The organism is Janibacter sp. DB-40, from assembly GCF_029510815.1.
Lineage (GTDB): Bacteria > Actinomycetota > Actinomycetes > Actinomycetales > Dermatophilaceae > Janibacter.
The window spans coordinates 1074199-1189198 of record NZ_CP120360.1 but is presented as its reverse complement, the minus strand read 5'-3'; the positions used below and the strand labels follow the sequence as shown (position 1 = coordinate 1189198).

Below are 115000 nucleotides of genomic sequence, written 5' to 3'. Positions count from 1 at the left end.
CGGGTCGTCCGTCATGCCGGCCGGCTCAAAGCGCAGGTTGGTGAACTTCTCGACGTAGGTCTCCAGCGGCACGCCGTGCTGCAGCGCGATCGAGATCGCGATGGAGAAGGCGTCCATCAGACCGGCCAGGGTCGAGCCCTGCTTGCCGAACTTCAGGAAGATCTCGCCCAGCTCGCCGTCCTCGTACGTGCCGGCGGTCAGGTACCCCTCGGCCCCACCGACGGCGAAGCTCGTGGTCTGCGAGGTGCGACGCTTCGGCAGGCGACGACGCAGCGGGCGGTACTCGACGACCTTCGCCGACTCCGCCGCAGCGGCCTCGGCGTCGGCCTTGGCCCCCTTCGCCGTGGACCCACCGTCGGACAGCGGCTGACCGACCTTGCAGTTGTCGCGGTAGACCGCCAGCGCCTTCAGGCCGAGCTTCCAGCCCTCGGAGTAGACGTCGGCGATCTCCTCGACCGTGGCGCTCTCCGGCAGGTTGACCGTCTTGGAGATCGCACCGGAGAGGAAGGGCTGCACCGCAGCCATCATCCGCACGTGGCCCATCGGCGCGATGGCACGCTCACCCATGGCGGTGTCGAAGACCTCGTAGTGCTCCGGCTTCAGACCCGGGGCGTCGATGACGTGCCCCTTGTCGGCGATGTACTCGACGATCGCCTCGGACGTCTCCTCGGTGTAGCCGAGCAGCTTCAGCGCACGCGGGATCGTCAGGTTGACGATCTGCATGGAGCCGCCGCCGACGAGCTTCTTGAACTTCACCAGCGAGAAGTCCGGCTCGATGCCGGTGGTGTCGCAGTCCATCATGAAGCCGATGGTCCCGGTGGGAGCGAGCACCGACGCCTGGGCGTTGCGGTAGCCGTTCTTCTCGCCGACCTTGACGACCGCGTCCCAGGCCTTGGTGGCGGCCTGGTGGACCGAGCGGTCCATCGAGTGCAGCGTGCGGATCTCGTCGTTGGCCGCCTGGTGCTTACGCATGACGCGCTTGTGCGCGTCGGCGTTGCGGGCGTAGCCGTTGTACGGGCCGACGATGCCGGCCAGCTCCGCGGAGCGCTTGTAGGAGGCACCGGTGAGCAGCGAGGTGATCGAGGCCGCGAGGGCACGACCGCCGTCGGAGTCGTAGCCGTGACCGGTCGCCATGAGCAGCGCGCCGAGGTTGGCGTAGCCGATGCCCAGCTGGCGGTAGTCGCGCGTGGTGTCACCGATCGGGTCGGTCGGGAAGTCCGCGAAGCAGATCGAGATGTCCATCGCGGTGATGACCAGCTCGGCGACCTTCTGGAAGCGCTCGGCGTCGAAGGTGTCGTCGTCGCCGAGGAACTTCAGCAGGTTCAGCGAGGCGAGGTTGCAGGAGGAGTTGTCCAGGGACATGTACTCGCTGCAGGGGTTCGACGCGGTGATCCGACCCGACTCGGGATTGGTGTGCCAGTCGTTGATCGTGTCGTCGTACTGGATGCCCGGGTCGGCGCACTCCCACGCGGCCTGGGCGATCTTGCCCATGAGCTCGCGGGCGTCGACGCTCTCGATGACCGAGCCGTCGGTGCGCGACTTCAGACCGAACTCGGTCCCGTCCTCGACCGCACGCATGAACTCGTCGTTGACGCGCACCGAGTTGTTCGCGTTCTGGTACTGCACGGAGGTGATGTCCGAGCCGCCGAGGTCCATGTCGAAGCCGGCGTCACGCAGCGCACGGATCTTGTGCTCCTCGCGGGCCTTGGTCTCGACGAACTCCTCGATGTCCGGGTGGTCGACGTCCAGCACGACCATCTTCGCCGCGCGACGGGTCGCGCCACCGGACTTGATCGTGCCGGCGGAGGCGTCGGCACCACGCATGAAGGAGACCGGGCCGGAGGCGGTGCCGCCGGAGGAGAGCAGCTCCTTGGAGGAGCGGATGCGGGAGAGGTTCAGGCCGGCGCCGGAGCCGCCCTTGAAGATGAAGCCCTCCTCCTTGTACCAGTTGAGGATCGAGTCCATCGAGTCGTCGACGGAGAGGATGAAGCAGGCGCTGACCTGCTGCGGGCTCTGCGTGCCGACGTTGAACCACACCGGGGAGTTGAAGCTGAAGATCTGGTGGAGCAGGGCGTACGTCAGCTCGTGCTCGAAGATCTCGGCGTCGGTGTCGGTGGCGAAGTAGCCGTTGTCCTTGCCGGCCTTGACGTAGGTGAGCACGACGCGGTCGATGAGCTGCTTCAGACCGGTCTCGCGCTCCGGGGTGCCCAGGGCGCCGCGGAAGTACTTCGTCGTCACGATCGTCGAGGCGTTCAGCGACCAGAAGTCGGGGAACTCGACCCCGCGCTGCTCGAAGATCGTCGCGCCGGTCTTCCAGTTCTGCTGGACGACGTCACGCTTCTCCCACGTCACCTCGTCGTACGGGTGCACGCCCTCGGTGGTGTGGATGCGCTCGATCGTCAGCCCCTTGGTCGTGCGGGAGCCGCGACGTGCGCTGGACTTGCCGGCGGTCTCGGTCATGCTCTTCTCTCCTCGATCCGTGTGTACGGTTCTTACGGTTGCACCGGGCACCGACAGCCCATTCGCGTATCGGTACCCGGGGGTCTATGTGGTGGCGCCCTCGGTGGCGGTCGCGTGCTCGCGGCGCAGGGCGCTGATGGCCGCCTCGAAGTCCTCGAGCGACTCGAAGGACTGGTAGACGGACGCATAGCGCAGGTACGCGACCTCGTCCAGGTCCCGCAGGGGCGGCAGGATCGCCATGCCCACCTCGTGGGCGTCGATCTCGGCGCTGCCCTGCGAGCGGATGCTCTCCTCCACGCGCTGGGCGAGGAGGGCGAGCTGGTCCTCGGTGACCGGGCGGCCCTGACAGGCCTTGCGGACACCGGCGAGCACCTTGGCCCGGCTGAACGGCTCGGCAGCACCCGACCGCTTGGTCACCGACAGGCTCGCGCTCTCCAGCGTGGTGAAGCGCCGGGAGCACTCCGGGCACTGGCGGCGGCGGCGGATCGCGCTGCCGTCGTCGGTGGTCCGGCTGTCGATGACCCGGGAGTCGGTGTGCCGGCAGAAGGGACAGTGCATGGCCCGACTCCTCTCGGTTCGTAGGGGTGTGCCTGTGGATGAAACGGTGGACGGGATGGGGACGATTCCCCGAATCCTGTGGAGAACCGAACTCATCCTGTGTACTAGATGTGGACGAATGACATCTGTGTAACCACTAGATGTAGTGACCATTAGACCCCTGTCACACAACGGATGCAAGTCCCCGGCGTGGCGCCGTCGGTGAGCGGTCACCGACCTGCACACAGGGCCGGAATGCCGGGGATCAGCTCGCCGACACACTCGAGCGCGGCGCCTCGACCGACCCCCGTCGGCACCTCGAGCACCCCTGACACGCACGTCGGCCACCTCCGGGATGCGGAGGTGGCCGACTGCCGGCCCGGGCTGGGTCGATGGGCCCGGGAGGTTCTCAGGGGGTGGGGATGACCAGGGTCTGCCCCGCGTGCACGTGGCTCGTGGCCAGGTCGTTGGCCTGACGGATCTGGGCGATCGCATCGTCGGTGGGGACGCCGGTCATCTCAACCGCGGCGATCGAGGTCAGGGTCTGCCCCGACTCGACGGTGACCTCCTGCGGCGAGGCGGAAGGGCCACCGAAGGCCATCCCCGCGCCGGCGACCGAGGCGAGGGCCACCGTGGTGAGGGTCATCGTGAGGCGACCGCGGCGGGTCAGCCGCACCGCCCCCTTCGTCGGGGTGCCGACCGCGTCGCCCGTGGGGACGGAGTGCAGGTGGCGGGTGCGGGTCGGTCGGACTGCGGGCGCACCGACCGGCGCGCCGTGGGTGACGGTGAGTGCGGTCATCTGGTCCTCCTCGTGGCGTGTCCTATCGAACCGGTGTTCGATAGAACGTCTGTACGATGTCTAGCACGGATGTTCGAAGAAGATCAACAACACGCTCGAACACATGTTTGAAATACCTGTTCGATCGTCCTACTGTCTCCACTACCGAGAAGTTGACCAGCGACCACCGACAACGCTGGTGACACCGGACGGAAGGGTCGAGATGAGCAAGGGCAGCGGCAAGGACATAAGCACGGACTCCGGCGGCGACGACGGCACCGTGCGCCACCTCCCGGAGCGGGACTCCGGTGACGGCCTCACGGCCCGGCAGCGCAAGGTGCTCGAGGTCATCCGCACCGCCGTCGCGACCCGCGGCTACCCGCCGAGCCTGCGAGAGATCGGGCAGCTCGTCGGCCTGACCAGCCCCAGCTCGGTCGCCCACCAGCTCTCCTCCCTCGAGCGCAAGGGCTACCTGCGCCGCGACCCCAACCGCCCCCGCGCGATCGAGGTCATCTCCCCCGATGCGGACGCCGAGGCGGTCATCGCCGACACCGCCGACTTCGGCGGCATGCGCGGTGGCGCCACCGCGCAGGACGAGGACGTCGACCTCACCGGCTCCGGCGACGAGCGGCCCGAGGCCAGCTACGTGCCGGTCCTGGGTGAGATCGCCGCCGGCGTGCCGATCACCGCCGAGGAGCTCGTCGACGACGTCTTCCCGCTGCCCAAGCAGGTCGTCGGCGAGGGCTCCCTCTTCCTGCTCAAGGTCGTCGGCGACTCGATGGTCGACGCGGCCATCTGCGACGGCGACTGGGTCGTCGTGCGTCAGCAGCCCGATGCCGACAACGGCGACATCGTCGCGGCGATGCTCGACAACGAGGCGACGGTCAAGACCTTCAAGCGCAAGGACGGCCACGTCTGGCTGCTCCCCCACAACCCGGCCTTCGAGCCGATCGACGGCGACCACGCGACGGTGCTGGGCAAGGTGACGGCGGTCCTGCGCAGCCTCTGAGGCACAATCGCCCCATGCGCAGATGGGGATCCGCACTCGCCCTTCTCGTCGCGGGCATCGTGCTCGCGGCCCAAGGGGTGCGCAGTGGCGACGGGTCCGACCTCGTGCTGTTCGTCGTCGTCCTCGTCTTCGCGTGGTGGCTCTCCCCGCTCAACGGCCGCGGGGGGCCGGGTCACGCCAAGGTCGAGGCGAGGCGCAGCGAGTTCCCCGTCGTCATCTACTGGCGGCCCGGGTGCGTGTTCTGCCTGCGCCTGCGCGGCGCCTTGGGCAAGGACAAGGACAAGGCCACCTGGGTCAGCATCTGGGCGGACGACGACGCGGCCGCCTTCGTCCGCTCGGTCAACGGCGGCAACGAGACCGTCCCGACCGTGCGCATCGGCGACGAGGTGCACACCAACCCCGACCCCGAGGTCGTCAGGGCCGCGCTGCGCTGACCCGGCTCAGGCGCTCGCGGCCACCCGGTCCAACGACTGCGTCAGGGAGCGAAGGGAGTCGGCCAGCTCCCCGTCGACGCGGTGGTCGACGAGGTCGTCGCCCCGGCTCGGCCCCCGGGTGATCAGCGCGACCGGGATCCCACGCTTGGCCGCCCGGCGCACGAAGCGCAGGCCGGACATCACCTGCAGCGAGCTGCCGAGCACAAGCAGGCTCGGCGCCTGGTCGGTCAGGTCGAAGCAGTGCTGGACCTTCGGCTTGTCCACCGCTCCCCCGAAGAAGACGACGTCCGGCTTGAGCGTGTCCTGTCCGCACGAGGTGCAGATCGGTACCCGGAACCGCTCGACGTCCACGGCGTCGAGCCGCACGTCGCCGTCCGGTCGGATCTCGTCGCTGTCGACGTCGAAGTCGGGGTTCTCCGCGGCCATCCGCTCGTCGAGGACGGGACGGGCGACCCGCGCGTCGCAGGTGAGGCAGACGACGTCGACGAGGTTGCCGTGCAGCTCGACGACCTCGCGGGTGCCGGCGGCCTGGTGCAGGCCATCGACGTTCTGCGTGATCAGCGGGCCCACCGCTCCGAGCTCCTGCAGGCGGGTGACGGCATGGTGCGCGGCGTTGGGCCGGGCCGCGTGGAAGCGGCGCCAGCCGACGAAGCTGCGCGCCCAGTACCGTCGCCGCGCCTCGCTGCTGGCGACGAACTCCGAGAGGTGCATGGGCGTGACCTTCCGCTGGCCGTCCGGGCCGCGGTAGTCGGGGATGCCGGAGTCGGTGGACATGCCGGCTCCCGTGAGCACCAGCGCCGGTCCCGCCGACAGCACGCGGGCGATGTCCTCGATCACCCGCTCAGTATGCGACCTACCCGCACCTCTGATCCACCACCCACGGCTTAGCATGGCGGCATGATCGACGCCGCAGGGCTGCGCGTGATGCGCGCCATCGCCGAGGAGGGCAGCTTCACCGCCGCTGCCCTCGCCCTCGGCTACTCGCAACCGGCCGTCTCCCAGATGGTCAAGCGGCTCGAGCAGCGCACCGGCACCGTGCTCGTCGAGAAGGTCGGTCGCTCCGTGCGCCTGACCGAGGCCGGCAGCGTCCTGGCCCGTCACGCCGCACCCGTCCTCGCCGCGCTCGACGCGGCCGAGGAGGAGGTCGCCGCGATCGCCGGGCTGCGCTCCGGCCGGGTGCGCCTCATGGCCTTCCCCTCCTCGTCGGTCACGCTCGTCCCCCGCGCGCTCGCCGCCGTGCGCAAGCAGTACCCGGACCTGTCGGTGCAGTTCGCCGAGGCCGAACCACCCGAGTCGATCGCCGCGCTGCGCTCCGGTGAGGTCGACCTCGCGGTCGCCTTCTCCTACGACGGCAGCGACATCGCCCGTGGGGAGGACCTCGAGGGCTTCGCCGTCCACCCCCTGCTCGAGGAGGAGGTGCGCGTCGCCCTCCCCCGCGACCACCCCCTCGCCGGGCAGGAGGTCATCGCGATGACCGACCTGACCGACGAGGACTGGATCGCCGGGTGCGCCCGCTGCCGTGGGCACCTGCTCCAGATCGCCAACAACGCGGGGTTCGCGCCCAAGGTCGCCTTCGAGACCGAGGACTACGTCGCGGTCCAGGGGTTCGTCGCCGCCGGTCTCGGTGTCGCGCTCATCCCCGACCTGATCCGTGCGGCGACCTCCAACCCGGACGTCGTCATCCGTCCGCTCGACCCGACGAGCCACCGCCGGATCCACGCGGTCACGACCGAGGACCTGCTCAAGGTGCCGGCCGTCGCCGCCACGCTGGAGGCGCTCGTCGCGTCCGCCGCGACGGCCACGCCCGCCTCCGTCTGAGTCGGCGGACCCTGCCGGGCGACCTCACCCGGGCCGCTCGGTGACGACCGTGGGCCCGTCGAGGACCGCGATGTCACCGTGCAGGTCGGTGCGCAGGGTCCGGGAAGCGTGGCCCGTGGCCCAGTCGAGGGCCGAGGGCGTGGGGTGGCCGTAGTCGTTGTCGGCGCCGACGCTGATGATCGCCACCGGAGCGGCAACCTCGTCCATGAAGCCCTCGTCGAGGTTGCTCGACCCGTGGTGCGGCATCTTCAGTACCTCGAGCCCCTCCGCGGCCGCGGCCATCGCCGGGTCCCGGCGCAGCGCCAGCAGCAGGGCGTGCCCGGCCTCACGCTCGATGTCCCCGAGGAGCAGGGCGTCCACCTCCCCGCTGCGCACGTGGAGCACGATGCTCGCGTTGTTGGCCTCAGAACCCCCGGAGACCGGACGGGCCGGCCACCACGCCGTCGCGGTGACCCCACCGAGCTCGAAGCGGTCGCCTGCCACGACCGTGCGCACCGGCACGTCGTGCTCCGCGGCGACCTCCCGGACCTGCCGGGCCGCCCACTCGGGATCGGCCTCGGGAGTGACGAGCAGCGTCCCGACCGCCCGCCCGTCCACCGCGTCCTCGAGACCGGCCACGTGGTCCTCGTGGAAGTGCGTGAGCACCACCGCATCGAGCGAGCGCACCCCGAGCCGGTCCAGGCAGCCGTCGACGTCCCCGTCCTCCGGGCCGACGTCGACGAGCACCGCCCGACGGGGGCCCGAGGCGAGGACCAGCCCGTCCCCCTGCCCGACGTCGCAGGCCACGAGTCGCCACCCCGCCGGCGGCCACCCGAGGCTGCGGGAGGGGACCAACCCGGTCGTGAGGACGACGAGGACCCCGAGCGCCACGAGCGGACTGGCCCGGGCCCGGTGCAGCACCCACGGCCCGCTGAGGATGCCCACCGCGGTCACGGCCGCGAGCAGCAGGGCCCCCGGCGCACCGTCCGGCCACGGCAGGGCCCCGCCGGGCACGTCCGCGGCCACCCGGGCGGTCCACGCGATGACCAGGGCGAAGGGGGTCCCCAGCCACCCCACGAGCGTCGCCACCGTGGTGCTCACGACCGCGACGAGGGCAGCGGTGACGCCCAGGACGGTGGCCGGGGCGACGAAGGGCGCGGCGACGAGGTTGGCCACGACGGCGATGAGGCTGACATTGCCCTGGAGCAGGACGATGACCGGGCCGCACACCAGCTGAGCGGCCAGCGGGATCGCGACCGCCGGTCCGATGAGGTGCAGCTGCCGGGGCAGGTGCGCGTTGATCGCCGCCGACCAGGGCCGCACGAAGAGCAGCAGCCCGAGCGTCGCCTGCGTGGACAGCACGAAACCGTAGGAGCGGGCGAGCCACGGGTCGATCGCGAGCAGCACGAGCACCGCCGTGCAGAGCACCGGTGTGCCGGCCCCGCGACGGGAGGTGCTCATCCCGATCAGGCCGATCGCCCCCATCGTCGCCGCCCGGATGACGCTGGGCTCCGGGCGCGCGAGGACGACGAAGAACGCCAGGCCGGCCCCGGCCGCCCAGGGTCGCCAACGCCGCGGGACGCCACCCAGCCGGCAGGCTCCGACGAGCGCCGCGAGGACGACCGCGACATTGGAGCCGCTGACCGCTGACAGGTGGCTCATGCCGGTGACGAGCATGTCGTCGGTCAGCTCCTGCGGTGTCATCGAGGTGTCGCCGATGACCAGGGCGGGCAGCAGGGCGCGGGCATCGGTCGGCAGCGGCTCGACCGCCGCGCGCATCCCGCCGCGCAGGTGCTCGGCGCCCGCCCGGACGGCGGAGCGCTCCCCCACCGGCTCGGGCGGGCCGCGGGGCTCAGCAGCGCGACCTCAGGGGCCGCGGCTTCGGCCGGCGAGAGCTTGCCGGTCAGCTCGATCCGGTCGTGCCAGCCGACCTCGGCCCACGCCGCATCGCCCCGGACGAAGACCGGCGCGTGGACCCGGGTCCTGGCCCCGCGCGAGTCGACGCTCTCGAGACGGACCCGGAGGAAGGCCTGCTGTGGGGGTCGCCCCTTCGTCACCCGAGGGACGACCGGCGCGCACCCTCGGCTCGGTGAGGACCACGCCCTCGGCCCGGACCATCGCACCACGCTCGGCGAGCTCGCCCACCGGGCCGAGCTGTCGGCGCCACTCGTGCGCGGCCGAGGTGCCCAGGACCAGCACGGTCGCGACGAGGGTCAGCGCGAGCACGCCGGGACCGTCCCGACGCCACGACGCCCGGGCGTGCCGACCGCGGTAGCGCACGCCCGCGGCCACGAGCGCGGCCAGCACGGCGAGGGCGACGGCGGCCCCGGTGGCGCGCTGGGCACCCGACCAGGACAGTGCCCACGCCCCGATCGCCCACGCGGTGAGGCACGGCAGGAGCAGCCGCAGGTCGAGGACCGGCTGCGGCGACGTCACACGGTGACCTTGGGGGCGAGCTGCTCGTAGGTCTTGTCGCCGATGCCGCTGACCTCGCCGAGCTCCTCGACGGCGACGAACTGCCCGTGCTCCAGGCGCCAGTCCATGATCCGCTGCGCCAGGACCGGACCGACACCCGGCAGCGTCTCGAGCGTGGCCAGGTCGGCGGTGTTGAGGTTGACCGGGGCGTCCGGCGAGGCCGGCCCTGCGGGGCTGCCCGGCACGGTCGGAGGCGCGGCCGCGACGGGAGTCTCCCCCGGCTTCGGCACGACGACCTGCTCACCGTCGACGAGCTCGCGGGCGAGGTTGACCCCGGTCAGGTCGGCCTTGGAGGTCTCGCCGCCCGCGTCCTCCAACGCGTCCGCGACGCGCGAGCCCCCGGCAGCGAGACGATCCCCGGGCTCTCGACCTCACCGACGACGTGGACGGTGACGTCGGGTGCCGCAGATGGTGCGGCGGCGGCCGAGCCGGCTGCCCCGTCCGGCTCGGCGCCCGGCGTCGGGGCCGATCCGCCTGCTCCGGCGCCACTGCCCTCGCCGTCAGCCTCCTGTCCGGCGAAGGCGCTGCGGTCCCCTCGTCGGACACGGCCGCGACAGGTTGGGGAGCAGCGTCCTGGCGCGCCATGAGGTAGCGGCCACCGAGCACCGCAACCGCGACCGCCACGACGAGGGCGATGCCGATGACGGCCTGGCGACTGACCGAGTAGCGACCGGTCGCCACGGTCGAGGGCAGCTCGAGCACCGCGGGGTCACGGTCGTGGTCGAGGATCTCGGCGACCCGGGCGGAGGGCTCGCTGGCACGTGGGCTCATGCCCGTGACGCTAGGGAGGCACGGGGTGTGCGGGGTCGGTGTCGCGTTGCGCTGTGGATCGGCCGGTCAGCCGTGGGTGGTTGTGGAGCGGTGGTGGTTTCGAGGCTCAAGCCGCAGGCGGCTTTCGCACCTCAACCACCGAGAAGTCAGTCGCGGGGGCGCGGGCTCACGGCGACACCGACGGTGCCGAGGCCGACGTGCGCGGCGACGACGGCGCTGAGGGTCGCCAGGTCGACGTCACCGTCGACGTGCTGCGCCAGGTTCGCAGCCAGCAGCTCGGCCCTCTCCCCCGCGTCGATGTGGTGCACGGCGACGTCGGCGCCGTCGGCCCAGTCGGGCAGTGCGTCGCAGTCGGCCTCCGTCAGCGCCTGCAGTCGGGCGATCGCCTTGCCGGCCGTGCGCACCCGCTCCAGCGGCTGGACCTCGCCGTCGACGACGTGCAGGAGCGGCTTCATCGCCAGGGCCGAGCCCAGCAGCGCCGCCGCGCCGCCGATGCGGCCACCCCGACGCAGCCGCTCGAGGCTGTGCACGACCAGCCGGATCGACGAGGCCGCGCAACGGCGCTCCAGGCGCTCGAGGACGTCGTCGACGTCGTACCCGGCCCGGGCGTCCCGCGCGGCACCGATCGCGGCGAACCCCAGGGCCATCCCGATCAGCTGCGAGTCGACGACGTGCACCGGCACCGGGGACTCGGGTGCGGCGGAGCGAGCGGAGTCCGCCGTGCCCGACAGGTGACCGCTCAGGTGCACCGAGATGATCGCGTCGGCTCCCCCCTTCGCCGCCTGCTGGTACGCCTGCAGGAAGGCCGCCGGGGTCGGCCGGGAGGTGTTGAGGTCCGCCTTGGCGCGCAGCGCCTCCACGACCCACCCGGTGTCCGCGCCCTCTCCCTCGGCGCGGTCGACACCGTCGACGACCACGTGCAGGGGCACGACGGTGATCCCGTGCCGGCTGCGGAGGTCCTCGGTCAGCGACGCGGTGGAGTCGGTGACGACGGCGATGTTCACGAGGTGAGGATATCGAGGAGCGACCCGATCAGCGGTCCGGGCTAGCCTGCGGGCATGTCCTCCCGTGACCGTCTGCCCTTCCTGGACCGATCCGACCCCGACGCCTGGAAGGCGCTGAACTCCCTCGCGATGACGGTCTCGGCCACCGCGGAGGCCGCCGGGCTGGACCGCCAGACGCTCGAGCTGATGAACGTGCGCATCTCCCAGCTCAACGGCTGCTCGTTCTGCCTGGACCTGCACACCCGGAAGGCCCAGGAGGCGGGCGCGACGAGCCAGCGCATCGCGCAGCTGCCCGCGTGGCGAGAGTCCACCCTCTTCGACGTCGTCGAGTGCGCCGTGCTCGAGATCGCCGAGGTGACCACCTCCCTCCCCGACGTCGAGGTGCGACGGGCGCGGCTGCGCTCCGCGCACGACACCCTCGGCGACGAGGCCTTCACCGCCGTGGAGTGGGCCGCCGTGACCATGAACGCCTACAACCGCGTCTCCATCCTCTCCGAACACCCCGTCAGGCGGCGAGGAGAGCCATGAGCAACACCGAGATCGACCCGGTCGAGTACGAGGGCGAGCACGTCACGTGCGCCGATGCCGTCGAGATCATCACCGCCCGTGAGGTCCCCCTCGGTGGCCCGCGGGCGATGAAGGTGCGGCGCACCCTGCCCCAGCGCAGGCGCAGCCTCATCGGCCCGTGGTGCTTCGTCGACCACTTCGGGCCCGACGACGTCGCCAGCAGCGGCGGGATGTCGGTGCCGCGGCACCCGCACACCGGCCTGGCCACGGTGACGCTGCTCTTCGAGGGGCGCATCGAGCACATCGACTCCACGGACTTCGCCAACGTCGTGCGCCCCGCCGAGGTCAACCTGATGATCGCGGGCACCGGGGTCTCGCACTCGGAGTTCTCCTCCGCCGACACCACGACGCTCCACGGGGTGCAGCTCTGGTACGCGCTGCCGGACGCGGTACGTCACTCGGCGCCCGGGTCACAGCACCACGTCGCCGAGCGGGCCGAGGTCCCCGGCGGCGCGGTCATGACCTATCTCGGCACCTGCGCCGGGATCACCTCACCCGTGCGCACGCGGGTGGAGGCCCTCGCAGCCCAGATCGACGTCCGGGCCGGTGAGAGCGTCGATCTCGAGGTGGACACCGACTTCGAGCACGGCGTCCTCGTCGACTCCGGCGAGCTGACCCTCGTCGTCGATGGACACCGGCAGCCCGTCGCCCCGACCGAGCTCGCCCACCTGCCCGAGGGCGGCCCCGGCACGATCCGTCTGGAGGCCGGGGACGAGCCGGTCCGCGCGATCCTCGTGGGCGGGCGGCCCTTCGGCGAGCAGATCGTCATGTGGTGGAACTTCGTCGGCCGTAGCCACGACGAGATCGTCGCCCACCGCGAGGCCTGGCAGACCGAGATCGGCGCCGAGCAGTTCCCCGCCGCCGTCTCGGCCGCCGAGTCCGGGACCTACGGCGACGGCGTCCGGTACCCGCAGTTCGGCACCTTCCCGCCGAACCAGCCCGCCCCCCTTCCTGCTCCGGCGCTGCCGAACGCACGGCTCAGGCCGCGCGCGCAGTAGGAGCCGGTACGGAGGAGGGTCAGACCGGGACGACGTTGACCAGCTTGGGCGCGCGGACGATGACCTTGCGCACGCCCGCCTCGGTCGCCGCCCGCACCTTGTCGCGGTCGAGGGCGAGCGCCTCGAGGTCGGCCTCGCTGATATCTGCGGGCACCTCGACCCGGTCCCGGACCTTGCCCTTGATCTGGATGACGCAGGTGACGCTCGACTCGACCATCTTCGACTCGTCAGCGACCGGGAAGGGCGCGTGGGCCAGCGACTCCTCGTGCCCGAGGCGCGACCACAGCTCCTCCGCGAGGTGCGGCGCCACGGGGGCGACCATGAGCACGAGCGGCTCGATGCCCGCGCGGGGCACGGAGTCCAGCTTGGTCAGCGCGTTGTTCAGCTCGATCAGGCGCGCGATGGCGGTGTTGAAGCCCAGACCGTCGTAGTCCTCGCGCACGGCGGAGATCACCTGGTGGAGCAGGCGCTCGGTGTCGGCGTCGAGCGCGTCGTCGGTGACGTGCACCTCGCCGGTCTCCTCGTCGACGACGTTGCGCCACAGGCGCTGCAGGAAGCGCTGGCTGCCGACGACCGCGCGGGTCTCCCACGGCTTGGACTGCTCCAGCGGGCCGAGCGACATCTCGTACACGCGGAAGGTGTCGGCGCCGAACTGCTCGTACATCTCGTCCGGGCTGACGGCGTTCTTCAGCGACTTGCCGATCTTGCCGTACTCCTGGGTGACCGGCTGGCCCTGCCAGGAGTAGGTCGTCTCGCCGTCCACACCCGCGTGCTCCTCGACCTCGGAGGCCGGCACGGGCTGGCCACGGCCGTCGCGGTAGGCGTGGGCCTGGATGTAGCCCTGCGAGAAGTACTTGCGGAAGGGCTCCTCGCTCGTGACGTGGCCGAGGTCGTAGAGGACCTTGTGCCAGAAGCGGGCGTAGAGCAGGTGCAGCACGGCGTGCTCGACACCGCCGATGTACAGGTCGACGCCCCCCGGGTCGCGGGTGCCGGCGGGCGCGCCGGCCACCGGCTCGGGACGCGGCCCGACCCAGTAGGCCTCGTTGCCCGGGTCGACGAAGGCCTCGTCGTTGGCCGGGTCGAGGTAGCGCAGGTAGTACCAGCACGAGCCGGCCCAGTTGGGCATCGTGTTGGTCTCGCGGCGGTACTTCTTCGGCCCGTCGCCGAGGTCGAGCTCGACCTCGACCCACTCGGTCGCGCGGCCCAGCGGCGGCTCGGGCTCGCTGCTCGCGTCGTCCGGCTCGAAGGTGCGCGGGCTGTAGTGCTCGACCTCGGGCAGCTCGACCGGCAGCATCGACTCGGGCAGGCTGTGCGCGACGCCGTCCTCGTCGAAGACGATCGGGAAGGGCTCGCCCCAGTAGCGCTGCCGGGAGAAGAGCCAGTCGCGCAGCTTGTAGTTGACCGCGCCCGCGCCCAGGCCGGTCTCCTCGAGCCAGGCGGTGATCTTCGCCTTGCCCTCGGCGACGGTCAACCCGTCCAGGGAGATGCCTTCGGCGGTGGAGTTGATGATCGTGCCGTCACCGGTCCATGCGCCCTCGTGGCCCTCCGGGGCCTGCACGGTGTGCACGATCGGCAGCCCGAAGGCGGTCGCGTACTCGAAGTCGCGCTGGTCGCCGGAGGGCACCGCCATGATGGCGCCGGTGCCGTAGCCCATGAGGACGTAGTCGGCGACGAAGACCGGGACCTTATCCCCCGTGACCGGGTTGGTCGCCCAGCCGCCGGTGAAGACTCCGGTCTTGTCCTTGGTGTCGATCTGGCGCTCGACCTCGGTCTTGCGCCCGGCCGCGTCGCGGTAGGCGCTCACGGCGGCGAAGGGGGTGTCCGCCCCCCCGGTCCAGCGCTCGTCGGTCCCCTCGGGCCAGCCGCCCTCGGGCACGAGTGCGTCGACGAGCGGGTGCTCCGGGGCGAGCACCATGAAGGTCGCGCCGAAGAGCGTGTCCGGGCGCGTGGTGAAGACCTCGATGCCGTGCTCGGTCCCGTCCGCGCCGGTCGCGGGGAAGGTGACGGCGGCGCCCTCGCTGCGGCCGATCCAGTTGCGCTGCATGGCCTTGACCTTCTCCGGCCAGTCGACCCGGTCGAGGTCGTCGGCGAGGCGGTCGGCGTAGGAGGTGATGCGCATGACCCACTGGCGCAGGTTGGCCTTGAAGACCGGGTAGTTGCCGCGCTCGGAGCGCCCGTCGGCGGTGACCTCCTCGTTGGCCAGCACGGTCCCCAGGCCGGGGGCCCAGTTCACCGGGGCATGGCTGGTGTAGGCGAGGCGGTACTCATCGAGGACGTCCGCCCGCTCCTTGGTGGACAGCTGCGCCCACGGGCGGGTCACCCCCTTCGGCAGGGGGCGCTCACCGGAGGCGAAGGACTCGATCAGCTCGGCGATGGGCCGGGCGCGGCCGGTGCCGCCGTCCGGGCGCACCGCGTCCGGGTCGTACCAAGCGTTGTGGATCTGCAGGAAGATCCACTGCGTCCACCGGTAGTAGTCGGGGTCGATCGTGGCGAAGGCGCGCCGGTCGTCGTGCCCCAGGCCCAGGCGGCGCAGCTGCCGCTTCATCACCACCATGTTGTCCTCGGTGGTCTTGCGCGGGTGCTGGCCGGTCTGCACGGCGAACTGCTCCGCGGGCAGGCCGAAGGCGTCGTAGCCCAGGCAGTGCAGCACGTTCTTGCCGAGCATCCGCTGGAAGCGCGAGTAGACGTCGGTGGCGATGTAGCCCAGCGGGTGGCCGACGTGCAGGCCGGCTCCCGAGGGGTAGGGGAACATGTCGAGGACGAGCATGTGCCCGTCGTAGGAGGCCACGCGCTCGGGCTCGGCCCACGGGCCGGCGGGGTTGGGCGCGCGGAAGGTCCCCTGCTCCTGCCACCGGTCCTGCCAGTCGACCTCGATCCGACCGGCCATCTCGGCGGTGTAGCGGTACGGCGTCTCGCTCATCAGTGCTGTGTCTCCCGGGGTTGAGGGTCACCGGTCAGAGTACTTGCCCGCCCTCACGCCCCCGCGGCCACGTTCGTCGACAACGCCGCGTCAGCGACCGCGGACGCGTTGCTGCACCCTCCTAGATCGTCGCCATCAGCTCTGCCGGGTCGTACTCGGTCTTGCGCGGCTGGAAGTACCGCGGCTCCGCCTCGAGCAGTCGCGGCAGCACCGCAGTCATCGCATCCAGCTCTCGCCGACTGAAGGAACCGGGACGGTAATTCCGGGGCTCGACCCTCTCCAGCAGCCCGAACTTCTCCAGGGACGGGGCGTCGTCCTCGATCTCGCGCCGGTAGATCTCGAGCATGTACTCACGTTTCGTGTTCTCGTCGATCCGCTCGTTCTTCACCAGGCCACTCATCGCGGCATGGATGAGCTTCCTCCGCCCGCGGAAGTTGTGCGGCGTTCCGGCCGCGTTGACGCTCCACTTGCGCAGGTACTCCTCAGGACTGAGCGAGTCGTAGTGCAGGACGTGCAACCAGTCCGCCCGGAAGTCCTCCGTCGTCCCCTCCTCACCGAGAAGGCTCACGTCGTGAATGTGCACCCCATGGGCTCTCGACGGGCGCAGTCCCACCTTCCCCGAGACGTGACCGTGGAAGTAGACACTGTTCATGGCCTCGTCGATGACGCCAAAGAGTGTCAGCAGCGCCAGCTCCTCCTTCGACAACAGTCGCTTGAAGTACCCGCGGTAACCGGCGTCGGAGGAGCTGACGGACTCCTTGGGCACCAGACGGACCGTCGCGACATCGGGGCCGAGGGCGAGGAGGCGTTCCTTGTCGATGTCGAGGATCTCATCACCATCAAGGTGGAAGAGCCACTCGGCGCTGTCGATGTCGGCGAGCAACCAGTTGATCCGGTTGGCGTTGATCGTCTGTCGGGTGTTGAGGTTCTCCGGCTGGGCGACACGACGATTCACCGCATCGGCATCGACGACTGTGACGTGCGGGTGACCCTCGAGATAGGTCAGGACGTCGTGGTCCCCACCCTCCGAGAAGATGAAGAGATGGTCCGCACCGGCGGCGAGGTTCTCCTCGACGAAGCGGGTGACGTTGGCGATGGAGTCCTTGATGGTGCTGACGGTGCAGATCACGCGCTTCTCCCCTGTCGATCGGTGCTGCTGACCCGGACAGAGTAACCAGCATCGCGCCCACCAGCGTGTGTGGATCACCCCGACCCACCGGCAGGATCGCGGCGATGGCGGCTGACGGGGTCGCAGTCGTCGTCCCCCTCGAGGGGTCGGTCCGAGTGCCTCCTAGGGTGGCGCCATGGACAGCCCGACGACGTACGCGCCCCCTGCCGACGAGGCCGCACGGATCAGGGCGCGGGTGGACTCCCTCCACCTGCCCGGGATCATCGACGTGCACACGCACTTCATGCCGCAGCGCGTGCTCGACAAGGTGTGGGCGTACTTTGACTCGGCCGGACCGCTCATCGGTCGGCCGTGGCCGATCGCCTACCGCACCAGCGAGGAGGAGCGCCTGGCGACGCTGCGCTCCTTCGGCGTGCGCGCCTTCCCGTCGCTGAACTACCCGCACAAGCCGGGCATGGCCGCATGGCTGAACGCGTGGTCCGGCGACTTCGCCGACGACCACCCGGACGTGCTGCGCTCGGCGACCTTCTACCCCGAGCCGGGCGCCGCCGACGAGGTGCGCAGCGCGATCGCGAGCGGGACCCAGCTGTTCAAGGTGCACGTGCAGGTCGGCGACTACGACATGGCCGACCCGCTGCTCGAGGACGTGTGGACCGTGCTGGAGGAGGCGGGCACGCCGGTCATCACGCACGCGGGCAACGGTCCGGCGCCGGGGACCTTCACCGGGCCGCAGGCGGTGCGCCGGCTGCTGGCCCGCCACCCCGAGCTCACGCTCGTCATCGCGCACATGGGCATGCCCGACTACGGCGAGTTCCTCGACATCTGCGCCGAGCACCCGCGCGTCCACCTGGACACGACGATGGCGTTCACGGCCTTCACCGAGGAGGCCACCCCCTTCCCCACCGACCGTCTGGACGACCTGCGCGCACTGGGTGACCGGGTGCTCTTCGGCAGCGACTTCCCCAACATCCCCTACCCGTACCTCGAGGCGGTCGACGCCGTCATCGGGCTCGGCCTCGGGGACGAGTGGGCGCGGGCGGTGCTGCACGACAACGCCGCCCGGCTGCTGCGGCTCTGACCGGACGACGGGGGCGGACCGCTCAGCTGCGCAGGTGGGAGAGCACGATCCCGATCGGGATGCTCATGAGCAGCACGAGCAGCATCGCGCGGTACGCCCACGTCACCCGGGCGGCGCGCGCCGGTCCCTGCAGGTCCCCCCGCAGCGCGAGCGCCAGCGCCACGACGAGCAGCACCGACCCCAGGTCGACGAGCAGCGGGGTCGCGACGAGGGTGCCGCCGATGACGAGGAGGCTGCCGAGGTTCCACCCGGCCAGCTGGGCCCACCCCGGGCGGTCGGGTGGAGGACCGGCCGGATGCCTCCGCCCCATGGCGTACTGGGCCGCGCCGACCACGAGCACGAGGTAGGCCGCGGCCCAGCTCCCCTTCGTCCAGTCGAAGGGACCGGTGACCGCGGCGACGAGTCCCCCGAGGACCACGGCGACCCAGCCCACGGCGACCATCACCGGGCCGGGTGCCGCCACGACACCCGAGCGGTTCGTGGCCACCCTCAGGTGTTGCTGCCGGTGCCGACACTCAGCAGCACCGCGGAGTCCTCCAGCGCGAGCAGGTCGTGGCGCTGCGGCGGGATGATGAGCAGGTCGCCGGGACCGCCCTCCCACGACTCCTCACCGGTCTCCAGGCGCACCCTGCCGGAGAGGACCTGCAGGGTCGCCTCCTGCGGGCTGTCGTGCGGGGCGAGCGCCTCGCCCCCGACGAGGGCGACGAGCGTCTGGCGCAGGACGTAGTCGTGACGACCGTGGACGGTGATGGCACTGCGGCCGGCGCTGCCGGCGTGGGCCTTCGCCAGGTGCTCCTGCGCCAGCTCGGTCAGTGACTGCGACTTCATGACATCTCCTTGGGTGGGGGCGTTGGGGCCAGCGTAGTGACCTCATCACATTTTTCACTATTGTGGCTGGGTAAATTGACGGTCGGAGTAGGTTGCCGTCATGGCTGACACATCGCGTCCGATCTCCTTCCTCCGTGTCCCGGGCGTCGAGGACGTCCCCGAGGGCGTCCAGCGACTGTGGGAGAAGTCCCGTGAGGCCTTCGGCTTCATCCCCAACGTCTTCCGAGCACAGGCCCTCAACGGCGCGCAGTTCGAGGCGTGGTGGAAGTACTTCAACCTCCTGGTCAACAAGGAGGGCCACCTGACCAACGCCGAGCGTGAGCTCCTCGCCGTCGTCGTCAGCGGGATCAACCGGTGCACCTACTGCGTCGTCTCCCACGGGGCCGCCCTGCGCGAGTACTCCGGTGACCCGGTGACGGCCGACCTCGTCGCGGTCAACTGGCGCCAGGCCGAGCTGGACGAGCGCCAGCAGGCGATGGCCGAGTACGCCGAGCTGCTCACGCGCGCCCCGGGGTCGGTCGACGAGGGCGACCTGGAGCCGATGCGCGCGGCCGGCATGGACGAGCACGAGATCCTCGAGGCGGTCCAGGTCATCGGCATGTTCAACATGACCAACCGCGTCTCCAGCGCGCTGGGGATGGTGCCCAACCACGAGTACCACTCGCAGGCCCGCTGAGCCTCACTCCCCGGCCGGCTCCCCCTCGTCGCTGCCCGGATAGGTCACCCGCGTCCCCTCGACGACGGCGAAGGGGGTCAGCTCGTGTTCCTTCGGCCTGCCCCCGGAGATGATCTCCAGGACGGTGTAACCGCGCACGAGCAGGGCGTCGGCGACGAGCCGGCGGTGGCAGCGCCACGGCACGGCCTCGGCGCACATGATCGCGCACGAGTCGTCCTCCGCCAGCGCCATCAGCTCCTCGAGGCCGGAGCCGAACTCGTCGGTGAGCATGTGGTCGGCGTAGTTGCGGAAGGAGGTGTTGCGCCAGGCGGTGTTGGGCGAGTCCGCGTGCTTGGGCCGCAGTCCCCCGAGCGCCTTGACGTAGGAGTAGCCGAGCCCGGCGTCCGCCAGGGACGCCTCGAGCGCATCACCCCAGTACTGGGGGTTGTGCCGGGACTTGGGCACCGTGCGGATGTCCACGACCCGCGTGACACCTTGGTCGGTGAGCAGCTCGATGAACTCCTCGATCGGTCGCGTGGAGTGACCGATCGTGTGGATCGTGTTCATGCGCCCACGGTACGACGAAGGCCCGGACCGATCGGTCCGGGCCTTCGTGCCACTGTGGAGCTGAGGGGATTCGAACCCCTGACCCCCTCCATGCCATGGAGGTGCGCTACCAACTGCGCTACAGCCCCGAGTGTGGGATCCCCCGTGAAGGGGACTGCGAGAGTTTAACCTGACGCACCCACCGTTATCCAAATCGGCGTTTCAGAGCCCCTCCGCGGAGGCATTCCACTGCGCGATGCGCCAGCCGCTGCGGCCGGTGGCGGGGGTGCTGCCCTCCTCGACGACGGCCCAGTGGCAGTTGCCGAAGCCCCCGAGCGCACGCCAGGCGAGCGACTGGTCGATGCCGACGAGCTCGGCGACGAGGGAGCGGCCCGTGACGCCGTGCGTGGCGATGACGACGCACTCCCCGGGGTCCATCGTCGCGATGAGCTCGTCGAGGGCCGCACGGGTGCGCGCGGCGACGTCGGCGAGGGACTCGCCGTGGCCTCCGCGCCGGAAGTCCTCACCGGTGAGCAGCTTGTCGGCGTCCTCCGGGTACTGCGAGTACACCTGGTCGGCCGTCAGCCCCTGCCAGCCACCGGCGTGGATCTCCCGCCAGCGCTCGTCGAGGCTGACGTCGAGCCCGCCGCTGGCGGAGGCGACCTCCTGCGCGGTGACGTGGGCGCGGGAGAGGTCGGAGGAGACCACCCGCGAGGGGCGAAGGGAGGAGATCGCCGCGGCAGCGGCGCGCGCCTGCTCGTGGCCCAGCTCGGACAGCTCGTGGTCGAGCTGGCCCTGCCAGATCCCCCGGGCGTTGGCGACGGTCTGGCCGTGCCGGAGCACGACGAGGCGGCGGGGCTCCCCCTTCGCCCGGCCGGTGGTGGCCTCGGCGGCGAGGGAGCGGGTCACCTCGCTCACGCTCCGCCCTGCTCCTGCTCCGAGCCGACGACACCGAGGTCGAGGTGCGGGCAGTCGCGCCACAGGCGCTCGAGGTCGTAGAAGTCGCGCTCCTCGTCGTGCTGCGCGTGCACGACGACGTCGCCGAAGTCGAGCAGGACCCAGCGGCCGGGGCCGTTGCCCTCGCGGCGCAGCGGCTTGGCCTGCGCCTTCTCCCGCATCTCGTCCTCGACGGCGTCGACGATCGCCTGGACCTGGCGCTCGTTGTCCGCGGAGACGATGAGGAAGATGTCGGTGAGGGGCATCTGGCCGGACACGTCGAGTCCGGTGATGCTCGTCGCGAGCTTGTCATGGGCGGCATGCGCCGCGATCTTGGCGAGGTCGATGGCCTCTTGGGTGGCTACCACGGTCTGTCGGTCACTCCCGGTCGTCGGTGTAGAGCTCGTACTTGCTGATGTACTGCACGACGCCGTCCGGCACGAGGTACCAGACCGGCTCGCCGTCGGCGACCCGCGCACGGCAGTCGGAGGAGGAGATCGCCATGGCCGGCACCTCCTGCAGGGTCACCCGGTGCCGGGGCAGTCCGGACTCGCTGAGGTGGTAGCCGGGGCGGGTGACGCCGATGAAGTGCGCCAGCTCCCACAGCTCGTCGATGTCCTTCCAGGACAGGATCTGCGCGAGAGCGTCGGCACCGGTGATGAAGAACAGCTCGTCGTCGGGCCGCTGCTCGCGCAGGTCACGCAGGGTGTCGATCGTGTAGGTCGGCCCCTCACGGTCGATGTCGACCCGACTGACGGTGAAGCGCGGGTTGGACGCCGTGGCGACCACCGTCATCAGGTAGCGGTGCTCGGCCGGCGATACCTCCGCGTGCGCCTTCTGCCACGGCTTGCCGGTGGGCACGAAGACGACCTCGTCGAGCTCGTACAGCGACTGGACCTCGCTGGCCGCCACGAGGTGGCCGTGGTGGATGGGGTCGAAGGTCCCACCCATCACGCCCAGCCGCCTGGGGCGCTTGCTCAGCGGTGGGCCTCGTCGTCGCCGTGGCCGTAGACGCCCTTGCCCTCGTAGGCGTGCGGGGCCCCGTGCGCCACGGTGTTCTCCCGGCGCGGCAGCTTCGTCGAGGCCTGGCGGACGGCGAAGAGGGCTCCCAGCATCATCGCGAAGACGGCCAGGGCGATCAGGCCGTAGACGAACGGCGGGACCGGGAGCTCGACGTGGGTCTCGGCCCCGGCGAGGAGGGGCAGGGCGATACTCAGCATGGCGGCCATCCTACCGGCCCGCGCGCGAGGGCCGGCGCCCCCGTCGTCACCGACCTTGTCCACCGACCTTGTCCACCGTTCCCGTCCACAGCCATGTGGACGACCACGAGGAAGCGCGATGTTCCTGTGGACACGGCTGTGTGTGGTGGCCGTTCACAGATCGTGGCCGACAACTGTTGCCACCGAGCGCCGAATCGGCGTAGAACAGTCCTCACACCGCGGTCGTGATCGCCACTTCCAGAGGGGGGTGCACGGCCAACGGACCACAGGGATAACGACGTCGGCATGCCTGCACGGGCCGCACCGTGCTGGCCCTGGCGACCGCTGCGTCGGCACCTCCTGGTCCACGTGTCACCGCGACGTCGCGGCCTCGTGCCACGACGCCGTGCTGCTGTCGCCGCAGGATCGTGGCTCGCACCCAAGCGGACGAGGGCTCTCCCGGAGGGAGGGCCCTCGTCCTGCGTCAGGCGCGGACCTGCCCGTCCCCCTCGACGATCCACTTCGTCGTCGTCAGCTCCGGCAGTGCCATCGGGCCGCGGGCGTGCAGCTTCTGCGTCGAGATGCCGATCTCCGCGCCGAAGCCGAACTCCCCACCGTCGGTGAAGCGCGTCGAGGCGTTGACGAGCACGGCGGCCGCGTCGACCTCGGCGGTCCACCGGCGGGCGGCCGCCCGGTCCTCGGTGACGATGGCCTCGGTGTGCCCCGAGCCGTGCCGGCGCACGTGCTCCATCGCCGCGTCCACGTCGTCGACGACCGCGACCGACATCTCCAGCGCCAGGTACTCGCAGTCGTGGTCCTCGTCGGTGGCCGGGAGGACCTCGACCCCCTCGGGCGCCAGCTCGACGGTGCGCTCGTCGCCGTGGAGCGTCACGCCGGCGGCCGCCAGGTCGGCGAGCGCGCGGGGCAGGAACTCCCCGGCGATGCTCGAGTGCACGAGGAGGGACTCTGCGGCGTTGCACACGCTGGGCCGGTGGGTCTTGGCGTTGAGGGTGATGGCCAGTGCCTTGTCCCGGTCGGCGCCGGCGTCGACGTAGACGTGGCAGTTGCCGACGCCCGTCTCGATCACGGGCACGGTCGACTCGGTGACGACGGCCCGGATCAGGCCCGCTCCCCCGCGCGGGATGAGCAGGTCGACCAGGCCACGGGCGGTCATCAGCGCCTTGACCGCGTCGTGGTCGCCCTCGAGCAGCTGGACGGCGTCCTGCGGCAGCCCGTGCGCGGCCAGGGCGGAGCGAAGGGCGGCGACCAGCGCGCGGTTGGTGCTCGCCGCGGCGGAGCCGCCCCGCAGGATCATCGCGTTGCCGGACTTCAGCCCGAGCCCGGCCGCGTCGACCGTGACATTGGGCCTCGCCTCGTAGATCATGCCGACGACGCCCATCGGCACGCGGACCTGGCGGATCTGCAGGCCGTTGGCCAGGGTCGAGCCGCGCACGACCTCCCCCACCGGGTCGGGCAGGGCCGCGACGTCGCGCAGGGCCTGCGCGACGGAGGCGACACGGTCGGCGTCCAGCGTCAGGCGGTCGAGGAGACCGGTGGCCATCCCCCCTTCGCGTCCCCGCGCCAGGTCCTCGCCGTTGGCGGCGACGACCTCCTCGGTGGCCGCGTCGAGCGCGTCGGCGAGGGCGAGGAGCGCCGCGTCCTTCTCCGCCCGGGTGAGCAGCGCGAGCCGGCGGGAGGCGACGCGGGCCCGCTCGGCCAGGTCACGGACGACGGAGGTGCTGTCGGTCATGCCACCAGAGTAGAAGGGATCGCTCCCCCCGCCGATGACGGTCCGGGAGGTGGGCAGTGGAAGAATGCCCGGGTGACCACGACGATCCTGTCCATCCAGTCCCACGTCGCGTACGGACACGTCGGCAACTCCGCGTCCGTCTTCCCGATGCAGCGCCTCGGTGTCGAGGTGTGGCCGGTCCACACGGTCAACTTCTCCAACCACACCGGCTACGGCGCCTGGCGCGGTCCCCTGATGGACCCGGCGGACGTCGCCGACGTCATCACCGGCATCGGCGAGCGCGATGCCCTCGGCGAGGTCGATGCGGTCCTGTCCGGCTACCAGGGCGGTGAGGGCATCGGCGCGACGATCCTCGAGGCCGTCGCCAAGGTCAAGGCCGCCAACCCCGAGGCGATCTACGCCTGCGACCCGGTCATGGGCAACGAGAAGTCCGGCTGCTTCGTCCACGAGTCGATCCCGGTGCTGCTGCGCGAGAAGGTCGCCCCGAAGGCGGACCTGATCACGCCGAACCAGTTCGAGCTGGGCTACCTGACCGACACGCAGCCGCACACGCTCGAGGAGACGCTCGCCTCGGTCGACCGGGCCCGTGAGATCGGCCCGAGCACGATCCTCGTGACCTCCGTGCTGCGACCGGACCGCCCCGAGGGCACCATCGAGATGCTCGCCTGCCACGACGACGAGGCGTGGATCGTGCAGACGCCGCACCTGCCGCTGAAGGCCAACGGCTCGGGTGACGTCACCGCCGCCCTCTTCACCAGCCACTGGGTGCGCTCGCGCTCGCTGCCCGAGGCGCTCGGCCGGACGGTCTCCTCGGTCTTCGACCTGCTGAGCACGACCCTCGACTCCGGCCGCCGTGAGCTGCAGCTCGTCCAGGCGCAGGAGGTCTACGCCGACCCGCGGATGCAGTTCGAGGTCACGCGGGTGCGCTGAGGCCCGCAGCGAGGAAGGCCGGTCGTGGACGCGGACCATGCGCTGCTGACTCGCTTCAGCGCGGTGCTGGACCCGGGCGCGCCTCCCCCCACGGAGGACTGGCTGTTCTACCGGCTCGGCTTCTTCGTCGACGCCTGCCTGCCCTCGGTCCTCTCCCAGCAGGGGGCGGCGCCCTTCACCTGGCTCGTCCTGCTCGACGACCGTTGCTCCGACGACTTCCGCGCCGAGGTCACCCGCCTGTCCGAGGGGGCCTTCACCCCCGTATGGACCCACGAGCCGTGGCGGCGGGAGACCTTCGCGCACCTGCTGCCCCCTTCGTCCCGACCGCACCTGATCACCACGCGCCTGGACAGCGACGACGCGATCGCGGTGGACTTCATGGCCCGCGTGCAGCACCAGCTGGCCGGTCAGGACCGTCTCTTCGTCAACTTCCCCCGGGGCGTGCAGATCGAGCGCTCGGGTGCGGTGCACCGCACCAACGTCCTCTCCAGCCCCTTCCTGTCCCTCATCGAGGCCCGGCGGCCGGGGCAGCCGCCGCTGACCGTCTACGCCGCCAAGCACGCCCGCGCGCGCGGGCACGCACCCCTGCGTGAGGTGGCCGCCCCCGTGATGTGGGCCCAGGTGCTGCACGGGAACAACCTGCTCAACACGTCCACGGGCGTGCGGGTGCACCCACGCCTCGTCGCCGAACGGTTCCGCCTCGACCTGGTGCACGACGCCGACATCGCCCCGGCCGCGCTGCTGCGCGGCCGCGCCCGCCAGCTCGCTCGCCTGGCGCGCCTGTGGGCCGCCCACCCCGGTGAGCTGACCAAACAGCTCGAGGCGACGGCGTGGACCCTGCGGGGCACGCACGACCGGCCGATGGCCCCGGGCGCGCCACGACTCAACGACCACCTGCTCGCGGGGGTGCAGCGCCTGCGGCGCACCCGCTGACCGTGGTCACAGGATCGCGAGGTGGTCCCGGTGGATGACCTCACGCTCGTACTGCGGGCCGATGGCAGCGGCCAGCTCCCTGGTCGAGCGGCCCATGAGGTGCGGCAGCTCGCCGGAGGTGTAGTTGACCAACCCACGGGCGACGACCACGCCGTCGGGCCCGATGACGTCGATCGGGTCGCCGTCGGTGAAGGAGCCGGTGACCCCGGTGATCCCCGCCGGCAGCAGTGAGCGGCCCCGCTCGCGAAGGGCGGTGACCGCCCCTTCGTCGATCTGCACCGAGCCGCGGGGCGAGGTCGCGTAGGCCAACCACAGCCCGCGCGAGCCGCGGGAGCGCTCCCCGGGGAGGAAGACGGTGCCGACGTCCTCCCCGTCGATCGCCTCGCAGACCTGATCGGCGGAGGTGAGGACCGTCGGGATGCACGCGGCGTGCGCGATGGTCGCCGCCTCGACCTTGGTGGTCATGCCACCCGAGCCGACGGCCGACCCGGTGCCGCTGATGGAGATCTGCGCCAGCTGTCTGGGGTCCTCCACGACGGGCACCCGCTCGGCGCCGGGGTCGTGCGGCGACGAGGTGTACAGCGCGTCGACGTCGGTGAGCAGCACGAGTGCGTCGGCGCGGATCAGCTGGGCGACGAGCGCGGCCAGCCGGTCGTTGTCGCCGAAGCGGATCTCGTCCGTGGCGACCGTGTCGTTCTCGTTGACGATCGGGACGACACCGATCCCGAGCAGCGAGTCCAGGGTGCGCCGGGCATTGGTGTAGTGGGTGCGCCGGGTGACGTCGTCGACGGTGAGCAGCACCTGGCCGATCGTGTGCCCGTGCCGGCCGAAGGCCGCGTCGTAGGCGGACAGCAGCACGCCCTGCCCGACGCTGGCCGCGGCCTGCTGGCGGGCCAGGTCACGCGGACGGGTGGCCATCCCCAGCGGGCCGATGCCGGCGGCGATCGCGCCCGAGGAGACGAGGACGACCTCGGTGCCCGCGGTGTGGCGCGCGGCGAGGGCGTTGACCAGAGCGGTCAATCGGGCGACGTCGAGCTCTCCCCCGGCAGCGCTGGTCAGGGAGGACGAGCCGACCTTGACGACGAGACGTCGCGCCTCGGCGACGACCCGGCGCGCGCGCTCGGGCTTCACTCGTCCTCGACCCAGTGGCCGGACTCCCGCTCCGCGCGCAGCTCGTCGCGCGCGGCGGTCTGGGCGTCCTTGCGGGCGTGGAACTCCTCACGACGCTCGCCGGTGGTGCGGCGGGTGTTCTCGTCCAGGCGCAGGTCCTGCCCACGGCCACCGAGCAGCTCGGCGCCACCGACGAGGGTGGGCTCCCAGTCGAAGACGACGGCGTTGTCCTCGGGCCCGATGAGCACGGTGGACCCGGCGACGGCGCCGGCCCTGGTCAGCTCCTCCTCGACGCCGGCCCGGTTGAGCCGGTCGGCGAGGTAGCCGATCGCCTCGTCGTTGGCGAAGTCGGTCTGGTGGACCCAGCGGGTGATCTTGGCGCCGATGACGCGGAAGACCTCGCCCTCGTGCGTGGTCTCCCTGCGCACGACGAAGCCGGAGTCGTCGACGGCCTTGGGCCGCAGCACGACCCGCTGCGGGCTGACATCGGTCTCGATCTGCTTGCGCGCCTCGACCACGTGGCGTGCCATGGCGAAGGTCAGCTCCTTCAGCCCCTGGTGCGCCACGGCCGAGACGATGAAGACCTCGATGCCCCGCTCCTCCAGGTCCGGCTTGACCATCTCGGCGAGCTCACGGGCCTCGGGGACGTCGGCCTTGTTGAGCACGACGATGCGGGTGCGCTCCGACAGCGGCTGGCCACCGAGCGTCTCGTCGGCGACGTAGGCCGACAGCTCCTCCTCGATGACGTCGAGGTCGGTCATCGGGTCGCGGCCCGGCTCGAGGGTCGCGCAGTCGATGACGTGGACGAGCACCGAGCACCGCTCGACGTGGCGCAGGAACTCCAGGCCGAGGCCACGCCCTTCGCTAGCCCCCGGGATGAGGCCGGGCACGTCGGCGACGGTGTAGCGCACGTCGCCGGCCGTGACGACGCCGAGGTTGGGCACGAGCGTGGTGAAGGGGTAGTCGGCGATCTTCGGCTTGGCCGCCGAGAGCACGGAGACGAGCGAGGACTTGCCGGCGCTCGGGAAGCCGATGAGGGCGACGTCCGCGAGCGACTTCAGCTCCAGCACGACGTCGGTGGCCTCGCCCGGCTCGCCGAGCAGCGCGAAACCGGGTGCCTTGCGTCGGCGGCTGGCCAGCGCACGGTTGCCCAGGCCACCGCGTCCGCCCGTGGCCACGACGAAGCGCGCCCCGGGACCGACGAGGTCGACGAGCACGTCGCCCCGGCTGTCGGTCACGACGGTGCCCTCGGGCACGGGCAGGACGAGGTCCTCGCCGTTGGCGCCGTTCTTCTCGTCACCGGCACCGGGGGCACCGTTGCTCGCGCGACGGTGCGGGCTGCGGTGGTAGTCGAGGAGGGTCGTCACCTGCGGGTCGACGACGAGCACGACGTCACCGCCGTGACCGCCGTTGCCGCCGTCCGGTCCACCGAGCGGCTTGAACTTCTCGCGGTGGACGGAGGCGACACCGTGACCACCCTTGCCGGCCTCGACATGCAGGGTGACCCGGTCTACGAAGGTCGTCACGACCTCACCTCTTCTACTTCTGGCTGGATGGGACGACGAAGGGGGCAGGTCGACAGGACCCGCCCCCTTCGTCTCACGCAGTGTGTCGCGTCAGCCGGCGGAACCAGCCGGGACGATGCTCACGGTCTTGCGACCGCGCTTGGAGCCGAACTGCACCTCGCCGTCGGCGAGGGCGAACAGCGTGTCGTCACCGCCGCGACCGACGTTGTCGCCGGGGTGGAAGTGGGTGCCGCGCTGGCGGACGATGATCTGGCCGGTGCCGATGACCTCGCCACCGTAGCGCTTCACACCGAGGCGCTGGGAGTTGGAGTCGCGACCGTTCTTGGTCGAGGACACGCCCTTCTTGGATGCCATGTCAGTGGTTCCTCTCTTGGAAGGCTCAGGCCTTGATGTCGGTGATCTTCAGCTGGGTCAGCGGCTGACGGTGACCCTGGCGACGGCGGTAACCGGTCTTGTTCTTGTACCGGGTGATGACGATCTTCGGACCCTTGGCGGCCCCGACGACCTCGGCGGTCACGCTGACCTTGGCCAGCGCGTCGGCGTCGGAGGTGACGGTGGAGCCGTCGACGACGAGGATCGGCTTCAGGTCGACGCTGTCACCGGCGTTGCCCTTGATCGAGTTGATGGTGATGGTGTCGCCGACGGAGACCTTCTCCTGGCGGCCACCTGCGCGAACGATCGCGTACATCAGTGGGAACTCACTTTCGTTTCCGGCGCACTCGCTCTGGTCTGACCGGCAGACAGTCCTCACGCCCGAGGGCACGAAGCGTCCACGCGGTGGGCGCACCAAGGGTAGAGACTACCGTCGAGGGACCTGCCGCCGCAAAACGCGACTGCGCGCTCCGGCAGGGCCCTCGACGGCGGGTCAGTCCGTGGCCTCGGGCGCCGGCGGCCCCGCCTGGGCGGTGACGCGCTTGCGCTTGCGACGCGGCGGCGTGGCCGGCTCGGCCGGGGGGTCGGCGACGGGGGTCGTGGGGGCGTCCCCGCTCTCCCCCGCGATCTGCGTCAACGGTGCGCTCGCGGTGGCCGCGGGTGCGGTCAGGTCCACCGGCTCGAGGGTCACCGGGGCCCCCGCGCTGGAGGCCGCGCGGCGACCGGCGCGACGCCGGGCCGGCTTCTTCTCCGGCTCGGGCTCGGGCTCGGGCTCGGGCTCGGGGGCAGCCTCGGGGGTTGCCTCCACGACCGCCGGCTCGGGGGCGGGCGCCTCGGGCTCGGGCTCGGGCGCCTCGCCCTTCTTCGGCTCCTCCGGCTCCAGTGCGGGGGTCCTCGCCCCCGGGTCGCCGACAGCGACGTCCTCGCCGGCACCGGGCTCGGCGATGCTCTTGACCGCGGCCGCGTGGGCAGCGGCCGCGATCTGGGCCGCGGTGCGCCCGTTGGCGTCCTTCTCCTCCTCGGGCGCGGCCTTCGGCTGCGAGTCCTTGTCGCTGCCGCCCTTGCCGCGGCCCCGGCGGGACTTGCCGCCGCCACCGCTGCCGGAGCCACCGCCGCCGTTGCCGCCGTGGTCGTGGGCCACCGGCTCGTTGTGGACGATGATGCCGCGGCCGTTGCAGGCCTCGCAGTTCTCGGAGAAGACGTCGATGAGGCCGGAACCGACCCGCTTGCGCGTCATCTGGACCAGGCCGAGCGAGGTGACCTCGGCGACCTGGTGCTTGGTGCGGTCGCGCCCCAGGCACTCCAGCAGGCGCCGGACGACGAGGTCACGGTTGGCCTCCAGGACCATGTCGATGAAGTCGACGACGATGATGCCGCCGATGTCACGCAGCCGCAGCTGCCGCACGATCTCCTCGGCGGCCTCCAGGTTGTTCTTCGTCACCGTCTCCTCGAGGTTGCCCCCGGAGCCGGTGAACTTGCCGGTGTTGACGTCGACGACGGTCATCGCCTCGGTGCGGTCGATGACGAGCGAACCACCCGAGGGCAGCCAGACCTTGCGGTCCATCGCCTTGGCGATCCCCTCGTCGATGCGGTGCTCGGCGAAGACGTCCCGGTCGCCGGTCCACCTCTCGAGGCGGTCGGCCAGGTCGGGAGCGACGTCGTCGACGTAGCGCTTGATCTCCTCCCACGCACCGTCGCCGGAGACGACCATCTTCGCGAAGTCCTCGTTGAAGATGTCGCGGATGACGCGCACGGTCATGTCCGGCTCGGCGTGCAGGAGCGTCGGGGCGCCGCCCGCGGAGGTCTTCTTGCCCTTCTTGGCCTCGGCCTTGTCACTGATCCTCGACCAGGCCTTCGTCAGGCGCTCGACGTCGGCGGTCAGCTCCTGCTCGGAGGCCCCCTCGGCGGCGGTGCGCACGATGACGCCGGAGCTGTCCGGGACCACCTGCTTGAGGATGGACTTCAGGCGTGAGCGCTCGGTGTCGGGCAGCTTGCGGGAGATGCCGGTCATGTTGCCCTCGGGCACGTAGACCAGGTAGCGCCCGGGCAGGGAGACCTGCGAGGTCAGTCGCGCGCCCTTGTGGCCGATCGGGTCCTTCGTCACCTGGACGAGGACCGAGTCGCCGGAGGAGAGGGCGTTCTCGATGCGCCGCGCCTGGCCGTTGCCGACACCCTGGGCGTCCCAGTTGACCTCACCGGCGTAGAGCACGGCGTTACGGCCCTTGCCGATGTCGATGAAGGCGGCCTCCATGCTCGGCAGGACGTTCTGCACGCGGCCGAGGTAGACATTGCCGACCATCGTCGAGGTCGTCTCCCGGGAGACGTAGTGCTCGACGAGCACGCCGTCCTCGAGCACGCCGATCTGGGTGCGGTCATCCTGCTGGCGCACGACCATGACCCGCTCGACGCTCTCGCGGCGGGCGAGGAACTCCGCCTCGGTGATGACCGTGCGGCGCCGACCGGCCTCGCGGCCCTCGCGGCGACGCTGCTTCTTCGCCTCCAGGCGGGTGCTGCCCTTGATCGCCTGCGGCTCGGTGCGGCGCGACTCGCGCACCTTGGTCACGGTCCCGGGCGGGTCGTCCTGACCTGAGTTGCCCCCACCGTTGCCGCCGCCGTTGCCACCACCACTGCCGCCGCCACCACGGCGGCGACGGCGCCGACGACGCGAGCTGCCCGAGGACTGGTCCTCGTCACCGGAGTCGCTGTCGGAGTCGTCGTCGTTGTCGTTGTCGTTGCCGTCATCGCCGGAGTCGGACGAGCGCTCGTCCTGCCCCGAGGAGCCGTTACCGCGGCCGCGACCCCGGCCGCGCCCGCGGCTGCGTCCACCCGAGGACTTCTGCTCGTCGTCGTCCCCGTCGTCGGAGGAGTCCTTCGAGGACTCCTTCGAGGACTCCTTCGAGGACTTCTTCGACGAGTCCTTGGACGAGCTCTGTGAGGAGCCCGACCCGCTCGGGCCGTCGTCGTCGGAGTCGGCGCCGTCGGAGGAGTCGGAGGAGCGATTGCGCCCGCGCCCACCACGGCGACGACGCCGGTTGCGACCCCCTTCGCCCTGCTGGTTGTCCGAGTCGTCACCCTGCTGGGAGTCGCTCTCGGAGTCCCCGGACGAGTCCCGCTCGTCGTCCTCGTCCTCGTCGTCGTACGGCTCCGGGTCGCGCTGGCGACGGGGCGGGGCGGCGACGGGCGTGGGCGGCTGGAAGAGGAGCCCGAAGCCCGGTGCGGCGGCGGGCGCCTGCTCCGGGGTCTGCTCGTCCTCGGTCTGGTCGACCCGGGTCGATTCCTCGGTGGGATTCTCGACGTTCTCGTTCTCGGGAGCCATGCGGCACCTCCAGCGCCGGCGACCCTGCCCCACACCGGCACCTCGCAGGGTGCGACCAGGCCGCTGGCGCGGCGTTCGCGGGCTCAGGTGGCCCGCGGAAGCAAGTCCGTGTTACCTCGAGGTGGCTCGCGCCGTGCGCGGCACCCCCACGGGGCCGACGGCGACTCAGTCGGTGGCCAGTGGATCGGCCACGCTCTCGGTCTCGCTGCTCCAGATCCCCTGCGCCAACCGGGTCGCGATCGGCGACCGCGGCGGCGCGAACGAGGTGGCAGCGGTGATCGCGCTGAGGACGTCGTCGGGGCGTACGGCAGGTGTGGTGTGCCGCACGACCATCTTCAGTATCGCACAGCCGTCCTCGGCGACCCCGGTACGCGCCCACTCGACCGGCCCGCGCGCGTCGTAGGACTTCATCCCCCTCTTGAACATCCGCTCGACCTCGATGCGCTCCTCGGCGAGGAATCCGGCGACCGCCGTCTCCAGCTCCGCCGGCTCCACGCCCGGGAAGCGCAGCTCCCAGCGACTGGCCTGCAGCCGGTCCGCGAGCGAACCCGGGCGCGCCTCGACGACCGTGACGATGTCCAGGCCCTCGGGCAGCGCCTCGTCCAGGGCCGCGGCCACGGCGGCAGGGTCGACCTGCTCGGTCACCGAGATCTCGAAGTACTCCGCCTCGCTCGCCGCCCCCGTGGGGGCACCGTTGGCGTAGGAGATCTTCGGGTGCGGGTGGAACCCGGCCGAGTAGGCCATCGGCACCCCGGAGCGGCGCAGCGCCCGCTCCAGCGCCCGACCGAAGTCACGGGTCGAGGAGTAGCGCAGCCGCCCGCGCCGGGCGTACTGGATGCGCAGCTTCTGGACCGGCGGCTGCGGGGGCGGCCCCTCGGGGGTGCGTTGCTTGGCCATGGGCGTCAAGCCTATGCGTCGCGCGAGAGGAGCTCGACCAGGTGCACGCCCTCGCGCTCGGACAGGTCCGCGATCTGCGTCTGGCAGGAGAAGCCGTCCGCGAGGAGGACCGTGTCGGTGCCCGCCTGCCGGATCGCCGGGAGCAGCTGCAGCTCGGCCACCTGGACCGAGACGTCGTAGTGCCCGAGCTCGACCCCGAAGTTGCCCGCCAGCCCGCAGCAGCCGCCCAGTCGGGTCACCGTGGCGCCGGTGCGCGCCAGCAGCGCCTCGTCGGCGCTCCAGCTCATCACCGCGTGCTGGTGGCAGTGCGGCTGGGCGACGACCTCGGTCCCGGTGAGGTCGGGCGCGCTCCACCGGCCCTCGTCGATGGCGGTGCCGAGCAGCTCGGCGACCGTGCGCACGTTGGTGGAGACCGTGCGGGCCGCGGCAGAGTCGACGAGTCGCGGGAGGTCGTGGCGCAGGGCGGCCGTGCAGCTCGGCTCCATCCCGAGCACCGGGATGCCGGCGTGCGTCGCCGGGGCGAGCACCCGCGCGGCGTCGTCCAGCGTGGACTTCGCCGCGTCGAGCTGACCGGTGGAGATCAGCGTCAGGCCGCAGCACATCGCCTCCGCCGGGACGAAGGGGGAGAACCCCGCCTCCCGCAGGACCGCCACCGTCGCGCGGCCGACGTGCGGTGAGAAGTGGTCGGTGAAGGAGTCGACGAAGAGCGCGACCGGGTGGTCAGCGCGGGCCATCTGCGGGGCGGAGGCGATCATCCCTTCGCGCCGGGCCCAGGTGCGGAAGGTCTCCGGCGCGAAGGTCGGCAGGTTGCGCCGCGGGTCCACGCCGGCCGCCGGCAGGGTGAGCTTCTTCAGCCCCGGCAGCGAGGTCATCGCGTTGACCAGCCGCGGTGCGCGCGAGGCGATCCGGGCCAGCTGCGGCAGCCGGCCGAGCGAGTAGTGGCTGCGCGGCCGGAGGCGACCCTTCCACGTCTGGTGCAGCGCCTCGGACTTGTAGGTGGCCATGTCGACACCGGTCGGGCAGTCGCTGGCGCACCCCTTGCAGGACAGGCACAGGTCGAGGGCCTCGTGGACCTCCGGGGAGCGCCAACCGCCGGTGACCGTCGTGCCGTTGAGCATCTCCTGCAGGGCCCGGGCGCGGCCGCGGGTGGAGTCCTTCTCCTCCCCCGTCGCCTGGTAGCTCGGGCACATGACCGTCGTCGACGTCCCCGCGGCGCGGCACTTGCCGACGCCGGTGCAGCGGTGGACGGCCTGGCTGAAGTCGCCGCCGTCCTCCGGGTAGCCGAAGGCCAGCGGCACGGCCACCTTGTGCGCGGCGGGGATGCGCAGGTCGGCCTCGGCCGGTGCCGGGTCGACGAGCACGCCGGGGTTGAGCAGGTTCGTCGGGTCGAAGGCGTGCTTGACCGCACCGAACAGGGCGATCGTCTCCGGCCCGTACATCCGCGGCAGCAGCGCCGAGCGGGCACGGCCGTCCCCGTGCTCCCCCGACAGCGACCCGCCGTGGGCCGCGACGAGGTCGGCGGCCTCCTCCACGAGCGAGCGGTAGCGCTCCTGCGCGCCGGGGGTGTCGAGCTCGATGTCGAGGCGGATGTGCAGGCAGCCGTCCCCGAAGTGGCCGTAGGGCAGGCCCTGGACGTCGTGCTCCTCGAGGAGGTCGTCGAAGGCGCGCAGGTAGTCCCCCAGCCTCGCCGGCGGCACGGCCGCGTCCTCCCACCCCGCGTGGGCGGGACGGTCGCGCTGCGAGCGCGCGGACAGGCCGGCGCCGTCCTCGCGGATCCTCCACAGCGAGCGGGCCTGGGCGGGGTCGGTCACGACGCGGGCGTCGAGCGAGTCGATCTCCCGGCAGATGCGCTCGGCGGACGCGACCGCGTCGGCCGTGGTCTCCCCCGGGACCTCGACGAGCATCCAGGCGGCGCCCCGTGGCAGGTCCGGGACGGCCTGCGGCCCGCGCCGGACGCGCACGACGTCGACGATGCGGGAGTCGATGCCCTCGGCGGCGACCGCTCCGAGTCCCTTGAGCAGGTGGGCGACGTCGCCCGCAGCGTAGATGTCGGGGAAGCCGAGGACGGCCAGCGCGGTGGCCGGCGGGTCGCTGACGAGCCGCACCCGGGCGTGGGTGGCCATCGCGAGCGTGCCCTCGGAGCCGACGAGCATGCGACCGATGTCCAGGCCGCGCTCGGGCGCGAGGTGCTCGAGGGCGTAGCCGGAGACCTGCCGCCCGAAGGTGCCGAACTCGGTGCGGATCGTCTCCAGGTGGGCGTCACGCAGCTCGGTCAGCCGGGTCACCAGGGCGTCGTCACCGGTGAGCGAAGGGGGTCCCCCCGCTACTCCCGTGGTCGCCGTCAGGTGCGATCCCGCCGCGGTGAGCAGGTCCATGGCCAGGATGTTGTCGCTCGTGCGGCCGTAGCCGAGGGCGCGGTTGCCGCAGGCGTTGTTGCCGATCATGCCCCCGACGGTGCACCGGGAGTGGCTGCTCGGGTCGGGGCCGAAACGCAGCCCGACGCGCCGGGCCTCGGCCTGCAGGGTGGCGTGGACGGCGCCGGACTCCACCAGGGCCGAGCCGTCGCCGGCATCGTCCACGTCGACCTCGAGGACGCGGTTCATGTACCGCGAGGTGTCGACGACGATGCCCGGGCCGACGGCGTTGCCCGCGCACGAGGTCCCGCCGCCACGGGCGGTCAGCGGGACGCCCAGGTCACGGGCGACGGCGAGCGTCGCCTCGATCTCGCCCGTCTCCCGCGGGAGGACGACGGCTCGCGGGGGCACCCGGTACAGCGACGCGTCGGTGGAGTACATCCCCACCGTCAGCGCGTCGGTGCGGGCATCGGCGACCCCGGCGCGACGAAGGGCCTCGGTGATCTCGTGGGTCGACGCGGTCATGAGGCGATTGTCCCCCTTCGCCCGCCTCCCGTGGAGGGGTGTCCCGAGGCTCGGCGCGTCAGGAGCGCACCATCGACTCCTTGCCGGAGCCGAGGACGGTCAGCGGCAGCAGCTGCTTGCCCGTGGGGCCGATCTCGATGTCGGTGCCCATCTGCGGGCAGACACCGCAGTCGAAGCACGGGGTCCAGCGGCAGTCCTCGACCTCGGTCTCGTCGAGGGCGTCCAGCCAGTCCTGCCAGAGCCACTCCTTGTCCAGCCCGGAGTCGATGTGGTCCCAGGGCAGGACCTCGGCCTCCTCGCGCTCACGGGTGGTGAACCAGTCGACGTCGACGCCGGTGCCCTCGAAGGCCTTCTCCGCCGCGGCCATCCAGCGGTCGTAGGAGAAGTACTCGCTCCAGCCGTCGAAGCGACCACCGTCGCGCCACACCTGCTCGATGACCCGACCGACGCGGCGGTCACCGCGCGAGAGCAGCCCCTCGACGATGCCCGGCCGGCCGTCGTGGTAGCGGAACCCGATGGAGCGGCCGTAGCGCTTGTCGGCGCGGATCGCGTCGCGCAGCTTGTGCAGGCGCTCGTCGGTCTGCTCGGCGCCCAGCTGCGGCGACCACTGGAAGGGGGTGTGCGGCTTGGGCACGAAGCCACCGATGGAGACGGTGCAGCGGATGTCGTTGTGGCCGGCGACCTCGCGGCCGGTCTCGATGACGCGCTTGGCGACCTCGGCGATCTGCAGGACGTCCTCGTCGGTCTCCGTGGGCAGGCCGCACATGAAGTAGAGCTTCACCTGGCGCCAGCCCGCCCCGTACGCGGCGGAGACCGTGCGGATGAGGTCCTCCTCGGTGACCATCTTGTTGATCACCTTGCGGATGCGCTCCGAGCCGCCCTCGGGCGCGAAGGTCAGCCCGGACCGGCGACCGTTGCGGGTCAGCTCGTTGGCCAGGTCGATGTTGAAGGCGTCCACGCGCGTGCTCGGCAGCGACAGACCGGTGTTGGTGCCCTCGTAGCGGTCGGCGAGCCCCTTCGCCACGTCGCCGATCTCGGAGTGGTCGGCGCTGGAGAGCGAGAGCAGGCCCACCTCCTCGAAGCCGGTGGCCTGCAGACCCTGCTCGACCATCTCGCCGATACCGGTGATCGAGCGCTCGCGCACCGGTCGGGTGATCATGCCCGCCTGGCAGAAGCGGCAGCCGCGGGTGCAGCCGCGGAAGATCTCCACGCTCATCCGCTCGTGGACCGACTCCGCGAGCGGCACGAGGGGCTGCTTCGGGTACGGCCACTCGTCCAGGTCCATGACCGTGTGCTTGTCCACGCGCCACGGCACGCCCGACTCGGTCGGCACCACGCGCTGGATGCGCCCGTCGGGCAGGTAGTCGACGTCGTAGAAGGCGGGCACGTAGACGCCGCCGGTCGCGGCGAGACGACGCAGCACCTCGACCCGGCCACCGGGACGGCCCTGCGCCTTCCACTCTCCGATGATGTCGGTCGCGGCGAGCACGGCCTCCTCGCCGTCGCCGACGATCGCGGCGTCGACGAAGTCGGCCACCGGCTCGGGGTTGAAGGAGGCGTGGCCACCCATGATGACCAGCGGGTGCTCGTCGGTGCGCTCGCTGCTGTGCAGGGGGATGCCCGCGAGGTCCAGGGCGGTGAGCATGTTGGTGTAGCCGAGCTCGGTGGAGAAGCTCAGGCCGAAGACGTCGAAGTCACCCACCGGGCGGTGCCCGTCGACGGTGAACTGCGGCAGGCCGTGCTCCCGCAGGAGGGCCTCCATGTCGGGCCAGACGGCGTAGGTGCGCTCCGCGAGCGCGTCCGGGCGCTCGTTGAGCACCTCGTAGAGGATCATCACGCCCTGGTTGGGGACGCCGACCTCGTAGGCGTCGGGGTACATCAGGGCCCAGCGCACGGTCAGCTCCTCGCCCCCGGGCCCGTGACCGCCGACCTGCCACTCCTTGACCGTGGAGTTCAGCTCGCCGCCGACGTACTGGATGGGCTTGCTGACCTTCTCGAGCAGGGGCTCGAGGGCAGGGAAGATCGTCTCACCGCTCATGGGCCAAGGGTACGGGGGCTGGCCACCCCCTCCCAAAGTCCTGACGAGATCGGGGTTGGGGCCCCGAGTCGAGGTCGCCACCCTGACGAGGCCCGGCGCCGCCCCTTGGTCGTTCGTTCCTCACTCCCTGAGTCGGGGCGACCCCGACCTCGTCCGGGTGGCTACGTCGCGTCAGCTCGGGTACATCTCCTCGATGTCCCCCCTGAACTTGTCGGCGACGACCTTGCGGCGCATCTTCAGGCTCGGGGTGAGCTCGCCGTCCTCGACGGTGAGGTCGCGGCCGAGGATGTGGAACTTCTTGATCTGCTCGTGCCGGTTGAGGCCGGCGTTGAGCTCGTCGACGTAGGACTGGACCATCTCGCGCGCCTGCAGCGAGGAGACGATCTCGGTGTAGCTCGCGTCGCCGAGGCCGTTGGCCTCCGCCCAGGGCCGGATGGCCTCCTCGTCGAGGGTGACCAGCGCGGTGACGAACTGCCGCGACTCGCCGTGGACGAGCAGCTGGCCCACGTAGGGGCACAGGCCCTTGAAGGTCGACTCGATGAGCGAGGGCGCCACGTACTTGCCGTTGCTCGTCTTGAACAGGTCCTTCTTGCGGTCGGTGATCTTGACGAAGCCGCGCTCGTCGATCTCGCCGATGTCGCCGGTGTGGAACCAACCGTCCTCCGTGAGCACCTCGGCCGTCGCCTCGGGGTTGTCGTGGTACCCCTCCATGACGTGCTCGCCGCGGACGAGCAGCTCCCCGTCCTCGGCGACCTTGATCTCCGACTGGGGGGTGGGCCAGCCGACGGACCCGACCCGCAGGGCGTAGGGCCGGTTGACCGTCGCCGCGGCCGAGGTCTCGGTGAGGCCGTAGCCCTCGAGGATCTGCAGGCCGGCGCCGTTGAACCAGTGCGCGATGTCCTGGTTGAGCGCGGCCGAGCCGGAGATGAAGAAGCGGATCCGGCCGCCGAACCGCTCCCGCACCTTGGCGAAGACGAGCTTGTCGGCGATGGAGTGCTTCAGGCGCAGGACCAACCCGGGCTTGCGGTCCTCGGACAGGGCACGGGAGTACTCCCGGGCCGTCCGGGAGGCGAAGTCGAAGATCTTGGCCTTCGCTCCCCCTTCCTCCTCCATGCCCAGCGAGATCTTGGCGTAGACCTTCTCGAAGATGCGCGGTGCCGCCGCCATGAAGGTCGGGCGGACCTCACCGAGGTTGTCGACGATCTTGTCGATGCGCCCGTCGACGGCGGTCTGCATGCCGACATCGGTGGCGATGAGCAGGAGCACCTTGGCGAAGACGTGGGACAGGGGCAGCCAGAGGTAGTGCACGTCCTCCGGGGTGAGCATGCCGTTCGCCCGGATGGCCGCGCCCTGGTAGGTCCACGTCCGGTGCTGCAGGCGCACCCCCTTCGGCCGCCCGGTGGTGCCCGAGGTGTAGATGATCGTCGCGAGCGAGTCGGGTCCGGTGCCGTCGATCCGGGCGTCGACGAGCCCCGGCTCCGCCGCGAGGCGAGCCGCGCCGCGCTCCTCGAGGTCGGCGAAGGTGAGCACCCAGTCATCCAGCTCGACACCCTCGGGGTCGATGACCACGACATGGGTCACACCCGGGATCGCGTCGCGGACCTCGCGGATCTTGCCGACCTGCTCCGCGTCCTCGGCGATGACCACCTTGGAGCCGGAGTTGTCGAGGATGAAGGCGACGTCGTCGCTGATCGACGTCGGGTAGATCGTCGTCGTCGCCGCGCCCGCGGCCATGATCGCGTAATCACTCAGCACCCACTCGATCCGGGTGCTCGAGGCGAGGGATACGCGGTCCTCGGGCTGGACGCCGAGGTCGACGAGGCCGGCGGCGAGCGACCAGACCCGGTCCCCGAGCTGTGCCCAGGTCAACTCGTCCCAGGCGATGCCCGCCGGGAAGGAGTAGGCAGTGCTCTCGGGGGTGTCGGCGATGCGCTGCCGCAGCAGGTGACCCACACTCGGTGCGCGGTCCTCGAACACACTGGCGTCGAAGTGCTCGTCGGCGGGGGTGCGGGGGATGGTGTCAGGCACGGTGGCCACTCCTTTGTGGGCGTTCGGTGAGCGCATCATGACCCACCGGTACGTCGATTGTCACCCACCTGTCCACATGTTCACCCATTGGTGACCCCGGCGGTCAGGCCGGACGCTGGTGCACCAGATCCCTTGTGCGCGTGTGTTGCCCGGGTCGACCCCGGTGCTCGGTCGTGACCGCGATCACGATGCCGACCGCCGCCCAGCAGGCGAACATCGACGACCCTCCGTAGGAGAGGAAGGGCAGGGGCAGTCCCGTCACCGGGAGGAGGCCCAGGTTCATCCCGATGTTCTCCACCGACTGCACGGCGAACCACGCCGCGACACCCCAGCAGACGAGCTGGACGAAGGGGTCGACGCTGCGGGTGCCCGCGAGCGCGATCCGGGCCACGACGAGGCCGAGGAGGCCGATGACGAAGGCGGCGCCGACGAAGCCGAGCTCCTCGCCCGCCACCGAGAAGATGAAGTCGGTCTCCTGGAAGGGGATGGCGCCCGCGCTCGTCAGCTCGCCCGAGTGCAGGCCCTGTCCGCCCCAGCCGCCCTCGGAGATCGCGGCCCGCACCTGCCGGGTCTGGTACCCGATCCCCTGCGGATCCGTCCCCTGGTCGAGGAAGGCGGTGAGCCGGTCGCGCTGGTACGGGCTGAGCACGGGCGTGGTGAACGCCGTCACCACGGCGGCGACACCGGCGACGAGGACGGCGAGCAGCCACGGCCACGCGGCCCCGGAGATGACGAGCACACCGAGCGCGAGCGCCACGAGCACCAGGGCCGACCCGAGGTCCGGCTGGGCCATGACGAGCAGGACCGGGACCCCGGTGACCAGCCCCGCGAGGAGGATCTCGCGCGGGCGGGGGCGTTGGCGCCGTTCGGCGGCGGGGGCGAGCAGCATCGGCAGGGCGACGCACAGCCCGACCTTCGCCAGCTCGCTGGGCTGGAGGGAGAAGCCCCCCGGCACCCGGATCCACGAGCGCGAGCCGTTGACCTCCACGCCGAGGGGGGTGAGCACGAGGACGAGCCCGAGGATGCCCGCGAGGTAGACCACCGGCGCCAGGGCGCGCAGCATCGAGCGGTCCAACCGGACGGCGACGAGGGCGATGGCCACCCCGATGGCGAGGTTGAGCAGATGCCGCACGAGGTAGGCCGAGCCGACCTCGGCCCGCGTCGCGGAGTGCACCAGCAGGGCCCCCAGGCCCGAGGCGGTCAGCGCGGCCGCGACGAGCACGAGGTCGGAGCGCAGCAGACCGGCGAGGTCCCAGCCGCGCCTCCGCGCGGTCACGGCGCCAGGATCGCCCGTGTCGTGTCGACGTCCCGGGCCATGGCCTCGAGCAGCTCGTCGATCGAGTCGAAGCGCAGGGTCGGGCGCACGTGGCCGACGAAGTCGACGGCGACCAGCTCGCCGTAGAGGTCGAGGTCCGTGCGGTCGAGGACGTAGGACTCGACGACGCGCACCTGCCCGTCGAAGGTCGGGTTGGTGCCCACCGAGATCGCGGCGGGCAGGCGCCGGTCCGCGCTCCCCTCGGGCAGGTCGAGGCGGGTGAGCCAGCCGGCGTAGACGCCGTCGCTCGGCACGAGGCCGAGGGTGTCGCTGCCGAGGTTCGCGGTCGGGTAGCCGAGGTCGCGGCCGCGGTGGTGGCCGTGCACGACCGTCCCGACGACCCGGTGCGGACGGTCGAGGATCTCGGCGGCGGCCTCCACCTCACCAGCGGCCAGGTGGGTGCGCACCGCGGACGAGGACCAGCGCTCGTCGTCGCCCTGGTCCTCGATGACGACCACGTCGAAGCCGTGCTGCTCCCCGAGCTCGCGGATCAGCGAGACGTCCCCGGTGTAGCCGGCGCCGAAGCCCTTGGTGTCGGCCCCGACGACGAGGGCAGCGGCGCCGAGACCGGTGACGAAGGTGTCGACGACGTAGTCGACGGCGGAGGTCTGGGCGAACTCCGCGGTGAAGGGCAGGACGAGCACCCCGTCGATGCCCGCCTGCCGCAGGAAGTCGTCGCGCAGACTGCCCGGGGCGATCAGCTCGGGCGCGCGCTCGGGGTGCATCACCTCGACGGGGTGGGGGTCGAAGGTGACGACGACGACCGGCAGCTCGCGCTCGCGGCCCTGGCGGACCAGCTCGTCGAGGATCGCGCGGTGACCGCGGTGCACCCCGTCGAAGTTGCCGAAGGTCGCCACGCACGGCTTCAGCTGCGACGGGGTGTCACTCGGGGATGTCCATTGCTGCACGGGGACCCACTCTACGAACTGGCCGGCGCGAAGACGACGTGGGCACGCGCCGTGGGACGGGTCTCGTCGAGCACGGCGACGAGCGAGCCGTCCGGGGCGAAGGCCCCCACGGGCTCCTCCCGGCCCGGCTGGGCGCTGGGGATCCGCTGCCCGAAGCCGAGCGAGCGCGCCTGCTCGGCGGTCAGCTCTCGCTGGACGAGTGCCGCGCGGGCGGCGTCGGCCAGGGGCGTCATGGGCATGTCCGCCGGCTCGGTGCCGTCGTCACGCAGGGCGGTCAGCGACTCCAGGGTGTGTGCGTGGGCCAGGGTCAGGCCACCGACGCGGGTGCGACGAAGGGCGGTCAGGTGGCCGTGGGAGCCCAGGTCGGCGCCCAGGTCGCGGGCGAGCGCGCGCACGTACGTACCCGAGGAGACCTCCACCTCGACGTCGACGTCGAGGACACCGACGACACCGCCGGGCCCGGTCATGCTCTCCGCGCTCGCCTCGCGCACGTCGAGCAGGTCGAAGCGGGTGACGGTCACCGGACGGGCCGGCAGCTCGACGTCCTCCCCCGCACGCACCCGGGCGTAGGACCGCTCGCCCTTGACCTTGATGGCGCTGACGGCGCTCGGCACCTGCTCGATGTCCCCGGTGAGCCGGGAGATCGCCGCCTCCAGCGCGTGCCGGTCGAGGCCGGCCACCCCACCGGTGGCCGTGACCTCGCCCTCGGCGTCGTCGGTGATCGTCGCCTGTCCGAGACGGATCGTGGCCGTGTAGGCCTTGTCGGCGCCGACGAGGAAGGTGAGCAGCTTGGTGCCCCGGCCGACCCCGAGGACGAGGACGCCGGTGGCCATCGGGTCGAGGGTGCCGGCGTGACCGACCTTGCGAGTGCCGTACAGCCGACGGCTGCGGGCGACGACGTCGTGGCTCGACCAGCCGGCAGGCTTGTCGACGACGACCAGTCCGTCGCTCACTCCGGCGCGGCTGGGGACTGCTCGTCGTCCCCCTTCGTGCGGTACGGGTCGGGGTCACCGGCGGGCCGGGCGGCGCTGCGCGACCGGGCGAGGTCCTCGTCGCGCTCCTTGGCCGAGCGCAGGAGCTCGTCGATGTGCGACGCGTTCTCCGGGAGGGCGTCGGGGATGAGCTCCAGGGTCGGGGTCAGGCGGATGCCCAGCCGCTGCCCGACGAAGGAGCGCAGCCGGCCGCGGTTGGCCTCGAGCAGCTCCGCGGTCCGCTCGCGCTGGGCCTCGTCGCCGAAGACGGTGTAGAAGGCCGAGGCATGCTGGAGGTCACCGGTGACACGCACGTCGGTGATCGTGACGAACCCGAGGTCGGGGTCCTTGACGACCTGCTCGAGGTTGGCTGCGATGAGTTCCTTGATGCGGTCGGCGATCTTGCGGGCGCGGGCCGGGTCGGCCATGGCACACCTCCGGTGAGGGGCTGGGGTGGGGACGACCCCACGGTATGCGACGAACGGCGCGGCGGGCGACGCCGTCGGCACGGGCAGTGCCCCCGGCCGCGTGATCGGGGGCACTGCTCGTCGTGCGGTCAGTACGTGGTGTATCCGCTGGAGGCCGACACGAGCATCCAGATCCACCACCCGATGCCGACGACGATCCCGGCGACACCGAGCCCGAGGCCGATCAGTGCCATCGTGCGGCTGCTGGCGTCACCCGTCCTCTCGGCGCCCTTCTTGCCCAGCACGCCGAGCACGATCGCGGCGATCGCGCCGACGAAGCACATGCACGAGCACAGGCCGATGACGCCGACGACGAGGGAGGCGATCGACATGATCCTGGAGCTGTTGTCCCCCTGGCCACCACCGCTGCCGGGTGCCGGCGGCGGGGTCATCGGCGGCTGCCCACCCGCACCGTAGGGCGACTGGCCCTGGTACGGCTGGCCGCCGTAGGGCGGTCCGGCGGGGCCGGTGTAGGGCGGCTGCGCCGGCGACCCCGGAGGCGGCGGTGGCGAGCCGGGCGGGGGCGGCGGCCCCGCGGGCGAACCCTGGGGCGGGCCGGTGGGAGGGCCTTGCGGCGGGCCCGCCGGCCCCGGTCCCCGGGGAGGCTCCCCGTCGGGTCCTCGGCGGAGCCGTAGGGAGGGTTTCCGCCCGGTCCGGGCGGTGGTGGGGGTGGCGTCGTCATGCGCACACCCTACGCATCCCGAGGGGTGTTCGGGGGCACGCGAAGGGGGGTCGGTCAGCTCTCGCTGCCGACCCCCCTTCGAGGCTCGCGCCCGTCGATCAGTCGCGGGGCTTCTCGCGCATCTCGTAGGTGGTGATCAGGTCACCCTCACGGACGTCGTTGAAGCTGCCGAGGTTGATACCGCACTCGAAGCCGTCACGGACCTCGGTGACGTCCTCCTTGAAGCGACGCAGACCGGTCAGCTCGAGGCCCTCGGTGAGCACGACACCCTCGCGGGTGATGCGCGCCTTGGCGCCGCGCCTGATCAGGCCGCTGCGGACGATCGAACCGGCGATGTTGCCGAACTTGCTGGAGCGGAACACCTCGCGGATCTCCGCCGAGCCGAGCTCGACCTCCTCGTACTCCGGCTTGAGCATGCCCTTGAGGGCCTGCTCGATCTCCTCGATGGCCTGGTAGATCACGCCGTAGTAACGGATCTCCACGCCCTCGCGCTCGGCGACCTCGGCGTTCTGCCCCTCGGCCCGCACGTTGAAGCCGAGGATGATCGCGTCGGAGGCCATGGCCAGGTTGATGTTGTTCAGCGTGATCGCACCGACGCCGCGGTCGATGATCCGCAGGTCGACCTCGTCGCCGACGTCGATCTGCAGCAGCGCGTCCTCGAGCGCCTCGACCGAACCCGACACATCACCCTTGATGATGAGGTTGAGGGTGTCGATCTTGCCTGCGGCGATGACCTGGTCGAGGTCCTCGAGGCTGATCCGCTTGCGGGCCTTGGCCAGGCTCGCCTGACGGTCTGCCGCCTCACGCTTCTCGGCGATCTGGCGCGCGGTGCGGTCGTCGGGGGCGACGACGAAGGTGTCGCCGGCCCGCGGCACGGACGAGAGCCCGAGCACCTGGACCGGGCGGGACGGACCCGCCTCCTTCACCTGGTTGCCGTGCTCGTCGAGCATGGCGCGCACGCGGCCGTAGGCCGAGCCGGTGACGATCGCGTCACCGACGTTGAGCGTGCCCGACTGGACGAGGACGGTCGCCGTGGCGCCGCGGCCCTTGTCCAGGTTGGCCTCGATCGCGACACCGCGGGCGTCCCGCTCGGGGTTGGCGCGCAGGTCCAGGGCCGCGTCGGCGGTGAGCAGGACGGCCTCGAGCAGCGAGTCGATGTTCTGACCCTGCTTGGCGGAGACGTCGACGAACATCGTGTCGCCGCCGTACTCCTCGGCCACGAGGTTGTACTCGGTCAGCTGACCACGGATCTTCGCCGGGTCGGCGCCCTCGACGTCCACCTTGTTGACGGCGACGACGATCGGCACCTCCGCCGCCTGGGCGTGGTTGAGCGCCTCGATGGTCTGCGGCATGACGCCGTCATCGGCCGCGACGACGAGGATCGCGATGTCGGTGACCTTCGCACCACGGGCACGCATGGCGGTGAACGCCTCGTGACCCGGGGTGTCGATGAAGGTCAGCGCACGCTCGTGGCCCTCGTGCTCGGTGTGGATCTGGTAGGCACCGATGTGCTGGGTGATGCCACCGGCCTCGCTCGCGCCCACGTCGGCGTTGCGCACCGCGTCGAGCAGTCGCGTCTTGCCGTGGTCGACGTGACCCATGACGGTCACGACCGGCGGGCGGGCCTCGAGGTCCTGGTCGTCCTCGACATCGACACCGAAGTCGAGGTCGACGTCGAAGGACTCGAAGAGCGCACGCTCCTCCTCCTCCGGCGAGACGATCTCGATGACGTAGCCGAGCTCGGCACCGAGCAGCTGGAAGGTGTCCTCGTCCAGCGACTGGGTGGCCGTGGCCATCTCACCGAGGTTGAACATCACGGTGACCAGCGATGCCGGGTTCGCGTCGATCTTCTCCGCGAAGTCGGTCATCGAGGCGCCCTGACGCACACGGATCTTGGTGGTGCCGTCGCCGCGGGGGACGACGACGCCGCCGACCGAGGGCGCCTGCATCTGCTCGAACTCTGCCCGCTTCGCGCGCTTCGACTTGCGCTGCTTGCGCTTGCCGCCGCCACGGCCGAAGGCACCCTGGGTGCCGCCACGACCGCCGGGACCACCGCGGTAGCCACCGCCACCACCACCGGGACGACCGCCGGGGCCACCACCGGGACGGCCACGACCGCCGGCGGCGGCACCGCCGCGACCACCGGGCCGCTGGCCCGGACGCGGGACGGCCGAGCTGGACGGCATCATCCCCGGGGACGGGCGCGGCCCGCCGGCGGCGGCACCGCCGCCTGCGCCACCCGGACGCTGGCCGGCACCGGCACCGGCGCCGCCCGGACGGGGTCCGGGCCGCTGACCGTCACGACGCTGCCCCGGACGGGGCATGCCCTGGCTGGAGGCGAAGGGGTTGTTGCCCGGACGGGGACCGCCGCTGCCGCCCCCTTCGCGACGGGTGCCCATGCCCTGGTTGGAGGCGTAGGGGTTGTTGCCCGGGCGCGGGCCCGGACGGCCGCCGCCGCCCGGCTTGGCCTGCGTCGGACGCGGACCGGGGGTCGCGGGCTTGGGGCCCGGCTTGGCAGCCGGGCTCGCGCCCTCGTCGGACTTCTTGGCCGCCGGCTGCTCCGGGGCAGCAGGCTTCTCCTCGGGGGCAGCGGGCTTCTCGGCGGCCGGCTGCTCGGGAGCGGCCGGGCCGGGCTTGGGCGCCGCGGGGCCGGGCGTCGGAGTCGGCGCAGCAGCGGGCTGGGACGGCTCGGCGGGAGCCGCCGGCTCCGCGGGTGCCTCTGCGGCGGGTGCCTCGGCGGCCGGCGCCTGGGGGGCCGGCTTGGCCGGTCCCGGCTTGGCGGGCGAGGGCTTGGCCGCGGGCTTCGCGGCAGCCTTCTTCGCCTTGGGGTCGGGCTCAGGTGGGTTGTCCTTCACCTTGCGCACGACCGGCGCCTCGATCGTCGAGCTCGCCGACTTCACGAACTCCCCCATGTCACCCAGGTGGGTGAGGAGGGCCTTGCTGGAAACCCCGAGCTCCTTGGCGAGCTCGTGGACACGGACCTTGGCCACGTTTCTCCTTCTCTGGTCCGTACCTGAGAGAAGGCGCGGACCGTCGTCAGTTGAGGTGAATGCTCATTGCTGAGTACTCATCGGGTGCTCATCAGCGTCAAACCCGCTCTCGGTTCTGTGCGTACGGTTGGTCGATACGTGCTGGTTGCTGCTGCGCTCGTCCTCGAGCCAGTCACGAACGGCGTCGGTCCCATCCACCCGGCGTCGGAACGCTCGGGAGAAGGCCCGCCGCCGGACGGCGAGCTCCAGGCAGGCGATGTCGGGGTGGAGCCACGCCCCACGACCCGGCACACGTCGGCGCGGGTCCGGGACCGCCGTGGTCGACCCACGATCATCCGTCACCACGACGATGCGCAGCAGTGTCGATCGGCTATCCCGTCCTCGGCACCCGATACAGGTCCTGATCGGGCCTGTCGGGGGTGCCTCGCACTGGAGTCCAGTCCGAGCGACCTCCACCACTCTACCGCCTATCCGATCGGGATCGGTCACCCCGGGGACTGTCCCGGGACGGCGACCCCGCCGCTGACGTCCGGAGCCGTGTCCGGGCGGATGTCGATGCGCCATCCGGTGAGCTTGGCCGCCAGGCGGGCGTTCTGCCCCTCCTTGCCGATGGCGAGCGAGAGCTGGTAGTCGGGCACGACGACGCGGGCCGAGCGCAGCCCGGGGTCGACGACCGTGACCGACTGGACCTTGGAGGGTGACAGGGCCGCGGAGATGAACTGCTGCGGGTCCTGCGAGTAGTCGACGATGTCGATCTTCTCGCCCTGCAGGTGCGACATCACCGCACGCACCCGGGCGCCCATCGCACCGATGCACGCGCCCTTGGCATTGAGCCCGGGGATGTTGGAGTGGACGGCGATCTTGGTGCGGTGGCCGGCCTCGCGGGCCAGCGCGGCGATCTCGACGGAACCGTCGGCGATCTCCGGGACCTCCATGGCGAAGAGCTTGCGCACGAGGTTGGGGTGCGTGCGCGAGAGGGTGATCTCCGGGCCGCGCATGCCGCGCTTGACCGAGACGACGTACACGCGGATGCGGTCCCCGTGGTTGTACACCTCGCCCGGCACCTGCTCCGCCGACGGGAGGATGCCCTCCACCGTGCCGAAGTCGACGGTGACGTGGCGCGGGTTGGGGCTCTGCTGGATGACGCCGGCGACGATGTCGCCCTCACGGCCGCGGAAGTCACCCATGACCGCCTCGTCCTCGAGGTCACGCATGCGCTGGGTGATCACCTGGCGGGCCGTCGCGGCGGCGACGCGGCCGAAGTTCTCCGGGGTGTCCTCGAACTCCGGGCCCTGCTCCCGGCGCGTGCGCGTGCGCATCAGCGGGTTGCCGTCCTCGTCGACCGGCGGGGGCTCCCCCTCGGTCGGCTCGACCGGGACCTCCTCCTCGACGAGGTGCTCCTCGCGGGCCCAGACGATGACGTGCCCGTGCTTGCGGTCCAGCTCGACACGGGCGTGCTTGTAGGCACCCTCCGTGCGGTGGTAGGCGCCCAGCAGGGCCGCCTCGATCGCGTCCACGAGGACGTCGAAGGGGATCTCACGCTCGCGCTCGAGCGCCTTGAGGGCGTGGATGTCGATGTCCATGGATCAGGCCTCCATCTCGGTGTCGGCATCCACCGACGGGTTCTGGGGTCGGGAGAACTCCACCTGGGCCACGCCCTTGGTGATCTCCGCGAAGGGGATGTGGGCGGTGTGCGGCTGCTTCTTCTTCGTGCCCTTGACGTGCAGGTCCACACCGTCCGTGGTGACGGCGAGGACCCGGCCGGTCTGCTCACCGTCGGTGGGGGCGCCGTCCTGAGGTGCGGCGGAGGAGCCTCGGAGGGAGAGCGTGACCATCCGGCCGACGACGCGGCGGAAGTGCACCGGCTCGGTCAGCGGGCGGTCCGTGCCGGGCGTGGAGACCTCGAGGGTGTACGGCTGGCTGCCCATCACGTCGCTCGCGTCGAGTGCGTCGCTGACCAGCCGGGTGACGTCGGAGATCTCGTCGAGGGTCAACGGCTCGATCGGGCTGTCGCCGACGACCTCCTCGACGGGCCGCTCGACCGTGATGCGGGCAACGCGCCGCCGACCGGCCGGGGTCACCGTCACCGCGTCGACGGTGAAGTCGTCACCCAGCGCCGCGGACACCTGCTCGTGGACGTCCTGGTCCAGACCCATGGGAAGCCTTCCGTGTGGAGTTGCCGTGCTGGGCCGACACTCTAGTCATGAACGACACGCGCTGCCTCGTGCGAAGATCGTCCCCGTGCTCGTCCCGCCCAGTCGCCGACTCGTCCTCGCCGGTGCCCTCGCCGCCGGCGTGACGACCCTGACCGGCTGCGGGGTCCGCCTGGAGGACGACGCGCCGCGCATCCCGTTCGTCCCGACGCGGGAGCCGATCCCCGGCGAGTCGGCCCTGCTCGCGATGCTGGGTGCGCTCGAGGACAGTGACGAGCAGTACGCCGACGAGCGGGCCGAGCTGCTGCGGCAGGCGCTCCTCGAGGCCCAGGTCCCGCAGGACCTCGTGGCAGACGTCACGGCCCCGGCCACGAGCGGGGAGGTCGTCTCCGCCTTCGAGGGGTCGATCCGCGACTGCGGGCCCGGGGTGCTCCCCCTCGTCGGCCGGCTGACCGCGACCCACCGGATCGTCACGGGCGACGAGGAGCTGTGGAGCGAGCCCGGCACCGAGGCCTGGCAGGCACGCGAGGCCGCGGCCGACGCCCTGCGGGCCACCCTGGCCACGATCTACGCGCTGGACCTCATCGCCGCGAGGGCCACCGACGAGCGGGTCTCGACGCAGGTCCTCGAGGCCGCGAAGGGCCTGCACCGGCTGAGCGTGCGCCAGACCACGGCAGCGGGCGAGGCGGTCAAGCCCGCACCCCTGGGCTACGACGTGCCCCACGAGCTGACCGCCGAGGAGGGCCGGGAGCTCGGTCGACGCAGCTTCGAGCGGCTGCTGGCGGCGTACGCGGGCACCTTCCCCCGCCTGGGCGGGGACCGGAGCGCCGCCCTCGAGGTCCCCCAGTGGATGGTCACCGCCGAACGGCTCTCCCGCGACCTCTTCCCGCTGGAGGTCCCGGTCCTCTACGGGGACGACCCGACCGACTCGTGAGGGTCGAGGACGCGGCGGCGCTCGTACCCGCTGCCTTCACCGAGCGCATGGCCGGGCTCGGGGCCGAAGGGGGTCCGTCCGGGGCCGCGTGGGTGGCCGCCCTCCCCCACCTGCTCGCGGACGTGCTCGACGAGTGGTCCCTCGAGGTCGACGGGGCACCGACGAGCGGCCGGTGCTCGCTCGTGCTGCCCGTGCGAGGGACCGACGGGCGGGCCGCGCTCAAGCTCGGGTGGCCGCACACGGAGGCGGAGGGTGAGCACCTCGCCCTGCGGGCCTGGGACGGCCGCTCGGCGGTGCGTCTGCTGTCCGCCGACCCGCGTCGCTCGGTCCTGCTGCTCGAGCGGCTGACGACCGAGGACCTGTCGCAGCCGTGGGACGAGGAGGCCGTGGCCGTCGTCGCGGGGTTGTACGCCGACCTGCACGTCGCCCCGCTCCCGCAGGTGCCGGCACTGGCGCCCCGGGTGGCGGAGATCCTGTCCCGCCCGGCCGGCCGACGGCTGCCCCGGCAGGTCCTCGGGAGGGCGAGGTCCACCCTTCGCTCCCTGGACGGTGAGGAGGTGCGCCTCCTCCACGGCGACCTGCACTACGCCAATGTCCTCTCCGACGGCACCGACTGGGTCGCGATCGACCCCAAGCCCGTCAACGGGCACCCCGCGTGGGAGGTCGCGCCCCTGCTGGCCAACCGCGCCGAGGAGATGGGGACGGGTGCGTCGCTGCGGTGGTCGGTGCGACGGCGGGTCGAGGTCACGTGCGACGTGGCCCGTCTCGACGAGGACGTCGTCCGGCCGGTCGCGGCGCTGCGCGAGGTGGTCAACGCGATCTGGGCGCTCGAGGACGATGACCAGGACCGGGTCTCGCTCGCGATCTCGATCATCAAGGCACTCGGCGACTGAGGCAAGCGACCGGCGGGCAGGTGACGTCGATCTTCACGCTCGGCCCACGGTATGTCGTGGGCCAGGCGCGAACTTCGACGTCACGCTGCCGCTCGACCAACCCCGTCGAGCACCTTGCGCTGCACGACCACGTGATCGTCCAGGTCGGCCCAGGTCAGACGCACGACCGCGTAGCCGAGCTCGCGCAATCGGTCTTCGCGCAGCTTCTCGGCGACGAGGTCCTGCGGACTCCGGTACTTGCCGAGGCCGTCGACCTCGACGATCAGCTTCAGGTCCTCGTAGAGGAAGTCCACCCGCGCGACGAAGACCCCGTCCCCGTCATGGATCTCCACCTGCGGTGTCGGCTGCCGGAACCCCAGCGTATGGAAGGCCCACCGGGTCCGGGACTCGGCTGCGGACTCGGTCCGACCATCGGCGAGAGCCATCACCTGTCTGGCGGCACGAGACCACGTGGCCAGCTTCAGGTCCGTGAACGCCGACTCCACGTCGGTCCACCGGCAGAGCCGCCGGTGGAGCGCGTCGTCGAGACTGACGAGCCCGGACTCCACACCCGACTGCGCCGCCACCTGCAGGCACGCTGCTGCAACGGTCGCCACCCGCACGGCGCCCACCGTGGTGACCTGGCTCTCGGGGACATGACGGTGGCTGCACACGACGGCATCCGATCGACCCCGGGTCGTGTCCGTCCTCGCCAGGTGGACCCGGTCATCGACGTCGTGCAGCGATATCCCGTGGAGTGCCAACGCGCTGTGGTGGGTCAGCACCACCGCATTCCCCCGGCTCGCTCCGGCCATCACCGCCCGGGCCCGAAGCGCATGACGCTCCCACGGCGCCGACTCGCGCCAGGTCGAGCCGCGCACGAGGGCATTGCGTCTCACCCGCACCAGGCCACCGGTACGCAGTGCGTGGTCGATGTCCCGGCGGGCGACGCCCCGGGCGAGGAGGTGTCGCGTGGAGGTGACGTCGTGATTCGTCCCGAGGACGGTCGCGATCTGTGGGTCCATCGCCTCATCGTGCCGGGCGCCCCCCTGACCGCGCCGTCAGTTGTCCACAGCCATGGGTGACGTCGATCTTCACGCCTGGCCCACGGTATGTCGTGGGCCAGGCGTGAACTTCGACGTCACCCTCGGCAGATCGATCCGGTCCAGGTCCGACACCCGACCCACGGGCCAACCGCACGGGTGCGCATATCCCCGACAGCCGCCATGGTGAGACGGTGGAGGCATGGCCAATCGACTCGCCGACAGCCTCTCCCCCTACCTGCGCCAGCACGCCGACAACCCCGTCGACTGGTTCGAGTGGGGCGAGGACGCCTTCGCCGAGGCGCGCAGGCGGGACGTGCCGATCTTCCTCAGCGTCGGGTACGCCGCCTGCCACTGGTGCCACGTCATGGCGCACGAGTGCTTCGAGGACGAGACCGTGGCCGCCGCCCTCAACCAGGGATGGGTCAGCGTCAAGGTCGACCGCGAGGAGCGACCGGACATCGACGCCGTCTACATGCTCGCGACGCAGGCGATGACCGGGCAGGGCGGCTGGCCGATGACCGTCCTCATCACGCCCGACGGGGAGCCCTTCTTCGCCGGGACCTACCTGCCCAAGCCGCAGCTGCTGCAGCTGCTCGACGCCGCGGGCACGGCCTGGCGCGAGGACCGCGAGCGCCTCATGGCGAGCGCGTCGAGCATCGCCGGTCAGCTCGCGGGCATCGCGGACCCCGGCCCCGGCTCCCCCGTCGACGAGGAGCAGGTCGCGCTGGCCGTGCACTCGCTGCGCAAGACCTTCGACGACGCCCGGGCCGGCTTCGGTGGGGCGCCGAAGTTCCCGCCGTCGATGACCCTCGAGCACCTGCTGCGCCACCACGCCCGCACCGGTGACGCGGACGCGCTCGCCATGGTCGAGCGCACCTGCGAGGCGATGGCCCGCGGCGGCATCCACGACCAGCTCGCGGGGGGCTTCGCGCGCTACAGCGTCGACTCCGAGTGGGTGGTGCCCCACTTCGAGAAGATGCTCTACGACAACGCTCTCCTGCTGCGCGCGTACACCCACTGGTACCGCCAGACGGGGTCACCGCTGGCGGCCCGGGTCGCCGGGAGCACCGCCGACTTCCTGCTGCGGGACCTGCGCACGGACGAAGGGGGGTTCGCCTCCGCCCTCGACGCGGACACGGTCGTCGACGGGCACTCCGTCGAGGGCGCCACCTACGTGTGGACCCCGGCCCAGCTGGTCGAGGTGCTCGGCGAGGAGGACGGCGCCCGCGCGGCGCAGCTGCTGGAGGTCACCCCGGAGGGGACCTTCGAGCACGGGGCGTCGACGCTGCAGCTGCTGCACGACCCCCACGACCCGCAGTGGTGGGAGCAGGTGCGCGCCCGGCTGCTCGCCGCCCGCGACGAGCGCCCGCAGCCGGCCTTGGACGGCAAGGTGGTCACCAGCTGGAACGGCCTGGCCGTCGCCGCCCTCGCCGACGCCGGCGTCACCCTGCAGCGCCCCGAGCTCGTCGATGCGGCCGCGACCGCGGCACGCCTCGTCCTCGACCGGCACCTCGTCGACGGGCGCCTGCGCCGCACCTCGCTCGCCGGCCGGGTGGGCGCCGCGCCGGCCGTCCTCGACGACCACGGCAACCTCGCCGGGGGCCTGCTCGCCCTGCACCGCGCGACCGGGGAGACCGCCTGGCTCGAGCACGCCGCGACGGTCATCGACCTGGCGACCCACCTCTTCCACGACGCCGAGGGCTGGCACGACACCCCGATCGACGGCGAGGCGCTCATCACCCGCCCGCGCGGCCGCACCGACAACGCCGAGCCGTCCGGGGTCTCCGCGATCGCCGGCGCGCTGCTGACCCACTCGGCCGTCACCGGCAGCGCCGAGCACCGCTCCCTCGCCGAGGAGGCCGTCGCGGCCCAGTCGCGGATCATCACCCACGACCCGCGCTTCGCCGGGTGGGCCCTGGCGCAGACCGAGGCGATGCTCGACGGACCCCGGCAGGTCGCGATCGTCGGCGAGGACGAAGGGGGGACCGGCCCCCTTCGGGCCGTGGCGGAGGCCTCGCCCGCACCGGGTCTGGTCATCGTCGCCGGCCGACCGGACGCCCCCGGGGAGCCGCTGCTCGCCGACCGGCCGCTCGTGGACGGGCGGGCGACGGCCTACGTGTGCCGGGGATTCGTCTGCGACCGGCCGGTGACGGACGCCGATGCCCTGGCGGGGCAGCTCGAGGGCTGATCCTCTGTGTCGACGCCGCGGTGCGGTCAGTCGACGACGTCGAAGGTCGTGATCGTGCCGGGTCCGATCGGCTCGTCCCAGTCGATGTCGCGCCACGAGCGCTGCCGCAGCCAGGCGAGCGCGGCCCGGATCGTGTGCTCGTGACTGATGACGACGAGGTGCTCGGGCTGCTCGATCAGGGCGGGGGCGAACCATTCCCCGACCCGGTCGTGGACATCGCGCATCGACTCGCCACCACCCCAGCGGACCTCGCTGATGTGCTGGCCCGCGGGGACCTCCTGCGCACGCAGCGTGTCGGCGCGCTCGCCCTCCAGGTCCCCGAGTGCCTGCTCCCGCAGACCGGCCTCGTTACGCACGGAGGCGCTCCAGCCGCCCGGGCGCAGCGCCACGGAGATGATCTCGGCGGTCTGCAGCGCACGCAGCAGGTCGCTGCTCCACAGGGAGAGCGAGCGGTGCCCGCCCGGGGCCCCGAGGAGGGCGGCCAGTGCCAGGCCGGCGCGGGCGGCATCGGTGCGACCCACCTCGGTGAGGACCGCTTCCCCCGACCCCCGGTGGGCACCCTGGATGATCCCGTCACGGTTCCAGGTGGACTCCCCATGACGGATCAGGTGCACGCGGGTGGGGCTCACGGGGTCCACGCTAGCCCGCGCTCGTAGAGTGGCGGCTCGTGAGCGGACTGCTGATCACCGGAACCTCCTCCGATGCGGGGAAGTCCCTCGTCGTCACGGGCCTGTGCCGTGTCCTCGCCCGGCGCGGCCTGGCGGTCGCGCCGTACAAGGCCCAGAACATGTCGAACCACTCCATGGTCTGCCGCGACGGCTCCGAGATCGGTCGGGCGCAGTACCTCCAGGCGCAGGCGGCCGGCGTCGAGGCGACGTCGGCGATGAACCCGGTCCTGCTCAAGCCCGGCAGCGACCGGCGTGCCCACGTCGTCGTGCGCGGTCGACCCGCCGGGCAGCTGCGTGCCGGTGAGTACGCGACCGGCCGGCAGCACCTCGCCGACGCCGCCTTCGGCGCGTACGAGGAGCTGTCCGCCTCCCACGACGTCATCGTCTGCGAGGGTGCTGGCTCTCCCGCGGAGATCAACCTGCGTGCCGGCGACTACGTCAACCTCGGTCTGGCGCAACGCTTCTCGATGCCGACAGTGCTCGTCGGTGACATCGACCGCGGTGGGGTGCTCGCGGCGCTGTACGGGACGTGGGCGCTGGTGTCCGACGAGGACCGGCCGCTGCTGGCGGCGTACGTCATCAACAAGTTCCGCGGGGACGCCACGGTGCTCGAGCCGGGTCTGGCGGAGGTCACCCGCCGCACGGGGATGCCGTCCCTCGGGGTGCTGCCGTGGCTCGAGGACGTGTGGCTGGACTCCGAGGACGGTCTCTCGGTGGGCGCGTGGGGGCACGGCGGTGGGACGTCGGACCGGCAGCTCTCGGTCGCGGTGGTCCGGCTGCCGCGCACCTCGAACGCCACCGACGTCGATGCACTCGCCGCGGAGCCGGGCGTGGACGTGCGGGTGACGCGGGACGTCGACACCGCCCGGGAGGCGGACCTGCTCGTGCTGCCCGGCTCGCGGGCGACGGTCTCGGACCTGGCATGGCTGCGGCGGACGGGCCTCGCGGACGTCGTCGTCGAGCGAGCGCGACGCGGGGCGCCCGTCCTGGGCATCTGCGGCGGGTACCAGATGCTCACCGACGAGATCGTCGACGGCGTGGAGGACGAAGGGGGGGAGCACCCCTCTCCCCCAGCGGTACCCGGCCTCGGGTTGCTCCCCGGACGGGTCGACTTCCGCGAGGAGAAGGTCCTCGCCCGCCCGTCCGGAGGCTGGCGCGGGCACCCGGTCGAGGGCTACGAGATCCATCACGGCGTCGTGACACCGGCCGGTGGTGAGGACTTCCCGGGCGGGCACGCGCTCGGCCCCGTCCGCGGGTCGATCTGGCACGGAACGCTGGAGTGCGACGACTTCCGGCACGCGCTCCTGGCCGACGTGGCGACCACCACCGGGTCGGGCTGGCGCGCACCCGCCGGGGGGACCCCCTTCGCCGCACGACGGGAGCGCATGGTCGACACCCTCGCCGACGCCCTGGAGACGCACGTCGACATAGAGGCCCTGGTGGCCATGGTCGGGGCAACCCCATGAGGAACCCGACGGCCCGCCCCGGCAGCGTTCGATCAATCCGGGTGATCGGCATCGGCGCCGGGTCCCCCGGTCACGTGACCGCCGAGGCCGCCGAGGCGCTGGCCGAGGTCGATGTCTTCCTCGTCGCCGACAAGGGCGACGCGAAGGACGAGCTGGTCGCCGTGCGACGCGCGATCTGCGACCGCTTCGTCCCGGCCGACCACCCATACGAGTTCGTCACCGTGCCGGACCCGAGGCGCGGCCCCGACGCCGAGCGCGACTCCGGCGCGTACGCGCAGGGAGTGCGCAACTGGCACGCCGCACGGACCGACGCCTACGTGCGGGTCATCGAGGAGCTGCCCGCGGACGCGGTCGTCGGGTTCCTCGTGTGGGGGGACCCGGCCTTCTACGACAGCACGATTCGCGTCGTCGACGCGATCGGTGAGCGCCTCCCCACCACGGTCCGGGTCATCCCGGGGATCTCCGCCTTCCAGACCCTCGCCGCCGCCCACGGGATCGTGCTGCACCGCGTCGGTGAACCCGTCCACGTCACGACCGGGCGCCGGCTCGTCGACGAGTGGACCCGTGCGGAGTCCGCCGGGCTGGATCTCGGCACGGTGGTCGTCATGCTCGACGGGCACCTGCACTGCCGGGAGATCGCCCACACCCACCCGGACACGGTCATCCACTGGGGCGCCTACGTCGGCATGCCCCAGCAGGAGCTGCGCTCCGGGCGCCTGGCCGACGTCATCGACGAGATCGTCGACCTGCGTGCCCGGCTGCGCGAGGAGCACGGCTGGGTGATGGACGTCTACGCGCTCACGCCGCCCCGAGCAGGGCTCAGTCGTTGATCGCCTCGATGCCGCGGCGGGACAGGTCGGCGACCCCGTCGCGCATCCGCTGCACGGCCTCGGGTGGGTGCGGCTCCCAGTCGGTGACCTCACCCACGACGCGCAGCGGCTCCCGGGTGCGGTAGGAGCGCGTGGGGTTGCCCGGGAACCGCTGGTCGGTGAGGTTGGGGTCGTCCTCGATCACGCCGGTGGGTCGCACCTCGTACAGGCGAGGAGGCCCCTCGCCGAGGGCCAGCTCCGCGCCCCAGACCGCGGCATCCCGGGTCGCGGTGAGGTAGATGAAGTTGGCCCGCTGACGCGCGCCGTAGTTGGAGTCACGCCCCGGCTCCAGCAGGTCGCCGACCTGCAGGTGGGCCCGGGTGCCGTGGAAGAAGGGACCGGTGTCCTCGACCTCGCGGGGGCCGAGCACCCGCCGGACGATCGCGTCGATCGCGGGCGCGAGGAACTGGTGGCCGCCGTGGTGGCGGTACCTCGCCAGGGCCTCGGGTAGCCGCGCGGCGAGCAGGTACAGGTGCTTGATGGGCACCACCTCGTCGTCGAGGCAGTGGTGCAGCTCGATCTCGACGCCCGCGGGGAGCCGGTCGGCGGCGTCGTCGGGCAGGGCGAGCTCGGGCACGTCCCAGCCGTCCGGTCCCCAGTCGGGGGCGGCGAGGAGGATGAGGCGGCGGATCCCCGGGTCGCGCTCGGTGAGCATCCTGAGCACCGTCGAACCGCCGAAGGAGTGGCCGACGACCACGTCGACGTCTGCGCCCAGGTGCTCGCTGATCTGCTGCGACCACGCCTCGTGGGTCGTCTCGCCCTCGTCGAGGTCGGGCGCGAGCACCTCCTCGTCGAGCCCCGCCCGCAGGGCATCGACCATCACCCGGTCGTCCTCGAAGCCGCCGGCACCGTGCAGGAAGAGAACCGTCATCGCGACGAATCTACCGACGTGCCGGCCACCTGTCGCCCGGGTGGTCAGCGGGTGCGGGCGGCGACGCGGCGCACCGCCAGTCCCTGCAGGAGCATCGAGGCGGCGAGGCAGGCGCCGACTCCCTCACCGGCCCGCAGCCGCAGGTCGAGCAGGGGCTCCAGACCGAGCTCGCGCAGCACGAGGGCGTGGGCCCGCTCGCGACTGACCTGCCCGGCGAGCAGGTACCCCTGCACCCCCGGCTCGAGACGTGCGGCGATGACCCCGGGCAGCGAGGCGGCAAGGCCGTCGAGGACGACGGGCGCACCCGCCGCGGCGGCACCGAGGGTGACGCCGGTCAGCAGCGCGATCTCCGGGCCACCGACAGCGGCCAGGAGGCGAAGGGGGCCGGGCGACCCGGCCTGCCCCCTCACCCGGGCGAGGGCCGCAGCCACGACCTCGCGCTTGCGCGCGACCATCGCCGCGTCGGAGCCGGACCCGAGGCCGACGGCGTCCTGGGGCTCGAGGTCGAGCAGGGCGCAGGCGAGTGCGGCGGCGACGGTGGTGTTGCCGACACCGACCTCGCCGAGGCAGACGAGGCCCGAGGCCGCTGCCTCGGCGCCGATCCCCCGACCGGCCGCGACGAGGGCCTCGGCGTCGGCGACGGTCATCGCGTCGGTCGTGGCGAGGTCACCCCGCGGGCCGGACGGGCGCGCGTCCCGGGCGCCGGCGACCCGGGTGGTCACGCCCGCGTCCACCGGGACGACGGCGAGACCGGCGCCCGCCGCCGTGGCGACACCGAGAGACGTCCCCGCGACGCTCGCGGTGAGCACGTCGCTCGTCGACGAGGCGGGGAATGCACTGACCCCGAGGTCGGTCACCGGATGGTCGGCCCCGGCGAGCACGAGCGTGCCGCCGGTGATGCCGTCCGCACCCACCGCGACCGTGCGGTCGAGCGCCCGGTCGAGCACCCCGAGCGACTCCGGCGGCGAGAGCAGCTCGTCGGCGGCGTCGGTGGCGCGGACCAGACTCTCGCCCGCGGGTGCCCGCAGGTGCGAGACGGGTTGTCGCGGCGCGCCCTCGTCCGCGGGCCACCGGTCGCGGATGACGACCTCGTCGAGCGGTGTCCTCCGCGACCACGCCGCCCGCTCCAGCCCGGGCGAGGGCGGCCGCTCGTCCGGCCAACCCAGGCACAACCAGCCGAGGGTGACGACGCCCTCGGGCAGGCCGAGCAGGTCGGCCAGCTCGTCGGGGTCGAAGAGCGTCACCCAGCCCATGCCCAGACCGTGCGACCTGGCCGTGAGCCACATGTTCTCGATCGCGGTGGCGCAGGACCACAGGTCCGCGTCGGGGAAGGTCGCCCGGCCCAGGACACCGGTCGCGGGTGTGCGCCGGTCACAGGCGACGACGACCCCCACCGGGGCCTCGCGCAGGCCCTCGAGCTTGAGGTCGAGCATGCGGGCGGCGCGCTCGGAGGCCAGGTGCTCCGCCTGCTCCAGACGCGCCCTGTCGGCCATCGCCGCGGCCCGGTCACGGGTGGCGGGGTCGGTGACGACGACGAAGCGCCACGGCTGGGAGTGGCCGACGCTGGGGGCGCGGTGGCCGGCCTCGAGGACGGCGGTGAGCAGGTCCTCGGGCACGGCGTCGGGTCGGTAGCGGCGGATGTCCCGCCGCCCGGCGACCACCGCGGCGAGCGCCTCGGTCACCGTCTCCCCCATCGCCCAGCCGGTGGGATCCTCCCGCCGCTGCGCGGCGCTGCTCACGTCCCCGACGGTGGGGACGGGTCGCGCGTACCGGGGGGCACCCCCTTCGTCGGACATCAGGCCTCGTCCGCCGTGTCCTCGAGGTCACCCTCGACGTCCAGGTACACCTGCTGCATCCGCTGCACGACCTCAGTATCGGGCTCCTCCCACAGGCCTCGGTCGGCGGCCTCGGTGAGCTTCTCGACGATGCCGCGCAGCGCCCACGGGTTGGCCCGGCGCATGAACTCCTGGTTGGCCCCGTCGAGGACGTAGTCGCGCGCGATCCGGTCGTACATCCAGTCGTGGACGACGCCGGCGGTGGCGTCGAAGCCGAAGAGGTAGTCCACGGTCGCGGCCAGCTCGAAGGCGCCCTTGTAGCCGTGCCGCTGCATCGCCGAGACCCACCGCGGGTTGACCACGCGGGAGCGGAAGACGCGGTTGGTCTCCTCCTGCAGGGTGCGGGTCCGCACGGCGTCCGGCGAGGTGGAGTCGCCGACGTACGCCTTCGGCTCGGCGCCCGTCAGCGCGCGGACGGTGGCGACCATGCCGCCGTGGTACTGGAAGTAGTCGTCGGAGTCGAGGATGTCGGACTCCCGGTTGTCGACGTTCTTCGCCGCGACCTGGATGCGTCGGTAGGTGCGCTCCATGTCCTCGGCGGCGGGCGCCCCATCGAGGTCGCGCCCGTAGGCGTAGCCGCCCCACTGCGTGTAGACCTGCGCGAGGTCCTCGTCGCTGCGCCAGCTGCCGGACTCGACGACCTGGAGGATGCCGGCGCCGTAGCTGCCGGGCTTGGAGCCGAAGATCCGTGTGCGCGAACGTCGCTCGTCCCCGTGCTCGGCGAGGTCGGCCGCCGCGTGGGCGCGCACGTGGTTGTCCTCAGCGCTCTCGTCGAGCCCGGCGACGAGGGCGACGGCGTCGTCGATGAGTGCGATGACGTGCGGGAAGGCGTCGCGGAAGAACCCGGAGATGCGCACGGTGACGTCGACGCGGGGACGACCGAGCTCGGCGAGCGGGATCGGCTCGAGCCCGGTCACGCGACGGGACTGCTCGTCCCACACCGGGGTGACGCCGAGCAGCGCGAGCACCTCGCCGATGTCGTCACCAGAGGTGCGCATGGCCGAGGTGCCCCACATCGACAGGCCGACCGAGCGCGGCAGCCCGCCGGTCTCCTCGCGGTAGCGCTCCAGCAGCGAGTCCGCCATCGCGGTGCCGGTCTGGTAGGCCAGCCGCGAGGGGATCGCCTTGGGGTCGACGGAGTAGAAGTTGCGTCCGGTGGGCAGGACGTTGACCAGGCCGCGAAGGGGGGACCCGCTCGGCCCCGCGGGGACGTACCCGCCGTCGAGGGCGTGCAGGACGACGTCGAGCTCCCGGTCGGTCGCCGCGAGGCGTGGCACGACCTGGGTGGCGGCGAACTCGAGGACGCGGGTGACCTCGTCGGCCCGGTCGGCACCGAGGTCCGGCTCCTCCTGCGCGACGACGGTGCTCGCTGAGCCGGCCGACCAGTCGCGTGCGGCGAGCCCCTCGACGAGGCGACGGGCCCTCCCTTCGACCGCGTCGGTCTCGGTGGCCGAGGCGTCCTCGCCGAGCCCGAGTGCGGCGCGCAGGCCGGGCACGGACCCGACCTGCCCGGAGAAGACCTGGGCGGCACGCAGGACCGCGAGCACGAGGTTGACCAGCTCCTCCCCCTCCGGGGCCCGGCCGAGGACGTGCAGACCGTCGCGGATCTGGACGTCCTTGATCTCGCAGAGCCAGCCGTCGACGTGCATGACGAGCTCGTCGAAGCCCTCCGCGTCGTCGAGGTCGACGTCCGTCAGACCGAGGTCGACGTGCATCTGCGCGGCGTGGATCAGCTGCCAGATCTCACCGCGCAGGGCCGGGGCCTTGGCCGGGTCCATCGCGGTGACGTTGCCGTACTCGTCGAGCAGCTGCTCCAGGCGCGCGATGTCGCCGTAGGACTCGGCGCGGGCCATCGGCGGGATGAGGTGGTCGACGATCGTCGCGTGGGCGCGGCGCTTGGCCTGGGTGCCCTCGCCGGGGTCGTTGACGAGGAAGGGGTAAATCAGCGGCACGTTGCCCAGCGCGGCGTCGGTGCCGCAGGCGGCGGACATCGCGAGGTTCTTGCCGGAGAGCCACTCGAGGTTGCCGTGCTTGCCGACGTGGACGATCGCGTGCGCACCGAACTCCTCCTCGATCCAGCGGTAGGTCGCCAGGTAGTGGTGCGTGGGCGGGAGGTCCGGGTCGTGGTAGATCGCGATCGGGTTCTCCCCGAAGCCGCGCGGGGGCTGCACGAGCAGCGCGACGTTGCCGCGCACGAGGGCCGCGGTGACGATCTCCCCCGTCGCGTCCCGGGTGGTGTCGACGAAGACCTCACCCGGCGCCTCGCCCCAGTGCTCGGTCATCGCCTCGCGCAGCTCGTCCGGGAGGCGGTCGAACCACTCGCGGTACCGGTCTGCGGGGATGCGCACCTGCGCGTCCTCGACCTGCTGCTGGGTGAGCCACTCCTCGTCCTGTCCGCCGGCGGCGATGAGCTCGTGGACCAGGGCGTTGCCGCACGTGGTGTCGGGCGCCTCGCCGTCGACCTCGGGCAGCGGGTCCATCCCGACGTAGCCCTCCCCGAGGTCGTAGCCGGCCTCCCGCATCGCCCGCAGCAGGCGGACCGTCGAGACCGGGGTGTCCAGGCCGACGGCGTTGCCCAGGCGGGAGTGCTTCGTCGGGTACGCGGAGAGGACGACCGCGACCCGGCGCTGCGCCGGCGGGGTGGAGCGCAGCCGCGCATGGCCCACCGCGATGCCGGCGACGCGGGCGGCGCGCTCGGGGTCGGCGACGTAGTGCGGCAGGCCCTCCTCGTCGAACTCCTTGAACGAGAAGGCGACCGTGATCAGCCGCCCGTCGAACTCGGGGACGGCGACCTGGGTGGCGACGTCGAGCGGGCTCATCCCGTCGTCCGAGTCGGCCCAGTCGGCACGGCCCCAGGTCAGGCACAGCCCCTGCAGGATCGGGATGTCCAGGGCGGCGAGCGCCTCGACGTCCCAGGCCTCGTCGTCCTCCCCGGCACCGGCGGTGGCGGGTCGCGTGCCGCCGGCGGCGAGCACGGTGGTCACCATCGCGTCGAGGGTGGCGAGGTGGTCGAGCAGCCCCTCGGGGGCATCGCGCAGGGAGGCGGCGTGGATGACCTCGCCGTGGCCGCCGGCCGCGTCGATCGCGTCGGCGAGGGCGTGCGCGTAGGCGGTGTTCCCGGCGGCGTACTGGGCGCGGTAGATGAGCACGCCGACCCGGGGTCGCGCGGCCCCGTCGGGAAGGGGGTCGGGCACCTCGCGCTCGAGGACACCCCACGTCGGCAGGGCCCTCGGGGCGTCGAAGACCTCCCCGGTGAGCAGCAGGGTGTCCCCGAGGAAGGCGTGCAGCTGGGTGAGGTTCGTCGGCCCGCCCTCGGCGAGGTAGCGGTGCGCCTCGGCGGCCGTGCCCGGGGGGACGGTGGACAGCTCCATGAGCGCGGCGTCCGGCTCCTGGGTACCGCCGAGGACGACGAGCGGGGCTGTGCCCGAGCGCAGCTCGGCGAAGCCCTCCCACAGCCCCTGCGGGGAGCCGAGGTACCGCACGACGACGACGTCGGCGCCGGCGACGCGCTCGGCGACCTGGTCGTCGGTCAGGCGGGCCGGGTTGCCGACGACGAAGTCGGCTCCCGAGTCGGCGGCGGTCCGGGCGCTGAGCAGGTCGGTGTCGGACGTGGACAGCAGGGCGACGGTGGGCACGTCGGGCGCTCCTTGAGCGGGGTTCCGCGCCCCGCGGTCGAAAGGGACCCGCGCCGTGTGCACGGGCCAGCGGATCCGACGTTTCTGACTCGCGAATCGATCGCTCACAGTGGCGGGACCGTCCCGGGTTCGCACCGGGTTCCGTCTGGATCTGCCGAGCGCAGCCTACCCACCCGGGCGGTCGCGCCTGCCGGCCGTCCACCTCATCCGCTCGTGCACCGCCACCAGCTGCCGGTACCCGATGGCGATGTTCGCGAGGACCTCGGGCACCCGCCACTCGCCCACCGGCAGCCGCTCGGCGCGCGGCATGGTCGAGCGGCCCAACGCCGCCAGCCACACGCCGACGAGCACGAGGATCAGTACGGCTGTCAGGACATCCAGCATGCGGCCCTCCCGGCACGGTCTCCCCCCATTAGAGCCGCGACCGACACGGAGGACAAGGACCGCACCACCGGACCCTGCGTATGCTGCGACCCCGTGTCCACCCCTTCGCCCTCCCGGGACGGTGCCGACCGCTGCCCGGGACTGCTGGCGCCCTTCGTCTCCGCGGACGGCGCCATGGTTCGGCTGCGCTTCCCCGGTGGTCGGATCGAGGCGTCGACGCTGGGCGAGATCTCCTCCCTCGCAACGCGATTCGGTGACCCGGACATCACGCTCACCTCCCGCGGGAGCGTCCAGCTGCGCGGCCTGCCGGATCCGCTCCCCCGCGAGCTGGTCGCCGCCGTCGACGCCCTCGGCCTGGTCCCGTCCGGCGCCCACGACAGGGCCCGCAACATCGTCGCCGACCCGGCGGGCGTGCTGGACGACCTCGTCGCCGAACTCGACGCGGGACTCCTCGCCGACCCGGACCTCGCGGGACTGCCCGGGCGGTTCCTGATGGCCGTCGCCGAGCCGGACGGGCCGGTCCTGGCCGAGCCGTGGGACGTCGCGATCGTGGACGAAGGGGGGTCCGCTCGCGTCGTCGTCGACAGCAAAGGCGTCGTGGTCGCCCGCGCCGATGCCGTCGGGTGCGCTCTCGACGCCGCCCGGCGCTTCCTCGCGAGGCGTACCGACGAGCGCACGTGGAACGTGCGGGACCTGCCCGCGGCCGATCGGGCCGACCTGCTGCCGGGGGGCACCCCCTTCGCGCCCGCTCCCGGTGGGCCACCGGCACCGGGAGTCCACGGTGACGACCTCGTCGCCCTCGTGCCGCTGGGGGTGCTCACTCCGGAGATGGCCGAGGTGCTCTCCGGGCTTCGAGGCTCGTCGCAGAGCTCCTCACACCTCAGCCGACGTGCATCGGTGGCTGAGGTGCGAGGCCGCCCGCGGCCGAGCCTCGAAACCACCCTGCGCACCACCCCGTGGCGGTCGGTCGTCGTGCCCGGGGGCGCCGCGCACGCGGACGACCTCGCGGCCGCGGGGTTCGCGACGAGTGCCGACTCCCCCTGGACGGTCCTGACCGCCTGCGCCGGGGCACCCTCGTGCGGCCGCACGACGACGCGGACGCGCCGGATCGCGCGGGAGGCGGCCCCCTTCGTCGACATCGACGGACCACCCGTGCACGTCATCGGGTGCGACCGCTCCTGCGGCCACCCCGCTCGCCCGCACAACATCTCCCTGAACCCGTCGACCGCTGCGGACATCGTTGCCGCACAACGCTCCCCACGACCCGAGAAGGACCGATGACCGTGCTCATCCAGCCCCCGCGGCGCTACGACTACGTCACCGACGGCCAAGAGATCTACCGCCGCTCCTTCGCGACGATCCGCAACGAGGCCGACCTGTCCGCGCTGCCGCCGAGCCTGCACGGGGCCGCGGTGCGGATCATCCACGCCGCCGGTGACGTCGCGATCACCCGCGACGTCGCCGCCCACCCCGGCGTCGCCGACGCCGCGCACGCGGCGCTGGCCGCCGGGGCGCCGATCCTCACCGACAGCCACATGCTCGCCTCGGGGGTGACCCGACGGCGGCTGCCCGCGGACAACGAGGTGGTCTGCACCCTGCGCGACGGCTCCGTGCCGGACCTGGCCCGAGAGTGGGAGACCACCCGCGCCGCTGCCGCCGTGTCCCTGTGGGCGGACCGGCTCAAGGGGTCGGTCGTGGCCATCGGCAACGCGCCGACCGCCCTGTTCCACCTGCTCGAGATGCTCCACGACGGGGCGCCGCGCCCGGCCGCGATCATCGGGATGCCGGTCGGCTTCGTCGGGTCGGCCGAGTCGAAGGCCGCCCTGGCCGGGCACGAGCTGCCCGGCGGCCCCGTGCCCTGGCTCGTCGTGCACGGCCGACGCGGCGGGTCGGCGATGGCCGCCGCCGCGCTCAACGCCCTCGCGAACCCGGACGAGCTGGCATGAGCGCGCACTTCTACGGTGTCGGCGTCGGCCCCGGCGACCCCGAGCTGATCACCCTCAAGGCCGCGCGGCTCATCGCCGGGGCCGACGTCGTCGCCTACCACGCGGGCACCGGCAAGCAGTCGATGGCGCGGTCCATCGCAGCCGACCTCATCCCCGAGGGTGTCGTCGAGGAGGAGCTGCGCTACCCGGTGACGACCGGCTTCACCGACCACCCGCGCGGCTACTACGGGGCGCTGGCCGACTTCTACGACGAGTGCTCCGACCGTCTCGAGGCGCACCTGGCAGCGGGGCGCACGGTCGTGGTCCTCGCCGTCGGGGACCCGCTGTTCTTCGGGTCCTTCATGTACGTCCACGACCGGCTCAGCCCCCGCTACCCCACCGAGGTGGTCCCGGGCATCACCTCGCTGTCGGCGGCCACGGCGGCCGTCGCCACCGGGCTGTGCCGCCACGAGGACACCCTGACCGTCCTGCCCGGCACGCTGCCCGTCACCGAGCTGGCCCGACGGCTCGCCGACACCGATGCGGCGATCATCATGAAGCTCGGCCGCACCTTCGCCGGCGTGCGCGAGGCGCTGCGCCGGGCCGGCGTGCTCGAGCGTGCCGTCTACGTCGAGCGAGCCTCCGGCACGGGGGAGGTCGTCCTGCCCGCCGCCGAGGTGGACGAGGGACGGGTGCCCTACATGTCGCTCGTCGTCGTCCCGGGGGAAGGGCTGCGCGACGACGCGGCGGGGCGGGCGGCCGACTTCGCACGGCTGACCGCGACCACCGACGAGGGCGACCTCACGCCCCCTTCGTCCCCCGGCACCGTGCACGTCGTCGGTCTCGGCCCCGGGCCGGACCGCTGGCTCACCCCGAGGCGGCCGAGGTCCTCGCCGGGGTCGACCACGTCGTCGGCTACGGCCCCTACGTCGCCCGAGTGCCGCAGCGGGAGGGGCTGGCGCGGCACGCCTCGGGCAACGGCGTGGAGACCGACCGCGGCCGGCTCGCACTCGACCTGGCCCGCTCCGGGGACGAGGTCGCGCTCGTCTCCGGCGGGGACGCGGGGGTCTTCGGGATGGCGACGGCGCTCTTCGAGTCCCGGGAGGTCGCCGTCGTCGACGACCCCGGCTACGCGGACGTCCGGGTGCGGGTGGTGCCCGGCGTGACCGCCGCGCACGCCGCGAGCGCGCTCGTCGGCGCCGTCCTCGGCGGCGACCACGCCCTGGTGAACCTCAGCGACAACCTCAAGCCGTGGGAGGTGCTCGCCGACCGGCTCACCGCGCTCGTCTCACGGGACGTCTCGGTCGCGCTGTACAACCCGCGGTCGCGCTCCCGCCCGGAGACCCTCGGCGCCGCGCGCGACCTGCTCGTCGACGCGGTCGGCCCCGACCGGGTGGTCGTCGTCGCCCGCCACGTGGGGCGCGACGAGGAGGCCGTCGTCGTCACCACGCTCGGTGGGCTCGACGTCGACGCCGTCGACATGGGGTGCCTCGTCGTCATCGGCGCCTCGACCACGCGCGTCACCGCGGACGGCTGGGTCTGGACGCCCCGCTCGCTGGGGAGCAGGGTGGGGGTGGACAACCCGTCCCGGACCGGACCCGCGGACGCGTCATCGCATGCCCGCCCCTCCCGCGGGTAGGACCCGGGCTGCGGACGCGGTCCGTGACACCGATCCGAAGGAGCCGCCGGTGAGCAGCGAATCCCGCAGCCTGCTCGGGACCGGCCGTCCGTCCACCTCCCCCCGCGTCTGGTCGGCGCTGCTCGGCGCCGCCCACCCGGGTCCGGCACTGGCGGTGACCCTGCTGGCGGCGGCCTTCGCCGTGTCGACCGGTCTGGCTCCCGGGCGGGCCGCGCTCGTGACGGCCGCGGTCCTCACCGGGCAGCTGTCGATCGGATGGGGCAACGATCTCCTCGACGCCCGCCGTGACCGTGCCGTCGGTCGGACCGACAAGCCCCTGGCCACCGGTGAGCTGCCGCTCCCGGTGGCGCGGTTCGCGTGCGCGGGGGCGATCGCGGCGACCGTGGTGCTGTCCCTGGCCTGCGGCCTCGTGGCCGGGGCGGTGCACCTGGGGTGCGTCGCCGCGGCCTGGGCCTACAACCTGGGCATCAAGGCCACGGCGTGGTCGTGGTTGCCCTACGCCCTCGCCTTCGGGGGGCTGCCCGTCTTCGTCACCCTCGCCGCCCCGGGCTCCGGAGCGCCATCATGGTGGATCGTCGCCGCCGGGGCGCTCCTCGGCGTCGGCGCGCACCTGCTGAACACGCTGCCGGACCTCGCGGACGACGAGGCGACCGGTGTCCGGGGCCTGCCGCACCGGATCGGTGCCCGTGCCGCGTCGGTCCTGGCCGTCGCCGCCCTGACCACCGCATCGGTGGTGGTCGCCGTGGGAGCCCGGCAGGTGCCCCGGCCGGTCGTGGCGCTCGTGCTCGTCGCGGTCGTCGCCCTCGCCGGGCTCGCGCTGGTCGCCCGTGGCCGGGTCCCCTTCCGGGCAGCGATCGGCATCGCGGTGCTGGACGTGCTGCTGCTGGTGGTGGCGGCCGGATGAGCGAGGAGACCTGGGACCTCGCCGTCGTCGGCGCCGGACCCGCCGGCTCGACCGCGGCCCTGGCGGCGTTGGCCCAGGATCCCACCGCACGCGTGCTGCTGCTGGACCGGGCAGGCTTCCCCCGCGACAAGAGCTGTGGGGACGGCATCGCCCCGCACGTGCTGGACGTCCTCACTCCCCTGGGTGCCGCCGACGTCGTGGACGGCTGGCGGCCCCTGCAGCGCCTGGAGCTCTCGCGGGGTCGACGCACCGTCGACGGGCGGATGGCGCGGGCGGTCCGGGTGGTCCCGCGCGAGGTCTTCGACGCCCGGCTCGTGGACCACGCGGTGGCCGCGGGCGCGCGGTTGGTGCGGCACCGGGTCCGGGACGTCCGGGTCGAGGACGGTGCCGTCGTGCTCGACGACCACATCCGGGCCCGGGTCGTCGTGGCCGCCGACGGTGCGCGCTCGGCGGTCCGCACCGCCCTGGTCGGTCCTCGCCGCGTACGGCAGGCCATCGCGATCCGCGGCTATGCACCGACCCCGCCCGGGCGAGCCGGGCGCCAGCTGATCCGGTACGGCGAGGGGCGGACCCAACCGTCCTACGCGTGGGCCTTCGACCGCGGCGACGAGCTGTCCAACGTCGGCTACGGGGAGATCCTCGGTGGCCCGCGGCAGCCCTCGCGGAGCGTGCTGCTCGAGCAGCTCGAGCAGCTGCTGCCGGGGACCGTCCCGCAGGCCGAGCGGTGGCGCGGCCACCACCTCCCGCTCTCGGGCTGGGGGTGGCGGACCGAGCAGCCCGGCGGCCCCGTCCTCTACGCCGGCGACGCCGCCGGCCTGGTCAACCCGATGACCGGCGAAGGCATCTACTACGCGGTGGCCACCGGTGCCGCCGCGGGCCGCACCGCCATGACCTGCGTCGCCGACCACGCGCCGGTCGCCGCCGGCGCCCGGTACCGGAGCGCGGTGCGGAGCCGGCTCGAGCGGCACCTGCACCACACCTGGCTGGCGGGACGGCTGACCCGCCACCCGCAGGTCGTCGAGGCCGGGATCACTGCCGCGGGCAGGGACCAGCACACCTTCGACGACCTGGTCGAGCTCGGGCTCGGGGACGGCAAGCTGACGCCTCGCCTCGTCGCCTCGCTGGGTGGCAGCCTGATCCGCAACCAGCTGACGCCGACGAGAGGCTGACATGTCGACCACCCAGGTGCTCTCCGTCCGAGGGGCGCTGCCGCCCCACCGGCACAGCCAGGGGGAGATCACCGACGCCTTCGCCGAGGTCATCGCCCGTGGGCAGGTCGACCAGCGGGTGCTGCGGCGGCTGCACGCCAACGCCGGCGTGGAGCACCGCAACCTGGTGCTGCCCATCACGCGTTACGGCGAGCTCGAGGACTTCGGCCAGGCCAACGACCTCTTCCTCGAGCACGCCGTGGCCCTCGGCGCCCGGGCGCTGTCCGACGCGCTGGAGGCCGCCGGCCTGCGCCGGGAGGACCTCGACCTGCTGGTCTGCGCGACCGTGACCGGCCTGGCCATCCCGTCACTCGACGCACGGATCGCGGCCGTGCTCGGGCTGCGGCCCGATGTGCGCCGGGTCCCGATGGTCGGTCTCGGGTGCGTCGCCGGGGCCGCCGGAATCGCCCGCCTGCACGACTACCTCGGCGGCCGTCCCGGTCGGGTGGCGGCGCTGGTCACGGTCGAGCTCTGCTCGCTGACCGTGCAGCGCGACGACACCTCGATGCCCAACCTCGTCGCCAGCGGCCTCTTCGGCGACGGTGCCGCGGCCGTGGTGGCCCGCGGCGGCGACGGGACGGCGTCCGAGGGCCCCGTCGAGGTCCTGGACAGCCGCAGCCGCCTCTACCCCGACTCGGAGCGCACCATGGGCTTCGACGTCAGTCACCACGGGCTGCGGATCGTGCTCGACGCCCAGGTACCCGCGATCGTCGGCCGCTACATCCGCGAGGACGTCGACGGCTTCCTCGCCGACCACGGCCTGTCCCGGGCGGACATCGGGTGGTGGGTCTGCCACCCGGGCGGCCCGAAGGTCATCGACGCGCTGCGCGATGCCCTCGACCTGAGCGACCACGACCTCGCCCTGACGCGGGAGTCGCTGGCCGACATCGGCAACCTCTCCTCCGCCTCGGTGCTGCACGTGCTCGCCGACACCCTGCGGGAGCGGCCTCCCGTGCCGGGCAGCCTCGGGATGCTCATGGCGCTGGGACCGGGATTCTGCTCCGAGCTGGTCCTGCTGCGCGCCCGCGAGGAGGGCGGTGCACCGTGACCGGACTGACCCCCTTCGTCGTCGTGGTCGGGCTCGTCGCCCTCGAGCGGCTGGCCGAGCTCGTGGTCTCCCGGCGCAACGCCGCGTGGAGCCTCGCGCGCGGTGGGCGCGAGTACGGCCGCGGGCACTACCCGGCGATGGTGGTGCTGCACTCCGGGTTCCTCGTGGCCATGCTGGTGGAGGCCTTCGTGCGCCGCCCGGAGGTACCGACGGTGCTCGCGTGGTCGATGCTCGCGCTGGTCGTGGCCTCCCAGGCGCTGCGCTGGTGGTGCATCCTCACCCTCGGTCCCCGGTGGAACACCCGGGTCATCGTGGTGCCGGACCTGCCCGCGGTCCGGACCGGCCCCTACCGCGTCCTCGCCCACCCCAACTACGTGGCGGTGGTCGTCGAGGGCATCGCGCTGCCGATGGTGCACGCCGCGTGGATCACCGCGGTGACGTTCACCGTCCTCAACGCGATCCTCCTGACCGTGCGGCTGCGCGTGGAGGACGCCGCCCTCGCGTCGCTGCCCGAGCCCGGACCCGTCGATGCGTGACCTGCTGGTGGCCGGGGGCGGACCGATCGGACTCGCCGCGGCGCTCTACGCCACCAGGGCCGGGCTGGACGTCGCGGTCCGCGAGCCGCGGACCGGTGACATCGACAAGGCGTGCGGCGAGGGCCTGATGCCCGGTGCGGTGGCCGCGCTGGACGACCTGGGCGTCTACCCCCACGGGCACCCGGTGCGCGGCGTGCGGTACCTCGACGGGACACGGACGGCGCAGGCGGACTTCCGGTACGGGACGGGGCTGGGCGTGCGACGCACCGTGCTGCACGGCGCCCTGCGTGCCCGTGCGGCCGAGGCCGCGATCGAGGTCGACCACCGCCCGGTGCGCGAGGTCCTCGACCGCGGCGACCACCTCGTCGTCGACGGGGAGCCGACCCGCTACCTCGTCGCGGCCGACGGGCTGCACTCACCGGTGCGCCGGCTGCTGGGACTGGGCCGGACCCCGGCGCGCCATCGACGCTACGGGCTGCGCTGCCACGTCGAGGTCGAGCCGTGGACCTCCTACGTCGAGGTGCACTGGTCCGGCGCCGGCGAGGCCTACGTCACCCCGGTGGCCGAGGACGTCGTCGGGGTGGCCGTGCTCACCTCCGGACCACGGCCGATGCCCGAGCTGCTCGCGCAGTTCCCGCTGCTGGGCAGGCGCATCGCCGGGCGGGCCACCTCACGGACCCGGGGCGCCGGCCCCCTGCGGCAACGGTCCCGGTCGAGGGTCGCCGGGCGGGTGCTCCTGGTCGGCGACGCCGCAGGCTACGTCGACGCGCTCACCGGCGAGGGCATCGCGCTGGGGATGGCGCAGGCCCGGGCCGCGGTCGCCGCCCTCGCGGAGGGGCGACCGCAGCGCTACGAGGGCGACTGGCGCCGCCTGCGCCGACGTCACGACCTGCTGACCGGGGGGCTGGTCCTGGCCACCGCCGTGCCACCGGTCCGTCATGGGATCGTCGGTGCCGCAGCCGGGGTGCCCGCCGTCTTCGACGCGGCGGTCAACCAGCTCGCCCGACCGGCCCGCGCGCGGTGAGCTCGCGACGACCGTGACGCCGCTCAGCCCCAGAAGGGTGGCGGCCCCGCGGGGGCGTCCGCGCGCGGTGACGGCAGACGGGCGCCGTCTCCCCACCCCTTCGCCCAGTCGGGGACCCGCGAGGGCGGCGGGTCGATGCCCAGCAGCTGCCACAGGCGGGCCGGGGCGACACCGGTGCCGCGCTGCAGGAACCGCGTGCGCACCAGCGCCTGCGCGCACACCTGGCCGGCGACCACGAACCGCTGCTCGTAGAAGACGCTGACCCCGTCCCACCCGGCGAGGTGGCTGTGCAGCTCGAAGGCCTGCAAGGGCTGCAGCGAGGTGCGGAAGGTCATCGTCTCCTGCATGACGACCGGCGCGACACGGTGGCGTACCTGGGCGCGGATCCAACCGGACCGGATCGCCAGGTCGATGCGACCGAGGTCGGCCATGGTGAAGTAGACGCCGTTGTTCATGTGGCCGGCGAGGTCGATGTCGTTGGGCAGCACCCGCAGCGGGAGCACGGCTACCCCTCCGGTGGCGACCCGGCCGCGACGGCGGGCGGTCAGGGCGGTCCAGACGACGCGCGGGGCACGGTTCACGATGATCCTTCGACAGGTGCAGAAAAACAGGTGCTACCGAAGGGTAACCCGATCCGCGTGCCCGTCGGCACGCGCTCTCAGTCGCGTGCGGGGCCACGTCCTCCGGTCAGCCCCTCGACCCGGCGGCACGAGTACAGGTGCGACTCGACGAAGTCCTCGGCCCGCAGCGCCCGGCCGACGACGATGACCGCCGCCTGCCGCAGGTCGTGGGCCTCGACCCGATCGGCGATGTCGGCGAGGGTGCCGCGCAGGACGAGCTCCTCGGGCTGCTCGACGCGGTGGGCCACGGCGACCGGGCAGTCCGCGCCGTAGTGCTCGACGAGGCGCCCGGCGAGCTCGCGGACCCGCCGGACCGCCAGGTGGAGCACGAGGGTCGCGCCGGTCGCGGCGAAGGACTCGAGCGACTCCCCCGTCGGCATCGCCGTCGAGTCGCGCTGGGCTCGGGTGAGCACCACCGACTGGGCGACCTCGGGCACGGTCAGCTCGCGACCGAGCCGGGCGGCGGTCGCGGCGTAGGCGGCGATCCCCGGGGTGATGTCCCACGGGATGCCGCGCGCGTCGAGGCGGCGGGTCTGCTCGGCGATCGCGGAGTACACGGACGGGTCGCCGGAGCACAGCCGGGCGACGTCCTCGCCGCGCTCGTGGGCGGCCGCGATCTCGACGGTGATCCGGTCGAGGTCGAGGTGCTGGGTGTCGACGAGGCGGGCCCCGTCGGGACAGTGCGCGAGGACCGCCGCGTCGAGGTAGGTGCCGGCGTAGAGGCACACCGGGCTCTCGGCGAGCAGCCGCGTGGCGCGGACGGTGAGCAGGTCGGCGGCCCCGGGGCCGGCGCCGATGAAGTGGACGGTCATGGTTCTCCTCGGACGACGGCGAGCTGGACGACGGCACGGGCCGGCGTCCACGACAGGTGGGCGCCGAGTGGGACGGCCCGCTCGACGGTCAGGCGGGTGAGGTCCCCGCCGGTGCGTGCGTGCAGGGCGTGCAGCACGGCCTCCCCGTCGAGGGTCACCGCGTGCGCGACGAGGCGGCCCCCGGGACGAAGGGAGGACCAGGCCCTCCCGAGCACCGGCTCGGCCAGTCCCCCGCCGACGAAGACCGCGTCCGGCCGCGTGAGCGCGCTCGGGTCGGCCGTCGCGGTGTCGTCGTGGATGACGTGCACCCGACCGGCCAGGCCGAGGGCGCGGGCGTTGGCGGTGATCCGCTCGGCGCGGGCGGCGTCCTTCTCGACGCACGTGGCGGTGGCCCGGTCGGCGCCCAGGCACCACTCCAGGGCGATGGTCCCGTTGCCGGCGCCGAGGTCCCACAGGTGCGCGCCGGGGGTGGGCCGCAGCCGCGCCAGGGCGCTGGCGCGCACGTCCCGCTTGGTCACCTGCCCGTCGTGCTCGACGAAGTCCTCCACCCGCCCCGGCATTGCCCCGGCGGTCGTCACCGCACCCGGATCGTCGGCGCGCACGTCCAGGCAGCACAGGACGAGGTCCGAGGTGGCCCCGGCGAAGGCGTCCGCGCGGGCGGCGAGCGCGCCTTCGCCCGGGCCGCCCAGGTGCCAGCGTGCGGTGAGTTGCGTTGCGCCCCAGCCGTGCTCGGCCAGCAGCACACCGAGGTGGGCCGGGTCCGCGCCGTCCGAGCAGAGTACGACGATCCGGGATCCGGGGGCCAGGTGCGGCAGCACCGCCCGCAGGTCACGGCCGACGGTCGTGACGACGGTGGTCTCCTCGGCGGACCAGCCCTGGCGGGCGCGGGCGAGGACGTCCGAGGAGACCGCCGGGTGGATGCGCACGCGGTCGGCCCCGAGCAGGTCGATCAGGGTCGTCGCGATCCCGGAGCGAAGGGGGTCGCCGCTGGCGAGGACGACGACGTCACCGACCGACTCGGCGGACTCGAGCAGTCCCGGCAGGGCGGGGCGAAGGGGGCTGGGCCAGGCCACGAGGTCGGTCCCGGGGGCGGTGTGCTCGGCCACGAGGTCGAGGTGTCGCCGGCCGCCCAGCACGGTGGCGGCGTCGCGGACGAGGCCGCGCCGCCCGTCGTCCAGGCCGACCCAGCCGTCATCACCGATACCCACGACGTCGATCACGGAGGCCAACCATAGGCCCACGACCACCTGTGGCATGCTGGCGCCCGGCGCAGCCAACCGAGGAATCCGGTGCGAATCCGGAGCGGTCCCGCCACTGTGAAGGCCCACGGGCCAAGCCAGGACATCGGTCTGCGCTCGTCGGAGCGAGCCCGCCCCGGCGACGTCGTACGGCGAGCGTGGACACTCGCCAGGAGGCATCAGTGACCCGCTCCGGCTCTGCACCCAGCTATCCCTTCACGGCACTCGTCGGCGCGCAGGAGCTGACGACCGCCCTCGTGCTCAGCGCGATCGCCCCGGAGATCGGTGGTGTCCTCGTCCGTGGTGAGAAGGGCACGGCCAAGTCCACCGCCGTGCGCGCGCTGGCCTCCGTCCTGCCCGAGCAGCACATCGCACAGGACTGCCGCTTCGGGTGCGACCCCGACCGCACCGAGGAGTGCCCCGACGGCCCGCACACCGGTGCGGCGACGACCCGACCGGCACGACTCGTCGAGCTGCCCGTCGGCGCCACCGAGGACCGGGTCGTCGGCTCCCTCGACCTGCGCCGCGCCCTCGGCGACGGCGAGGCCGCCTACCAACCGGGGCTGCTCGCCGACGCCCACCGCGGGATCCTCTACGTCGACGAGGTCAACCTGCTGCACGACCACCTCGTCGACGTCCTCCTCGACGCGGCGGCCATGGGGCGCAACACCGTCGAGCGCGACGGCGTCTCGATCTCGCACCCGGCCCGGATCACCCTCGTGGGCACGATGAACCCCGAGGAGGGCGAGCTGCGCCCCCAGCTGCTCGACCGCTTCGGCCTGACCGTGCACGTCGCGGCCAGTCGTGACCCGCACGAGCGCGCCGAGGTCGTGCGCCGGCGACTCGACTCGGACGCCGACCCCGTGGGCTTCGCCGCGCGCTTCGCCGCGTCCGAGGCCGAGCTGACCCAGCGCCTCGCCGCCGCCCGCGAGGCCGTGCGCCACGTCCGGCTCGACGAGCGCACGCTGCGCACCATCGCCCGGGTGTGCGCCGGCTTCGACGTCGACGGGATGCGCGCCGACATCGTCACCGCGCGCACCGCCGCGGCCCACGCCGCCTGGCAGGGCCGCGACCACGTCACCCGTGCGGACGTCCGCGCCGCCGCGCTGCTCTCGCTCCCCCACCGACGGCGCCGTGCCCCCTTCGACGCCCCCGGCCTGGACGAGGACCTCCTCGACGCGCTCCTCGACGACGAGCCGGAGGACGACCCGCCCGGTGGTGGGGACTCCCCCGGCGACGGCGAAGGGGGCGACGGCGGCCCCGAGGAGGACGCACCGCAGGGCGACGGGCCGGACGGCGCTTCCGACGACTCGTGCGCTACCCCACCGCGTGAGGTAGCGCACGAGGGCCGCGACGCACCGTCACCCGCCGCAACGGACCACGCGCCGGACGACGCCTCCGACCCGGTGGATCCCCCTTCGCCCGAGTCCGGGGACGCGCCCCCGGCGGCATGCCGGTCCCGGTGGGCACCGCGAGCGCGCAGGAGCCCTACCGCGCCCGTCGGCTCGAGCTGGCCGGCGTCGGCTCCGGCCCGTCCGGGCGGCGCTCCCCCGCGCTGACTCCCCGCGGCCGCGTGGTCGGCGTCCACCCGGCCGACCGCGAACCGGCGGGCTCGCCCGTGCACCTGACCGCCACCCTTCGCGCCTCCGCCGCCCGCCGCGCGAGCGGCCTCGGTCCCGCCCGGGTCACCGGCGCCGACCTGCGCCACGCCGTCACCCGCGGCCGGGAGGCCAATCTCGTGCTCCTCGCCGTCGACGCCTCGGGGTCGATGGCCGCCCGCAAGCGGATGAGCGAGGTCAAGACCGCGGTCCTGTCCCTGCTGCTGGACGCCTACCAGCGCCGCGATCGCGTCGGGCTGATCACCTTCCGCGGCACGGGCGCCGAGGTCGTCCTCCCGCCGACATCGTCCGTGGACGCCGCCGCCGCCCGGCTGGCGGAGCTGCCCCACGGCGGTCGCACGCCCCTGGCCGAGGGCCTGACCGAGGTCGCCCGCGTCGTCGCGCGCGAGCGGGTGCGCGACCGCCACCAACGCGCCCTCGTCGTCCTCGTCACCGACGGCCGCGCGACGGCCGGCGAGGACGCCCTCGCCCGGTCCCGGGTGGTGGCCGACCGGTGGGGCGACGCGGCGTCCTCCGCGGAGACGGTCGTCGTCGACTGCGAGTCGGGCCGCTTCCGCATGGGCCTGGCCGCCGACCTCGCGGCGCGCATGGGCGCCGAGCACCTCCCCCTCGAGCAGGTCGCCGCCAGCGGTCTCGTCGAGATCGTCACCGACCGCACCCACACCCGACGGAGCGCCGCCTGATGGCCCGCGGACGCACTCCGGTCACGCCGGACGACGGCCTCACCACGCGGCAGCGCCGCCACTCCCCGCTCGTCGTCGTCCACGGCGGCACCGGCAAGGGCAAGTCCACCGCCGCCTTCGGGCTCGCGCTGCGCGGCTGGAACCAGGGCTGGCCCATCGGCGTCTTCCAGTTCGTCAAGTCCGCCAAGTGGCGGATCGGCGAGGAGGAGGTCTACCGGACCCTCGGCCGCCTGCACGAGGAGACCGGCGAGGGCGCGCCCGTCGAGTGGCACAAGATGGGCTCGGGCTGGTCCTGGTCGCGCAAGGCCGGGACCGAGGAGGACCACGCCGCGGACGCCCGCGAGGGGTGGGCCGAGATCAAGCGCCGTCTCGGCGCGGAGACGCACACCGTCTACGTGCTCGACGAGTTCACCTACGTCCTCAAGTGGGGCTGGGTCGACGTCGACGACGTGGTGGAGACGCTGAGGCAGCGCCCCGGCTACCAGCACGTCGTCATCACCGGCCGCGACCCGCACCCCAAGCTGCTCGAGATCGCCGACGTCGCGACCGAGATGACGAAGGTCAAGCACCCCTTCGACCGCGGCCAGAAGGGCCAGAAGGGCATCGAGTGGTGACCTCACCGGAGCAGGTGAGCGCCCCCCTTCCCCGCGTGCTCGTCGCCGCCCCCGCCTCCGGGCACGGCAAGACGACCGTCGCCGTCGGGATCATGGCGGCCCTGGCGCGCCGCGGCCTGGCCGTCGCACCGGCCAAGGTCGGGCCCGACTACATCGATCCCGGCTACCACGCGCTCGCCACCGGCCGGGCGAGCCGCACCCTCGACCCGTGGCTGGTGGGCGAAGGGAGGGTCGCTCCCCTCCTCGCCCGCGGGGCCACGCACCCCACGGCCGCGGACATCGCCGTCATCGAGGGGGTCATGGGTCTGCTCGACGGGCGCCTGGGCACCGACGGCTTCGCCTCCAGCGCGCACGTCGCGACGCTCACCCGCACCCCGGTCGTGCTCGTCGTGGACATCTCCGCCACGTCCCGGACGGTCGCCGCGACCGTGCACGGGCTCGCGGCGATCGACCCGCGGCTGGACGTCGTCGGCGTCGTGCTCAACAAGGCCGGCACCCACCGGCACGGGGAGGAGGCCCGGCGGGCCGTCGAGGCCGTCGGCGTCCCCGTGTGGGGCGTGCTCGCCCGGGACGCCGGGATGCACGTCCCCTCGCGCCACCTCGGGCTCGTCCCGGCCGCCGAGCGCGACTCCGCCGCCGCGACGCTGGACCACATCGCCGCGGTCGCCGAGCAGCACCTCGACCTCGACGCGCTGCTCAGCGCCGCGGGCACCGCTCCCGACCCGGAGGTCGAGCCGTGGTCGCCCGGGGTCGCGGTGAAGCCTTCGGTCCCGGCCGGCGCCGACCGGCCCGTCGTGGCCGTCGGCGGCGGGCGTGCCTTCACCTTCCGCTACCCGGAGACCGTCGAGCTGCTCGAGGCCGCCGGCGCACAGGTCGTCGAGCTCGACCCCGCCCGCGACGCGGCGCTGCCCGCAGGGACGTGCGGGTTGTATCTGGGCGGAGGCTTCCCCGAGGTCCACGCGCGGACACTGTCGACGAACCGCCCCCTCGTGGAGGACATCCGGGCCGCCGTCGCCGCCGGGATGCCGACCGTGGCCGAGTGCGCGGGGATGCTCTACCTCGCCGACTCCCTCGACGACCACCCGATGGTCGGCGCCGTGCCGGCACGGGCCGCGATGGGCCGGCGGCTCACCCTCGGCTACCGCGAGGCGCTCTCGGCGACCGACTCGGTGCTCGGACCGGCCGGCACGCGTGTCACGGGGCACGAGTTCCACCGCACCCGGACCTCCCCCGGCGCGGGGACGAGCGCCGCCTGGTCGCTCGACGGGCGCGAGGAGGGCTTCGCCCTCGATCCCGCCGGCACGGGTCGCGCCACCCTCGTCGCCTCCTACCTGCACACCCACTGGGCCGGCTCTCCCGGCCTCGCCTCTTCCTTCGTCACCGCGGCGGCAGCCTGGTCGGGTTCGGGAGGGCGTGCCCCGACTCAGGGGCGGCCCTTCGAGGCTCGCCCGCCGGGCGGACTCGCACCTCAGGAACCGCCGCGAAGCCCCAAGGGGCATCCCTGCCGAACCTCGCCGAGCAGAACCATCGTGTCCGGAGAGCAGGGCGACCCTCTGCGTCACCACGGCGACGCCGAGCTCGCCGACGACCTCGTCGACCTCGCGGTCAACGTGCGACTGGACCGGCCACCCGCGTGGCTCGCCGCGGCACTGGTCGACGAGCTGACCTCGGTCGGGACCTACCCGGACGCCACCCGCGCCCGCGACGCACTCGCTGCCCGGCACGGCCTGGCGCGGGACCAGGTGCTCCCGACGAGCGGCGGCGCCGAGGCGTTCACCCTCCTCGCGCGCGCCCTCACCCCGCGCGACGCCGTCGTCGTCCACCCGCAGTTCACCGAGCCGGAGGCAGCCCTCGTCGCGGCCGGCCACGACGTGCGTCGGGTGCTCCTGCGACCGGAGGAGGACTTCGCGCTCACCGACGCCGCCGCCGAGGAGATCGGCGACGCCGACCTGGTCGTCCTCGGCAACCCGACCAACCCGACGGGGGCGCTCCACCGGGCCGAGGCCATCCGCTCCCTCGTGCGGGCGGGACGCGTCGTGCTCGTCGACGAGGCCTTCATGGACGCGGTGCCCGGCGAGACGCAGTCCCTGCTGCCCGGTGACCTCACCGGGCTCCTCGTGGTGCGCTCGCTGACCAAGACGTGGGCCGTCGCAGGCCTGCGCGCGGGATACGTCGCCGGCGACCCGGACCTCGTCGCCGCCCTCGCCGCCCAGCAGCCGCACTGGTCCGTCGGCTCCCTCGCGCTGCGCGTCATGACCGAGACGGCCGCTCCCCACGCCGTGACCGAGGCCGCTCGCGCCGCCGAGGAGACCACCCGCTGGCGCGCCCACCTCGCCACCGGGCTGGCCCACCTCGGCGTCCCGACGACCGGCACGCACGCCCCCTTCGTCCTCGCCCGGGTGGGCCCCGGCGTCCGCGACGAGCTGCGCACCTGCGGCTGGGCCGTGCGCAGGGGGGATACTTTTCCGGGGTTGGACCCTTCGTGGGTACGGATCGCCGTCCGTGACCCGCACACCATCGACGGCCTGCTGCGCGAGCTGGGTCGGATCCTGCCACGACGAGAGCACACGAGGTCAGCATGAGCACTCCCCCCAGCGACGGCACCGGCCGCGTCCTCCTCGTCGGCGGCGGGCCCGGCGACCCGGGTCTGCTCACCCTCGCCGGACGCGACGCGCTCGCCGCGGCGGACGTCGTCGTCACCGATCGGCTCGCACCCCTGGCCTCGATCGCCGAGCATGCCCCGCAGGCCGAGGTGATCAACGTCGGCAAGATCCCCCGCGGGGAGTTCACCCCGCAGGAGCGCATCAACGACATCCTCCTGACGCACGCGCGCGCCGGCCGGACGGTCGTGCGGTTCAAGGGCGGCGACGGGTACCTCTTCGGCCGGGGCGGCGAGGAGTGGCAGGCGTGCACCGACGCCGGCATCCCCGTCGAGGTCCTGCCGGGCGTCTCCTCGGCCTTCGCCGTGCCCGCCCTCGCCGGGATCCCCGTCACCCACCGCGGCCTGTCCCAGGGAGTCGCGGTCGTCTCCGGGCACGTGGCCCCCGAGGACCCGCGCAGCGAGGTCGACTGGCCGGCGCTGGCCACCTCCGGCCTGACCCTCGTCGTGCTCATGGGGGTGGCCACGCTCGGTCCCATCGCGCGGGCCCTCGTCGAGGCCGGCCTCGACCCGGCCACGCCGGCCGCGTCCATCGCGAACGGCGCGAGCCCCGACCAGCGGGTCGTGCGCGCTCCCCTGTCGGGGATCGCACGCGCCGCGGACGAAGGGGGCATCGCCCCGCCCGCGATCACCGTCGTCGGGGACGTCGTGGCGGCGTTGGCCGGCATGGAGGACCTCGGGTGAGCACGACCGGCGACGGGCTGCGGCTGGCACTGGGGACCTTCACGAGGATCCCCAGCGGCACGGTCACGCTCGATGGGGGCACGGCCCGCGCGGCGCTCCTGCTCGCGCCCGTCGCGGTACTGCCCCTCGCCCTCCTCGCCGGACTGGTGGCCGCGGGCGTCGAGGTGGGGCTGCCGCCCCTCGTCGCCGGCGGGCTCGTCCTCCTCGTGCTCGCGCACGGCTCCCGGGCCATGCACCTCGACGGGCTCGCGGACGTCGTCGACGGACTCGGCGCCGGCTGGGACCGCGAGCGGGCGCTGACGGTGATGCGTTGCGGGGACATCGGCCCGATGGGCGCCGCGGCCCTCGTGCTCGTGCTCCTGCTCCAGGCCGCCGCCATCGCCGACCTCCTCGCCGCCGGCTGGCGAGGGGCCCTCGTCGTGGCCGCCGCGGTGCTGCTCTCCCGGTCGGTGTGCGCGCGGCTGTGCGCGACGGACGCGACACCGGCGGACGGCTCCCGGATGGCGGCGGCCTTCGTCGGCACCGTGCCCGTCGTCGCCGCGGGGGCCCTCGCGATCGTCATGGCCGGGGTCCTCCTCCTCGCGACCCTCCCCCAGCTGTCCCTCCTCGAGGGCAGGGACCTGCTACGCGGCGGCCTCATGGTCCTCCTCGCGGTCGTCCTCGGCCTGCTGGCCCCGGTCCTCCTGCGCGAGAAGGCCCTCGCCGTCCTCGGCGGGATCAACGGTGACGTGCTCGGGGCCGCCGTCGAGGTCACCCTGACCACCACCCTCGTCGTCCTCACCCTGGCGTGGTGAGCATGCGCGTCCTCGTCACCGGCGGTGTCCGCTCCGGCAAGTCCCGGCATGCGGAGTCGCTGCTGCTGCCCCCGCACCTGCCGCTCCACGCCCCGGTCACCTACCTCGCGACCGGCCCCCGCAGCGACGACGCCGACTGGACCGCACGCGTCGCCCGGCACCGGGACCGGCGACCCGCGTCGTGGTCGACGGTCGAGACGACCGACGCCGCCGCTGCCCTCACCGGTGCCACGGGGCCGGTGCTCCTCGACTGCCTCGGCACGTGGTTGACCGCGCAGCTCGACGAGCTCGGCGCGTGGGAGGCTCCCGAGTCACGGTGGGGACCGCGGCTCGACGACCGCATCGCCACGCTCGACTCCGCCTGGCACGCGTCACCGCACGTCGTCGCCGTGACGAACGAGGTCGGCTGGGGGGTCGTCCCCGAGCACCGCTCCGGGCGGGTCTTCGCCGACCGCCTCGGGCTGCTCAACCAGCGCCTCGCCGCCAGCGCCGACCGGGTGCTCCTCGTCGTCGCCGGGCAGGTGCTCACCGTCAAGGACGTGGACGGCTCCGTGGAGGGCGGGGCGTGACGCTGCCCGCGGCTCCACCCGTCGCGGTGGGTCTCGTCGCGGGGTGGGTCGCCGACCAGCTCCTCGGTGACCCGCGTCGGGGTCATCCGGTGGCCCTCCTCGGCTCCTGGGCCGGCTGGGTCGAGACCCGCACCTACGCGAACTCGCGCGCAGCCGGGGTGGCGACCGAGGCGATCGTGCTGGCGCCGGTGCTCGCCCTCGGGCTCGCCGCCGGTCGGCTCCCCGCGCCGGCGCGGGGCGGCGCCACCGCGGTGTTGACGTGGGCCGCCCTCGGTGGCACGAGCCTGGGGCGGGAGGGCACGGCCGTGCACGACCTGCTCGCCGCCGGCGACCTGCCGGGGGCCCGAGCGCGGGTGCGCCACCTCGTCGGGCGGGTCACCGACGACCTCACCGCGGACGAGGTCGCGCGGGCGGCCGTCGAGTCGGTCGCGGAGAACTCCTCGGACGCCGTCGTGGGCACGCTCGTGTGGGGGCGCTCCTGGGGCCGCTCGGGGTGGTGCTGCACCGCGCCGCCAACACCCTCGATGCGATGCACGGCCACCGCACGCAGCGGTACGCGCGCTTCGGCTGGGCCGCCGCCCGCCTCGACGACGCCCTGGGCTGGCTGCCGGCCAGGGTGACCGTGCTCGCGACGGCCGCGGCGGTCCCCCTTCGCGCGGGAGCGGTGGTCGGCACGGCAATCCGGGACGGGAAGGACCACCCCAGCCCGAACGCCGGCCCGGTCGAGGCGGGATTCGCGGCGGCACTGGGTGTCCGCCTCGGTGGCCGCACGGTCTACGCGAGCGGGGTCGAGGAGCGCCCGGCGCTCGGCCACGGGCGTCCGGTCTCGGTGGCGGACCTCCCCCGCGCGGTGCGGCTGGCCCGTCGCGTCGGTGCCATCACCCTCGGGGCAGCCGTTGTCGTCGCGGTCGTCCCGGTCATCCGGCTCAGGAGCGGGCGAGCACCCAGTCGACGGCCGACGCGGCGTCGCTGACCTGCGCGACACCCTCGGCACGCGGAGGCCGGGCGACGACGACCACCGGGATCCCGAGGGCCCGGGCGGCCTCGAGCTTGGCCGCCGTGAAGCCCCCACCGGAGTCCTTGGTCAGCAGCACCCCGACCCCGTGCTCGCGCAGCAGCGCCTCCTCACCCTCGACGTCGAAGGGCCCGCGCGAGCGCAGCACCGTCCACGCCCGCGGCAGCCGGTCCTCCGGCGGCTCGACGAGCCGCACGACGACCTCCCGGTCGGCCCAGGCCACCAGGTGGTGGTGCAGGGTCTGCCGACCGGTCGTGACGAAGGGGTCCCGCCGAGGGCGTCGGCCGCCTCACGGGCGGCGACGTGGCCCGAGACCCAGGTCCAGTCGGCGGCGTCGGGGTGGTCCGCCCAGCCGGGGCGGGCCAGTCGCAGGAGCGGGATGCCGGTCTGCGAGCAGGCCTGCGCCGCATGGGAGCCCATCGTCCCGGCGAAGGGGTGGGTCGCGTCGACGACGGCGCCCACGTCGTGCTCGGCGATCCAGTCGACCAGCCCCGCCACTCCCCCGAAGCCACCGACGCGCACCGACCCGACCGGCAACCGCGGCGAGGAGACCCGGCCCGCGAGCGAGGAGGTGAGGGGGACTCCCTTCGCCTCGAGACGGGCGGCGAGGTCACGGGCCTCGGCGGTGCCACCGAGGACCAGCACGTGCGTCATGCGCCCAGACTGCCACGGGCACGCAGGCCCACCCCGTACGGTCAGCGGCGTGGACCTGCTCACCGAGATCGTTGACCGTGCCCTGCCCGCTGCGCGCACCCCGCGCCTCGCGGCGCCCGGCCTGGCCACGGTGCTCGTCGTCGCGGCCGTCGCCGTGCTCTGGTGGCCGGCGTGGCGCGTGCTGCGCCTCGTCGTCACGCTCGTGCACGAGCTCGCGCACGCGGTGGTGGGCGTCGCGGTCGGCCGTCGGTTGCGCGGGTTCGTGCTGCGCGCGGACATGTCCGGTCACGCGGTGACCGTCGGCCGTCCCACGGGCCCGGGCGTCATCGCGACGACGTGGGCCGGCTACCCGGCACCGGCGCTCGTCGGGGCGCTCCTCGTGTGGGTCGCGGCGGAGGGCTGGGCCGCCCCCGTCCTGACGGCGCTGCTGGCGGGGCTGGGGGTCGCGCTGCTCTTCGTCCGGTCGGCACTCACCGGTGCGGTCGTCATCGCCGCACTGGCCGGGACGGGTGCGCTGTGGTGGTGGCGGGACGACGTGCTGCAGCAGCACGTGCTCGTGGGGGTCGGCATGGTGCTCCTCGTCGGGGCATGGCGCCACCTCGCGACGGTGCTCGGCCGGGTCGACGCCACGAGTGACGTCGGTGTCCTCGCCCGGCTCACGTGGCTCCCGGCAGCCGTGTGGCAGGCCAGCCTCGTCCTCGTGCTGGGGCTGGCGACCTGGCTGGTCGTCGACGAGGTGCTCGCGGTGCTCGGCAGCGGGTGACCCCGACGGCGCACGCGCCGGCAGCAGGTCGGCCGGGTCAGTCGCCCTCGGCGAGCCACGGGTCGAGGACGTCGAGCACGTCGACGAGGGACTCGGCCACGCCATCCGGGGTCGCGTCGACGGTGACCTGCTCGTCGGTCGGGATGTCCTTGTGCGGCACCCAGATCGCCCGCATGCCCACCTCCTGCGAGCCGAGGACGTCCTCGAAGAGCCGGTCGCCGACGAAGACCGCGTTGACCGGCTCGACCCCGAGGGCCGCGCAGGCCGCCTCGAAGGCCTCGGCGTGCGGCTTCATCACGTGCAGCTCCGAGGAGTAGACGTCGCCGTCGATGAGGTCGAGTACCCCGTCGCGGGCGAAGATCTCCCGGTGGAACTCGCTGCTCCAGATGGTGTTGGACAGCACGCCGACCTTGAGGCCGCGGGCGTGCAGTCCCTCCAGGAGCGGTCGCACCTGCGGGTCGGTGCGGGTGTGCGGCTCCCAGAACCGCCGGTAGGCCGCGAGCGCGACGTGGTGGCGGTCCTCCCGGGGGTCGACGCCGGCCTCGGCGAGGATGTCGTCGAGGCGGGCGCTGCGGTGGTCCTCCCGCACCCGCTGCCAGGCCGCCTGCTCCACGGCGTGCAGCCGCTCGCCGAGCTCCTGCGCCCGGTCGAGGTCCTCCTGGGGCACCTCGTCGGAGTCGATGGGGATGCCGTGGACCTCGCGGGCGAAGACGCGCCACTGCTGGCCCAGGTCGATGGTGTGCCAGGGCGTGAGGGTGCCGCCCCAGTCGAAGATCACCGCGTGCACCGGGCCCGCAGCCGGCCGCTCGTGGACGGCCAGCGGGTGGCGCACCTCGTCGATGCTCATGACGTGCCCCTGACCTCGGCGAGGACGGCCTCGACGGCCCGGTCGACCGGGACCTCACGCCGCTCGCCGGTGCGGCGGTCCTTGATCTCGACGAGGCCCTCGGCCAGGCCCTTGCCGACGACGAGGATCGTGGGGACGCCGATGAGCTCGGCGTCCTTGAACTTCACACCCGGGCTGACCTTGCCGGCGCGGTCGTCGTAGAGGACGTCGACGCCCTTCGTCTCCAGCTGCGCGGCGAGGTCGGCAGCGCCCGCGAAGATCTCCTCGCCCTTGCCGGCGGCGACGATGTGCACGTCGAAGGGGGCGACCTGGCGCGGCCAGACGAGGCCGAGCTCGTCGTGGTTGCCCTCGGCGATGACGCCGACGGCCCGGGTGACGCCGACCCCGTAGGAGCCCATGGTGACGGTGACGAGCTTGCCGTTCTCGTCGAGGACCTTCAGACCCAGCGCCTCGGCGTACTTGGTGCCGAGCTGGAAGATGTGGCCCATCTCGACGCCGCGGGCGAGGGTGAGCGTGCCGGTGCCGCTCGGGCTGGGGTCGCCCTCGCGGATCTCGGCGGCCTGGATGCGCCCGTCGGCGGTGAAGTCGCGTCCGTGCACGAGGTCGAGGACGTGCTTGCCGTGCTCGTCGGCGCCGGTGACCCAGGCGCTGCCGTCGGCGATCGAGGGGTCCAGGAGGTAGCGAATCCCCGACGCGCGCTCGGTCCCGAGCACCCCCGGCCCGATGTAGCCCTTGACCAGGGTCGGGTGGGAGGCGAAGTCCGTCTCCTCGAAGCCCTCGACCTGCGCCGGGGCCACCTGCGCCTCGAGCCGCTTGGCGTCCACGTCACGGTCGCCCGGGACACCGATGGCCAGCGGCTCACGGCGTCCCTGCGGGTGCTCCTCGTCGGCGGGGTGGACGAGCATCACGAGGACGTTCTTCAGCGTGTCCGCAGCGGTCCACGGGCGCCCGTCGGCGCGCGGGTGGTCGGCCTGCAGGGCCGCGACGAGCGTCTCGATGGTCGGGGTGTCGGGGGTGTCCTCCACGTGCGCCGGGCCGGCCGTCACCTCGACGGGAGCGGCGACCGGGATCTCGACGGCCTCGACGTTGGCCGCGTAGCCGGAGGCGTCGCGGACGAAGGTGTCCTCGCCGTTCGGGCTGACCGCGAGGAACTCCTCGCTCGCGCTGCCGCCCATCGCCCCCGAGTCGGCCTGCACGATGACGTACTCGAAGCCGAAGCGGTCGAAGATCTTGATGTAGGCGTCGCGGTGCGCGTCGTAGGCCTTCTGCAGGCCCGCCTGGTCGACGTCGAAGGAGTAGGAGTCCTTCATGATGAACTCGCGTCCGCGCAGCACACCGGCGCGCGGCCGTGCCTCGTCGCGGTACTTGTTCTGCATCTGGAAGATCGTCAGCGGCAGGTCCTTGTACGAGGTGTACATGTCCTTGACCGCGAGGCAGAACATCTCCTCGTGGGTGGGCCCGAGCAGCATCTGCGCGTCCTTGCGGTCGACGATGCGGAAGAGGTTGTCGCCGTACTCGGTCCACCGGTTGGTCGCCTCGTAGGGCTCCTTGGGCAGCAGGGCGGGGAAGGCCAGCTCCTGGCCGCCGATCGCCTCCATCTCCTCGCGCACGATCGCCTCGACCTTGCGCAGCACCCGCAGCCCCAGCGGCAGCCAGGTGTAGATGCCGGGCGCGGCTCGGCGCACGTACCCGGCGCGCACCAGCAGCTTGTGCCCCGGCAGCTCCGCGTCCGCCGGATCCTCCCGGAGGGTGCGGAGGAAGAGGGAGGACATGCGGGTGACCACGGGAGCGGCTCCTGGAGGTGACGGGGTCGGTACCGACCAAGGATATCGTCCGGGTCAGACGGCGACCGCGGTGCCGACCTCGGCGAGCGTGCGGGTGACGAGCCGCACCGCGGCCCGCTCCGCCCGGTCCGGCCGGGAGAGGGCGACGACCCAGCGGGCGGAGGGCACGTCGAGCAGGGGACGAAGGGCGAGTCCGCCCCCTTCGTCCGTGGTGTACCGCGGCAGCAGGGCGATGCCCTCCCCCGCCGCCACCAGTGCGGCGATGAGCTGGTTGTCGCGCATGCGCAGGCGCGGGCTGATCGCCACGTCGCAGGCCGCGGAGATGCGCTCGAGCACGGTGTCGAAGGGGTAGTGCTCGGGCACGCCGATCCACGGCTCGCCGGCGACGTCCCGGGCCCGCAGCCCCTCCCGGGCCGCGAGCGGGTGATCGACGGGGAGGGCGACGTCGAGCGGTTCGCGGGCGAGCACCGTGCGGTGCAGCCCCGCCGAGCCGGCCGGCACGTCGCTGACGAGGGAGTGCGCGACGACGATGTCGGCGTCCGCGGCGGCGGCCGCGTAGTCCGGCTCGGCGAGGTCCCGGTCCGTGACGTCGAGGGTGACCCCGGAGCCGGCGAGCGCCGCGAAGGTCCCCGGCAGCAGGAAGGTCAGGGCACTCGGCAGGCCGGCGACGCGCACCCGGCCGACGGGGTGACCGCGGTGCTCCTCCAGGCGGGCCTGCACGCGCGCGATCGCCGCCGCCACGTCGTCCGCTCCGTCGGCGAGCAGCTCCCCCGCCTCGGTGAGCCGGAGCCGGCGTCCGTCCTGCTCGACGAGCGCGGTCCCGGCCGCCCGCTGCGCGGTGCGCAGCTGCTGGGACAGGGCCGAGGGAGTGCGGTGGGTGGCCGCGGCGACGGCCGCCAGGCTCCCCCGCTCACGCAGGTCCCTCAGCAGCTCCAGGTGCCGGATGTCCATGCAGGGACCCTAACCCGATGATGCACGAGTATTCGCTTGTCCTGCATGGTCGAGGGGCGCAGGATCGAGGTCATGCCCATCCGCCACCGGCTGCTCGCCGCGACCGTCGCCGTCATCTGGGGCGCGAACTTCCTCGCCATCCACGCCTCCCTCGAGGTCTTCCCGCCCCTGCTGTGCGCGGCGCTGCGCTTCACCCTCCTGGCGATCCCGACGATCGTCCTCGTGCCGCGTCCGCAGGTCCCGACCCGGTGGCTCCTCGGGTACGGGGCGGGGTTCGGCGTCCTGCAGTTCGCCTTCCTCTACCTCGCGATGGCCAGCGGCATGCCGACGGGCCTCGCCTCCCTCGTCCTGCAGAGCTCGGCGCCCTTCACCGTCGTGCTCGGCGCGGCCCTCCTGGGTGAGCACCTCACCCTGCGCGCGGGCTCCGGTGTGCTCGTCGCCGCAGCCGGCATGGCGGTGGTCGGCAGCCAGCGCATGGACGGCGCGGCGGGGATCCTCCCCTTCGTCCTGACCCTGCTGGCGGGGCTGGGGTGGGCCTTCGGCAACCTCTCCTCACGCCTCGCCGCGGCCCCGCGACCGCTGCACCTGACGATGTGGATGACCGTGGTGCCGCCCGTCCCGCTCCTCGCGCTGTCCCTGGCCACCGAAGGACCGGCCCGCATCGGCGAGGCCCTCACCGCCTCGCTCTCGAGCGACGCCCTGCTGGCGTGGGGAGGTCTGGCCTACACGACGATCATCGCGACCGTCGTCGGCTCCGGGATCTGGACCTGGCTGATGGCCCGGCACCCGGCCGGGTCGGTCGCGCCCTTCTCGCTGCTCGTCCCGGTCACCGGCATCGGGTTGGCCTGGCTGGTCCTCGCGGAGGTCCCGCAGCCGCTCGAGCTGCTCGGTGGTGCGCTCGTCATCGGCGGCGTGCTGCTGGCCTCCAGCCGGTCCCGGCGCCGTGTCCCGGTCGAGCCGGAGCCGGTCCCCGTGCCCGTGGCCGGCACGCGCTAGTCACCCCGCACGACCTCGCGCTCCCGCGGTACCCGCACGCCGTCGGCCAGGCGGAAGGCGAGCGGCACCCCCTTCGCGCGGTCCCAGTCGCTGCGGTCGCTGACCTGGAGGTGCACGTGCGGCTCGGTGGAGTTGCCGGAGTTGCCGCACTCCCCCACGACGTCGCCGGTGGCCACCTGCCGGCCCGGCTCCACCCGCAGGGAGCCGCATCGCAGGTGGGCCAGGAGGACGACCCGGCCGCCGGTGATCTCGATGACGACGTGGTTCCCGGCGAGGGCGTGGTGGCCGGACCGCGCCCGGGAGGCCTGGGTGAGCGCGTACGGCACGAGGGCGAAGGGCGAGCGTCGCCCCTCGTGGTCCGGCTCGCCGTCGTGGGTGGCGACCACGGTGCCGGCCACGGGTGCGAGGACCTCGGCGCCGAAACCGAGGAAGCCCTCGGGCGGCTCGGTGGCCAGCACGCTGCGCCACGACGACGGGGCGCTGCGGCCGCGCTCGTCGACCGCGACGAAGTCGATCGCGTGACTCGACCCGTAGGCCTCGGTGCCGTGGCTGGGTACCCGCCGCGCGGGGCTCATCTCCGCGCGCCAGCGCCCACGGAAGGGCAGATCGAGGACGACGGGATTCACCGGTCCGCGTCGCGGACGGCGGCGACGAGTGCGGGCAGCACCTCGGCCGCGGTCCCGCGCACGACGTGGTGGCACATGTCGGAGATGTCGGTCTCGAGCGGGTTGATCTCGATGACCGTGGCCCCCTCGGCGCGGGCCATCGCCGGGTAGCCGGCCGCCGGGAAGACGATCCCGGACGTGCCGACGACGAGGGCGACGTCACCGGGCTCCAGCGCGTCGATCGCGGACTCGGTCGCCGCGACGTCCGCCTCGGGGAGCATCTCGCCGAACCACACGACGCCGGGGCGCACGTGTCCCCCGCACGCGGGACACTCCGGCGGGGTGAGGCGCTCCTGCGGCTCGCTCGGGAGGTCGACCTCCTGCGCGTACGGGACGCCGCAGTCCGCGCACCGCAGCGCGAAGAGGGACCCGTGGACGTGCGCGGCGACGTCCGAGCCGGCCCGCTCGTGCAGGTCGTCGACGTTCTGCGTCGAGATCGCCACCTCCCGCAGCCGCCCGAGCTCGGCGAGGGCCCGGTGGCCGGCATTGGGGTCGACCCCCCGCACCAGGTGCATCCGCCACGCGTACCAACCCCAGACGAAGGGGGGATCCTCCTGCCACGCCTCGGCGGTCGCCAGCTGCGCGGGGTCGAACTCCTCCCACAGCCCGGTCTGGGCGTCGCGGAAGGTCGGCACCCCCGACTCGGCGCTCATCCCGGCGCCCGAGAGGACGAGCACGCGGCGGGCGCCGCGCACGGCGGCGACCACCTCCTCGGGCAGGGCGTCTGCGGTCGTCTCCGGCGTCGTCATCGGTCTCCTCCTGCGGGGTGCGGGGTGGTCATCGCTGGTCGTACAGGGCCCGGGTGCCGTGACTGCGGAACCCGAGGCGCTCGTAGAGCGAGCGTGCCGGGTTCCGGCAGTCGACGGCCAGCCAGGCCTCGGTATGGCCCTGCTTCTCGATCGCCGTCAGGGTACGGGCCACGAGATGGGCACCCAGCCGCCGACCGCGCCAGGCCGGCACCACACCGACCTCCTCGATCCAACCCTCGCTGACGGTGACGAAGCCGGCCACGTGGCCCGAGCGGTCCATCGCCACGCGTGAGTCCTCGGGCACGAAGCCGCGTTGCTCACGCAACCACCGGCCCCAGGCCCGGGCACTCCCTTCGTCGTAACCCGGTTGATCGCCGAAGGCCTCCTGGTAGGCGCGGCGGAAGGCCTCGGACGTGTCGTCGGTGAAGGGCAGCGTGACGATGTCGTCGGGCACCTTGACCACGGGGACGTGCCGCAGCGAGTGGCGCATGATCGTCTCCGCGAAGACGCGGTGCAGCCCGATGTCGACGAGCAGGCTCTCGGACTCGGGGCTGACCGAGTCCATGACGAAGCGCACCGGCCCACCGGCGTGGCGGGCGACCCATTCGGCGAGCTCGTGGCCCACGCCCTGCCCCATCACCGCGGGGTCGACGAGCCCCGTCGCGGTGCGCCCGCCGGCGGAGTCGCGGCCGATCGCGGCGGCGGCCAAGACGTCGCCGAGCTCGTCGCGCCCGCAGATCGCCTGACCGGTGACGAAGGAGGTGCGCATGTGCTCCGGGTCGGCCAGGTCGGGCAGACCGCCGTCCCGCTCCAGGCAGGCCCGCCCGAGACGCACCAGTGCCCCGACGTCCGCGTCGGTCGTCGCCGACCACTCCAGCATCGTCTAGAAGATCTGTCGCAGGTTGGACCGGGACAGGTCGATCAGCTCGTCACCGCGACCGGACATCACCGTCCGCAGGGCGTAGAGCGTGAAGCCCTTGACCTGCTCCGCGGAGATCGCCGGCGGGATCGTCAGCTCCTGGCGGTCGGTGACGACGTCGACGAGGGCCGGCCCGTCGTGGGCGAAGGCCTCGCGCACCGCGGGCTCGAGCTCCCCCGACTCCTCCACCCGCCAGCCACGGATGCCCATGGCCTCGGCCACCTTCGCGAAGTCCGGGTTGTCCAGCCCGGTGCCGAAGTCCGGCAGGCCGGCGGCCTTCATCTCCAGCTCGACGAAGTTCAGCGACGAGTTGTTCAGGACGACGATCTTGATCGGCAGGTCCAGCTGGCGCACGGTGAGCAGCTCGCCCATGAGCATCGTCAGGCCCCCGTCGCCGCTGAGCGTGATGACCTGGCGCTCCGGGAAGGCGGTCTGGGCGCCGATCGCGTGCGGCACGGCGTTGGCCATCGAGCCGTGGATGAAGGAGCCGATGACGCGGCGGTCCCCGTGGCACTGCACGTACCGGGCGGCGTAGACGACGGGCGAGCCGACGTCGGGGACGATGATGGCGTCGTCGTCGGCGACCTCGTTGACCACCCGCGCGAGGTACTGCGGATGGATGGCCTCGTTCCTGCGCAGCAGGCCCTTCTTCGTCGGCACGGCGAGGTCGTCGAGCTTCTCGCGGGTGCGGCCGTAGTGCGTGACCGCGTCGTCGAGGTGCGCACGGCGGGTGTTGCGGCGCAGCAGCGGGAGCAGCTCTCGGACCGTCTCACCGACGTCGCCCACGAGGCCGAGGTCGAGGGGCGCCCGCTTCCCGAGCTGTTCCCCGCGCAGGTCGACCTGGATGAGCCTCGTGCCCTCCGGGTAGAACTGCCGGTACGGGAAGTCCGTGCCCAGCATGAGGATGGTGTCGGCCTCCTCCATGGCCCGGTAGCCCGAGGCGAAGCCCAGCAGGCCGGTCAGCCCGACGTCGAAGGGGTTGTCCCCCTCGATGTGCTGCTTGCTGCGCAGGGTGTGCACGATCGGTGCGGCGAGGGTGTCGGCGAGCTCGAGGACCTCCTCCTTCGCGTCCTGGGCGCCCACACCGACGAGCATCGTCGTGCGGCGGGATGAGTTGAGCAGCTGCGCCGCCCGCTCCAGCTGGTCCGCCTGCGGGACGACCCTGGCGTGCGCCCGCTCGATGATGGTGACCCGCTCGTCGACCGCCTCCGCCTGGGCGACGTCGCCGGGCACGACGAGCACCGCCACACCACGCTGCTGTATCGCCGCCCGCATCGCCGTCTCCAGCATCCGCGGCATCTGCTGGGGGTCGGAGACCATCTCGCAGTACAGGCTGCATTCCTGGAAGAGGTTCTGCGGGTGGGTCTCCTGGAAGTACCCGCTGCCGATCTCCGAACTGGGGATCTGCGCGGCGATGGCCAGCACCGGGACCCGGTTGCGGTGGGCGTCGAAGAGCCCGTTGATCAGGTGCAGGTTGCCCGGGCCGCAGCTGCCGAGCACGACCGCCAGCTCACCCGTCAGCTCGGCGTCCGCCGCGGCGGCGAAGGCCGCGGCCTCCTCGTGGCGCACCAGGGTCCACTCGATCGACCCGTCCCGGCGCATGGCCTCGGTGAAGCCGTTGAGGGAGTCGCCGGGGATCCCGTAGGCCCGGGTCACCCCGTTGGCCCGCAGTGCGGCGACGGCGTTGTCCGCGATGGTCGGCATGCTCGCTCCTTGCGATCGACGTGGCTCCGCTCACGCTAGCCGCTCGCACAGGGGCTCACGGTCGCAGAGCGACCTGCGCCCCCGTGGACCCCCGTGGATCTCCTGAGTCCGCGCTGGCAGAGTGGCCGGAGAGAGCCCCCCGATCGAGAGGACGCGTCCATGCGTGCCGTGTACGCCGAGAGCATCAACCCCGACGACCCGCTGTCCGGACTGGTGGTGGGTGAGCGTCCCGAGCCGGAGGTCCCGGACGGCTGGGTGCGCGTCACGGTGCAGGCAGCCGCGCTCAACCACCACGACCTGTGGTCGCTCAAGGGCGTCGGGCTCGGCGAGGACAAGCTGCCGATGATCCTCGGGTGCGACGCCGCCGGACTGGACGAGGACGGCCGCGAGGTCGTCGTCCACTCGGTGATCTCCTCACCCGGGTTCACCGGCGACGAGACGAACGACCCGCGCCGCTCGCTGCTGTCCGAGAAGCACCAGGGCACCTTCGCCGACACCGTGGTCGTCCCGGCCCGCAACGTCCTCGCCAAGCCCGCCGGCCTGTCGATGGCCGAGGCCGCGTGCCTGCCGACGGCGTGGCTGACCGCCTACCGGATGCTCTTCGTCCGTGGCGGCGTGCGCCCCGGTGAGACCGTGCTGGTCCAGGGCGTCGGCGGTGGGGTGGCCACCGCGCTGATCACCCTGGCCCGCGCCGCCGGCGTGCGGGTGCTGGCCACCTCGCGCAGCGAGGACAAGAAGGCCCGGGCGCTCGAGCTGGGCGCCCACGCGGTCTTCGACTCGAACGAGCGGCTGCCGGAGAAGGTCGACGCCGTCATGGAGACCGTCGGCCGCGCCACGTGGGACCACTCGATCCGCTCCCTCCGCCCCGGCGGCCGCATCGTCATCTGCGGGCACACCTCCGGGGCCCGGCCCGACGACGCGCACCTGACCCGGATCTTCTTCCTCCAGCTGAGCGTCATCGGCTCGACGATGGGGTCCCGGGACGAGCTGGGTGACCTCATGCGGCTGCTCGACTCCTCGGGCGCGCGGCCGCTCATCGACCGCACGCTGCCGCTGGAGCAGGCCCGCGACGGTTTTGCGGCGATGGAGTCGGGCGACCTCGTGGGCAAGGTCGTCTTCACCCTCTGATCAGAAGAGGATCGTCGCGAAGGTGCCCACCCGCTGCATGCCGATGCGGTCGTAGGTCGCCAGGGCGGCCACGTTGTAGTCGTTGACGTACAGCGTGACGAAGGGGGCGTGGTCGGCCATGGTCTGCTCCACCACCGAGGCCATGAAGCCGGCTGCCAGGCCCTGCCCGCGCAGCTCCGGGGAGAGCCAGACGCCCTGGATCTGGCACGCGTCGAGGGCGACCGAGCCGATGTCGGCCTTGAAGATCACCCGTCCGTCCTCGATGACGACGTAGGTGCGTCCCTGGCGGATCAGGCGCCAGATCGAGTCACGGTAGAAGGCCGGGCTGCCGCTGTAGGGGCGGTAGCCGATCTCGTGGGTGAACATGTGCTCGGCGGCCGGCAGGACGAGGTCGACCTCCTCGAGCTGCGCCGGCCGCACTCGTGCGTCGACCGGGAAGCCCAGCTGTGACGGCTTGGTGCGGGTGGCCATGAGCGGCTGCTCCGAGCGCATGGCCCGCGGCCGGGGGAAGGCCGACCGCGTCTCGTTCCACAGGCCGAGGACCTCCTCGCGGGGCCCGAGGAAGGAGGCGCTGCGTCGCCGCATGCGCTTGACCTGGCCCGCCAGGGGGCCCCAGCTGTCCGGTCCGGTGTTGACGGGGACGACGTTGGCGTAGGACCAGACGAAGGCCTCGAGCCGCCCGTCGGCGAAGTAGCCGTGCGCTGCGGTGGATCCGGGGCCGAGCCCCCCGTCGAGGATCCGGCTGGCGACGAAGACGTTCGCCGCGGGATCGCGCGCACACAGGTCCAGGGCGTCATCGACGTCGTCGACGCCGAGGAGCCGGATCGGTTGGCGGGTGCGCAGCACTCCCCCACCCTAGTGAGCCCACCTGCATGTCGGGGGCGAAGGGGGTCAGCCCACCGTGACGGTGGCGCCGGCGTCCTCGCCCTCGGCGTCCTCGCCCATCTCCTCGGCGATGCGCATGGCCTCCTCGATGAGGGTCTCGACGATCTGCGCCTCGGGGACGGTCTTGATGACCTCGCCCTTGACGAAGATCTGGCCCTTGCCGTTGCCGGAGGCGACACCGAGGTCGGCCTCGCGGGCCTCCCCCGGGCCGTTGACGACGCAGCCCATGACGGCGACGCGCAGCGGGACGGTCATGCCCTCGAGACCGGCGGTGACCTTGTCGGCCAGCTCGTAGACGTCGACCTGCGCCCGGCCGCAGCTGGGGCAGGAGACGATCTCGAGCTTGCGCGGGCGCAGGCCCAGGCTCTGCAGGATCTGCTGGCCGACCTTGATCTCCTCCACGGGTGGCGCGGAGAGGGAGACGCGGATCGTGTCGCCGATGCCCCTCGAGAGCAGCGCGCCGAAGGCGGTGGCGGACTTGATCGTGCCCTGGAAGGCCGGCCCCGCCTCGGTGACACCGAGGTGCAGCGGCCAGTCGCCGACCTCGGCGAGCAGCTCGTAGGCCCGCACCATCGTCACCGGGTCGTTGTGCTTGACCGAGATCTTGAAGTCGTGGAAGTCGTGCTCCTCGAACAGGCCGGCCTCCCACACGGCCGACTCGACGAGCGCCTCCGGGGTGGCCTTGCCGTACTTCTCCAGCAGACGCCGGTCGAGGCTGCCGGCGTTGACGCCGATGCGGATCGAGGTGCCGTGGTCCTTGGCCGCCTGGGCGATCTGCTTGACCTGGTCGTCGAACTTGCGGATGTTGCCCGGGTTGACGCGCACGGCGGCGCAGCCGGCCTCGATGGCCGCGTAGACGTACTTCGGCTGGAAGTGGATGTCGGCGATGACCGGGATCTGCGACTTGGCCGCGATCGCCGGCAGCGCGTCCGCGTCGTCCTGGGTCGGGCAGGCCACCCGGACGATGTCGCAGCCGGCCGCAGTGAGCTCGGCGATCTGCTGCAGCGTGGCGTTGACGTCCGCGGTGTTCGTCGTCGTCATCGACTGCACCGACACCGGGCTCTCGCTGCCCACGCCCACGGCGCCGACCTTGATCTGTCGGGTCGGGCGGCGCGGCGCGAGCACGGGCGCGGGGGCCTTCGGCATTCCGAGGGAGACACTCATGCCCCCATTATGCGTCCCGGTGTCTGAACGCCCGCTGGGTACCTCCAGCTGCCCCGCGTCAGGTCAGACGGATCGGCTTGACGACGTCCGCGTAGACGAGCAGCACGGTCATGCCGATGAAGGCGAGCGCGACCCCGTAGGCCAGCGGCAGCGCCTTGGCGACGTCGACGGGCCCGGGGTCGGGACGGCCACGCACGCGGGCCCAGCCCTTCTTCAGCGCCTCCCACAGCGCCCCGGCGACGTGCCCCCCGTCGAGGGGCAGGAGCGGGATGGTGTTGAAGGCGAAGAGGACGAGGTTGAGCGAGGCGAGCAGGGAGACCAGCAGCACCGCCTTGTCCCTGGTGTCGCCGAAGTCGTCCGAGCTGGCGACCTCACCGGCGATCCGGCCGACGCCGACGACCGACATCGGGCCGTTCGGATCCCGGTCGGCGCTGCCGAAGGCGGCCTCCGCGACGCCGACGAGCTTCTCGGGGATCTTCACCAGCAGCCCGTAGGTCTGCTCGACCTGGTCCCAGAAGAGGCCCGGGACCGCCGTGACCGGCTGCTCCTGCATCTCCCGGCTGCCGCTCGCGCCGAGGAAGCCGGCCCGCTCGGTGACGACCTCACCGTCGTCGTCGTGCTGGAGCTGGCCGTTCTCGTCGTAGACGGGCAGGTCGAGCACGATCGGGTCGGCCTCGAGGGTCATCGGGTCGCCGTCCCGAGTGACGGCGAGGGTCAACGGCGCGCCCAGGTTGTCACGGATGGCGTGGCGCACGTCGTCCCACGTCGACACCGAGGTGCCGTTGACCGCGGTGATCGTGTCGCCGGGCTTCAGCCCGGCCTCGTTGGCCGGCGCCACAGGCATGTCGGGGGTGCACTCGGTGCGTGCCTGCTGACCGGCGCTGGTGATGTCGACGCACTCGTTCACCGAGGAGATCTTCGGCGTCGCCACCGCCACGCCGTGGAGCGTGAAGATCCCCGTGAAGAGGACGAGTGCGATGAGCAGGTTGACCGTCGGGCCGCCCATCATCACCACGACCCGCTTCCACACGGGCAGCTGGTAGAACATGCGCCCGTCGTCGCCGGGCCTGATCTCCTCGAGGCTCTGCTTGCGGGCCTCGTCGGCGAGCTGGCTGAAGCGCCCCGTGCTCGAGGCCCGGGTCATCGTCGGGTCCTGGCCCTTGGCCGGCGGGAACATGCCGATCATCCGGATGTAGCCACCGAGGGGGACGGCCTTGACGCCGTACTCGGTCTCACCGCGGGTGCGTGACCACATCGTCGGCCCGAAGCCGACCATGTACTGCGGCACGCGCACGCCGAACTTCTTGGCCGGCACGAGGTGGCCGACCTCGTGCAGCGCGATGGACAGGGCGATCCCGATGAACGCGAGAACGACCCCGAGGACATAGAGCATGTCCCAATCGTCTCACGCACGTCGACCCCCGACCACGCCCGCGACCACGGCCCCACCCGCACGAGCCCAGACGGTTGCGGCCGACACTCGCAGGAGCCCAGGCAGATGCGGCCGGACACTCGCAGGAGCCCAGGCAGATGCGGGAACCACGAGGTCAGCCTGCGAGGACCGCGGCAGCCTCGGCGCGGGCCCACTCGTCCGCGGCCAGGACGCCCTCGACGGTGTGCGCGTCGAAGTTCGCGTCGTCGTGCCTGGAGACGACCTCGCTGATGGTCCCGACGATGTCCAGGAAGCCGCAGGCGCCGTCGTGGAAGGCGTCGACCGCGACCTCGTTGGCCGCGTTGTACACGGCCGGGTGGGTGCCGCCCGCCTCGCCGACCTGCTGGGCCAGCCGTACCGCGGGGAAGGCCTCGTGGTTCAGCGGCTCGAAGCGCCAGTCGGCGGCCTGCGTCCAGTCGACGGGGGTCTCCACGTCGGCGAGCCGGTCGGGCCAGGACAGCCCCAGCGCGATCGGCGCGAGCATCGTCGGCAGACCGAGCTGGGCCACCACGGCCCCGTCGTGGAACTCGACCATCGAGTGGATGATCTGCTGCGGGTGCACCACGGCCTCGATGCGGTCCATCGGCACGTCGAAGAGCAGGTGCGCCTCGATCAGCTCCAGGCCCTTGTTGACCAGCGTCGCGCTGTTGGTCGTGATGACCCGTCCCATGGCGAAGTTCGGGTGCACGAGGGCGGCCTCCGGTGTGACCTCGCGCAGCTCAGCACGCGACATGCCGCGGAAGGGGCCGCCGCTGGCGGTGACGACCAGCTTGCGCACCTCCTCCCGGCGGCCGGAGCGCAGCGCCTGGGCGATCGCCGAGTGCTCGGAGTCGACGGGCACGATCTGACCGGGGGCGGCGGCCTCCCGCACGATCGGGCCGCCGATGATCAGCGACTCCTTGTTGGCCAGGGCCAGGCGCGCGCCGCTGCCCAGCGCCGCCAGGGTCGGCCGCAGGCCGATGGCGCCGGTGATGCCGTTGAGGACGACGTCGCTCGGGCGCCCGGCGACCTCGGTGGCCGCGTCCGGGCCGACGAGGACCTCGGGCACGTAGTCGGTGGTGCCTGCCTCCCGGGCGGCAGCGGCGATCGCCCCGGTCAGCTCCTCGACCGTGCCGGTCGCGGCGGCGACGAGTGGCGGGGTGTAGTGGGCTGCCTGCTGGGCCAGGAGCCGGTGGTTGGACCCACCGGAGATCGCGGCGACGGTGAAGCGCTCGGGGTGCGCGGAGACGACCTGCAGGCCCTGGGTGCCGATGGAGCCGGTCGAGCCCAGGAGGGTGACCCGGGTGCGGGCGTTGCTGCTCACGCGCCGGCTCCCGTCGCGTCCTCACGGCTGGACCTGATCGCCTCGCGGCGGGCCAGGCGGCTCTCCCGGCGGATCTGCGCCTCGCGGAAGCGACGGACCTCCTCCTCCCCGGAGGTGACCAGCTCGCCGATCTCGCGGACACCCCCTTCGTCGTCGACCGCCACGAAGACGAGGTAGGCGCTCGCGACGTGGACGCGCTCGGTCACCGCGTCCCAGCGGTCGACCTCGGCGCGCACGCCGACCTCCATCGAGGTGCGGCCGGCCCAGTTGACCTGTGCGCTGACGTGGAGGACGTCACCGACCCGGACGGGGTTGTGGAAGGCCATCTCGTCCATCGCGGCGGTGACCGCGGGCCCCTGCGCGAAGCGGTTGGCCGCGACGCCGGCCGTGTCGTCGACCATCTTCATGATGTTGCCGCCGTGGACCGTGCCGAGGAGGTTGGCCTCGGCATTGGTCATGATGCGCGAGAGCGTGATGCGGGTGTCGGTGGATGTCGTCACGGGGCCATCATCGCAAGGTGCGGCGTCCTGTCACCCCAGGTGGTGCACCTCCTGGAGCCCGTAGACCGGGGTGTCGATCCCCACGTGGCGCGCCTTGAGCTGGAGGGCCAGGTAGAGCGAGTAGTGCCGGGACTGGTGCAGGTTGCCCCCGTGCATCCAGAGGTGTGGGACCTGGGTGGGCTTCCACATGTTGCGCTGCTCGCCCTCCCAGGGGCCGGGGTCCTTGGGCGTGTCGGAGCCCAGGCCCCAACACTTGCCGAGCCGGTCCGCGGTCTCCTGATCGATGAGGTCGGCGACCCAGCCGTTCATGGACCGGTAGCCGGTCGCGAAGACGACGAGGTCGGCGGGCAGCTCCCGTCCGTCCTGGAGGACGACGGAGTCCTCGGTCAGGTGGTCGAACTGACCCCGCACGAGGGCGACCTCGCCGTCGGCGACCAGCTCGGCCGAGCCCACGTCGATGTAGTAGCCCGAGCCCCTCCGCAGGTACTTCATGAACAGCCCGGAGCCGTCGGCGCCCCAGTCGTGCCAGAAGCCGGCGGCCTCCAGCCGCTCGTAGAAGCCCTGGTCGACCTCGGCCATCTTCTCGTAGGCCGGGATCTGGAACTCGTGCATGATCCGGTACGGGAGAGAGGCGAAGGTGAGGTCGGCCTTCTCCGTCGTGACCCCCGATGCGAGCGCCCGCTCCGAGTAGAGGTCACCGAGCCCGTACTCCATGAGGCTGGCGCTCTTGACGATGTGGGTCGAGGAGCGTTGAACCATCGTCACGTCTGCGTCGTGCTCCCACAGCGCCCCGCAGATGTCGAAGGCGCTGTTGTTGCTGCCAATGACGACGACCTTCTTGCCGCGGTAGGCGTCCGGACCGGGGTGGGCCGAGGAGTGGTGGAACTCCCCCTTGAAGACATCCGCGCCGGGCACCTCCGGCATGTTCGGCTTGCCCGACATCCCGGTCGCGAAGACGAGTTCGCTCGGGTGCAGCGTCATGGGCCGCCCGTCCCGGACGAGCTCGACGTCCCAGCGCTGGTCCGGCTCGGACCAGCGGGCCGAGGTGACCCGTGTGCTCGACCAGTACGGGATCTCCATGACCTTCACGTAGGACTCGAGCCAGTCCCCGATCTTGTCCTTGGGCGCGAAGACCGGCCAGTTGTCGGGGAACTTCAGGTAGGGCAGGTGGTCGTACCAGACCGGGTCGTGCAGGCACAGCGACTTGTAGCGCCCACGCCACTGGTCGCCGGGACGTTCGTGGGCGTCGACGACCAGCGCCGGCACGTCCATCTGGCGCAGCCGTGCGCCGACGGCGATCCCGCCCTGACCGCCCCCGATGACGAGCACGTGTGGCTGCGTCGTCTCACCGAGGGTGGCGGCCTCCTGCTCGAGGCGCTCCTTCCAGGTGGTCCGCTCCTTCGACGCACCATGGGCGGCACCCATGGGCCGGCGGTCCCGCCTCGGCTCCTCGTGCCCCTTCAGCTCGGTCATCGCCGTGAGGAGGGTCCACGCCCGGTCCCGGCCGTCCTCCTCACGCAGGCGCAGCAGCCCCTCGCCGCGGGCGACCGCTGTCTCGAAGGTGATCCAGGCCGTGACCACGCCCCCGTCCTCGGTGGCGGGCTCGCTCGTGGTGAAGTCCGACGGTGCCGTCCTCGTCGCGGTCTCCGCGACGAGGTCACGCACGCCGGCACGCCCCTCGACGGTGACGAGGTTCCAGGTGAAGGACACCAGGTCACGCCAGTAGCTGTCGGTGCAGAAGAGGTCGGCGACCGCGGCTGGGTCGCCGGCGGTCAGCGCGGTCTCGAAGTCGGCCAGCCAAGCCTCGGCGCGGGAGGGTGCCGCCGTCTGCTCGTCCTCGGTCCGGTCCAGTGTGTCGGTCATCCGGGTCTCTCCTTCGTGGCCTGCGGGTCCTCGTTGACCCGCAGGGCCCAGTCCAGCGCGGCCGGGTGCCCGCGGGAAGAGTTGCACGGGGTTGCACGCACCTCCGGGCACCACCTCCCCTTCCGCCCGCCACCGGCCTATGCTGGGCGCACGCGTCACGAAGTGGTGAGGCAAGGAGGCACGACGATGGCTGCCCGGATCACGGGTGCGGTCGCCCCGGGGGCCGACCTCGACCGGCACGCCCACGCCCTCCTGGCCGTGCACGACGCGGTCATGTCCGGTGACACGCCACCCTCGGCCCCGCGGCCCCTCGTCTCCCGGTCCTGGAGCAGGGTGCTGGAGGCCGGACTGGATCCGTCCCGACCGGCCGACCGCGCCCCGCTCCCCAGGGAGCAGATCGAGCACCGGCGGACGACGTCACCCCTCACCCACATCGTGCGCGAGGTGCTCACCGCGCTCACGGCGGTGGCCGACGCCTCCCACTTCATCGTCGTCGTCACCGACGCGGACGGCGTCATCCTGTGGCGGCGGGGCTCCTCGGGCGTGCTGCGGGGTGCCGACCGGCTCGGCTTCCGGTGCGGAGCGCGGTGGACCGAGGCGGTCGTGGGAACCAACGCGATCGGGACCGCACTCGCCGAGCGTGCCCCGGTCCAGCTCTTCGCCGCGGAGCACTTCGAGGAGGGCCAGCACCCGTGGTACTGCACCGCGATGCCGATTCACGACCCCCGGACGGGCGCCCTGCTCGGCGTCATCGACGTCAGCGGTCCCGCCCTGACCATGCACCCGGCGGTGACGGCCCTCGTCGAGACGACGACCGCGCTCGCCGAGATGCGGCTCCGAGAGCACCACGCGGAGTCGCTCCGACGGTTGCGCCGGTCGGCCGAGCACCTCGTCGCGACGTCATCGGCCCCGATGCTCGTCGTCGACGACGACGGCTGGGTGGCCCATGGCTCCGGTGTGCCCGTGCGCGACCGGATCCCGGTCCCGCAGGAGGGCCGGCTGATCGCCGTCCCCGGGCTGGGGCTGTGCCTGCCGGAGCGGCTGCCGGAGGGATGGTTGGTGCGGCCACCCGCCGCCGCCGCGACCGGGCTCGAAGCCCGGCTGCGCACCGTCGCCGGCAGCGACGTGCTCGACCTCGTGGCCGCCGGCGACGACCGCGGCTGGTCCACGACGCTGACGCCACGGCACGCCCAGATCCTGCGGGTGCTGGCCGGGGTCGGAGCGAGCGGGTGCAGTGCCGCGCACCTGAGTCGTGCGCTCTTCGAGGACAAGGAGCACCAGGTGACCGTCCGTGCGGAGGTCAGCCGGTTGCGGCGGGTCGTCGGCGGGTTGGTGACGACCGGCCCCTACCGGATCGCCGACGACGTGCACCTCGTCCTCGACCCGTTGGCGGGCCCCCTCAGCGGTCGGCGATGACGACGCTGAGGTGGGGGTACTCCCGCTCCAGCGAGGCGAGCACGTCGAGGACGCCCTCGTCGGTCCCGGCGTCGAGCCCCCCGGCGCCGGGCACGGCACGCCCCGGGCGCCACACGAGCGTCCACGGCGCGTCGTGCCGGTCGGCGACGTCCCGGAGGGAGTCCATCAGCGCGTCGAGGTTGCGCCCGAAGTGCTCCGGCAGCGCGAGGGCCTCGACGAAGTGGTCGTAGATCGCGGTGCGGTCGGCGCCCCCGTCGACGACGTGGACGTGGTCGGTGCCGGCGGCGGCCCGGGCGAGCAGCCCGTCCACCCCCGCCGCCTCGATGTGGATCACTGGCCCTCCTCGATCTGCGCGAAGCTCGCGTAGTGGTCGTCGGTGTAGTAGCAGTCCATGGCCTCGCCACAGACGATGCGTCTGGCGCCGCGGTGGTCCACACCGGGGGTCGGCACCGTGTACTCGTCGTAGTAGCCGCTCTGCTGCTGCGGCAGGATGCCCTCGCGGTTGTGGAAGGTGATCCCGTCCCGCTCGTACGGGAAGGGGCCGCCGTCGTGGATCAGCCCCAGGGTCTCCTGCCCCTGCGGCGGCAGCTGCGACTCCGGGATCGTCCCGAGCCCCGAGTCGGGCGTCGAGGAGTCCCGGGGCGCCGAGGTGCTCGACCGGTCCGCGGGCGACCCGGGGACCTTCAGCTCGCGGGGGTCGCCGCCGTTGAGCATGATCCAGCTCGCCGCGACCACCACGAGCACGGCCCCGGCGAGTCGGATCCGCAGGCGCCATCGTCTGCTCATGTCACAACGCCAGTCCGACGTACTTGGTCTCGAGGTACTCCTCGATCCCCTCGAAGCCGCCCTCACGGCCGAAGCCGGAGTGCTTCACCCCGCCGAAGGGGGCCGCCGGGTTGGACACGACGCCCTGGTTGACGCCGACCATGCCGAACTCGAGCGCCTCGGCGACCCGTATCGTGCGCGCGGTCTGCTCGGTGAAGACATAGGCGACGAGGCCGTACTCGGTGGAGTTGGCCAGGCGGACGGCCTCCTCCTCGGTGCGGAAGGTCGTGATCGGGGCGACCGGGCCGAAGATCTCCTCGCTGAGCAACCGAGCGCTCGCCGGCACGTCGGTGAGCACCGTGGGCGGGTAGAACCAGCCCTTGCCGCTCGGGACCTCACCGCCGGTGAGGACGCTCGCGCCGCCCTCGACGGCGTCCGCGACGAGGTCAACGACCTTGGCGCGGGCCTCCTCGGTGATGAGGGGGCCGACGTCGACCCCCTTCGTCGTGCCCTTGCCGACGGTCAGGTCGCCCATCCGCTCGGCCAGCCGGGAGGCGAACTCCTGCGCCACCGACTCGTGGACGAGGAAGCGGTTGGCCGCGGTGCAGGCCTCACCGATGTTGCGCATCTTGGCCAGCATCGCGCCGTCCACGGCGCGGTCGAGGTCGGCGTCGTCGAAGACGAGGAAGGGGGCATTGCCCCCCAGCTCCATCGACGTGCGCAGCAGCTGCTCGGAGGACTGCCGCACCAGCGTCTGGCCCACCGGCGTGGAGCCGGTGAAGGTCAGCTTGCGCAGGCGCGGGTCGCGGATGATCGGCTCGCTGACCTCGCCGGAGCGGCTCGTGGTGATGACGTCGAGCACGCCGGGCGGCAGGCCGGCCTCCTCGAGCACCCTCGCCAGCGCGAGCGTCGTCAGCGGCGTCTCGGCAGCGGGCTTGATGACGACGGTGCACCCGGCGGCGAGCGCGGGCCCGATCTTGCGGGTCCCCATCGCCAGCGGGAAGTTCCACGGGGTGATGGCGAAGACGGGGCCGACCGGCTGCTGCATCGTCAGCAGGCGCGTCCCGCCGGACGGCGCCGCCGCGTAGCGGCCGTGGATGCGCACCGCCTCCTCGGCGAACCAGCGGAAGAACTCCGCGCCGTAGGTGACCTCGCCACGGGACTCGGCCAGGGCCTTGCCCATCTCGAGGGTCATGAGCATCGCGAAGGTGTCCGCCCGCTCGGTGAGCAGGTCGAAGGCCCGCCGCAGGATCTCGGAGCGCTCGCGCGGATCGGTGGCGGCCCAGTCGGCCTGGGCGGCGACGGCCGCATCGAGGGCGGCCCGCCCGTCGGCGACCGTGGCGTCGGCCACCTCGGCCAGGACCTTCCCGGTCGCCGGGTCGTGGACGGCGAAGGTGGCACCCTGCTCCGCCGGCCGCCACCGCCCGCCGACGAGCAGGTCGGTGGGGGCGAACTCGAGTGCTGACTTCTGCGTCACGGGTGCCATGGGCCCTTACGGTAGAGGGCCCTGAGGGGCTGGTCACCCCCGCGCGCGTCGCGCGCCCTCCGGGCGCTGTCAGTCGGTGCGGTCCTCCTCGCCCGGCAGCACCCGGCGCAGGATGTCGGCGATGCTCACGACCCCGACGAACCGCCCGTCCCGCACCACCACCGACAGCTGCTCGCTGGCCGAGCGCATCCGGTGGAGTGCCTCGTGGGCCGGCGTCCGCGCGTCGAAGGTCATCGCCTCGCGGGTGAGGTCCGCCACGGGACGGTCCCCCGGCTCGCGCAGCGTGTCGCGCACGTGGACCTGGCGAGGAGGGACCGCCCGGTCACCGACGAGGATGCGCATGTGACCCGACTCCGCAGCGGCGCGCTGGACGTCCGCGACGGTGGCCCCGGGGGGACCGCGGTGGGAGAGTTCGTCGGCACGAGGTCGGCGACCACGATCCGCTCGAGGTCGAGCACCTGCGAGATCTGGGTCCGGAAGCCGGCCTCGAGCGCGCCCACGGACGCGGAGTGGTCGACGAGCTGGCGGATGGTGTCGACGTCCTGCCCCCCGACGGCGGCGCGGTCCGCGGGCGTGACCCCGCTGGCTGAGACGAGCCGGTTGGCCATGTCGTTGATCCACACCAGCAGCGGGCGGAAGAGCCACGCGAGGCCACGGGCAGGGGGGCTGACCATCTTGGCCGCCAGCTCGGGATGGGCGATGGCCCACGACTTCGGCGCCATCTCCCCGACGACGAGGTGGAGGAAGGTGACGACCAGCAGGGCCAGGGCGAAGGACGTGCTCCCGGCCAGCCACCCGGGGACCCCGACCCCGGTGAGGAGCGGTCCCAGCCAGTCGTCGACCGCCGGCTTGGTCACCGCACCGAGGGCGAAGGTGCACGCGGTGATCCCGAGCTGGGCAACTGCGAGCATGATCGTCAGCTCGTGGATGCCGCGCAGCGCGGCCCTCGCGGAGCGGCTCGTCGCCGCCTCTGCCTCGAGGGTGTGCCGTCGGGCGCCCATGAGGGCGAACTCGATGACGACGAAGAAGCCGCTGAGGACCAGCAGCGCGACCGTGACGAGGACGACCGTGCCCGGGTTCATCGCTCCTCCTCCGTGGCGGGCTCCGGGGACGGGTCCGACCCGTCCGGGACGTCCTCGACGAGGTGCACCCGCAGGTCGCTCGGCACGTGTCGGGAGACGTCGAGCACCTCGAGTGCGAGCGCACGGTGCGCGGGGTGCTCCGAGGCGAGGTCGCCGGGGTCGTCGGGCAACGGGACCCGGACGCTCTCCCCGACCTCGACGAGGGTGCCCTCGTGGGCGATGAGCAGGCCGGCCAGCGTCTCGTAGTCCCCCTCCGGCAGGTCGTGCCCCAGGAGGCGGGCCACCTCGTCGAGATGCACGTCGCCGGCCATCCGCCAGACACCATCGGCCTCGGTGACCACGTTCGAGGCGGGTTCCTCGTCGTGCTCGTCGGTGATCTCCCCGACGAGCTCCTCGGCGAGGTCCTCGATCGTGAGGACCCCTGCGAAGCCGCCGTACTCGTCGACGACGCAGGCGAGCTGGTTGCGGCTGGCCACGAGCTGGCTGAGCGCCTCCGGGAGCGGCATCAGGGACGGGACGACCAGCGGCTCACCCATGAGCTCCGCGGCGGTCTCGGCACTCCCGTCACGGAGGACGTCGCCGAGCGCGACGACGCCCACGGGGTCGCCCTCCCCGTCGACGACGGGGTACCGGGTGTGCGCCTCGGACATCAGGTCCCGCAGCTGCGCCACCGTGGTGTCCGTGGTCACGACGTCCACCCGAGCACGCGGGATCATCGCGTGCTCGACGTCCTGGTCGGGGAAGTCCAGCACCCGGTCGATGAGCAGGGACAGCTCCGGGGGCAGGTCGCCCGTCTCCCGGGACTCCGCCACCGCGCGCTTGAGCTCCTCTGCGGTGACGCTGGTGTCGAGGTCGTGCACGGGCTCGATGCGCAGCAGGCGCAGCAGCGCGTTCGCGGCGTGGTCGAAGAAGGTGATGAGCCAGCCGAAGACGTTGAGGTAGATCACCGTGGAGCGGGCCAGTCGGCGGGCCAGGGGCTCGGGGGCGGCGATGGCGAGGTTCTTCGGGTAGAGCTCGCCGAAGATCATCTGCACGACGGTGGCCAGGACGAGCACGAGCGTGGTGCCGATGCCGATGCTCACGGCCGCCGGCACACCCGCCACCCCGAGCAGCGCGCCGAGGGCCTCGCCGACCATGGGCTCGGCGAGCTCACCGACGAGCAGGCCCGAGACGGTGATGCCCAGCTGCGCCCCGGAGAGCATGAAGGAGGTACGGCGGGTGACCTTGAGGGCGCGTTCCGCCGCTGCGTCACCGGCCTTCGCCTGGGCGGCCAGACGGGTCCGGTCCACGGACATGAAGGCGAACTCCTGGGCCACGAAGTAGCCGTTCGCGGCGATGACCGCCAGCAGGACGACGATGCCGAGGAGCAGGGTGATGATCGTGGTGATCATGTCGGGGGGCTCGCGGACGAGTCCATGGTGGGGCTTCACGCTCCGGTTCGAGGTCGGGGGGCCACAGTCTATGGCGGCCGCGGCAGGACGGACGACGCCCTGCGCGCACCATCGCCACCGAAGGAAGATCGGTCTCCTGTAGCCATGAACTGGCGAAACTCATCCTGTTTTGACAGGCTGGAACGAAGGAACTTCCCGTCCCGACCCCGGAGGCTGTCATGACCCCCTTCGCCCGTGTCCTCGTCGACCAGGTGCACTCCAGTGCGTGGTCGCTCGATGCCGACCGTGCCGCGGAGATGAACCCCGCCAACCCCGGGGACGCCAGCCTGGCCCGCTCCGCCGCCCTGCTGCGCGGACGCGGCACCCGCGTCGACGCGCACACCGACGGCCGGCTGACCCCCGAGGCACTCGAGGGCGTCGACGTCCTCGTCATCCCGCACCTCGCCGACGCGGCGAGCGAGCGGGTGACCGGCGGCCTGCCCCCGGTCCTGCTCGCGTCCGAGATCGACGCCGTCGTCGACCACGTGGCGAAGGGGGCGGCCTGGTCGTCCTCGCCGAGTGCGACCAGGACACCCACGGCAACAACCTGGACGAGCTGCTCGCCCCCTTCGGCGTGGGGATCGTCTCCACCCTCGTGCACGAGTCCCCCGACGGCGGCCGGCGCCAGCACGGCAACGCCACCTGGGTGCGCCCGGACACCGCCCAGAGCCCCGGCCAGGGGGTCCTCGCGGGCATCGCGGACCTGTGCTTCTACCGCTCCGGGACCCTCGACGTGTCCGGCGCCGCCGGCGCCGCCGTCCTGGCCCGCACCTCGGAGACCGCGCACCCGGCCGGTGAGCCCCTCGCGGTGACCCTCGAGCACGGCCGAGGACGCGTCGTCGTCCTGGCCGACTCCGACCTCGTCGGCGACGACTCGATCGGCGAGCTCGACCACGAGGAGTTCTGGATCAACCTCGTCACGTGGGCGGGCAACGGTGGTGTCGACGGCTCGGCCCCGGGGGGCCTGACCGCCTCGACCACCGTGGCGTCGGAGGCCTGGCTGGCCCTCAAGTCGGCCGTGGAGGAGCTGCGCACGATGCAGGCGGGTGACGGCTCGCTGACGCCGGAGGCCGACCGCGAGCGCGCCACCGAGCTCGTGACGCAGATGATCGCCCGGGTCGAGGAGCTCGCCCCGCGCTTCCCGCACGACGCCGAGTACCTCGCCGCCCTGCCGACCGACCTGCGCCGCTGGGTCGACGACGGCTTCGGCGTGCCGGACTTCCTCGACAGCCTCATGGCCTTCCGCCCCGAGCAGCACCGTGTCGACGGGGCCGAGCACCTGGTCCTCTTCCCGATGTACACGCAGAACGGCAACCCCGACCGCGTCTTCGAGGCCGTGCTGATCAGCGTCTTCTGGCCGGACTGGCTCGCCGACGTCGAGGCCACCTTCGACAACCCGATGTTCCTCTCGGTGCAGTTCCTCGACCACACCCCCGGCTACGACACGAACTCAGCCGTCCTCTTCCCCGAGACGGTCTCCGTCCGGGAGGTGCCGACCTTCAGCTGGGGGGCGATCTTCTCCGACCGCGAGGCCGCGCGCTTCCGTCGGATCACCGAGGCGGCCGCCGAGACCCTCTCCCTCGACCTGCCGCCGGAGGGCGAGCGGCTCGTCGCCTCGCAGGAGATGGCCCAGTCGGTCTTCGCCATGTGGGACCTCATGCACGACCGCACCCACAGCCACGGCGACCTGCCCTTCGACCCCTTCATGATCAAGCAGCGGATGCCGTACTGGATGTACGCGCTCGAGGAGCTGCGCTGCGACCTGAACACCTTCCGCCAGTGCGTCGACCTCGCGCAGGAGGGCCACCCCTTCGCCCGGGCCGTGCAGCTGGCGGTCGTCTTCGACCGCGGCTTCCGCTTCCCCGTGACCGGTGACCGGCACCGCAACTACGACGGCCTGGGTGGCCAGCTGCTCTTCGCGTGGCTGCACAAGCACGACGCGCTGCGCTGGACGGACAACCGCCTCTCCTTCGACTGGCGTCGGGTGCCCGAGACCGTGGTCGCCCTCTCCGACGCGATCGAGGCCCTCTACCGCGACGGGATCGACCGGTCCAAGGTCGGCCACTGGATGGCGGCCCACGAGTTCATCTCCCGGTACGTCGCGCCGCACCCGGCGTCGGTCTGGGCGAAGGGGGCGGCCGGCCTGCCGCTCGACGGCCCCCGCAAGGGCCTCAACGACGCCGTCCTGCCGGACGAGTTCCCGCTCAACGTCTTCTTCGAGGCGCTGCGCAAGAAGCTCGGCCCGGTCATCGACTCCACGCGCGGGATCACGGGCGCGGACGACGCCGGGGACGCCCACGATGCCGCGGGCACGGCGGATGTGAGGATGTCGGCGTGACCATCCAGCACGAGACCGAGACCACGACGACCGGCGGGGACGCCCCCTTCTCCCCGCTCCACGACCCGGGCGAGCGCGGCTTCGCCAGCGACAACTACGCCGGGGTGCACCCGGAGGTGCTCGCGGCGATCGTCGCCGCCAACGGCGGTCACCAGGTCGCCTACGGCGAGGACGTCTACACCGCGCGCCTGACCGAGGTGCTCTCCGACGTCTTCGCCCGCCCGGTCGAGGTCTTCCCGGTCTTCAACGGCACGGGCGCCAACGTCCTCGCCCTCCAGGCGGCGACGCCGCGCTGGGCCTCGGTCCTGACGACGAGCAGCGCGCACATCCACGCCGACGAGGCCGCGGCCCCGGAGCGGGTCGGTGGGTTGAAGGTCAACGTCATCGACACGCCCGACGGCAAGCTCACGCCGGAGCTCATCGAGGCCTACCCGGCTCGGGAGGGGGACGAGCACTTCGCCCAGATCGGGGTCGTGTCGATCACCAACTCCACCGAGGTCGGCACGGTCTACTCGCCCGAGGAGATCCGCGCCATCGCCGACCTCGTCCACGCCCGCGGCTGGGTGCTGCACCTCGACGGGTCGCGCCTGGTCAACGCCGCCGCCGCGCTCGGGACGGGGCTGGCGCAGCTGACGAGCGAGGCGGGCGTCGACATCCTCTCGCTCGGCGGCACCAAGGGCGGGGCGATGATCGCCGAGGCCGTCGTCGTCCTCTCCCCCGAGCGCGTCGCCGGCCTGACCTACCTGCGCAAGCAGTCGATGCAGCTGGCCAGCAAGATGCGCTTCGTCTCGGCACAGCTGCTCGCCCTCTTCGAGGGGGACCTGTGGCGCCGCAACGCCGAGCACGCCAACGGCATGGCCCGCCGCCTGTCCGAGGCGGTCGCCGACATCGACGGGGTGCGCCTGGTGACGAAGGTGGAGGCCAACGCGGTCTTCCCGATCCTCCCCCGTCTGGCGAGCGAGCGGCTCATGGAGCGCTTCCGCTTCTACTTCTGGGACGAGACGACCGGCCAGGTGCGCTGGATGTGCGCCTGGGACACCACCGAGGCCGATGTGGACGCCTTCGCAGAGGCCGTCCGTGAGGAGCTCGCCCCACCGCGATGAGCGGGTGAACGGACTGTGAACTCACTCACCGGAGGCGTGTTGCACAGGAAGTTGTCAGGAAGATCCATTAGACCTGAAGGGTGACCTCGAAGTCGTCTCGGTGGACGAGCGCCCCGGCCCTGGCCGGTGCGCTGGTCGTCGTCACCCTTCTCGCGGCCGGCCCGCTGCGCTCCCTCGACGCGGCCTTGCAGGGGTACTGGGCCAAGAGGTACACGCCCAACTGGTTCGGCTTCCTCGACACGGTCCCCAACGCGATCGCCGGTCAGGCCGTCTGCCTGCCCGTGCTCCTCCTCGTCGCGGTCGTGCTGGCGCGCAGGCACCGCACCTGGCACCCGCTCGCCATCGTCGTCGCGGCCGAGGTGGCCTTCTACGCCGGAGTCGGCGGGATGAAGATCCTGCTGGGTCGCACCTCCCCCGCCGCCGGCAGCGGCCAGTTCTGGGAGGGCGGCGTCTTCGCCCACGGGTGGTACGGCATCGCCTACCCCTCGGGCCACGCCGCCGAGGCGATCCTCTTCTACGGCGCGGCGGCCTACCTGCTGCGCACCTACGCGGGCCCGCACGTGCGCATCCGCAAGCGGCTGAACGTCCTCGTCGGCCTCATCACCGCCCAGTCCATCGTCGTCGCCTTCTACCTCGGCTTCCACTGGCCCACCGACCTGCTCGGCGGCATGCTCGCCGGTGCCCTCATGCTGCGGATCATCGTCGACGTCGATCGCCGCGTCGCGGCCGGCAGGCCGATCCTCGGCTGGCAACCACCGACCGCGCGTGCCGCAGCGGCACCGGCACGGCCGACCCCCGCCCCGACCCGGACAGCCGTCCCCACGGTGGCCCAGAGCGCCAACGACCTGCCCCCGATGCGCCCGGTGACGGTGCGGCCCATGACGGCTCGATCCGACTCGGCGACCGCGTGGCCCGGCCCGCGGTCGGCCCCCTTCGCCCTGCGCGAGCAGGGTCACCACGCCCGGGTGCGCGAGCTGCAGACCACCGGCAAGGGCTGAGCCCCGCCCCCGGAGACCGGGAACGGGGCCCAGCGACGCGCTCAGCGACGTGGGGTCTGCGGCCTCACGAGTCGAGGTTGGCCATGACGTGCTTGATGCGCGTGTACTCCTCGAAGCCGTACATCGACAGGTCCTTGCCGTGACCGGACTTCTTGAACCCGCCGTGCGGCATCTCGGCGACGAGCGGGATGTGGCAGTTGATCCACACGCAGCCGAAGTCGAGGCGGCGGCTCATCCGCATCGCCCGGCCGAAGTCCTTCGTCCAGACGCTGGAGGCGAGGCCGTACTCGACGCCGTTGGCCCAGGCAGCGGCCTGGTCCTCGTCGGAGAACTTCTGCACCGTGATGACCGGGCCGAAGATCTCCTTCTGGATCGCCTCGTCGTCCTGGTGCAGCCCGGAGACGACCGCGGGTGAGAGGTAGAACCCCTCGCCCATCTGCTCCATCCGGGTGCCACCGACCGCGAGGTTCGCGTGGTCCGGGAGGCGCTCGAGGAAGCCGGTGACGGTGGCCAGCTGGTTCTTGTTGTTCACCGGCCCCAGGAGGGCGTCCTCGTCGTCCGGGTAGCCGACCTTCGCCTCGGTCCTCGCGTACTCGGACAGGGCCGCCACGAAGTCGTCGTGGATGCCGGGGCCGGCCAGCACCCGCGTGGCCGAGGTGCAGTCCTGACCGGCGTTGAAGTAGCCCGCCTCGCCGATGCCGGCGACGGCGGCCTCGATGTCGGCGTCGTCGAAGACCACGACCGGCGCCTTGCCGCCGAGCTCGAGGTGGGCCCGCTTCAGGTCCTTCGCCGCGGAGGCGGCGACCTCGATACCGGCCCGGACGGACCCGGTGATCGCCACGAGCTGGGGGCTCGCGTGCTCGACGACCAGGCGACCGGTGTCGCGGTTGCCGGCGACGACGTTGAAGGTCCCCTCGGGGAGGAACTCGCTGGCGATCTCGGCCATGAGCAGGGTCGCCTCGGGGGTGGTGTCGCTCGGCTTGAGCACGACCGTGTTACCGGCGGCCAGTGCCGGGGCGATCTTCCAGATGGCCATCATCATCGGGTAGTTCCACGGCGTGACCTGGCCGACGACGCCGATCGGCTCCCGCCGCACCCAGCTCTCGAAGCCCTTCATGTACTCGCCGGCGGACTTGCCCTCCAGCACCCGCGCCGCCCCGGCGAAGAAGCGGAGGTGGTCGAGCATCATCGGGATGTCCTCGCTCAGTGTCAGCGCGACCGGCTTGCCGGTGTTCTTCGCCTCGATGCGGGCCAGCTCCTCGGAGCGGGCCTCGAGGGCGTCCGCGAACTTCAGCAGGGCCATCTGCCGCTCCGCCGGGGTCGTGGACCCCCAGGTGCCGAACGCGCTCGAGGCCGCGGCATAGGCACGGTCGACGTCACCGGCGGTGCTCGCCGGGGAGGAGGAGACGACCTTCCCCGTCGAGGGGTCGACGAGGTCGAAGTGCTCGTCCCCGAGCGACTCGACGTAGTCACCCCCGACGAAGTTGCGCAGGGCGCGGGTGTCCTGGGTGGTGTCGGTCACGGGGGCCACTCCTTGTGGGTTGGGGCCGGTCGGGCGCTTCGATCGTGTGACTCGCACCATATCCCCGTCGAACGCTGCGTGTCACGTGTCGGACGGACCCTCATCGACGGATCACCCACTCGATAACGGGCCAGTTCGACGGATACCGTAGGTGCTCGGGTTGCAATCGACGGGTACCGAAGAGGAAGATGGCGCCATGCCCAGCCGTGTGAAGCTCGACGAGGTGAGCAAGCAGATCATCGAGCACCTGCAGCAGGACGGTCGCCGCTCCTACGCGGAGATCGCCCGGGCCGTCGACCTGTCGGAGGCGGCGGTGCGCCAGCGGGTGCAGCGACTCATCGACACCGGCTTCATGCAGATCGTCGCCGTCACCGATCCGCTCCAGGTGGGCTTCACCCGGCAGGCGATGATCGGGCTGTCCGTCGAGGGCGACCTCACCCCCGTCGGCGACGCCCTCGCCGCGGTGGACGAGGTCTCCTACGTCGTCACGACGGCCGGCAGCTTCGACCTGCTCGCCGAGGTCGTCTGCGAGGACGACGACCACCTGCTGACCCTGCTCACCGAGACGATCCGGCGCCTTCCGGGCGTGCGCTCCACCGAGACCTTCGTCTATCTCAAACTCAACAAGCAGCACTACAACTGGGGGACCAGATGAGCGACCGACACACGACCGCCCGCGGCACGAGCCTGCAGGACGCCGCCCGCGACCACCTGTGGATGCACTTCACGCGCCACGGCGACTTCGAGGACGGTGGCCACCGCATCCCGACCATCGTGCGCGGGCAGGGCCACACGATCTGGGACGACA

At 72.7% G+C, this 115000-nt stretch carries 104 protein-coding genes, 1 tRNA gene, 3 pseudogenes and 2 riboswitches (2 of these 110 running past the window's edge); of the genes and pseudogenes, 40 read left to right on the top strand and 68 right to left on the bottom strand.

Features of this window, described 5'->3' with window-relative positions; genetic code table 11:
* The 3 genes from PVE36_RS05670 to PVE36_RS05660 form a co-directional block, all read right to left on the bottom strand.
* Positions 1-2460, bottom strand: the 5' portion of a protein-coding gene (locus PVE36_RS05670) for a vitamin B12-dependent ribonucleotide reductase (RefSeq protein ID WP_277455139.1). 429 nt of this gene lie to the left of the window's left edge; the window shows 2460 of its 2889 coding nt (coding positions 1-2460); the start codon lies at positions 2458-2460; its stop codon lies off the left edge, out of view.
* Positions 2461-2544: 84 nt separating this feature from the next.
* On the bottom strand, positions 2545-3018 hold the full coding sequence (gene nrdR, locus PVE36_RS05665) for a transcriptional regulator NrdR (protein WP_277455137.1): 474 nt from the start codon (positions 3016-3018) through the stop codon (positions 2545-2547).
* A gap of 388 nt (positions 3019-3406) precedes the next feature.
* Positions 3407-3796, bottom strand: a complete 390-nt coding sequence (locus tag PVE36_RS05660) for a LysM peptidoglycan-binding domain-containing protein (RefSeq protein WP_277455136.1) — start codon at positions 3794-3796, stop codon at positions 3407-3409.
* Between the two features lie 202 nt (positions 3797-3998).
* Between PVE36_RS05660 and lexA the strand changes: the two genes are divergently transcribed.
* Both lexA and PVE36_RS05650 read left to right on the top strand, forming a co-directional pair.
* Positions 3999-4784 carry a transcriptional repressor LexA gene (gene lexA / locus PVE36_RS05655; RefSeq protein WP_277455134.1) on the top strand — a complete coding sequence of 262 codons (786 nt, stop codon included), beginning with the start codon at positions 3999-4001 and terminating at the stop codon, positions 4782-4784.
* Positions 4785-4798: 14 nt separating this feature from the next.
* Positions 4799-5218: a glutaredoxin domain-containing protein gene (locus PVE36_RS05650; protein ID WP_277455132.1), complete on the top strand. Its 420-nt coding sequence runs from the start codon at positions 4799-4801 to the stop codon at positions 5216-5218.
* A gap of 6 nt (positions 5219-5224) precedes the next feature.
* Here PVE36_RS05650 and PVE36_RS05645 read toward each other — a convergent pair whose 3' ends face one another.
* Entirely contained in the window at positions 5225-6055 is an 831-nt protein-coding gene (locus tag PVE36_RS05645; RefSeq protein ID WP_277455130.1) for an NAD-dependent protein deacetylase, read from the bottom strand.
* Between the two features lie 60 nt (positions 6056-6115).
* Between PVE36_RS05645 and PVE36_RS05640 the strand changes: the two genes are divergently transcribed.
* Positions 6116-7036, top strand: a complete 921-nt coding sequence (locus tag PVE36_RS05640; RefSeq protein ID WP_277455129.1) for a LysR family transcriptional regulator — start codon at positions 6116-6118, stop codon at positions 7034-7036.
* Between the two features lie 24 nt (positions 7037-7060).
* On the opposite strand, the gene PVE36_RS05635 is transcribed toward PVE36_RS05640, so the two are convergent.
* From PVE36_RS05635 to PVE36_RS05620, 4 genes are all read right to left on the bottom strand, one after another.
* On the bottom strand, positions 7061-8845 hold the full coding sequence (locus PVE36_RS05635) for a ComEC/Rec2 family competence protein (RefSeq protein ID WP_277455128.1): 1785 nt from the start codon (positions 8843-8845) through the stop codon (positions 7061-7063).
* A gap of 36 nt (positions 8846-8881) precedes the next feature.
* Complete coding sequence (locus tag PVE36_RS05630; protein WP_277455126.1) at positions 8882-9451, bottom strand: hypothetical protein; 570 nt, start codon at positions 9449-9451, stop codon at positions 8882-8884.
* Positions 9448-9807 (bottom strand): helix-hairpin-helix domain-containing protein, encoded by a 360-nt coding sequence (locus PVE36_RS05625; protein ID WP_277455125.1) that lies wholly within the window; start codon positions 9805-9807, stop codon positions 9448-9450. Before PVE36_RS05625 ends, PVE36_RS05630 begins: the two co-directional genes overlap by 4 nt.
* 600 nt (positions 9808-10407) lie before the next feature.
* Positions 10408-11265 (bottom strand): DegV family protein, encoded by an 858-nt coding sequence (locus PVE36_RS05620; RefSeq protein ID WP_277455124.1) that lies wholly within the window; start codon positions 11263-11265, stop codon positions 10408-10410.
* Between the two features lie 54 nt (positions 11266-11319).
* Here PVE36_RS05620 and PVE36_RS05615 point away from each other — a divergent pair, with 54 nt between their 5' ends.
* Together PVE36_RS05615 and PVE36_RS05610 are read left to right on the top strand one after the other, a co-directional pair.
* Positions 11320-11793, top strand: a complete 474-nt coding sequence (locus PVE36_RS05615) for a carboxymuconolactone decarboxylase family protein (RefSeq protein WP_277455123.1) — start codon at positions 11320-11322, stop codon at positions 11791-11793.
* Entirely contained in the window at positions 11790-12830 is a 1041-nt protein-coding gene (locus PVE36_RS05610) for a pirin family protein (RefSeq protein WP_277455122.1), read from the top strand. The genes PVE36_RS05615 and PVE36_RS05610 overlap by 4 nt, the downstream gene beginning before the upstream one ends.
* A 19-nt stretch (positions 12831-12849) precedes the next feature.
* On the opposite strand, the gene leuS is transcribed toward PVE36_RS05610, so the two are convergent.
* The gene (gene leuS, locus PVE36_RS05605) at positions 12850-15750 is read right to left on the bottom strand and encodes a leucine--tRNA ligase (RefSeq protein ID WP_277455121.1); all 2901 of its coding nucleotides are present in this window, start codon (positions 15748-15750) and stop codon (positions 12850-12852) included.
* A 121-nt stretch (positions 15751-15871) separates the two neighbouring features.
* Positions 15872-16879 (bottom strand): glycosyltransferase family 2 protein, encoded by a 1008-nt coding sequence (locus PVE36_RS05600; RefSeq protein WP_277455119.1) that lies wholly within the window; start codon positions 16877-16879, stop codon positions 15872-15874.
* A gap of 175 nt (positions 16880-17054) precedes the next feature.
* Here PVE36_RS05600 and PVE36_RS05595 point away from each other — a divergent pair, with 175 nt between their 5' ends.
* Positions 17055-17957: an amidohydrolase family protein gene (locus PVE36_RS05595; RefSeq protein WP_277455118.1), complete on the top strand. Its 903-nt coding sequence runs from the start codon at positions 17055-17057 to the stop codon at positions 17955-17957.
* A 22-nt stretch (positions 17958-17979) separates the two neighbouring features.
* Here the strand turns inward: PVE36_RS05595 and PVE36_RS05590 are convergent, their stop codons facing one another.
* Together PVE36_RS05590 and PVE36_RS05585 are read right to left on the bottom strand one after the other, a co-directional pair.
* The gene (locus PVE36_RS05590) at positions 17980-18444 is read right to left on the bottom strand and encodes a hypothetical protein (protein WP_277455117.1); all 465 of its coding nucleotides are present in this window, start codon (positions 18442-18444) and stop codon (positions 17980-17982) included.
* Positions 18445-18446: 2 nt separating this feature from the next.
* On the bottom strand, positions 18447-18785 hold the full coding sequence (locus tag PVE36_RS05585; protein WP_277455116.1) for a cupin domain-containing protein: 339 nt from the start codon (positions 18783-18785) through the stop codon (positions 18447-18449).
* Positions 18786-18885: 100 nt separating this feature from the next.
* On the opposite strand from PVE36_RS05585, the gene PVE36_RS05580 reads away from it, so the two are divergent.
* Entirely contained in the window at positions 18886-19461 is a 576-nt protein-coding gene (locus PVE36_RS05580; protein ID WP_277455114.1) for a peroxidase-related enzyme, read from the top strand.
* 3 nt (positions 19462-19464) lie between these two features.
* Here the strand turns inward: PVE36_RS05580 and PVE36_RS05575 are convergent, their stop codons facing one another.
* From PVE36_RS05575 to PVE36_RS05545, 7 genes are all read right to left on the bottom strand, one after another.
* The gene (locus PVE36_RS05575; RefSeq protein WP_277455113.1) at positions 19465-20007 is read right to left on the bottom strand and encodes a DUF488 domain-containing protein; all 543 of its coding nucleotides are present in this window, start codon (positions 20005-20007) and stop codon (positions 19465-19467) included.
* Between the two features lie 55 nt (positions 20008-20062).
* A tRNA-Ala gene (locus PVE36_RS05570) sits at positions 20063-20135 on the bottom strand.
* A 73-nt stretch (positions 20136-20208) separates the two neighbouring features.
* Entirely contained in the window at positions 20209-20904 is a 696-nt protein-coding gene (locus tag PVE36_RS05565) for a histidine phosphatase family protein (protein WP_277455111.1), read from the bottom strand.
* Complete coding sequence (gene rsfS, locus PVE36_RS05560; protein ID WP_277455110.1) at positions 20901-21290, bottom strand: ribosome silencing factor; 390 nt, start codon at positions 21288-21290, stop codon at positions 20901-20903. Before rsfS ends, PVE36_RS05565 begins: the two co-directional genes overlap by 4 nt.
* Before the next feature lie 10 nt (positions 21291-21300).
* Complete coding sequence (nadD, locus tag PVE36_RS05555) at positions 21301-21873, bottom strand: nicotinate-nucleotide adenylyltransferase (protein ID WP_277240120.1); 573 nt, start codon at positions 21871-21873, stop codon at positions 21301-21303.
* Between the two features lie 26 nt (positions 21874-21899).
* Entirely contained in the window at positions 21900-22142 is a 243-nt protein-coding gene (locus tag PVE36_RS05550) for a hypothetical protein (protein ID WP_277240119.1), read from the bottom strand.
* Between the two features lie 463 nt (positions 22143-22605).
* Positions 22606-23871, bottom strand: a complete 1266-nt coding sequence (locus PVE36_RS05545; protein ID WP_277455109.1) for a glutamate-5-semialdehyde dehydrogenase — start codon at positions 23869-23871, stop codon at positions 22606-22608.
* 72 nt (positions 23872-23943) lie between these two features.
* On the opposite strand from PVE36_RS05545, the gene pdxY reads away from it, so the two are divergent.
* Positions 23944-24801 (top strand): pyridoxal kinase PdxY, encoded by an 858-nt coding sequence (gene pdxY / locus PVE36_RS05540; protein ID WP_277455108.1) that lies wholly within the window; start codon positions 23944-23946, stop codon positions 24799-24801.
* A 24-nt stretch (positions 24802-24825) separates the two neighbouring features.
* Positions 24826-25734 carry a glycosyltransferase gene (locus tag PVE36_RS05535; RefSeq protein WP_277455107.1) on the top strand — a complete coding sequence of 303 codons (909 nt, stop codon included), beginning with the start codon at positions 24826-24828 and terminating at the stop codon, positions 25732-25734.
* 6 nt (positions 25735-25740) lie between these two features.
* Here PVE36_RS05535 and proB read toward each other — a convergent pair whose 3' ends face one another.
* The 18 genes from proB to PVE36_RS05445 all read right to left on the bottom strand — a co-directional run bounded on the left by proB (position 25741) and on the right by PVE36_RS05445 (position 49389).
* Positions 25741-26865: a glutamate 5-kinase gene (gene proB, locus PVE36_RS05530; protein ID WP_277455106.1), complete on the bottom strand. Its 1125-nt coding sequence runs from the start codon at positions 26863-26865 to the stop codon at positions 25741-25743.
* Positions 26862-28370, bottom strand: coding sequence for a GTPase ObgE (gene obgE, locus PVE36_RS05525; RefSeq protein WP_277455105.1), 1509 nt, complete (start codon positions 28368-28370; stop codon positions 26862-26864). Before obgE ends, proB begins: the two co-directional genes overlap by 4 nt.
* Positions 28371-28460: 90 nt before the next feature.
* On the bottom strand, positions 28461-28724 hold the full coding sequence (rpmA, locus tag PVE36_RS05520; protein ID WP_277455103.1) for a 50S ribosomal protein L27: 264 nt from the start codon (positions 28722-28724) through the stop codon (positions 28461-28463).
* Positions 28725-28749: 25 nt separating this feature from the next.
* Complete coding sequence (gene rplU / locus PVE36_RS05515) at positions 28750-29058, bottom strand: 50S ribosomal protein L21 (RefSeq protein ID WP_277455100.1); 309 nt, start codon at positions 29056-29058, stop codon at positions 28750-28752.
* A gap of 177 nt (positions 29059-29235) precedes the next feature.
* A complete protein-coding gene (locus PVE36_RS05510) occupies positions 29236-32058 on the bottom strand; it encodes an Rne/Rng family ribonuclease (RefSeq protein WP_277455099.1) in 2823 nt (940 codons plus the stop codon).
* A gap of 165 nt (positions 32059-32223) precedes the next feature.
* Positions 32224-32955, bottom strand: a complete 732-nt coding sequence (locus PVE36_RS05505; RefSeq protein ID WP_277455097.1) for a TIGR03936 family radical SAM-associated protein — start codon at positions 32953-32955, stop codon at positions 32224-32226.
* A gap of 11 nt (positions 32956-32966) precedes the next feature.
* Positions 32967-35834: an FAD-binding and (Fe-S)-binding domain-containing protein gene (locus tag PVE36_RS05500; protein WP_277455096.1), complete on the bottom strand. Its 2868-nt coding sequence runs from the start codon at positions 35832-35834 to the stop codon at positions 32967-32969.
* A 58-nt stretch (positions 35835-35892) separates the two neighbouring features.
* Positions 35893-37872: a TIGR03960 family B12-binding radical SAM protein gene (locus PVE36_RS05495; RefSeq protein WP_277455093.1), complete on the bottom strand. Its 1980-nt coding sequence runs from the start codon at positions 37870-37872 to the stop codon at positions 35893-35895.
* 171 nt (positions 37873-38043) lie between these two features.
* A complete protein-coding gene (locus tag PVE36_RS05490) occupies positions 38044-39900 on the bottom strand; it encodes a long-chain fatty acid--CoA ligase (protein WP_277455091.1) in 1857 nt (618 codons plus the stop codon).
* Positions 39901-40003: 103 nt separating this feature from the next.
* Positions 40004-41176 (bottom strand): FtsW/RodA/SpoVE family cell cycle protein, encoded by a 1173-nt coding sequence (locus PVE36_RS05485; RefSeq protein ID WP_277455089.1) that lies wholly within the window; start codon positions 41174-41176, stop codon positions 40004-40006.
* Positions 41173-42123 carry a bifunctional riboflavin kinase/FAD synthetase gene (locus PVE36_RS05480; RefSeq protein ID WP_277455088.1) on the bottom strand — a complete coding sequence of 317 codons (951 nt, stop codon included), beginning with the start codon at positions 42121-42123 and terminating at the stop codon, positions 41173-41175. Before PVE36_RS05480 ends, PVE36_RS05485 begins: the two co-directional genes overlap by 4 nt.
* A gap of 11 nt (positions 42124-42134) precedes the next feature.
* Positions 42135-43076 (bottom strand): tRNA pseudouridine(55) synthase TruB, encoded by a 942-nt coding sequence (gene truB / locus PVE36_RS05475; RefSeq protein ID WP_277455087.1) that lies wholly within the window; start codon positions 43074-43076, stop codon positions 42135-42137.
* A complete protein-coding gene (rbfA, locus tag PVE36_RS05470; RefSeq protein ID WP_277455086.1) occupies positions 43073-43522 on the bottom strand; it encodes a 30S ribosome-binding factor RbfA in 450 nt (149 codons plus the stop codon). The genes truB and rbfA overlap by 4 nt, the downstream gene beginning before the upstream one ends.
* A 128-nt stretch (positions 43523-43650) precedes the next feature.
* Entirely contained in the window at positions 43651-43953 is a 303-nt protein-coding gene (locus PVE36_RS05465) for a DUF4190 domain-containing protein (RefSeq protein ID WP_277455085.1), read from the bottom strand.
* Positions 43954-44341: 388 nt separating this feature from the next.
* The gene (infB, locus tag PVE36_RS05460; RefSeq protein WP_277455083.1) at positions 44342-47233 is read right to left on the bottom strand and encodes a translation initiation factor IF-2; all 2892 of its coding nucleotides are present in this window, start codon (positions 47231-47233) and stop codon (positions 44342-44344) included.
* Positions 47234-47296: 63 nt separating this feature from the next.
* Positions 47297-47797, bottom strand: coding sequence for a YlxR family protein (locus PVE36_RS05455; protein ID WP_346780622.1), 501 nt, complete (start codon positions 47795-47797; stop codon positions 47297-47299).
* A complete protein-coding gene (gene nusA, locus PVE36_RS05450; RefSeq protein ID WP_277455082.1) occupies positions 47719-48816 on the bottom strand; it encodes a transcription termination factor NusA in 1098 nt (365 codons plus the stop codon). Before nusA ends, PVE36_RS05455 begins: the two co-directional genes overlap by 79 nt.
* A 3-nt stretch (positions 48817-48819) precedes the next feature.
* Complete coding sequence (locus tag PVE36_RS05445; protein ID WP_277455080.1) at positions 48820-49389, bottom strand: ribosome maturation factor RimP; 570 nt, start codon at positions 49387-49389, stop codon at positions 48820-48822.
* A gap of 85 nt (positions 49390-49474) precedes the next feature.
* Here PVE36_RS05445 and PVE36_RS05440 point away from each other — a divergent pair, with 85 nt between their 5' ends.
* Together PVE36_RS05440 and PVE36_RS05435 are read left to right on the top strand one after the other, a co-directional pair.
* Positions 49475-50320: a hypothetical protein gene (locus PVE36_RS05440; RefSeq protein WP_277455079.1), complete on the top strand. Its 846-nt coding sequence runs from the start codon at positions 49475-49477 to the stop codon at positions 50318-50320.
* A complete protein-coding gene (locus PVE36_RS05435; RefSeq protein WP_277455078.1) occupies positions 50317-51213 on the top strand; it encodes an aminoglycoside phosphotransferase family protein in 897 nt (298 codons plus the stop codon). Before PVE36_RS05440 ends, PVE36_RS05435 begins: the two co-directional genes overlap by 4 nt.
* A gap of 80 nt (positions 51214-51293) precedes the next feature.
* On the opposite strand, the gene PVE36_RS05430 is transcribed toward PVE36_RS05435, so the two are convergent.
* Entirely contained in the window at positions 51294-52217 is a 924-nt protein-coding gene (locus PVE36_RS05430) for a DUF559 domain-containing protein (RefSeq protein WP_277455076.1), read from the bottom strand.
* A 220-nt stretch (positions 52218-52437) separates the two neighbouring features.
* Here PVE36_RS05430 and PVE36_RS05425 point away from each other — a divergent pair, with 220 nt between their 5' ends.
* Positions 52438-54426, top strand: a complete 1989-nt coding sequence (locus PVE36_RS05425; RefSeq protein ID WP_277455074.1) for a thioredoxin domain-containing protein — start codon at positions 52438-52440, stop codon at positions 54424-54426.
* A gap of 26 nt (positions 54427-54452) precedes the next feature.
* Here PVE36_RS05425 and PVE36_RS05420 read toward each other — a convergent pair whose 3' ends face one another.
* Entirely contained in the window at positions 54453-55055 is a 603-nt protein-coding gene (locus tag PVE36_RS05420) for a histidine phosphatase family protein (protein WP_277455073.1), read from the bottom strand.
* A gap of 38 nt (positions 55056-55093) precedes the next feature.
* Between PVE36_RS05420 and PVE36_RS05415 the strand changes: the two genes are divergently transcribed.
* Both PVE36_RS05415 and cobF read left to right on the top strand, forming a co-directional pair.
* Entirely contained in the window at positions 55094-56560 is a 1467-nt protein-coding gene (locus PVE36_RS05415) for a cobyric acid synthase (protein ID WP_277455072.1), read from the top strand.
* Complete coding sequence (cobF, locus tag PVE36_RS05410; RefSeq protein WP_277455070.1) at positions 56557-57390, top strand: precorrin-6A synthase (deacetylating); 834 nt, start codon at positions 56557-56559, stop codon at positions 57388-57390. Before PVE36_RS05415 ends, cobF begins: the two co-directional genes overlap by 4 nt.
* Here cobF and arr read toward each other — a convergent pair.
* The 4 genes from arr to PVE36_RS05390 form a co-directional block, all read right to left on the bottom strand.
* Positions 57380-58300, bottom strand: a complete 921-nt coding sequence (gene arr, locus PVE36_RS16205) for an NAD(+)--rifampin ADP-ribosyltransferase (protein WP_346780620.1) — start codon at positions 58298-58300, stop codon at positions 57380-57382. The genes cobF and arr overlap by 11 nt on opposite strands.
* 44 nt (positions 58301-58344) lie before the next feature.
* Positions 58345-60039: a 5,6-dimethylbenzimidazole synthase gene (gene bluB, locus PVE36_RS05400; RefSeq protein WP_277455069.1), complete on the bottom strand. Its 1695-nt coding sequence runs from the start codon at positions 60037-60039 to the stop codon at positions 58345-58347.
* A gap of 56 nt (positions 60040-60095) precedes the next feature.
* Positions 60096-63770: a cobaltochelatase subunit CobN gene (cobN, locus tag PVE36_RS05395; RefSeq protein ID WP_277455067.1), complete on the bottom strand. Its 3675-nt coding sequence runs from the start codon at positions 63768-63770 to the stop codon at positions 60096-60098.
* Positions 63771-63848: 78 nt separating this feature from the next.
* Positions 63849-63917, bottom strand: a riboswitch (cobalamin riboswitch).
* A gap of 18 nt (positions 63918-63935) precedes the next feature.
* Positions 63936-64154: a hypothetical protein gene (locus PVE36_RS05390; protein WP_277455065.1), complete on the bottom strand. Its 219-nt coding sequence runs from the start codon at positions 64152-64154 to the stop codon at positions 63936-63938.
* A gap of 93 nt (positions 64155-64247) precedes the next feature.
* Between PVE36_RS05390 and PVE36_RS05385 the strand changes: the two genes are divergently transcribed.
* The 9 genes and pseudogenes from PVE36_RS05385 (at position 64248) to PVE36_RS05350 (ending at position 72438) form a co-directional block, all read left to right on the top strand.
* Complete coding sequence (locus PVE36_RS05385; protein ID WP_277455062.1) at positions 64248-65435, top strand: cobalamin biosynthesis protein CobG; 1188 nt, start codon at positions 64248-64250, stop codon at positions 65433-65435.
* Positions 65432-66100, top strand: coding sequence for a precorrin-8X methylmutase (locus PVE36_RS05380; RefSeq protein ID WP_277455060.1), 669 nt, complete (start codon positions 65432-65434; stop codon positions 66098-66100). Before PVE36_RS05385 ends, PVE36_RS05380 begins: the two co-directional genes overlap by 4 nt.
* Positions 66097-66750 (top strand): annotated as a pseudogene (cobI, locus tag PVE36_RS16200) (precorrin-2 C(20)-methyltransferase); the annotation flags it as partial. The gene PVE36_RS05380 and the pseudogene cobI, both read left to right, overlap by 4 nt.
* A 191-nt stretch (positions 66751-66941) precedes the next feature.
* On the top strand, positions 66942-67718 hold the full coding sequence (locus PVE36_RS16195) for a precorrin-3B C(17)-methyltransferase (protein ID WP_346780638.1): 777 nt from the start codon (positions 66942-66944) through the stop codon (positions 67716-67718).
* Positions 67719-67767: 49 nt separating this feature from the next.
* Complete coding sequence (locus PVE36_RS05370; RefSeq protein ID WP_277455058.1) at positions 67768-68622, top strand: UbiA family prenyltransferase; 855 nt, start codon at positions 67768-67770, stop codon at positions 68620-68622.
* Complete coding sequence (locus PVE36_RS05365) at positions 68619-69791, top strand: NAD(P)/FAD-dependent oxidoreductase (protein ID WP_277455057.1); 1173 nt, start codon at positions 68619-68621, stop codon at positions 69789-69791. The genes PVE36_RS05370 and PVE36_RS05365 overlap by 4 nt, the downstream gene beginning before the upstream one ends.
* Before the next feature lies 1 nt (position 69792).
* Positions 69793-70878: a 3-oxoacyl-[acyl-carrier-protein] synthase III C-terminal domain-containing protein gene (locus PVE36_RS05360; RefSeq protein WP_277455056.1), complete on the top strand. Its 1086-nt coding sequence runs from the start codon at positions 69793-69795 to the stop codon at positions 70876-70878.
* 5 nt (positions 70879-70883) lie between these two features.
* On the top strand, positions 70884-71414 hold the full coding sequence (locus tag PVE36_RS05355) for an isoprenylcysteine carboxylmethyltransferase family protein (protein WP_277455765.1): 531 nt from the start codon (positions 70884-70886) through the stop codon (positions 71412-71414).
* Positions 71407-72438, top strand: a complete 1032-nt coding sequence (locus PVE36_RS05350; RefSeq protein ID WP_277455055.1) for an NAD(P)/FAD-dependent oxidoreductase — start codon at positions 71407-71409, stop codon at positions 72436-72438. Before PVE36_RS05355 ends, PVE36_RS05350 begins: the two co-directional genes overlap by 8 nt.
* 23 nt (positions 72439-72461) lie before the next feature.
* Here PVE36_RS05350 and PVE36_RS05345 read toward each other — a convergent pair whose 3' ends face one another.
* The 3 genes from PVE36_RS05345 to cbiE all read right to left on the bottom strand — a co-directional run bounded on the left by PVE36_RS05345 (position 72462) and on the right by cbiE (position 75090).
* Complete coding sequence (locus PVE36_RS05345; protein ID WP_277455053.1) at positions 72462-73019, bottom strand: acyl-CoA thioesterase; 558 nt, start codon at positions 73017-73019, stop codon at positions 72462-72464.
* A gap of 77 nt (positions 73020-73096) precedes the next feature.
* Positions 73097-73870, bottom strand: coding sequence for a precorrin-4 C(11)-methyltransferase (cobM, locus tag PVE36_RS05340; RefSeq protein WP_277455052.1), 774 nt, complete (start codon positions 73868-73870; stop codon positions 73097-73099).
* Positions 73867-75090: a precorrin-6y C5,15-methyltransferase (decarboxylating) subunit CbiE gene (gene cbiE / locus PVE36_RS05335; protein ID WP_277455049.1), complete on the bottom strand. Its 1224-nt coding sequence runs from the start codon at positions 75088-75090 to the stop codon at positions 73867-73869. The genes cobM and cbiE overlap by 4 nt, the downstream gene beginning before the upstream one ends.
* A 21-nt stretch (positions 75091-75111) precedes the next feature.
* A riboswitch (cobalamin riboswitch) is annotated at positions 75112-75238 on the top strand.
* A 52-nt stretch (positions 75239-75290) separates the two neighbouring features.
* On the opposite strand from cbiE, the gene PVE36_RS05330 reads away from it, so the two are divergent.
* From PVE36_RS05330 to cbiB, 8 genes and pseudogenes are all read left to right on the top strand, one after another.
* Entirely contained in the window at positions 75291-76667 is a 1377-nt protein-coding gene (locus PVE36_RS05330) for an ATP-binding protein (RefSeq protein ID WP_277455047.1), read from the top strand.
* Entirely contained in the window at positions 76571-77410 is an 840-nt protein-coding gene (locus tag PVE36_RS05325) for a VWA domain-containing protein (protein ID WP_277455045.1), read from the top strand. The genes PVE36_RS05330 and PVE36_RS05325 overlap by 97 nt, the downstream gene beginning before the upstream one ends.
* Positions 77410-78024, top strand: coding sequence for a cob(I)yrinic acid a,c-diamide adenosyltransferase (cobO, locus tag PVE36_RS05320; protein WP_277455044.1), 615 nt, complete (start codon positions 77410-77412; stop codon positions 78022-78024). The genes PVE36_RS05325 and cobO overlap by 1 nt, the downstream gene beginning before the upstream one ends.
* Complete coding sequence (locus PVE36_RS05315; RefSeq protein ID WP_277455043.1) at positions 78018-80606, top strand: cobyrinate a,c-diamide synthase; 2589 nt, start codon at positions 78018-78020, stop codon at positions 80604-80606. Before cobO ends, PVE36_RS05315 begins: the two co-directional genes overlap by 7 nt.
* Entirely contained in the window at positions 80603-81367 is a 765-nt protein-coding gene (gene cobA / locus PVE36_RS05310) for a uroporphyrinogen-III C-methyltransferase (protein WP_277455042.1), read from the top strand. Before PVE36_RS05315 ends, cobA begins: the two co-directional genes overlap by 4 nt.
* Positions 81364-82161: an adenosylcobinamide-GDP ribazoletransferase gene (locus PVE36_RS05305; RefSeq protein WP_277455041.1), complete on the top strand. Its 798-nt coding sequence runs from the start codon at positions 81364-81366 to the stop codon at positions 82159-82161. Before cobA ends, PVE36_RS05305 begins: the two co-directional genes overlap by 4 nt.
* Before the next feature lie 2 nt (positions 82162-82163).
* Positions 82164-82730 carry a bifunctional adenosylcobinamide kinase/adenosylcobinamide-phosphate guanylyltransferase gene (locus PVE36_RS05300; RefSeq protein ID WP_346780637.1) on the top strand — a complete coding sequence of 189 codons (567 nt, stop codon included), beginning with the start codon at positions 82164-82166 and terminating at the stop codon, positions 82728-82730.
* Positions 82727-83703 (top strand): annotated as a pseudogene (gene cbiB / locus PVE36_RS05295) (adenosylcobinamide-phosphate synthase CbiB). Before PVE36_RS05300 ends, cbiB begins: the two are co-directional and overlap by 4 nt.
* Here the strand turns inward: cbiB and PVE36_RS05290 are convergent.
* Complete coding sequence (locus PVE36_RS05290) at positions 83657-83968, bottom strand: precorrin-6A/cobalt-precorrin-6A reductase (RefSeq protein ID WP_277455039.1); 312 nt, start codon at positions 83966-83968, stop codon at positions 83657-83659. The pseudogene cbiB and the gene PVE36_RS05290 overlap by 47 nt on opposite strands.
* Before the next feature lie 131 nt (positions 83969-84099).
* Positions 84100-84399 (bottom strand): annotated as a pseudogene (locus PVE36_RS05285) (precorrin-6A/cobalt-precorrin-6A reductase); the annotation flags it as partial.
* Between the two features lie 49 nt (positions 84400-84448).
* Between PVE36_RS05285 and PVE36_RS05280 the strand changes: the two are divergent.
* On the top strand, positions 84449-85162 hold the full coding sequence (locus PVE36_RS05280) for a M50 family metallopeptidase (RefSeq protein WP_277455038.1): 714 nt from the start codon (positions 84449-84451) through the stop codon (positions 85160-85162).
* Positions 85163-85199: 37 nt separating this feature from the next.
* Here PVE36_RS05280 and PVE36_RS05275 read toward each other — a convergent pair whose 3' ends face one another.
* Genes PVE36_RS05275 through PVE36_RS05265 form a run of 3 tightly spaced genes read right to left on the bottom strand, consistent with a single transcriptional unit; the run spans position 85200 to position 88744 of the window.
* Positions 85200-86009 carry an HAD family hydrolase gene (locus PVE36_RS05275; RefSeq protein ID WP_277455037.1) on the bottom strand — a complete coding sequence of 270 codons (810 nt, stop codon included), beginning with the start codon at positions 86007-86009 and terminating at the stop codon, positions 85200-85202.
* On the bottom strand, positions 86006-87793 hold the full coding sequence (locus PVE36_RS05270) for a proline--tRNA ligase (RefSeq protein ID WP_277455035.1): 1788 nt from the start codon (positions 87791-87793) through the stop codon (positions 86006-86008). The genes PVE36_RS05275 and PVE36_RS05270 overlap by 4 nt, the downstream gene beginning before the upstream one ends.
* Before the next feature lie 54 nt (positions 87794-87847).
* Positions 87848-88744 (bottom strand): LysR family transcriptional regulator, encoded by an 897-nt coding sequence (locus PVE36_RS05265; protein WP_277455032.1) that lies wholly within the window; start codon positions 88742-88744, stop codon positions 87848-87850.
* Positions 88745-88816: 72 nt separating this feature from the next.
* Between PVE36_RS05265 and PVE36_RS05260 the strand changes: the two genes are divergently transcribed.
* On the top strand, positions 88817-89740 hold the full coding sequence (locus PVE36_RS05260; protein ID WP_277455031.1) for an EamA family transporter: 924 nt from the start codon (positions 88817-88819) through the stop codon (positions 89738-89740).
* Here PVE36_RS05260 and PVE36_RS05255 read toward each other — a convergent pair.
* Genes PVE36_RS05255 through poxB form a run of 4 tightly spaced genes read right to left on the bottom strand, consistent with a single transcriptional unit; the run spans position 89737 to position 93777 of the window.
* Entirely contained in the window at positions 89737-90366 is a 630-nt protein-coding gene (locus PVE36_RS05255) for a M23 family metallopeptidase (RefSeq protein ID WP_277455030.1), read from the bottom strand. The genes PVE36_RS05260 and PVE36_RS05255 overlap by 4 nt on opposite strands.
* Positions 90363-91154 (bottom strand): NAD-dependent deacylase, encoded by a 792-nt coding sequence (locus PVE36_RS05250; RefSeq protein WP_277455029.1) that lies wholly within the window; start codon positions 91152-91154, stop codon positions 90363-90365. The genes PVE36_RS05255 and PVE36_RS05250 overlap by 4 nt, the downstream gene beginning before the upstream one ends.
* 28 nt (positions 91155-91182) lie before the next feature.
* Positions 91183-92034, bottom strand: coding sequence for a GNAT family N-acetyltransferase (locus PVE36_RS05245; RefSeq protein ID WP_277455028.1), 852 nt, complete (start codon positions 92032-92034; stop codon positions 91183-91185).
* Between the two features lie 3 nt (positions 92035-92037).
* Positions 92038-93777 (bottom strand): ubiquinone-dependent pyruvate dehydrogenase, encoded by a 1740-nt coding sequence (gene poxB / locus PVE36_RS05240; RefSeq protein ID WP_277455027.1) that lies wholly within the window; start codon positions 93775-93777, stop codon positions 92038-92040.
* Positions 93778-93936: 159 nt separating this feature from the next.
* On the opposite strand from poxB, the gene PVE36_RS05235 reads away from it, so the two are divergent.
* Positions 93937-94905, top strand: coding sequence for a zinc-binding dehydrogenase (locus PVE36_RS05235; protein ID WP_277455026.1), 969 nt, complete (start codon positions 93937-93939; stop codon positions 94903-94905).
* Here PVE36_RS05235 and PVE36_RS05230 read toward each other — a convergent pair whose 3' ends face one another.
* The 6 genes from PVE36_RS05230 to PVE36_RS05205 form a co-directional block, all read right to left on the bottom strand.
* Positions 94906-95751 (bottom strand): DUF4081 domain-containing GNAT family N-acetyltransferase, encoded by an 846-nt coding sequence (locus PVE36_RS05230; RefSeq protein WP_277455025.1) that lies wholly within the window; start codon positions 95749-95751, stop codon positions 94906-94908.
* Between the two features lie 45 nt (positions 95752-95796).
* Complete coding sequence (ispG, locus tag PVE36_RS05225; RefSeq protein ID WP_277455023.1) at positions 95797-96954, bottom strand: flavodoxin-dependent (E)-4-hydroxy-3-methylbut-2-enyl-diphosphate synthase; 1158 nt, start codon at positions 96952-96954, stop codon at positions 95797-95799.
* Positions 96955-97012: 58 nt separating this feature from the next.
* Positions 97013-98347: a site-2 protease family protein gene (locus tag PVE36_RS05220; protein ID WP_277455021.1), complete on the bottom strand. Its 1335-nt coding sequence runs from the start codon at positions 98345-98347 to the stop codon at positions 97013-97015.
* A 154-nt stretch (positions 98348-98501) separates the two neighbouring features.
* The gene (dxr, locus tag PVE36_RS05215) at positions 98502-99689 is read right to left on the bottom strand and encodes a 1-deoxy-D-xylulose-5-phosphate reductoisomerase (RefSeq protein WP_277455019.1); all 1188 of its coding nucleotides are present in this window, start codon (positions 99687-99689) and stop codon (positions 98502-98504) included.
* Positions 99686-100189, bottom strand: coding sequence for an acyl-CoA thioesterase (locus tag PVE36_RS05210; protein WP_277455018.1), 504 nt, complete (start codon positions 100187-100189; stop codon positions 99686-99688). Before PVE36_RS05210 ends, dxr begins: the two co-directional genes overlap by 4 nt.
* Positions 100190-100219: 30 nt before the next feature.
* Positions 100220-102052, bottom strand: a complete 1833-nt coding sequence (locus PVE36_RS05205; protein WP_277455016.1) for an NAD(P)-binding domain-containing protein — start codon at positions 102050-102052, stop codon at positions 100220-100222.
* Positions 102053-102238: 186 nt separating this feature from the next.
* On the opposite strand from PVE36_RS05205, the gene PVE36_RS05200 reads away from it, so the two are divergent.
* Positions 102239-103468: a GAF domain-containing protein gene (locus PVE36_RS05200; RefSeq protein ID WP_277455013.1), complete on the top strand. Its 1230-nt coding sequence runs from the start codon at positions 102239-102241 to the stop codon at positions 103466-103468.
* Here PVE36_RS05200 and PVE36_RS05195 read toward each other — a convergent pair.
* The 6 genes from PVE36_RS05195 to PVE36_RS05175 all read right to left on the bottom strand — a co-directional run bounded on the left by PVE36_RS05195 (position 103452) and on the right by PVE36_RS05175 (position 108192).
* A complete protein-coding gene (locus PVE36_RS05195) occupies positions 103452-103802 on the bottom strand; it encodes a barstar family protein (RefSeq protein WP_277455012.1) in 351 nt (116 codons plus the stop codon). The genes PVE36_RS05200 and PVE36_RS05195 overlap by 17 nt on opposite strands.
* Complete coding sequence (locus tag PVE36_RS05190; protein WP_277455011.1) at positions 103799-104254, bottom strand: ribonuclease domain-containing protein; 456 nt, start codon at positions 104252-104254, stop codon at positions 103799-103801. Before PVE36_RS05190 ends, PVE36_RS05195 begins: the two co-directional genes overlap by 4 nt.
* Before the next feature lies 1 nt (position 104255).
* The gene (locus tag PVE36_RS05185; protein ID WP_277455010.1) at positions 104256-105719 is read right to left on the bottom strand and encodes an NAD-dependent succinate-semialdehyde dehydrogenase; all 1464 of its coding nucleotides are present in this window, start codon (positions 105717-105719) and stop codon (positions 104256-104258) included.
* Positions 105720-105788: 69 nt separating this feature from the next.
* Positions 105789-105977, bottom strand: coding sequence for a CBS domain-containing protein (locus tag PVE36_RS16190; RefSeq protein WP_346780619.1), 189 nt, complete (start codon positions 105975-105977; stop codon positions 105789-105791).
* Positions 105950-106801, bottom strand: coding sequence for a CNNM domain-containing protein (locus tag PVE36_RS05180; protein ID WP_346780618.1), 852 nt, complete (start codon positions 106799-106801; stop codon positions 105950-105952). Before PVE36_RS05180 ends, PVE36_RS16190 begins: the two co-directional genes overlap by 28 nt.
* A complete protein-coding gene (locus PVE36_RS05175; RefSeq protein WP_277455009.1) occupies positions 106798-108192 on the bottom strand; it encodes a hemolysin family protein in 1395 nt (464 codons plus the stop codon). Before PVE36_RS05175 ends, PVE36_RS05180 begins: the two co-directional genes overlap by 4 nt.
* Positions 108193-108805: 613 nt before the next feature.
* On the opposite strand from PVE36_RS05175, the gene PVE36_RS05170 reads away from it, so the two are divergent.
* The 3 genes from PVE36_RS05170 to PVE36_RS05160 all read left to right on the top strand — a co-directional run bounded on the left by PVE36_RS05170 (position 108806) and on the right by PVE36_RS05160 (position 112670).
* The gene (locus PVE36_RS05170; RefSeq protein WP_277455008.1) at positions 108806-110569 is read left to right on the top strand and encodes a DUF6421 family protein; all 1764 of its coding nucleotides are present in this window, start codon (positions 108806-108808) and stop codon (positions 110567-110569) included.
* Positions 110566-111672 (top strand): low specificity L-threonine aldolase, encoded by a 1107-nt coding sequence (locus tag PVE36_RS05165; RefSeq protein ID WP_277455007.1) that lies wholly within the window; start codon positions 110566-110568, stop codon positions 111670-111672. Before PVE36_RS05170 ends, PVE36_RS05165 begins: the two co-directional genes overlap by 4 nt.
* An 80-nt stretch (positions 111673-111752) precedes the next feature.
* A complete protein-coding gene (locus tag PVE36_RS05160) occupies positions 111753-112670 on the top strand; it encodes a phosphatase PAP2 family protein (RefSeq protein WP_277455006.1) in 918 nt (305 codons plus the stop codon).
* 64 nt (positions 112671-112734) lie between these two features.
* Here the strand turns inward: PVE36_RS05160 and PVE36_RS05155 are convergent, their stop codons facing one another.
* Positions 112735-114192, bottom strand: coding sequence for a gamma-aminobutyraldehyde dehydrogenase (locus PVE36_RS05155; protein ID WP_277455004.1), 1458 nt, complete (start codon positions 114190-114192; stop codon positions 112735-112737).
* A 196-nt stretch (positions 114193-114388) separates the two neighbouring features.
* Here PVE36_RS05155 and PVE36_RS05150 point away from each other — a divergent pair, with 196 nt between their 5' ends.
* On the top strand, positions 114389-114847 hold the full coding sequence (locus PVE36_RS05150) for an Lrp/AsnC family transcriptional regulator (protein WP_277455002.1): 459 nt from the start codon (positions 114389-114391) through the stop codon (positions 114845-114847).
* A protein-coding gene (locus tag PVE36_RS05145; RefSeq protein ID WP_277455000.1) for an aspartate aminotransferase family protein crosses the window boundary here: on the top strand, positions 114844-115000 show its beginning. The gene runs 1238 nt beyond the window's last position; 157 of the gene's 1395 nt are visible here — the first part of the coding sequence; it begins with the start codon at positions 114844-114846; its stop codon lies off the right edge, out of view. Before PVE36_RS05150 ends, PVE36_RS05145 begins: the two co-directional genes overlap by 4 nt.

Coding starts and splice junctions, on each gene's coding strand:
- PVE36_RS05615 (WP_277455123.1), top strand. CDS start 11,320: ATGTCCTCCCGTGACCGTCTGCCCTTCCTGGACCGATCCGACCCCGAC.
- rbfA (WP_277455086.1), bottom strand. CDS start 43,522: ATGGCCGACCCGGCCCGCGCCCGCAAGATCGCCGACCGCATCAAGGAA.
- PVE36_RS05390 (WP_277455065.1), bottom strand. CDS start 64,154: ATGCTGGATGTCCTGACAGCCGTACTGATCCTCGTGCTCGTCGGCGTG.
- PVE36_RS05660 (WP_277455136.1), bottom strand. CDS start 3,796: ATGACCGCACTCACCGTCACCCACGGCGCGCCGGTCGGTGCGCCCGCA.
- PVE36_RS05265 (WP_277455032.1), bottom strand. CDS start 88,744: ATGGACATCCGGCACCTGGAGCTGCTGAGGGACCTGCGTGAGCGGGGG.
- PVE36_RS05550 (WP_277240119.1), bottom strand. CDS start 22,142: ATGCTGAGTATCGCCCTGCCCCTCCTCGCCGGGGCCGAGACCCACGTC.
- PVE36_RS05575 (WP_277455113.1), bottom strand. CDS start 20,007: ATGAACACGATCCACACGATCGGTCACTCCACGCGACCGATCGAGGAG.
- PVE36_RS05190 (WP_277455011.1), bottom strand. CDS start 104,254: ATGAGCAGACGATGGCGCCTGCGGATCCGACTCGCCGGGGCCGTGCTC.
- nrdR (WP_277455137.1), bottom strand. CDS start 3,018: ATGCACTGTCCCTTCTGCCGGCACACCGACTCCCGGGTCATCGACAGC.
- rpmA (WP_277455103.1), bottom strand. CDS start 28,724: ATGGCATCCAAGAAGGGCGTGTCCTCGACCAAGAACGGTCGCGACTCC.
- nusA (WP_277455082.1), bottom strand. CDS start 48,816: ATGGACATCGACATCCACGCCCTCAAGGCGCTCGAGCGCGAGCGTGAG.
- poxB (WP_277455027.1), bottom strand. CDS start 93,777: ATGCCGACCATCGCGGACAACGCCGTCGCCGCACTGCGGGCCAACGGG.
- PVE36_RS05250 (WP_277455029.1), bottom strand. CDS start 91,154: ATGACGACGCCGGAGACGACCGCAGACGCCCTGCCCGAGGAGGTGGTC.
- PVE36_RS05245 (WP_277455028.1), bottom strand. CDS start 92,034: ATGCTGGAGTGGTCGGCGACGACCGACGCGGACGTCGGGGCACTGGTG.
- arr (WP_346780620.1), bottom strand. CDS start 58,300: ATGACGGTTCTCTTCCTGCACGGTGCCGGCGGCTTCGAGGACGACCGG.
- PVE36_RS05150 (WP_277455002.1), top strand. CDS start 114,389: ATGCCCAGCCGTGTGAAGCTCGACGAGGTGAGCAAGCAGATCATCGAG.
- PVE36_RS05235 (WP_277455026.1), top strand. CDS start 93,937: ATGCGTGCCGTGTACGCCGAGAGCATCAACCCCGACGACCCGCTGTCC.
- PVE36_RS05365 (WP_277455057.1), top strand. CDS start 68,619: ATGAGCGAGGAGACCTGGGACCTCGCCGTCGTCGGCGCCGGACCCGCC.
- PVE36_RS05445 (WP_277455080.1), bottom strand. CDS start 49,389: ATGGGTCTGGACCAGGACGTCCACGAGCAGGTGTCCGCGGCGCTGGGT.
- PVE36_RS05595 (WP_277455118.1), top strand. CDS start 17,055: ATGGACAGCCCGACGACGTACGCGCCCCCTGCCGACGAGGCCGCACGG.
- PVE36_RS05180 (WP_346780618.1), bottom strand. CDS start 106,801: ATGAACCCGGGCACGGTCGTCCTCGTCACGGTCGCGCTGCTGGTCCTC.
- cobO (WP_277455044.1), top strand. CDS start 77,410: ATGGCCCGCGGACGCACTCCGGTCACGCCGGACGACGGCCTCACCACG.
- PVE36_RS05185 (WP_277455010.1), bottom strand. CDS start 105,719: ATGGCACCCGTGACGCAGAAGTCAGCACTCGAGTTCGCCCCCACCGAC.
- ispG (WP_277455023.1), bottom strand. CDS start 96,954: ATGAGTGTCTCCCTCGGAATGCCGAAGGCCCCCGCGCCCGTGCTCGCG.
- PVE36_RS05200 (WP_277455013.1), top strand. CDS start 102,239: ATGGCTGCCCGGATCACGGGTGCGGTCGCCCCGGGGGCCGACCTCGAC.
- PVE36_RS05205 (WP_277455016.1), bottom strand. CDS start 102,052: ATGACCGACACACTGGACCGGACCGAGGACGAGCAGACGGCGGCACCC.
- PVE36_RS05175 (WP_277455009.1), bottom strand. CDS start 108,192: ATGATCACCACGATCATCACCCTGCTCCTCGGCATCGTCGTCCTGCTG.
- PVE36_RS05275 (WP_277455037.1), bottom strand. CDS start 86,009: ATGAGCATCGACGAGGTGCGCCACCCGCTGGCCGTCCACGAGCGGCCG.
- PVE36_RS05260 (WP_277455031.1), top strand. CDS start 88,817: ATGCCCATCCGCCACCGGCTGCTCGCCGCGACCGTCGCCGTCATCTGG.
- PVE36_RS05580 (WP_277455114.1), top strand. CDS start 18,886: ATGGCTGACACATCGCGTCCGATCTCCTTCCTCCGTGTCCCGGGCGTC.
- PVE36_RS05300 (WP_346780637.1), top strand. CDS start 82,164: ATGCGCGTCCTCGTCACCGGCGGTGTCCGCTCCGGCAAGTCCCGGCAT.
- PVE36_RS05505 (WP_277455097.1), bottom strand. CDS start 32,955: ATGGCCAAGCAACGCACCCCCGAGGGGCCGCCCCCGCAGCCGCCGGTC.
- PVE36_RS05585 (WP_277455116.1), bottom strand. CDS start 18,785: ATGAAGTCGCAGTCACTGACCGAGCTGGCGCAGGAGCACCTGGCGAAG.
- PVE36_RS05380 (WP_277455060.1), top strand. CDS start 65,432: ATGACCGTGCTCATCCAGCCCCCGCGGCGCTACGACTACGTCACCGAC.
- PVE36_RS05640 (WP_277455129.1), top strand. CDS start 6,116: ATGATCGACGCCGCAGGGCTGCGCGTGATGCGCGCCATCGCCGAGGAG.
- PVE36_RS05455 (WP_346780622.1), bottom strand. CDS start 47,797: ATGGCGCATCGACATCCGCCCGGACACGGCTCCGGACGTCAGCGGCGG.
- cobA (WP_277455042.1), top strand. CDS start 80,603: ATGAGCACTCCCCCCAGCGACGGCACCGGCCGCGTCCTCCTCGTCGGC.
- PVE36_RS05510 (WP_277455099.1), bottom strand. CDS start 32,058: ATGGCTCCCGAGAACGAGAACGTCGAGAATCCCACCGAGGAATCGACC.
- PVE36_RS05430 (WP_277455076.1), bottom strand. CDS start 52,217: ATGGACCCACAGATCGCGACCGTCCTCGGGACGAATCACGACGTCACC.
- lexA (WP_277455134.1), top strand. CDS start 3,999: ATGAGCAAGGGCAGCGGCAAGGACATAAGCACGGACTCCGGCGGCGAC.
- PVE36_RS05350 (WP_277455055.1), top strand. CDS start 71,407: ATGCGTGACCTGCTGGTGGCCGGGGGCGGACCGATCGGACTCGCCGCG.
- PVE36_RS05220 (WP_277455021.1), bottom strand. CDS start 98,347: ATGCTCTATGTCCTCGGGGTCGTTCTCGCGTTCATCGGGATCGCCCTG.
- PVE36_RS05425 (WP_277455074.1), top strand. CDS start 52,438: ATGGCCAATCGACTCGCCGACAGCCTCTCCCCCTACCTGCGCCAGCAC.
- cobF (WP_277455070.1), top strand. CDS start 56,557: ATGAGGAACCCGACGGCCCGCCCCGGCAGCGTTCGATCAATCCGGGTG.
- PVE36_RS05495 (WP_277455093.1), bottom strand. CDS start 37,872: ATGAGCGGTGAGACGATCTTCCCTGCCCTCGAGCCCCTGCTCGAGAAG.
- PVE36_RS05610 (WP_277455122.1), top strand. CDS start 11,790: ATGAGCAACACCGAGATCGACCCGGTCGAGTACGAGGGCGAGCACGTC.
- PVE36_RS05650 (WP_277455132.1), top strand. CDS start 4,799: ATGCGCAGATGGGGATCCGCACTCGCCCTTCTCGTCGCGGGCATCGTG.
- PVE36_RS05360 (WP_277455056.1), top strand. CDS start 69,793: ATGTCGACCACCCAGGTGCTCTCCGTCCGAGGGGCGCTGCCGCCCCAC.
- PVE36_RS05545 (WP_277455109.1), bottom strand. CDS start 23,871: ATGACCGACAGCACCTCCGTCGTCCGTGACCTGGCCGAGCGGGCCCGC.
- cobM (WP_277455052.1), bottom strand. CDS start 73,870: ATGACCGTCCACTTCATCGGCGCCGGCCCCGGGGCCGCCGACCTGCTC.
- leuS (WP_277455121.1), bottom strand. CDS start 15,750: ATGAGCGAGACGCCGTACCGCTACACCGCCGAGATGGCCGGTCGGATC.
- PVE36_RS05465 (WP_277455085.1), bottom strand. CDS start 43,953: ATGACCCCGCCGCCGGCACCCGGCAGCGGTGGTGGCCAGGGGGACAAC.
- nadD (WP_277240120.1), bottom strand. CDS start 21,873: ATGGGTGGGACCTTCGACCCCATCCACCACGGCCACCTCGTGGCGGCC.
- rplU (WP_277455100.1), bottom strand. CDS start 29,058: ATGTACGCGATCGTTCGCGCAGGTGGCCGCCAGGAGAAGGTCTCCGTC.
- PVE36_RS05500 (WP_277455096.1), bottom strand. CDS start 35,834: ATGACCGCGTCGACCCACGAGATCACCGAGGCCCTTCGTCGCGCCGGG.